The sequence below is a fragment of the Natronomonas salinimetallica genome (assembly GCF_013839515.1).
Taxonomy (GTDB): domain Archaea; phylum Halobacteriota; class Halobacteria; order Halobacteriales; family Haloarculaceae; genus Natronomonas.
Window position 1 is genome coordinate 1 of record NZ_JACDNQ010000007.1, and the last position, 80977, is coordinate 80977.

80 protein-coding genes, 1 tRNA gene and 2 pseudogenes are annotated in these 80977 nt (G+C 66.6%); 44 read left to right on the forward strand and 39 right to left on the reverse strand.

The genetic code is table 11. The features are described from left to right. Nucleotides 1-153: 153 nt before the first annotated feature. On the reverse strand, nucleotides 154-669 hold the full coding sequence (locus tag HZR14_RS07090; protein WP_181692173.1) for an SRPBCC family protein: 516 nt from the start codon (nucleotides 667-669) through the stop codon (nucleotides 154-156). Nucleotides 670-831: 162 nt separating this feature from the next. Here HZR14_RS07090 and HZR14_RS07095 point away from each other — a divergent pair, with 162 nt between their 5' ends. The 10 genes from HZR14_RS07095 to HZR14_RS07140 all read left to right on the forward strand — a co-directional run bounded on the left by HZR14_RS07095 (nucleotide 832) and on the right by HZR14_RS07140 (nucleotide 11430). Beyond that, nucleotides 832-2082, forward strand: coding sequence for a molybdopterin molybdotransferase MoeA (locus HZR14_RS07095; RefSeq protein WP_181692174.1), 1251 nt, complete (start codon nucleotides 832-834; stop codon nucleotides 2080-2082). Next, nucleotides 2075-3955, forward strand: coding sequence for a molybdopterin biosynthesis protein (locus tag HZR14_RS07100; RefSeq protein WP_181692175.1), 1881 nt, complete (start codon nucleotides 2075-2077; stop codon nucleotides 3953-3955). Before HZR14_RS07095 ends, HZR14_RS07100 begins: the two co-directional genes overlap by 8 nt. A gap of 126 nt (nucleotides 3956-4081) precedes the next feature. Then, complete coding sequence (locus HZR14_RS07105; RefSeq protein WP_181692176.1) at nucleotides 4082-4810, forward strand: profilin-fold protein; 729 nt, start codon at nucleotides 4082-4084, stop codon at nucleotides 4808-4810. Between the two features lie 205 nt (nucleotides 4811-5015). After that, the gene (locus tag HZR14_RS07110; protein ID WP_181692177.1) at nucleotides 5016-5363 is read left to right on the forward strand and encodes an Hsp20/alpha crystallin family protein; all 348 of its coding nucleotides are present in this window, start codon (nucleotides 5016-5018) and stop codon (nucleotides 5361-5363) included. Nucleotides 5364-5447: 84 nt separating this feature from the next. Further along, the gene (locus HZR14_RS07115; protein ID WP_181692329.1) at nucleotides 5448-7103 is read left to right on the forward strand and encodes an ABC1 kinase family protein; all 1656 of its coding nucleotides are present in this window, start codon (nucleotides 5448-5450) and stop codon (nucleotides 7101-7103) included. Nucleotides 7104-7200: 97 nt separating this feature from the next. Beyond that, nucleotides 7201-7749 (forward strand): transcription factor E, encoded by a 549-nt coding sequence (gene tfe / locus HZR14_RS07120; protein ID WP_181692178.1) that lies wholly within the window; start codon nucleotides 7201-7203, stop codon nucleotides 7747-7749. After that, on the forward strand, nucleotides 7749-8420 hold the full coding sequence (locus HZR14_RS07125) for a DUF2110 family protein (protein ID WP_181692179.1): 672 nt from the start codon (nucleotides 7749-7751) through the stop codon (nucleotides 8418-8420). The genes tfe and HZR14_RS07125 overlap by 1 nt, the downstream gene beginning before the upstream one ends. A 2-nt stretch (nucleotides 8421-8422) precedes the next feature. Continuing rightward, complete coding sequence (locus tag HZR14_RS07130) at nucleotides 8423-9247, forward strand: DUF5803 family protein (RefSeq protein WP_181692180.1); 825 nt, start codon at nucleotides 8423-8425, stop codon at nucleotides 9245-9247. A 78-nt stretch (nucleotides 9248-9325) separates the two neighbouring features. Beyond that, complete coding sequence (locus tag HZR14_RS07135; RefSeq protein ID WP_181692181.1) at nucleotides 9326-10018, forward strand: competence/damage-inducible protein A; 693 nt, start codon at nucleotides 9326-9328, stop codon at nucleotides 10016-10018. Between the two features lie 335 nt (nucleotides 10019-10353). Next, nucleotides 10354-11430: an ATP-NAD kinase family protein gene (locus tag HZR14_RS07140; RefSeq protein WP_181692182.1), complete on the forward strand. Its 1077-nt coding sequence runs from the start codon at nucleotides 10354-10356 to the stop codon at nucleotides 11428-11430. Here HZR14_RS07140 and HZR14_RS07145 read toward each other — a convergent pair. Together HZR14_RS07145 and HZR14_RS07150 are read right to left on the reverse strand one after the other, a co-directional pair. Beyond that, nucleotides 11427-11831, reverse strand: a complete 405-nt coding sequence (locus tag HZR14_RS07145) for a glutaredoxin family protein (RefSeq protein WP_181692183.1) — start codon at nucleotides 11829-11831, stop codon at nucleotides 11427-11429. The two genes, HZR14_RS07140 and HZR14_RS07145, sit on opposite strands and share 4 nt — an antisense overlap. Before the next feature lie 66 nt (nucleotides 11832-11897). Beyond that, nucleotides 11898-12734 carry a sulfurtransferase gene (locus tag HZR14_RS07150; protein WP_181692184.1) on the reverse strand — a complete coding sequence of 279 codons (837 nt, stop codon included), beginning with the start codon at nucleotides 12732-12734 and terminating at the stop codon, nucleotides 11898-11900. Between the two features lie 280 nt (nucleotides 12735-13014). Here HZR14_RS07150 and HZR14_RS07155 point away from each other — a divergent pair, with 280 nt between their 5' ends. The 6 genes from HZR14_RS07155 (at nucleotide 13015) to HZR14_RS07180 (ending at nucleotide 18769) form a co-directional block, all read left to right on the forward strand. Continuing rightward, on the forward strand, nucleotides 13015-13881 hold the full coding sequence (locus HZR14_RS07155) for a sulfurtransferase (RefSeq protein WP_181692185.1): 867 nt from the start codon (nucleotides 13015-13017) through the stop codon (nucleotides 13879-13881). A gap of 242 nt (nucleotides 13882-14123) precedes the next feature. Then, the gene (locus HZR14_RS07160) at nucleotides 14124-14750 is read left to right on the forward strand and encodes a rubrerythrin family protein (RefSeq protein WP_181692330.1); all 627 of its coding nucleotides are present in this window, start codon (nucleotides 14124-14126) and stop codon (nucleotides 14748-14750) included. A gap of 301 nt (nucleotides 14751-15051) precedes the next feature. Beyond that, nucleotides 15052-16017 carry an alcohol dehydrogenase catalytic domain-containing protein gene (locus tag HZR14_RS07165; RefSeq protein ID WP_181692186.1) on the forward strand — a complete coding sequence of 322 codons (966 nt, stop codon included), beginning with the start codon at nucleotides 15052-15054 and terminating at the stop codon, nucleotides 16015-16017. 55 nt (nucleotides 16018-16072) lie between these two features. Then, nucleotides 16073-16915 (forward strand): NOP5/NOP56 family protein, encoded by an 843-nt coding sequence (locus tag HZR14_RS07170; RefSeq protein WP_181692187.1) that lies wholly within the window; start codon nucleotides 16073-16075, stop codon nucleotides 16913-16915. After that, on the forward strand, nucleotides 16912-17541 hold the full coding sequence (locus HZR14_RS07175) for a fibrillarin-like rRNA/tRNA 2'-O-methyltransferase (RefSeq protein ID WP_181692188.1): 630 nt from the start codon (nucleotides 16912-16914) through the stop codon (nucleotides 17539-17541). Before HZR14_RS07170 ends, HZR14_RS07175 begins: the two co-directional genes overlap by 4 nt. Nucleotides 17542-17692: 151 nt before the next feature. Then, the gene (locus HZR14_RS07180) at nucleotides 17693-18769 is read left to right on the forward strand and encodes a glutamate--cysteine ligase (RefSeq protein ID WP_181692189.1); all 1077 of its coding nucleotides are present in this window, start codon (nucleotides 17693-17695) and stop codon (nucleotides 18767-18769) included. A 12-nt stretch (nucleotides 18770-18781) separates the two neighbouring features. On the opposite strand, the gene HZR14_RS07185 is transcribed toward HZR14_RS07180, so the two are convergent. After that, complete coding sequence (locus tag HZR14_RS07185; protein WP_181692190.1) at nucleotides 18782-19387, reverse strand: TetR/AcrR family transcriptional regulator; 606 nt, start codon at nucleotides 19385-19387, stop codon at nucleotides 18782-18784. A gap of 141 nt (nucleotides 19388-19528) precedes the next feature. Between HZR14_RS07185 and HZR14_RS07190 the strand changes: the two genes are divergently transcribed. The 5 genes from HZR14_RS07190 (at nucleotide 19529) to aglJ (ending at nucleotide 25990) form a co-directional block, all read left to right on the forward strand. Continuing rightward, nucleotides 19529-21226, forward strand: a complete 1698-nt coding sequence (locus HZR14_RS07190; protein WP_181692191.1) for a COG1361 S-layer family protein — start codon at nucleotides 19529-19531, stop codon at nucleotides 21224-21226. A 6-nt stretch (nucleotides 21227-21232) separates the two neighbouring features. Then, on the forward strand, nucleotides 21233-23695 hold the full coding sequence (locus HZR14_RS07195) for an efflux RND transporter permease subunit (protein ID WP_181692192.1): 2463 nt from the start codon (nucleotides 21233-21235) through the stop codon (nucleotides 23693-23695). A gap of 102 nt (nucleotides 23696-23797) precedes the next feature. After that, nucleotides 23798-24316, forward strand: coding sequence for a winged helix-turn-helix domain-containing protein (locus HZR14_RS07200; RefSeq protein WP_181692193.1), 519 nt, complete (start codon nucleotides 23798-23800; stop codon nucleotides 24314-24316). A gap of 104 nt (nucleotides 24317-24420) precedes the next feature. Further along, the gene (locus HZR14_RS07205; protein WP_181692194.1) at nucleotides 24421-24918 is read left to right on the forward strand and encodes a phosphopantetheine adenylyltransferase; all 498 of its coding nucleotides are present in this window, start codon (nucleotides 24421-24423) and stop codon (nucleotides 24916-24918) included. A gap of 136 nt (nucleotides 24919-25054) precedes the next feature. Further along, on the forward strand, nucleotides 25055-25990 hold the full coding sequence (gene aglJ / locus HZR14_RS07210) for an S-layer glycoprotein N-glycosyltransferase AglJ (RefSeq protein ID WP_181692195.1): 936 nt from the start codon (nucleotides 25055-25057) through the stop codon (nucleotides 25988-25990). Here aglJ and HZR14_RS07215 read toward each other — a convergent pair. Further along, complete coding sequence (locus tag HZR14_RS07215) at nucleotides 25987-26316, reverse strand: DUF5789 family protein (RefSeq protein WP_181692196.1); 330 nt, start codon at nucleotides 26314-26316, stop codon at nucleotides 25987-25989. The two genes, aglJ and HZR14_RS07215, sit on opposite strands and share 4 nt — an antisense overlap. 91 nt (nucleotides 26317-26407) lie before the next feature. On the opposite strand from HZR14_RS07215, the gene HZR14_RS07220 reads away from it, so the two are divergent. Next, nucleotides 26408-26617 carry a ribbon-helix-helix domain-containing protein gene (locus HZR14_RS07220; protein WP_181692197.1) on the forward strand — a complete coding sequence of 70 codons (210 nt, stop codon included), beginning with the start codon at nucleotides 26408-26410 and terminating at the stop codon, nucleotides 26615-26617. Nucleotides 26618-26624: 7 nt separating this feature from the next. On the opposite strand, the gene HZR14_RS07225 is transcribed toward HZR14_RS07220, so the two are convergent. The 4 genes from HZR14_RS07225 to HZR14_RS07240 form a co-directional block, all read right to left on the reverse strand. Beyond that, nucleotides 26625-27035, reverse strand: a complete 411-nt coding sequence (locus HZR14_RS07225) for a JAB/MPN domain protein-containing protein (RefSeq protein WP_181692198.1) — start codon at nucleotides 27033-27035, stop codon at nucleotides 26625-26627. Between the two features lie 101 nt (nucleotides 27036-27136). After that, entirely contained in the window at nucleotides 27137-28558 is a 1422-nt protein-coding gene (locus tag HZR14_RS07230; protein ID WP_181692199.1) for a class I SAM-dependent methyltransferase, read from the reverse strand. Continuing rightward, nucleotides 28555-29343: an NAD(P)-binding domain-containing protein gene (locus HZR14_RS07235; RefSeq protein ID WP_181692200.1), complete on the reverse strand. Its 789-nt coding sequence runs from the start codon at nucleotides 29341-29343 to the stop codon at nucleotides 28555-28557. The genes HZR14_RS07230 and HZR14_RS07235 overlap by 4 nt, the downstream gene beginning before the upstream one ends. A gap of 335 nt (nucleotides 29344-29678) precedes the next feature. Next, entirely contained in the window at nucleotides 29679-30860 is a 1182-nt protein-coding gene (locus HZR14_RS07240) for a M24 family metallopeptidase (RefSeq protein WP_181692201.1), read from the reverse strand. A 173-nt stretch (nucleotides 30861-31033) separates the two neighbouring features. Between HZR14_RS07240 and aroA the strand changes: the two genes are divergently transcribed. Further along, complete coding sequence (gene aroA, locus HZR14_RS07245; RefSeq protein WP_181692202.1) at nucleotides 31034-32347, forward strand: 3-phosphoshikimate 1-carboxyvinyltransferase; 1314 nt, start codon at nucleotides 31034-31036, stop codon at nucleotides 32345-32347. 215 nt (nucleotides 32348-32562) lie between these two features. Here aroA and aroC read toward each other — a convergent pair whose 3' ends face one another. Further along, entirely contained in the window at nucleotides 32563-33750 is a 1188-nt protein-coding gene (gene aroC, locus HZR14_RS07250) for a chorismate synthase (protein ID WP_181692203.1), read from the reverse strand. A 171-nt stretch (nucleotides 33751-33921) separates the two neighbouring features. Here aroC and HZR14_RS07255 point away from each other — a divergent pair, with 171 nt between their 5' ends. Next, nucleotides 33922-34956, forward strand: coding sequence for a guanosine monophosphate reductase (locus HZR14_RS07255; protein WP_181692204.1), 1035 nt, complete (start codon nucleotides 33922-33924; stop codon nucleotides 34954-34956). 101 nt (nucleotides 34957-35057) lie between these two features. Here the strand turns inward: HZR14_RS07255 and HZR14_RS07260 are convergent, their stop codons facing one another. Together HZR14_RS07260 and HZR14_RS07265 are read right to left on the reverse strand one after the other, a co-directional pair. Beyond that, nucleotides 35058-35645 (reverse strand): DUF7411 family protein, encoded by a 588-nt coding sequence (locus tag HZR14_RS07260; protein ID WP_181692205.1) that lies wholly within the window; start codon nucleotides 35643-35645, stop codon nucleotides 35058-35060. Next, entirely contained in the window at nucleotides 35645-35992 is a 348-nt protein-coding gene (locus HZR14_RS07265; protein ID WP_181692206.1) for a DNA-binding protein, read from the reverse strand. The genes HZR14_RS07260 and HZR14_RS07265 overlap by 1 nt, the downstream gene beginning before the upstream one ends. A 74-nt stretch (nucleotides 35993-36066) precedes the next feature. On the opposite strand from HZR14_RS07265, the gene HZR14_RS07270 reads away from it, so the two are divergent. After that, nucleotides 36067-36996: an MOSC domain-containing protein gene (locus tag HZR14_RS07270; protein ID WP_181692207.1), complete on the forward strand. Its 930-nt coding sequence runs from the start codon at nucleotides 36067-36069 to the stop codon at nucleotides 36994-36996. A 129-nt stretch (nucleotides 36997-37125) separates the two neighbouring features. On the opposite strand, the gene HZR14_RS07275 is transcribed toward HZR14_RS07270, so the two are convergent. Beyond that, on the reverse strand, nucleotides 37126-37476 hold the full coding sequence (locus HZR14_RS07275; RefSeq protein ID WP_181692208.1) for a fluoride efflux transporter FluC: 351 nt from the start codon (nucleotides 37474-37476) through the stop codon (nucleotides 37126-37128). Beyond that, a complete protein-coding gene (locus tag HZR14_RS07280) occupies nucleotides 37464-37823 on the reverse strand; it encodes a fluoride efflux transporter FluC (RefSeq protein ID WP_181692209.1) in 360 nt (119 codons plus the stop codon). The genes HZR14_RS07275 and HZR14_RS07280 overlap by 13 nt, the downstream gene beginning before the upstream one ends. Before the next feature lie 302 nt (nucleotides 37824-38125). On the opposite strand from HZR14_RS07280, the pseudogene HZR14_RS07285 reads away from it, so the two are divergent. Then, nucleotides 38126-39421, forward strand: a pseudogene (locus HZR14_RS07285) (RNA-guided endonuclease InsQ/TnpB family protein). Nucleotides 39422-39552: 131 nt separating this feature from the next. On the opposite strand, the gene HZR14_RS07290 reads toward HZR14_RS07285, so the two are convergent. From HZR14_RS07290 to HZR14_RS07325, 8 genes are all read right to left on the reverse strand, one after another. After that, nucleotides 39553-40023 (reverse strand): FKBP-type peptidyl-prolyl cis-trans isomerase, encoded by a 471-nt coding sequence (locus HZR14_RS07290; RefSeq protein ID WP_181692210.1) that lies wholly within the window; start codon nucleotides 40021-40023, stop codon nucleotides 39553-39555. 107 nt (nucleotides 40024-40130) lie between these two features. After that, nucleotides 40131-40715: a dTMP kinase gene (tmk, locus tag HZR14_RS07295; protein WP_181692211.1), complete on the reverse strand. Its 585-nt coding sequence runs from the start codon at nucleotides 40713-40715 to the stop codon at nucleotides 40131-40133. Nucleotides 40716-40814: 99 nt separating this feature from the next. Further along, nucleotides 40815-41441 carry a 30S ribosomal protein S3ae gene (locus HZR14_RS07300; RefSeq protein ID WP_181692212.1) on the reverse strand — a complete coding sequence of 209 codons (627 nt, stop codon included), beginning with the start codon at nucleotides 41439-41441 and terminating at the stop codon, nucleotides 40815-40817. Continuing rightward, nucleotides 41438-41707, reverse strand: a complete 270-nt coding sequence (locus HZR14_RS07305; RefSeq protein WP_181692213.1) for a KEOPS complex subunit Pcc1 — start codon at nucleotides 41705-41707, stop codon at nucleotides 41438-41440. The genes HZR14_RS07300 and HZR14_RS07305 overlap by 4 nt, the downstream gene beginning before the upstream one ends. Beyond that, on the reverse strand, nucleotides 41704-42777 hold the full coding sequence (locus HZR14_RS07310) for a hypothetical protein (RefSeq protein ID WP_181692214.1): 1074 nt from the start codon (nucleotides 42775-42777) through the stop codon (nucleotides 41704-41706). Before HZR14_RS07310 ends, HZR14_RS07305 begins: the two co-directional genes overlap by 4 nt. Before the next feature lie 4 nt (nucleotides 42778-42781). After that, a complete protein-coding gene (locus tag HZR14_RS07315) occupies nucleotides 42782-43246 on the reverse strand; it encodes a 30S ribosomal protein S15 (RefSeq protein WP_181692215.1) in 465 nt (154 codons plus the stop codon). 179 nt (nucleotides 43247-43425) lie between these two features. Further along, nucleotides 43426-44292, reverse strand: a complete 867-nt coding sequence (locus HZR14_RS07320) for an RNA ligase family protein (protein ID WP_181692216.1) — start codon at nucleotides 44290-44292, stop codon at nucleotides 43426-43428. A 31-nt stretch (nucleotides 44293-44323) separates the two neighbouring features. Beyond that, a complete protein-coding gene (locus HZR14_RS07325; protein WP_181692217.1) occupies nucleotides 44324-44818 on the reverse strand; it encodes a DUF5812 family protein in 495 nt (164 codons plus the stop codon). Between the two features lie 101 nt (nucleotides 44819-44919). On the opposite strand from HZR14_RS07325, the gene HZR14_RS07330 reads away from it, so the two are divergent. Then, entirely contained in the window at nucleotides 44920-46206 is a 1287-nt protein-coding gene (locus HZR14_RS07330; RefSeq protein ID WP_181692218.1) for a glucose-6-phosphate isomerase, read from the forward strand. Nucleotides 46207-46263: 57 nt separating this feature from the next. Here HZR14_RS07330 and HZR14_RS07335 read toward each other — a convergent pair whose 3' ends face one another. After that, nucleotides 46264-47010, reverse strand: a complete 747-nt coding sequence (locus HZR14_RS07335; RefSeq protein WP_181692219.1) for a CPBP family intramembrane glutamic endopeptidase — start codon at nucleotides 47008-47010, stop codon at nucleotides 46264-46266. Nucleotides 47011-47138: 128 nt separating this feature from the next. Between HZR14_RS07335 and HZR14_RS07340 the strand changes: the two genes are divergently transcribed. Then, a complete protein-coding gene (locus tag HZR14_RS07340) occupies nucleotides 47139-47291 on the forward strand; it encodes a CopG family transcriptional regulator (RefSeq protein WP_181692220.1) in 153 nt (50 codons plus the stop codon). Between the two features lie 299 nt (nucleotides 47292-47590). On the opposite strand, the gene proS is transcribed toward HZR14_RS07340, so the two are convergent. Continuing rightward, nucleotides 47591-49039: a proline--tRNA ligase gene (proS, locus tag HZR14_RS07345; RefSeq protein WP_181692221.1), complete on the reverse strand. Its 1449-nt coding sequence runs from the start codon at nucleotides 49037-49039 to the stop codon at nucleotides 47591-47593. 303 nt (nucleotides 49040-49342) lie between these two features. Between proS and HZR14_RS07350 the strand changes: the two genes are divergently transcribed. Continuing rightward, on the forward strand, nucleotides 49343-50311 hold the full coding sequence (locus HZR14_RS07350; RefSeq protein ID WP_181692222.1) for a phosphoadenosine phosphosulfate reductase family protein: 969 nt from the start codon (nucleotides 49343-49345) through the stop codon (nucleotides 50309-50311). 55 nt (nucleotides 50312-50366) lie between these two features. Here the strand turns inward: HZR14_RS07350 and HZR14_RS07355 are convergent, their stop codons facing one another. Together HZR14_RS07355 and HZR14_RS07360 are read right to left on the reverse strand one after the other, a co-directional pair. Continuing rightward, nucleotides 50367-50780: a hypothetical protein gene (locus tag HZR14_RS07355; RefSeq protein ID WP_181692223.1), complete on the reverse strand. Its 414-nt coding sequence runs from the start codon at nucleotides 50778-50780 to the stop codon at nucleotides 50367-50369. A gap of 168 nt (nucleotides 50781-50948) precedes the next feature. Next, entirely contained in the window at nucleotides 50949-51455 is a 507-nt protein-coding gene (locus HZR14_RS07360) for a DUF5817 domain-containing protein (RefSeq protein ID WP_181692224.1), read from the reverse strand. A gap of 261 nt (nucleotides 51456-51716) precedes the next feature. Between HZR14_RS07360 and gltB the strand changes: the two genes are divergently transcribed. Both gltB and HZR14_RS07370 read left to right on the forward strand, forming a co-directional pair. Next, complete coding sequence (gene gltB / locus HZR14_RS07365) at nucleotides 51717-56240, forward strand: glutamate synthase large subunit (RefSeq protein WP_181692225.1); 4524 nt, start codon at nucleotides 51717-51719, stop codon at nucleotides 56238-56240. A 160-nt stretch (nucleotides 56241-56400) separates the two neighbouring features. Continuing rightward, the gene (locus HZR14_RS07370) at nucleotides 56401-57057 is read left to right on the forward strand and encodes a DUF6517 family protein (protein ID WP_181692226.1); all 657 of its coding nucleotides are present in this window, start codon (nucleotides 56401-56403) and stop codon (nucleotides 57055-57057) included. A gap of 6 nt (nucleotides 57058-57063) precedes the next feature. Here HZR14_RS07370 and HZR14_RS07375 read toward each other — a convergent pair whose 3' ends face one another. From HZR14_RS07375 to HZR14_RS07395, 5 genes are all read right to left on the reverse strand, one after another. Then, nucleotides 57064-57546, reverse strand: a complete 483-nt coding sequence (locus HZR14_RS07375) for a DUF2062 domain-containing protein (RefSeq protein ID WP_181692227.1) — start codon at nucleotides 57544-57546, stop codon at nucleotides 57064-57066. A gap of 25 nt (nucleotides 57547-57571) precedes the next feature. Continuing rightward, nucleotides 57572-58210, reverse strand: coding sequence for a DUF2238 domain-containing protein (locus tag HZR14_RS07380; RefSeq protein WP_181692331.1), 639 nt, complete (start codon nucleotides 58208-58210; stop codon nucleotides 57572-57574). Beyond that, a complete protein-coding gene (locus tag HZR14_RS07385) occupies nucleotides 58210-59016 on the reverse strand; it encodes a hypothetical protein (protein WP_370464965.1) in 807 nt (268 codons plus the stop codon). Before HZR14_RS07385 ends, HZR14_RS07380 begins: the two co-directional genes overlap by 1 nt. Nucleotides 59017-59151: 135 nt before the next feature. Further along, nucleotides 59152-59571 carry an acyl-CoA thioesterase gene (locus HZR14_RS07390; RefSeq protein ID WP_181692228.1) on the reverse strand — a complete coding sequence of 140 codons (420 nt, stop codon included), beginning with the start codon at nucleotides 59569-59571 and terminating at the stop codon, nucleotides 59152-59154. Between the two features lie 184 nt (nucleotides 59572-59755). Continuing rightward, nucleotides 59756-60427 (reverse strand): phosphoribosyltransferase, encoded by a 672-nt coding sequence (locus tag HZR14_RS07395; RefSeq protein WP_181692229.1) that lies wholly within the window; start codon nucleotides 60425-60427, stop codon nucleotides 59756-59758. Between the two features lie 101 nt (nucleotides 60428-60528). Between HZR14_RS07395 and HZR14_RS07400 the strand changes: the two genes are divergently transcribed. Continuing rightward, a complete protein-coding gene (locus HZR14_RS07400) occupies nucleotides 60529-61191 on the forward strand; it encodes a dienelactone hydrolase family protein (protein ID WP_181692230.1) in 663 nt (220 codons plus the stop codon). Nucleotides 61192-61238: 47 nt separating this feature from the next. Here the strand turns inward: HZR14_RS07400 and HZR14_RS07405 are convergent. Then, nucleotides 61239-61311, reverse strand: a tRNA-Pro gene (locus tag HZR14_RS07405). An 84-nt stretch (nucleotides 61312-61395) separates the two neighbouring features. Here HZR14_RS07405 and HZR14_RS07410 point away from each other — a divergent pair. The 3 genes from HZR14_RS07410 (at nucleotide 61396) to HZR14_RS07420 (ending at nucleotide 63787) form a co-directional block, all read left to right on the forward strand. After that, on the forward strand, nucleotides 61396-61683 hold the full coding sequence (locus HZR14_RS07410; RefSeq protein WP_181692231.1) for a pro-sigmaK processing inhibitor BofA family protein: 288 nt from the start codon (nucleotides 61396-61398) through the stop codon (nucleotides 61681-61683). Between the two features lie 176 nt (nucleotides 61684-61859). After that, the gene (locus tag HZR14_RS07415) at nucleotides 61860-62585 is read left to right on the forward strand and encodes a potassium channel family protein (protein ID WP_181692232.1); all 726 of its coding nucleotides are present in this window, start codon (nucleotides 61860-61862) and stop codon (nucleotides 62583-62585) included. A gap of 47 nt (nucleotides 62586-62632) precedes the next feature. Continuing rightward, nucleotides 62633-63787 (forward strand): signal peptidase I, encoded by a 1155-nt coding sequence (locus tag HZR14_RS07420; RefSeq protein WP_181692233.1) that lies wholly within the window; start codon nucleotides 62633-62635, stop codon nucleotides 63785-63787. A 312-nt stretch (nucleotides 63788-64099) separates the two neighbouring features. Here HZR14_RS07420 and HZR14_RS07425 read toward each other — a convergent pair whose 3' ends face one another. Continuing rightward, a complete protein-coding gene (locus tag HZR14_RS07425; RefSeq protein WP_181692234.1) occupies nucleotides 64100-65536 on the reverse strand; it encodes a DUF5305 domain-containing protein in 1437 nt (478 codons plus the stop codon). A 613-nt stretch (nucleotides 65537-66149) separates the two neighbouring features. On the opposite strand from HZR14_RS07425, the gene HZR14_RS07430 reads away from it, so the two are divergent. From HZR14_RS07430 to HZR14_RS07455, 6 genes are all read left to right on the forward strand, one after another. Further along, nucleotides 66150-66677 (forward strand): helix-turn-helix domain-containing protein, encoded by a 528-nt coding sequence (locus HZR14_RS07430; protein ID WP_220132484.1) that lies wholly within the window; start codon nucleotides 66150-66152, stop codon nucleotides 66675-66677. A gap of 50 nt (nucleotides 66678-66727) precedes the next feature. After that, on the forward strand, nucleotides 66728-67258 hold the full coding sequence (locus HZR14_RS07435; RefSeq protein ID WP_220132485.1) for a hypothetical protein: 531 nt from the start codon (nucleotides 66728-66730) through the stop codon (nucleotides 67256-67258). 420 nt (nucleotides 67259-67678) lie between these two features. Further along, nucleotides 67679-68431, forward strand: coding sequence for a hypothetical protein (locus HZR14_RS07440; RefSeq protein ID WP_181692236.1), 753 nt, complete (start codon nucleotides 67679-67681; stop codon nucleotides 68429-68431). A 524-nt stretch (nucleotides 68432-68955) separates the two neighbouring features. After that, nucleotides 68956-69543 carry a hypothetical protein gene (locus HZR14_RS07445; protein ID WP_181692237.1) on the forward strand — a complete coding sequence of 196 codons (588 nt, stop codon included), beginning with the start codon at nucleotides 68956-68958 and terminating at the stop codon, nucleotides 69541-69543. Further along, nucleotides 69540-71780, forward strand: a complete 2241-nt coding sequence (locus tag HZR14_RS07450) for a PGF-CTERM sorting domain-containing protein (RefSeq protein WP_181692238.1) — start codon at nucleotides 69540-69542, stop codon at nucleotides 71778-71780. The genes HZR14_RS07445 and HZR14_RS07450 overlap by 4 nt, the downstream gene beginning before the upstream one ends. A 189-nt stretch (nucleotides 71781-71969) precedes the next feature. Continuing rightward, the gene (locus HZR14_RS07455; RefSeq protein ID WP_181692239.1) at nucleotides 71970-73736 is read left to right on the forward strand and encodes a sensor histidine kinase; all 1767 of its coding nucleotides are present in this window, start codon (nucleotides 71970-71972) and stop codon (nucleotides 73734-73736) included. 57 nt (nucleotides 73737-73793) lie between these two features. On the opposite strand, the gene HZR14_RS07460 is transcribed toward HZR14_RS07455, so the two are convergent. The 5 genes from HZR14_RS07460 to HZR14_RS07480 all read right to left on the reverse strand — a co-directional run bounded on the left by HZR14_RS07460 (nucleotide 73794) and on the right by HZR14_RS07480 (nucleotide 78333). Beyond that, a complete protein-coding gene (locus HZR14_RS07460) occupies nucleotides 73794-75272 on the reverse strand; it encodes an ATP-binding response regulator (RefSeq protein ID WP_181692240.1) in 1479 nt (492 codons plus the stop codon). A 256-nt stretch (nucleotides 75273-75528) separates the two neighbouring features. Further along, on the reverse strand, nucleotides 75529-76869 hold the full coding sequence (locus HZR14_RS07465) for a metallophosphoesterase (RefSeq protein ID WP_181692241.1): 1341 nt from the start codon (nucleotides 76867-76869) through the stop codon (nucleotides 75529-75531). Nucleotides 76870-77021: 152 nt separating this feature from the next. After that, entirely contained in the window at nucleotides 77022-77498 is a 477-nt protein-coding gene (locus HZR14_RS07470) for a hypothetical protein (protein ID WP_181692242.1), read from the reverse strand. Nucleotides 77499-77582: 84 nt separating this feature from the next. Further along, complete coding sequence (locus tag HZR14_RS07475; RefSeq protein ID WP_181692243.1) at nucleotides 77583-77825, reverse strand: transcriptional regulator; 243 nt, start codon at nucleotides 77823-77825, stop codon at nucleotides 77583-77585. Nucleotides 77826-77919: 94 nt separating this feature from the next. Further along, nucleotides 77920-78333 carry a DoxX family protein gene (locus HZR14_RS07480; RefSeq protein ID WP_181692244.1) on the reverse strand — a complete coding sequence of 138 codons (414 nt, stop codon included), beginning with the start codon at nucleotides 78331-78333 and terminating at the stop codon, nucleotides 77920-77922. A gap of 239 nt (nucleotides 78334-78572) precedes the next feature. Between HZR14_RS07480 and HZR14_RS07485 the strand changes: the two genes are divergently transcribed. After that, on the forward strand, nucleotides 78573-79610 hold the full coding sequence (locus tag HZR14_RS07485; protein WP_181692245.1) for a tyrosine--tRNA ligase: 1038 nt from the start codon (nucleotides 78573-78575) through the stop codon (nucleotides 79608-79610). A 93-nt stretch (nucleotides 79611-79703) separates the two neighbouring features. Here the strand turns inward: HZR14_RS07485 and HZR14_RS07490 are convergent, their stop codons facing one another. Continuing rightward, nucleotides 79704-80030, reverse strand: coding sequence for a winged helix-turn-helix transcriptional regulator (locus HZR14_RS07490; protein WP_181692246.1), 327 nt, complete (start codon nucleotides 80028-80030; stop codon nucleotides 79704-79706). Nucleotides 80031-80187: 157 nt separating this feature from the next. On the opposite strand from HZR14_RS07490, the gene HZR14_RS07495 reads away from it, so the two are divergent. Together HZR14_RS07495 and HZR14_RS14380 are read left to right on the forward strand one after the other, a co-directional pair. Next, complete coding sequence (locus HZR14_RS07495; protein ID WP_181692247.1) at nucleotides 80188-80646, forward strand: DUF7960 family protein; 459 nt, start codon at nucleotides 80188-80190, stop codon at nucleotides 80644-80646. A gap of 168 nt (nucleotides 80647-80814) precedes the next feature. Then, a pseudogene (locus tag HZR14_RS14380) lies at nucleotides 80815-80977 on the forward strand (D-beta-hydroxybutyrate dehydrogenase); the annotation flags it as partial.

An 80977-nucleotide genomic window follows, 5' to 3' on the forward strand; every position in this document is an offset into this window, starting at 1 on the left:
TCCAGATGCCGGACAATCTCGATCCGACGATCTCCACTCATTACCTTCCAGTCTCATTCCATGCCCATAACTTCCGTCACTCATTACGCTCTGCCAGTGGCTCTTCCCTCAACGAGCGAGGTCGCAAGACCGAGCGAAGTAGGGTGGGGTCGGTTACCCGGTCTCGATCCGGAGCGACACGTCGCGTTTTTCGCCCTCCAGATCGGCAACGACGCGTCGGACGATCCGTTCGGCCTCGGACCGGATCTTCGGTTTGATCCGCTCTAGGACCCACCCGAGCGAGACGAATCGCGGCAGATCGACGATCCCGTCGTCGGCCGACCCGGGGGCGTACTCCGCGACGAACGTGACTCTCGTTTCGGGGGGCGTCTCCCCATCGCCGTCGTCGAGTTGCTCGACCAGCCACCGGCCGGAGGCGTCGACGTCTTTTATCAGCCGCCACTCGATCCGTCGGGGCCTTTCGACCTCCGTGACCTCCGATCTGGCGGTGTAGTGGAGTTTCCACCACTCGAACCGGAGGACGTATTCGGTCCCCGCGTCCCCGTCGCCGAACTGCTCGACCGTCCGAAGATGCTCCGAGTAGTCCGCGTAGCCTCGAAACGCGAGGAGGAACTCGTAGACGTCCTCGGCCGGGAGGTAAGTGACAGTACTGACTTCGACTCGGTTCACACCCGTCTATGGGGGCGGGGCCGTCCTAAGCTTTCGGCCCAGCGGACGGACGGTCGGGGGTCGAATCGCCCGCCCGAGTCGAACCGTCCGCCGGGACCGCGTTTGACCCGCCGAACTCGCGCGGAACTGACCCTTTTTGCTCTCGGAGGCCACAGTACGCGTATGGCAGATCTCAGCGAGGCGGGATTCAAGGAGCGAACCCGCGTTTCGACCGCGCGCGAACGGCTCCTCGATGTCCCGCCCATCGACCGAACCGAGCGGATTCCGCTCTCGGCCGCCGACGGCCGAACCGTTGCGGAGCCGATCGACGCGGTAATGAACGTTCCCCACTACGCTCGCGCGGCGATGGACGGGTGGGCCGTCCGGGCCAAGGACACCTTCGGTGCGTCGGATCGCTCGCCGGCGATCGTCCGTCCGAGCGACGCGATGGGGCCGGACCGGGCCGTCCGCGTCCACACGGGCAGCGAACTCCCCGAGGGTGCCGACGCGGTCGTAATGATAGAGGAAACGGAGCGCGTCGGCGAGGAACTGGAGCTCTTCGACGCCGTCGCCGCGGGCGAGAACGTCGGCCCCGTCGGCGAGGACGTCGAGGCCGGCCAACGCCTCTACGAACCGGGACATACGCTGCGCCCCTCCGATCTCGGGCTCCTGAAGGGAACCGGCGTCGGCACCGTCGAGGCCGTCGAACACCCCGAGGTGGCCGTCGTCCCGACCGGCGAGGAGCTCGTCCAGTCGGATCCCGACCCCGGTGAGATCGTCGAGACGAACCGGTTTACGATCTCACGGCTCGCCGAGCGGTGGGGTGCCGACGTGACGCGACGGGGGATCGTCACCGACGACCACGACGCGCTCCGGGCGGCGGTCCAACGCGACCTCGTCCGCGACGTCGTCGTCACGACCGGCGGTTCCTCGGTCGGCGAACGAGATCTCATCCCCGAGGTCATATCGGATCTCGGCGAGGTATTCGTCCACGGCGTCGCCCTGAAACCCGGCCACCCGGTCGCGTTGGGTCGCGTCGAGGGAACGACCGTCGTCATGCTCCCCGGCTACCCCGTCGCGGCGATCGTCAACTCGGTCCAGTTCCTCCGACCGCTGATCGCCCATCTCGGGGGTCGACCGCTCGAACCGCTGCCGACCCGGGAGGCGACGCTCGCCCGAAAGATCCGGAGCGAACCCGGCGTCCGGACCTTCGTCCGCGTGACGCTCGAGGCGAACGACTCGGGACAGAAAGCGAACGGCTCGAAACAGAGAGCGGGCGACCCAGGGTTCGACGCGACGCCGACGCGGGCGAGCGGCTCCGGCGTCCTCTCGAGTGTCGCACTCGCCGATGGGTGGGTCGTCGTCGAGGAGAGCCGAGAGGGGATCCCCGAGGGTGAGACCGTCACGGTCCAAGAGTGGGAGTACAATGGATAGAAAACAGTTCCGCGACCTCGCGGATCCCGATGTCGCCCGCGAGAAGATCGCGTCGCTCGACCTGACGCCCGATCCGGAGACGGTTCCGCTCCGGCAGGCCCGGGGGCGCGTCCTCGCCGATCGGCTCGACGCCGACCTCGACGTCCCCGGGTTCGACCGGGCGAGCGTCGATGGCTACGCGCTCAAGGCCGCCGACACGTTCGGCGCGAACGAGGCCGACCCGGTAGAGCTGACCCGTATCGGCCAGATCCACGCCGGGGCGGAGCCGGCCGTCGAGGTCGAGAACGGGGAGTGTGTCGAGATATCGACGGGTGCCGTCCTCCCCCCTGGCGCGGACGCGGTCGTGATGGTCGAGCGGACCGACGCCGGCGACTCCGGGGACACCGTTCTCGTCCGGACCTCGCTCGCTCCGGGCGATCGCGTCATGTTCGCCGGTGCGGACATCGCCGCGGGCGAGCGCGCTCTCGGCCCCGGAACCGTCGTTACGGCCAGGGAGGTCGGGCTGCTGTCGGCGATCGGCGTCGACGAGGTCCCGGTCCGGGGCGTCCCCACCGTCGGTATCGTCTCGACGGGCGACGAACTCGTCCGTCCCGGCCAGCCACTCGACAGCGACGCCGGCCAGATCTACGACGTCAACAGTTACACGACGGCGACCGCCGTCGAGGAGGCGGGCGGCGAGGCGAAGCTGTACCCCCACGCGGGCGACGACTACGGGGCGATGGAGTCCGCACTCCGGACCGCCGCCGAGGAGTGCGATCTCGTCCTCTCGTCGGGATCGACCTCCGCCTCGGCCGTCGACGTCATCTACCGCGTCGTCGAGGAGACGGGCGAACTCCTGTTGCACGGCGTCGCGGTCAAACCCGGCAAGCCGATGCTCGTCGGCGAGTTGGCCGGCAGCGCCTACGTCGGCTTGCCGGGCTATCCCGTCTCCGCGCTGACGATCTTTCGGGCGTTCGTCGCCCCGGCGATCCGACGGGCCGCGGGGCGGCCGGAGCCCGAGACGGCGACGGTCGAGGGCCGAATGGCGATCCGGGAGCGCTACAGCGAGGGGCGACTCCGGTACATGCCCGCCGGGATGGTCACCGACGGCGACGGCGAGACGCTCGTCTATCCTGTCGACAAGGGCAGCGGCGCGACGACGAGCCTCGTCGAGGCCGACGGGATCGTCTCGGTACCGCCCGACGTCGAGTACCTGGACGAGGGCGAACCCGTCGAGGTCACGCTGTTTTCGGGCGACGTGCGTCCACCGACGCTCTTCGGTGCCGGCGAGGACGATCCGGCGCTCTCGCGGCTGCTCGACCGCGTCGAACGACCCCGCTACCTCGCGGTCGGGAGCCGACAGGGCCGGCGTAGACTCCGGAACGGCCTCACGGACGTCGCTGTCGTGACCGGCGACGAGGGTCCGAGCGGCGTCGAGTTGGGCGGCTGGTCACGCGAGTGGGGCCTCGTCGTCCCGGCCGGAAACCCCGGTGACGTCGACGGGCTGTCGGCGCTCGTCGACGACGACGTCCGGTTTGTAAACCGAACGGCCGACTCGGGGCTGCGGTCGACGCTTTCGGACGCCCTCGACGAGCTCGCCGCCGAGCGGGGCGTCGACCGCCGCGAGCTGACCGATGCCATCGACGGCTTCGAGCTCGCGGTTCGAGCCCACGAATCGCCCGCTCGAAAGGTACTCGGCAGCGACGCCGGTGCGGGACTCGGGCTCCGGGCCACCGCCGAGTCCCTCGGGATCGGCTTTGTCCCCTGTGGCACCGAACGCGTCAGTGTGGTCGGGGACGCCGATCGAGTCGACAAGCCCGGCGTCAGACGGCTCGAAGCCGCCATCGACGAAGGGGCGGACGTCTTCGATCGGCTCGCGGGCTATCGGGGCTGAGATTCCCCCACGGGTACCGCGGCGCTCCTCGGCGTCCGGGAGCGACGCCGTCGGGCGATACCCCGAACGGCTTCCGGTCGCGGCCGATCCGAGCCGTTATGTCGTCGGGGTGTCTGGGTCCGAAGAATGGTATCGCTGTCGGAACTGGACATCGAGGTGTCGGACGTAGACGCGGTGACCGACCGTCGCGAGGAGGTGCTCGCGGCGATCAGAGACCACGCGGGACGGATCGCGTACAACGTCGCGAGCGTCGAGGGGGGCGACTACGGCCGGCGGTCGTTTTCGACGGACCGCGGCGAGTGGACGGTCAAATACGAGGCCGGCGAGTTGGAGTTCCTGTTGTACGAACCGCGCGGCGGTGGCGAGACGTACGTCGTCTCGACGCAGTCGCCGGCGGACCCGGAAGCGCTCTCGCGTGCGCTCACCGACTACGAGGCGTTCGTCGCCGCCTACAACGATTACGTCGCCTCGGTCGATGGATTCCTCGACGGCGTCGACGATGGGTTCCCCACGGTCGGGTCGGCCGAGTCGGTGGTCGTCGAACGCGAGCGCATCGTCGGCCGGATCGAGGCGTGCTGTGGGCGGATGGCCGGCGAACTCCACCGCTATGAGGCCACCGAGTACGGGACGTTCACCGCTCGCGTCGATGGGACCCGCTGGGAGCTCAAACGCGAACTCGACGGCGTATCGTATCTGCGGGTCGGGGGCTCCGGCGGCGTGTATCTCCTCTCGCAGTACGGCCCGCCGGCCGCCAGCGACGTCCGGGAGTACGCACCCCGGTTCCCCGGGTTCGTCGAGGCGTACAACGACCACGTCGCGGAACTGGAACTCGATCTCGACCGTATCGAGCCCTGATGGCATCGGCCGTCCGCCCCCGGCACCGTCGGCCGTACGTTCTATCGGGTACCGTCGCTCCCGGAGGGCGGACGGCCCGAAGGAGCTATTTCGGGCCGCCGGTCGGGGCCTCGGGCGGACGGCAGATGCCGTGGGCTGGCCGCGACTGCGGCGTTGGCTGGCCGCCACCGGGGCTTTTAACGCGGACGCGCTCGTATGGGTTCGCATGCAACTGCGCGAAGCGCTCGGCGACCTTCCGGAGACGGTATTTGCCGATCTGCTGGAGGACGACGACGCGTATCTCCTCGTCGTCGATCTGCCGGGGGCGACCGCCGAGACGGTCGACGTGACGGTCGAGGGGGGGCGGCTGACGATCGAGGCCCGTCGAGAGAAGTCGGTCCCGCGGGAGTTTCGGTATCTCACCGAGGAGCGGGCGCTGTTTCTCGACGCCGAGTTGCCGCTGCCGCCCGACGCCACGGGGGCGCACGCCGAGGGGTCGATCGAACGGGGTGTATTGACGCTGACACTCCCGAAATCAACCGCCGAGGGTGGCCAGCGGATCCCCATCTCGTGACGGGAGCGAACCGGTACCGATGAGACGGGTCCGATCCGCCGGGGAGCGCCGCCGGAGCCCCGCCAGACGCCGTGGGGTGGCGAGCTGATGCTTCGGGCCTACCGGCGGTTCTTCGTCGTCGCCTACCAGTTTCTGCCGCTTTTGCTCGCCTACGCCCGGGACCGAAAGCGGTTCGTGTTCTTCGGCCGGGGGAGACAGGTTCCCACGGAGACCAAACGGAAGCGCGCTCGGTCGCTTTTGGACTCGCTTTTGCGGCTCGGCCCGACGTTCATCAAACTCGGACAGCTGCTCTCGACGCGGCCGGACGTGTTGCCGCCGGAGTACATAGAGGAGTTCGAACGACTGCAGGACGACGTACCGCCCGCCGAGTGGGCGGGCGCGAAGGCGGTCATCGAGGCCGACGTCGGGCCGATCGAGGAGACGTTCGACGAGTTCGACACCGAGGCGATAAGCGGTGCGAGCCTCGGACAGGTCTACGTCGCCGAGATCGACGGCGAGCAGGTCGCAGTGAAAGTCCGGCGGCCGGACATCGGGCCGCTCGTCGAGGCCGATCTGCGGGTCGTCAGGTGGTCGCTGCCGGTCCTCATGCGGTTCGTCGGACAGGCCCGGTCGTTCTCGCTCGAAACCATCGCCGACGAGTTCGAGAAGACGATCCGCGAGGAGATGGATTACGAACGCGAGCGGGCGATGTTGGTCGAGATCGGCGAGAACTTCGCCGCGAACGACCGGATCCGGATCCCCGACGCCCTCCCGGAGCTGTCGAGCGACCGGGTGTTGACGATGGAGTACGTCGAGGGGACGAAGATCTCCGACGTCGAGGACCTCGACGGGCTGGGCCTCGATCGGACGGAACTCGCCGTGACGCTTCAGGAGACGTATCTCCAGATGATCGTCCAGGATGGGGTCTTTCACGCCGATCCCCACCCGGGGAATCTCGCGGTTCGCGACGACGGCACGCTCGTCTTCTATGATTTCGGGATGTCGGGGCGCGTCGATCCGTTCATCCAGCGGAAGATAATCGAGTTCTACATGGCCGTCGCCGCCCAGGACACCGACGCGATCTTGGACGCGCTCGTCGAGATGGGGACGCTCAGTCCCGACGCCGACCGGGAGGTGATGTCGAGCGTGATGGAACTGGCCATTGCCGACGCCCGCGGCGAGGACATCGAACAGTATCGCGTCCAACAGATCATCCAGCAGGTCGAGGACACGATCTACGAGTTCCCGCTTCGGCTCCCGCCGAACCTCGCGTTGGTGTTGCGGGTCGCGACGGTCGTCGAGGGGGTCTGTGTCACGCTCGATCCGGAGTTCGATTTCATCTCCGTGGCGACCGGCTACCTCCGCGAGCAGGGGTTCATAGAGGAAAGCGCACGCGACTTCGTGGCCGAGCGGGCAGCGGAAGCCCGCGATTTCGGGGAGTCGCTCGTCCGCGTTCCGCCGAAGCTCGAATCGACGCTCGACGATCTCGACCGCGGAGACGTGACACTCACCGTCGAGTTCGCCCGCGAGGAGGAGACGTTCGACCGGCTCGCCAAACGGATCGCGCTCGCGGCACTCCTGACCGCGACGCTCATCTCGGCGTCGGTGCTGTACGCCTTCGCGACGACGCCCGCCGCCGCCGTCGCGCTCGTCGCCTCGGTCCCGCTCGGGATCTCGCTTTGGCGTTCGTTCCGGCGGAGCGGTGGGATCAGCTCCCAGCCGAAGTTCACGAGACAGCGGCTCCGACAGCAAGACGAGTGATGGGGACCACCTCTCGCGCCGACCGGGCGACGGCGGCCGGACTCCCGCGCCCCCGGTTCCGGAGCTTTTAAACGACCCGCTGGCATATATATACTCAATGGCTTTTGAGGAACTACTGAACGACCCGGTTATTCAGAAGTACCTCCACGAACTCGTCGGGCCGACGGGGATGCCCGTCGCCGCCGCGCCGCCGGACGGCGAAGTTACCGACGAGGAACTCGCGGAGGAGCTCGGACTCGAACTCAACGACGTCCGCCGGGCGCTTTTCATTCTGTACGAGAACGATCTGGCGTCCTATCGACGACTGCGGGACGAGGACTCGGGGTGGCTTACGTATCTGTGGACCTTCGAGTACGAATCCATACCGGAACAGCTCGAATCGGAGATGCGCCGGCTGCTCGAGGCGCTCGAACAGCGCAGACGCTATGAGAACGAAAACGAGTTCTACCTCTGTGGGCAGTGTCAGATCCGATTCGAGTTCGGCGAGGCGATGGAGTTCGGCTTCGAGTGTCCCCAGTGTGGCAGCCAACTCGAAACGATGGACAACGACCGGCTCATCGACGCGATGGAGATGCGAATCGAGGAGCTGGGCGACGAACTGAACGTTGACACCGAACCCGACATCGACGGGGCCATAGACGCCTGATGGTCGTCCTCGCAACCAAAGTGTACGTGATGGGGGAGGGCCGCCGCCGGGCGATGGACTCGCTCGAATCGCTCGTCGAAAACGAACTCGGCGACCTCGACGTCGAGTTCACCGTCGGCCTCCGGGACGACGAGTTCCCCTCCGTGACGGTGACCGGGGAGGACGCACCCGTCGCCCGAAACCTGCTCGAAGCCGAGTGGGGGGCGATCACGCCCCACCGCGAGGCGGGCGAAACCTACGTCGGCACGCTCGAATCCTGGGACGAGGACGGGGTCGTCCTCGACGCCGGCGAGCCAGTCCGGATCCCGGCGGACGAACTCGGACTCGGCCCCGGACGTCCGGAGCAGGTCCGGACGCGTTTCGGGCTCGTCCAGCACGTCCCGCTCCGGTTCGTCGAGGGCGGTGACGAGCCGAACCGCCTCGCCGACGCCGAACGGGACCGCCTCTACGAATGGACCCGCGGCACCGGCCGCGTCAACGCCAACAGCACGACGCGTGCCCAGCTTCGGGCGACGGTCAACCGCTCGGGCCACGCCGAGGACATCGTCACCGTCGAACGGATCGGGCTGCTCGAATCGAGCGTCATCTGTCGCGACGGCACCGACGCCCCCGGCCTGCTCGCGGACATCGGCCCCCACCTGGAGGCGGAACTGCTCGCCGTCGTCCCATAGTCATGAACCGTCGCCTCCTCGCCGTGCTCGCGTTGCTCGTTTTGGTCGGCCTCACCGGCTGTACGACGCTTCTCGGGGACGACGCAGCCGACCCAGAGGCGCTCTCGGCGGACGCCGAGTACGAGTACGACACCGACCGTGATGCGTTCATCACCGTCAACCGGGGGAACTACACCGCCGTCTACAACGTCTCCGCGAAGGTGACCGGCGGCAACGGAACGATGGAGCTCTACCGGACGAACGCGTTGACGATCGAGAACCCCCTCGAGGTGCGGGCGCTGCAGTTCCGCTACACGAACGGGACGCTCGTCCGGTACGCCGACGGGGAGGCGGTGGTGCGCCGCGAGGACGGTACCGAAACGCCCACCGACGCCCTCGCCGTCAACACGACGCGCCAGCGGACGATCGTCAAATTGCCCGCCGAGGAGGGCCAGTTGGCCTACACGACGCCGAAGTCGGGCAAGGAGATCGCCGTCTACACGCCGGTCCACGGGAGCTACGAGGTCGCGTTGCCGCCCGGCCGGGACGCTTCGGTGCCGCTCCTGTCGCGGACGCGACCGCCGAACGACGAACGCGTCGTCATCGACGACCGGGTCCATCTCCGGTGGAACAGCGTCGAAACGTCCGTGCTCACCGTCCGCTGGTATCTCGATCGGGATCTGTGGCTCTTCGGCGGGCTCGCCGCCATCGCCGGACTCGTCGGCGTCGTCGGGGCGGGCTACTACTACCGGAGCATCCAGCGCGCGGAAAGACGCCGCGATCAAGAGGGGCTCGACGTCGATACCGGGGACGATGACCGCGAAGGGCCGCCTCCGGGGATGCGGTGACGCCGGCGACCCGCGACCGCGTCGTGCCTGACGCCGACGGTCCTCACCGTTTATTCGATTCCAGCCCGAACCCAGTGTATGGACGTCGCTCTAGTATCCGTCGGTGACGAACTGCTGTCCGGCGATACGGTCAACACGAACGCCGCGTGGCTCGGCGAACGGCTCACCGAGTGTGGATCGTCGGTCGAGCGGGTGACGGTGCTCCCCGACCGCATCGCCGACATCGCCCGCGTCATAAACGAGTACGCAGCCGAGTACGACGCCGTGGTCGTGACCGGCGGCCTCGGCCCGACCCACGACGACCGGACGATGGAGGCCGTCGCCGCTGCCGTCGGACAGTCGCTCGAAACGTCCGAGGCCGCCCTCGAGTGGCTCGACGACGAGCGCGATTACGCACGGTCCGATCTCACCGCCGGGACGGCGGATCTGCCGGCCGAGGCCCGTCCGCTCAACAACAGCGTCGGGGTCGCACCGGGATGTGTCGTCGAGAACATCTACATCCTGCCGGGCGTTCCCGAGGAGATGCAGGCGATGTTTGAATCGGTCGCATCGGAGTTCGAGGGACAGCGCCGACACGTCGAGTCGGTCACCTTGGACGAGCCCGAAAGCGCGCTGGTCGATCGGCTCCGGGAACTCGAAGCGCGGTTCGACGTCAAGGTCGGCAGCTATCCCGGCGACAACGTCCGCGTAAAAGTCGAGAGCACCGACCCGACCGCGGTCGAGGAGGCCGTCGAGTGGATCCGCGAGAACGGGATCGAAGCGTCGACATAGCGCCGAGCGGGAGGATGGGTCCGCGAGAACGGGATCGAAGCGTCGACGCCGGCGTGTCGACGCCGGACCCGACCGTACGGACGGTGACGCGGCAGCTACGGGACTGCGGGGCCTCGGCGGTCTAGCGGTACAGATACCAGAGCCAGCCGACGGTGATCGCGAGGCTGGCGAGCAACACGGCCCAGCCGGACGCGTCGACGATGAGCGGGCTGTCCTCGAACGCCTGTAGGACGGGGGTCATACGTCAACGTCGCCGCCCCGGGGTATTAATTGATTCCGTTCGGCGCGGGGTCCGACACCGGTCTGTTTTTCCCTCACCACCACCGACGTCGTGTATGCGACGCGTTGGGCTGGTGGTGAACCCGATCGCCGGCATGGGTGGCCGGGTCGGCCTCAAGGGAACCGACAACAAAGTCGAGGAGGCCAGACACCGGGGGGCGACGCCGCGGTCGCCGGCCCGCGCCCGCGAGGCGCTCGAACACCTGAAAAGCCAGCCGAGCGGGGTCGAGTTGTTCACGTACGGCGGCGAGATGGGCGAGCGAGAAGCCGTGGCGGCCGGGTTTTCGCCCGTTCTGGTCGGCCGCCCCGACGCCGACGCAGAGGGCACTACCTCGGCGGACACCCGCGATGCGGTCCGGCGGTTCGTCGAGGCCGATGTCGATCTCGTCCTCTTCGTCGGTGGGGACGGAACCGCAGTCGACGTCGCGGAGACGCTCGGTGCGCTCGACGACGGGACACCGATCCTCGGCGTTCCGAGCGGGGTAAAGGTGTACTCCTCGGTGTTCGCCGTCACCCCGCGGGCCGCCGGACGGATCGCGACCACCTTCGATCGGACCGAAACGCGGGAGGTCAACGACATCGACGAGGACGCCTACCGCGGCGGCGACGTGAACACCGAACTGAAGGCGCTCGCGTCGGTTCCGGTCGGCGATGAGGTCCAGTCCTCGAAGCAGATCGGCGGCGGGACCGTCGAGTCCCTCGCCGCCGCCGTCGCCGCCGAGATCGGAGCGGAGGACGCGACGTACGTCTTGGGTCCGGGCTCGACCGTCGACGCGGTCAAAACGGAACTCGGGATCGACGGCTCGCCGCTCGGCGTCGACGTCTGGCGCGACGGCGACGTGCTCGTCCGCGATGCGGGGGAGACGGAGATCCTCCGGTCGCTCGGCGAGCGAAACGTCATCGTCGTCTCGCCGATCGGTGGACAGGGATTCGTCTTCGGCCGCGGAAACGACCAGATCTCGCCGGCGGTGATCCGTCGCTCGGAAATCGAGGTCGTCGCGTCGAAACAGAAGCTCTCCGATATCGGCGTGTTACGCGTCGACACCGGCGATCCGAAGCTGGACGAGAAACTCCGTGGCTGGCAGCGAGTCCGGGTCGGGAAGTTCGAACGACAGCTACTGAAAGTCGTCTAGAAGGGCGCTTCAAGGCCGTCGTCGTCCGCGTCGGGATCGACGTCGAGATCGACGTCGACGCCGAGTTCGTCCGCCAGTTCCCCACGCTGGTGGAGTTCCTCCAGGATGTCGCTACCGCCGATGAACTCGCCGTCGACGAACGTCTGCGGGATCGTCTCCCAGCCGCTGTGTTCTTCGAGGGCGGCCCGGTAGGCGTCGAGGGCGGGCAGGACGTCCTCGGTCACGATGTCGTCGGCGTCGTGGTACCGACCGAGGATATCGAGCGCCTTCTGGGAGTAGCCACACTGCGGCATCAGCTTGTTGCCCTTCATGAAGAGGACGAGCTCGTTCCCCTCGAGGAGGCTGTCGACGCGCGTTTCTACGTCGTCGGGTGCGACGCCGCCACTGGGATCAAATGTCATATCACCGCGTTCGGGCGCGATCGGCAAAACAGTTGTGTCGCCGGCTGATCGACCCGACGCGTGCGATCACTCGACGGTTTCGAGCGTTCCGCCCTCGCGCTCCCACTCGGTGAGGCTGCCCTCATAAAAGGCGACGTCCGGGTATCCGAGCGCCCGAAGCACCGTGTAGGTGTGGCTGATCCGGCGGGCGGTGTTACAGTAGAGCACGACGCGGGTTCCGGGGACGATGCCCCGATCGGAAAGCAACGGACGAAGCTCCGATTCGGGCCGGATCGTGCGCGCGTCGGTATCGACGAGCTCCCGCCAGTCCAGACGGACCGCCCCGGGGATGTGGCCCTCCGCGTACTCCCAGGCCTCGCGGGTATCGACGATGACGGCGTCGGGGTCGTCGCGCGCGGCCTCGATCGTCTCGCGTTCGACGAGGGGGCCGTCAGCGCGGAACCGGGCCGGATACGTCGCGTCGTATTCCGGGTCGGTGTCGGCCTCGAAAGCGGATCCAGCGCCGCGCTCGGGCGGTTCGGTCGTCGTCGGTTCGGCGCGGTTCCAGACGGAGTAATCGCCGTCCAGAAGGTGCAGTTTCGCGGGGTCGTGGCCGTACAGCTCCGCGGTTACGAGCAACCGGGCGGCGAAGACGCCGTGGGTGTCATCGTAGGCGACGATATCGTCCTCGGGGGTGACCCCCGCCGATCCGAGCAGGTCGGCGAAGGCGTTCGCCCCCGGTAACATCCCGGCCTCGGCCGCTCCGTGTTCGTCAGCCCGGAAGCTGTCGAAGGGGACGTTGGCCGCGCCGGGGACGTGTCCGATCCCGTCGTACTCCCAGGCGTCCCGGACGTCGATAACGGCAGTCTCGGGCGATTCGAGCCGATCCGCGACCCACTCGACGTCGACGATTCGCTCGTTCATACCGTCACTATCCAGGTCCGTCGGCTTAATCGCTCGTTCGTCGCCGGTATTGGATGGCGGTCACCGATACCGGCAAGTATCTCCTGTAGCTGTGTCCCGGTTGGCGTGGCCCGATTTCATCGGTGTCGGCGATCTGGGCGTCGTATCGACGGGTTCCGGCCGCTCGTATCGCATCCGGCGTGGACCGGTCGTCCGGGTCTGTTGCCGTCACCGGTGAGGGGTGGCGGAGTATGCCGTCACGGACGGTTGTTTATATACATACCGTGTATAGTGGGTCGTAATGAGCGATTCCGATTACGCGAACGACGTGTTGGTATCGGCCGATTGGGTCGAAGACAACCTCGAAGCGTTCGAAGACGACGATCCGGCGCATCGGCTCGTCGAGGTCGACGTCGACACCGAGGCCTACGACGAGTCCCACGCGCCGGGGGCTATCGGCTTCAACTGGGAGGAGGACCTCCAAGACCAGACGACCCGCGACATCCTCGACAAGGCGGACTTCGAGGCCCTCCTGGGCGAGCACGGTATCACCGAGGACTCGACGGTCGTGCTGTACGGCGACAACGCGAACTGGTTCGCCGCCTACACGTACTGGCAGTTCAAATACTACGGCCACGACGACGTGAAGCTGCTCGACGGTGGCCGCGAGTACTGGCTCGACAACGACTATCCGACGACCGAGGACGTCCCCACCTTCTCCGCGGTCGAGTACGAGGCCTCGGGTCCCCGCGAATCGATCCGAGCCTACCGCGAGGACGTCGAGAACGCGATCGATAGCGGCCTCCCGCTGGTCGACGTCCGATCGCCCGAGGAGTTCAGCGGCAAGGTGCTCGCCCCGCCGGGGCTCAACGAGACGGCCCAGCGCGGCGGCCACATCCCCGGCGCACAGAACATCTCGTGGGCGGCCGTGACGGGCGACGACGGGACGTTCAAGGACGCGGACGAACTCGAAGAGCTCTACGCCGACCGCGGTATCGACGGCGAGAGTACGACCGTCGCGTACTGCCGGATCGGCGAGCGCTCCTCGGTAGCGTGGTTCGCGCTCCACGAACTGCTCGGCTACGAGGATACGGTCAACTACGATGGCTCCTGGACGGAGTGGGGTAATTTGGTCGGTGCGCCGATAGAGACAGGCGAGGCCGAGTGAGCGAGGCCTCGAGAGACCGAACGGGGAGTATTGCGACCCGTGAGACAGGCGAGGCCGAGTGAGCGAGGCCTCGAGAGACCGAACGGGGAGTATTGCGACCCGTGAGACAGGCGAGGCCGAGTGAGCGAGGCCTCGAGAGACCGAACGGGGAGTATTGCGACCCGTGAGACAGGCGAGGCCGAGTGAGCGAGGCCTCGTCGAGGACCATCGCATACAAGCCGACGCCCGCAGTACAGACGATCATGAATTCAGACGAGTTCACCGATACCGTCCGCACCGAGAACGAGACCGCCCTCTCGCGGCTTGGGTCCTCGAAGTCACTGTACGCCGAAACCGGCGGCGAGATGACCCCCGACGACGTACTCACCGCCGCCGCCACGGCGGAGCACCACGCCGCCGAGACCTACGCGGCGTGGGCCGACGCCGAGGACGGGGACGTCGCCGACGCGTTCGCGGCGACCGAACGCGAGGAGCGATCCCACTACGCGACGGTCGCCGGCGAGCTAGACGATCACGAGCCGGGAACGGTCCCCGCGATCCAGGCGTACCTCCGGGGGCTGGAGGGGACGGCGGCCCGTCTCGGCGGGTTCGTCGGCCGGACGATCGCCGCGGAGAAATCGAAGACCCAGATCACGGGCTTTTTCGTTGGCGACGCGGATCCCCAGACCGCGAGGCTGTTCCGCGAAATGGGTGCGGACCTCGACGCGCAGATGGAGCGGGCCGAGGCGCTGCTCGCGGCCGAGTGCGGCGACGACGAGGAGCGGTGGGAGACGGCCCTGGAGGCGGCACACGGCGCGATCGAGGCGGCCTACGAGGCGTACACCGAGTCGCTCGAATCGATGGGCGTCAACCCCAAGCCGGTCTGTTGATACTGGTGGACGAAATCAAATGAAACCGACTCACGAGTGATCCGCCGTTCGCTCCGTCGAACGGTGTGATCCTCGTGCGTCGTGTGTACATTCTTTTGTCCGTCAGTATGAGCGGGGGCTCCGATTCGGCCCGCAGGGAGGTGGAACCACGCGGCGCATCCACGTTCCCGCCCCGCACGGCGTATCCACGTTCCCGCCCCGCACGGCACATCCACGTTCCCGCCCCGCACGGCGCATCCACGTTCCCGCCCCGCACGGCACATCCACGTTTATGTCCTCGCGCCGAGAGGACACTGACACAATGCGAGCAGTCAGCGTCACCGATCACGGCGGACCCGAGGTACTGCGCGTCGAGGAGATCGAGCGTCCCGAACCGGACGGCGGCGAACTCCTCGTCGAGATCGGAGCCGCCGGGGTCAACCCCGTCGACACGTACTTCCGGGACGGCACCTACGAACCGGTCGAGTTGCCGTTCACGCCGGGCGTCGACTTCGCCGGGACGGTCGAATCGACGGGCGAGGGCGTCGAGGGGTTCGAGACCGGCGACCGAGTGTACGGCACCGGGATCGGCAACGGAGAACACCAGGGCGCGTACGCCGAGTACGCGACCGTCCCGACCGATCGGGTCGTCGAACTGCCCGAGGACGCGGGGATGACACAGGCCGGCGCTGCGGGCGTCGTCTCCTGTACCGCCTGGCGGGCACTGGTCGATCACGCCGCCCTCGATCCGGCCGAATACTGTCTCGTCCACGGCGGGTCGGGCGGTGTCGGCCACGTCGCCGTCCAGATCGCGAGCGCCGTCCACGCGCGATGTCTCAGCACCGCCGCCCCGACGTATCACGACGACGTCGAGGCGCTCGGGGCCGAGGCGGTCCTCGATTACGGGCGCGATGACCTCGCCGAGGCAGTCCTCGACGCCTCCGACGGCGGCGTCGACGTGATTCTCGATCACCGCCTCGACGACTATCTCCAGTTCGATGCGGACGTCGCCGCGGCCGACGCCACCGTCGTCGGGATCGGCGAGAACGACCCCGCGCCCGCCTTCTCGAACGTGGCCGGCGGGCGGGCAAAGGACGTCACCTACCAGCTCATGAGTATGTTCAACGCGCCCGACCTGCGCGTACCGCTTCGGGGGGTCGCCCACCTGATGGACGCCGGCGTCCTCGGGATCGAGACGGCCCGAAGCTACGGGCTCGATGCGGCCGACGACGCACAGCGGGACGTGATGGACGACAGCTTCCTCGGCAAACTCGTCATCGAGCCCTAATCGGCCCGACCGATCATCGAGAACGCATATACCGGGGCGGCCAGTACGTCCACGCGTGACCGACGAACACCAGGACGCGGCGGGCTGGTTCGAGGGGCTCGATCCCGGGGACACGGCGGGTGCCGCGACGGCGATCCGGGAGGGGTCGGCCGACGCCCCCGACGACTGGCCGGCCATCGCCGTCGAATCGGGCTTTGCCGACGACGACGACGAGTACTACGAGGCCCTCCACGAGGCGACGCTCCGGGCGACGCGCGAGGCCGTCCACGAGGCCGAACGGGCCGACGACAAACAGCTCATTCACGCGATCCGGGCGATGGACGACTGCGAACGCGTCGCGAACGAACTCGCCGAGCGCGTCGCCGAGTGGGCCGGAAGCCGACGCGGGGACGCCGGGACGGGCGTCGCCTACGCGCGGACGCTGGCCGACGACGAAACGGTCGATGACCGCCGGCTTGCCTCGCTCGCGGGGCGAGTCCGCGACCTCGACGACGAGGCCGCCGCGCTGCGGAGTCACGTCGAACGGACCGCCCCCGAGGTCGCGCCGAACCTCACCGCTTTGGCGGGGGCCGTCCTCGCCGCCCGGCTCATCGCCCTCGTCGGCGGACTGAAACAGCTCGCCCGGAAGCCGGCCGGAACGGTGCAGGTCCTCGGTGCGGAGGAGGCGCTGTTCGCCCACCTCCGCGGGCGGGCACCGTCGCCGAAGCACGGGATCATCTTCACCCACGAGGCGGTACGCGGTACCCACCCCGAACATCGGGGGTCGGCGGCTCGGGCCCTCGCCGGGAAGCTCTCGATCGCCGCACGGATCGACCACTACGCCGGCGATCGCCGGCCGGAGTTGGAGGCTGAACTCCACGACCGTATCGAGCGCATCCAGGCGCGTGATGTCGAATGAGCCTCCCCGACGGCGTCGAGCGGCGCTCCTTCGGCGGCGACGACGAGTGGCTCGCGACGCGGGGCGAACCGGTGTACGGCGAACCGACCGACGGCGAGTGGCGGCGGTGGGACGCCCGCCGCTCGAAGCTCGGAGCGATGTTCGAACGCGGGATGGAACACGGCCTCGAGGGTGGCGAGACCGTGTTGTATCTCGGCGCGGCGGCGGGGACGACGGTCAGCCACGTCGCCGACATCGCCGGACCGACCTACGCCGTCGAGTTCGCGGCCCGTCCTGCCCGCGACCTCCTCGAGGCGGCCGAGCCCCGGCCGAACCTCTTTGCGCTGTTGAAGGACGCGAGGTCGCCGGAGACGTACGCCCACGTCGTCGAACCGGTCGATGCGATCGTCCAGGACGTTGCGACGCGGGGGCAGGCGAACGTCGCGTTGGCGAACCGGCGCTTCCTCCGCGAGGACGGCCGGCTTCTGTTGGCCGTCAAGCCGCGAAGCGAGGACGTCGTTCGGGAGCCGGAAGCCGTCCTCGACGAGGTGCTGGAGACGCTTTCCGAGGGCTATGCGATACTCGAAACGCGGTCGCTGGAGCCGTTTCACGAGGACCACTTCGGGGTCGTCGCGACCAGACGCTAGCGGCGGTGGCCATCGTCGACGGCCGCTGTCCGCCTTTCAGGACCGCGCTCCGGACGCCCTTTAACCCCACGCGTACCCCGCGTCGCCGACCTCCCGTCGGGTTCGGCCGCGGTCACATCGTATTTAACGGCGCACGCAGAAGGAGACCACGATGGATCTGGGTTCGCGCGACGCGTTCGACCGGGCCGGAACGCTCGGCATTGAAGAGGAGTTCTTCATCGTCGATGCCGACGGACGCCCCACCTCGGGGATCGACGAGCTCGTCTACGAAAACGAGCCGCCCGAACCCCTCGAGGGCCGACTCGACCACGAGCTGTTCAAGTTCGTGATCGAAACGCAGACGCCGACGGTCGGCTCGCTCGGGACGGCCCGCGAGGCGCTGGACGACGTCCGAGGCGCGCTCGTCGAACACGCAAACCGGTACGGGTTCGATATCGCCGCTGCCGGGCTACATCCGGCGGCGAAGTGGCGGGAGCTCGAACACGCGGAAAAACCCCGCTACCGGTCCCAGCTCGACCGGATACAGTATCCCCAACACCGAAACACGACCGCGGGGGTACACCTCCACGTCGGCGTCGACGACGCGGACAAGGCAGTCTGGATCGCCAACGAACTGCGGTGGTACTTGCCGATCATGCTCGCGCTGTCGGCGAACTCGCCGTACTGGAACGGCTTCGATACGGGGCTGCAGTCCGCCCGGGCGAAGGTCTTCGAGGCCCTCCCGAACACCGGCGTACCGACTGCCTTCGAGGACTTCGAGGCGTTTCAGGCCTTCGAGCGAACGATGGTCGAAACCGACTCGATAAACGACCGGGGCGAACTGTGGTTCGACGTTCGGCCCCACTCCGAACACGGCTCCGTCGAGGTTCGGGCACCCGACGCGCAGGCAGCCCCCGATCGGGTGATGGCGTTCCTCGAATACACCGAGGCGCTCGTCGAGGACCTCGGGGCGCGCTATGAAGACGGCGAGGCGGCCCACGACCACCGACGGGAGTTCCTCGACGAGAACAAATGGCGCGCGCTCCGGTACGGCCACGACGCCGAGTTACTCTCCGTGGAGTGTGAGGAAACGGTGCCGCTCGGCGAGTTGGTCGACCGGGAGCGAAGCCGGCTCGGCATCTCCGGAATCGGGGACCTATACGAGGCCGAAAGCGGAGCCGAACGACAGCGTCGACTTCGCGAGGAGGAGGGGCTTGACGCGCTCTGTGCGTCGCTCGTGTTGGAGTAGCTACCTGTCTCGTCACTCGGCGAAGAGCCCGTCCGCGAGCGACGCGACCAGCGCTTCGTGGGCGTCGTCGAGGCCCTCCTGGCCGACGTCCTCGAAGGTGTCCTTCGCGACGACGGTAAACGCGAGCAGCCGGAAGAGTCCGACGAGCTCCGCGGGATCGTCGATTCGGAAGGCGTCGGCGTCCGTCCACCGCTCGGCATGCGGTTTAAACATCCGGAGCTGTTCGTCGTAGTGCGCCTCGAGGCCTGCCTCGCTCGCTTCGAGGTGCAGCGGCCTGATGTCGTCTTCGACGATGAGCCGGTAGTACAGCGGGTTCGTCTCCAGCTCCTCGAAGAAATAATCGAAGGCCGCCAACACTTCCGCGTGCAGGTCCGGTGCGTCCTCCAGGATCCCCTCGAGTTCGTCGGCCATCCGGCTCTGCTCGTGGTTGAGGATCTCCAGATACAGCGACTCCTTCGAATCGAAGAACTGGTAGAACGTGCTCGTTGCGATACCGACCTCGTCGGTCAAGTCACTGATCCGAGTCCGGTCGTGGCCGAACGCGGAGAACTGCTCGCGGCCGGCCTCGATCAGCCCCTCGCGGATCCGGTCGCGTTCGCGGTCGCTAAACCCTTTCATTCATCCGGTTTACGCCCGGTTTGACGGCGACAACCGGATGAAATACTGGGCGTGCGGTCGCGACGTGATCGTCGCCTCTGGTGCATGTGTAAAAACGCAGGAACAGAAAGTTTATCAATTTTTGCTTTTATAGTGTAGACAATGGAAAACACCCCCACGGAGTCCCGAGAACGCACGACGTCGGATACGGCTATCAAACGGCGCCTGGGAGGTGGTGGGGGACCCAGACCGTTCGGTGTCGTAATCCTGGCGTTGCTTTTGATCACGTCGACGGGGGTGGGTGCCGTCGCCTTCGGTTCGGGGACGGCGAGCGCACAGACCGGGTTCTCTTCGGGCGACGTCGAGTTGGACGTGTTCGTCCCCGACAACACGTTCACCCCCGGCCGGACGGCCGAGATGAACCTACAGGTCGCCAACGACGGCGAGGTCAACGACGGCAGTTCGCCGGATACGACGGACCTGACGACCACGGCGCGAAACGTCCGCGTCGAGGTCGACGAACAGCGCGCGCCGATCTCGGTCGAGACGGGCGAAAAATCGATCGGCAGCGTCGGCACCGAGACGCCGAGGGAGGTCCCGATCGAGATCGACGTCCCCGAGGATGCCGAGGAGGGCGAATACGAGATCGAGGTCGAACTCGAGTACCGACACACCTCCCGTGTCTTCGATAGGGCCGGCACCCAGGGCGACCGCACACACACTGTCACCCGTGATATCGACATCGAGATCGACGATGCGCCCCGCTTCGATCTCACCGAACTCGAAACGACCGCTCAGGTAGACGACTCGGGGCCGACGACGGCCGAGATCGAGAACGTCGGCGGCGAACCCGCCGAAGACCTGACCGTCGAGCTCACCTCGACGAGCCAACGGGTCAGTTTCGGCGATAGCCCGAGTGAGACCGCCAGCGTCTCGTCGCTCGCCCCCGGCGAGACCGCCACGATCAGGTACGATGTCCGGTTCGGTCCGCGCGCGAGCGAACGGGCGTACCCGTTCGATGCGACGGTCACCTACGAGGATCTGGACGGCATCCCCGGTACGGACAGCCAGCCGACGCTGGACGTCACGCCGATGGCCGAACAGACCTTCGAGATCACGGACACCGAGTCGACGCTGCGGGTCGGCGAGGAAGGCGACCTTATGGGTACAGTGACCAACACCGGCCCCGTCGCGGTCGACAGCGTTTCGGTCCAGTACAGCGACGAGTACCCGAACATCGTCCCGATCGAGCGTGACGTCGCCGTCGGTACGCTCGATCCCGGCGAGTCCGCGGCGTTTCGCTTGCCGCTCGAGGTGACCCGCGAGGCCGATCCCGTCGCCAAGTCGGTCGCGATGTCGGTCTCCTACCGGAGCGACGAGAACGAACTCAACCGGTACGAGGACGTCAACGCCTTCGCCGAGGTCGCCGAACGTCGCGATCAGTTCCTCATCGACGTCGAGGAGAACGAGATCCCGGCCGGCTCAGAGCGGCTCATCAACGTGACCGTGACGAACAACCTCGACGAACCCGTCAGCGACGTCGAAGCCAAACTGTTCACCGACAGTCCGATCGGGGCGGGCGATGACGACGAGGCGTACGCCGAGTCCCTCGAGCCGGGCGAATCGACGACGACGTCCTTCCGGATCAGCGCCGACAGCGGCGCGGCACCCCGAACGTACTCGGTCGAGATGGACTTCCGGTACGACGACGAGGACGGCACGAGCAAGGTCTCGGAGACGTACCGGGCTGCCATCGACGTCACCGAATCCGAGGACGGCGGCCCGTCGTGGCTGCTCATTGGCGGCCTCCTCGTCGTCGTCGCGCTCGGAGCAGGTGCCCTCTGGCGGCGGCGAGGATAACGGCTGATGGGGTTCGGACAATCGTTCGAGACGGCCGTCGAGCGGATAAACGAGACCATCCTCGACCGGCCGCTCGCGGTTATCGCCGTGTTCGCGCTCGTGACCGCACTTCTCGCCGGCGGGATGCCGCTCATCACGACCGAATCGGAGGCGACGGACGCGTTCACGGAGGGGCTCCCGGAACAGGAGGCCCTGGACGCGGTCAACGACGAGTTCGGTGACCGCTTCGAGGACGACCGGGCGACGACACAGCTAATTCACGTCGGCGACAACGTCCTCTCGAAGACGGAGCTGCGTCGGAGCCTCACGGCCCTCGACCGGACCGACCAACGCGCCGCACTCAGATACGAGGGGGCGGCCGGTCCGGCGGTCCTCGTCGCGGGCGAGATCGATCCGACCGCGAACACGCCCGAGCAGCGACTGCGGACCATAGAGCGGGCCTCCGAACGCGAAATTCGGGCGGCGGTCCGCGAGCTGGCGGACGCTCCGCAGTTCCGAGCGCTTCTCTCCGACGATTTCAACGCCGCGTCGGCCTCGGCTTCGGCCTCGATCACCGTCGTCACACACGACGTACCGAGCAGCAGCGGCGGGGGCCCGGACGAGGGCGGCGGACAGATAGAGGAGATCCAGACGTCGATGCGACCCGTCATCGAGGACACCGGCGGCGATATCCGCGTGTTCGGCTCGGGCATCATAAGCGCCGAAAACGCGAACGTCATCGGCGATTCGTTGACGATCGTCATGCCGCTCGTGCTCGTGTTGATCCTGGGCTTTCTCGTGGTCGCCTACCGCGACCCGATCGACCTCGTGTTGGGGCTGATCGCGCTCATCACGACGCTCGTGTGGACGTTCGGAACCGTCGGCTACGCCGAAATCCCGTTCGACCAGAACATGATCGCCGTTCCGGTGTTGTTGTTGGCCGTCGGGATCGACTTCGGCATCCACATCATCAACCGGTACCGCGAGGAGCGCGTACAGGGTATCGGTCCCCGGGAGGCCATGAAGACGGCGAACCGGCAGCTCATCGTCGCGTTCTTCATCGTTACGGTCACCACGGTCTTCGGGTTCGGCGCGAACGTGATCAGCGATCTGGGACCGATAAGCAACTTCGGGCTGGTCGCGGCCATCGGGATCACCTACACCTTCTTCATCTTCGGTATCTTCCTGCCGGCGCTGAAGATAACGGCCGACCGACTGCGGAACGAACTCTCGCTCCCGGCGTTCGGATCGAGTCCGATCTCCTCGGAGGACTCATCGTTCGGCCGACTGCTGTCGGTCGGCGCGACGGTTTCGCGTATCGCCCCGGCCGCGTTCGTCGTCCTCACGCTCGTGATCGGCGGCGGCGCAGCGGCCTACGGTCAGGACGTCGATCGGTCCTTCGACACCGACGACTTCCTGCCGCCCGAGGAGATCCCGGTGTATATTGATATCCTCCCCGAACCGCTCGCGCCGAGTGAGTACACCGCAACGGGGAACCTCAATCTGATCGAGGACCGCTTCGAGGCGAGCCAGGAGGACCAAGCGACCGTATACCTCGTGGGCCCCTTCGAGGACAACAGCGCCCTGGAGTCGATCCATCGGACGAACCGGGATCCGCCGGACTCCTTCATCGAGGAGGACCGTCGGGCCGAATCCACGAGCATACTCACGGTCATCGACTCGCGCGCCGAGCGCGACCCGGAGTTCGCCGCCCTCGTCGAGCGCAACGACCGGAACGACAACGGCGTCCCCGACCGGAATCTCGATCGGATCTACGACGAACTCGAGGCCGACAGCGCCGGCCGTGCCAACGAGTTCCTCACCTCGGATCATCGGGCCGCGAAGATCGAGTACGACGTCGAAGCCGACGCCAGCCAGGCCGAAGTCTCGGCCGACGCACGGACGTTCGCCGAGGAGTTCCGCTACACCGCGACGGCGACCGGCGGCGTAGTCGTCTTCAATGCGGTCTCTGATCGGATCTTCTCCTCGGCGACCGACAGCCTCATGGCCGCGATCGCGCTCACGAGCATCTTCCTCGTCATCGTCTACGGTGCCCTGGAGCGTCGGCCGCTGCTCGGACTCGTCAACCTCTTTCCGATCCTCGTGACGATCGCGTTGTTGTTGGCGACGATGCGAGCGATCGGGCTCCCGCTCAACGCGCTGACGGCGACGTTGCTCTCGATTACGGTCGGGGTCGGGGTGGCGTACTCCGTCCACATCACCCACCGGTTCGTCGACGAGTACAACGAGAGCGGCGATACCTTCGGGTCACTCGTGACGACGCTCAGCGGGACCGGCGGGGCGCTGACCGGAAGCATGCTCACGACCTCGATCGGAACCGGCGCGCTCGCGTTGGCGATCACGCCCATCCTCGGGAACTTCGGGCTGTTGATGGCCGTGAGCGTGTTCTTCTCGTATCTCACCTCGATCCTGGTGTTGCCGCCGACGCTTTTGCTCTGGGGCCGACGCGCACCGGATCTGTCCGGGTGAGCGCCGTCCCCCGTTCCGATAGCGCCCGCGACCGACGGGGTTCCCCGGTGCCGCCGCAGAATTTATGTACAGCAGTACCTTGTGTCCGATCGAACACGACACATGTCCACGGATGATTCCCCCGAGGAGGTCGACGGAGAACACGAGGGCGTACGCGAGCGCCTAGAACAGGAAGCCGAACGGGCGGCGGAGGGATTCGACGAGGGAATCGTGGATCTGCTCTCGTGGGTGCTCGATACGGAGACCAGAGCCCGGATCTACGTCTACCTCCGGGAGAACCCCGCCAGTACGAGCGAGGAGGTCGCAAGCGGAACCGGGCTGTATCCGAGTACCGTTCGGGAGGCGCTCGCGGAACTGAACGAGGAGCACAAAGTCGAGCGGCGCAAGCGGGAGTCCGACGGGGCGGGCAACAATCCATACGAGTATACGGCGATGGCGCCGAGCGAACTCGTCGGGAACGTCGTCGGAGACGTCCAGGACGAACTGAACACCGTATTCAACCTCGATTGTCACCTCGGTGTCGGGAGCGAGGAGCGTTCCGAGCCGGTCACGATAACCGTCGAAGACGGCGAAAGCGACGTGGACGGCGACGCCGACGGCGGATCCGAGGACACGCCGTAGCGAAAAGAGAACACAGCGGAGTGATAAGACGAGCGAGAGCACGTCGGCCAACGGTCCGTTCCGTCACCGAAGCGCCTAAACCACGGCCGCGCATTTCGGCCGGTATGGATGTCGTACTGGGTGGGACCTTCGATCCGGTACACGACGGCCACCGGGCGCTCTTCGAGCGGGCGTTCGAGCTCGGTGACGTGACCGTCGGGCTGACGAACGACGACCTCGCGCCGAAGACGCGAAGCGTCGACCGGGACGTCCGCCCCTTCGACGAGCGGAAGGCCGATCTCGGCTCCGAACTCCGGGCGTTCGCCGAGGAGTACGGCCGCGAGTTCGAGATCCGAGAGCTGACCGAACCGACCGGCATCGCGACCGAACCGGGATTCGACGTGCTCGTCGTCTCCCCGGAGACCCGAGACGGCGCCGAGGCGGTAAACCGAGTGCGCGTCGAAAAGGGGCTCGCGCCGCTCGATATCGAGGTCGTCCCCCCCCGCTACGCCGAGGACGGTGACGTCATCTCCTCGACCCGGATCATCGCCGGCGAAATCGACGAACACGGTAACCTCACGCCCGACTCGAACGGTCGGTCGCCGGTTCAGAGATCCGAGTAGCGTCCGGTGGGTATCGCCGGCAGTGTGGAATCCGCCGGCAGTATGGAAGCCACCGCCGGCAGTATGGAAGCCACCGCCGGGTCCTCCTCGCGTTCTCCGCAAGCTAATTGAGCCAGCGCCGCCACCCGGACACGTAATGGCCGATCGAACCGACGTTTGTGTTCTCATTCCGACGCTCGAGGAGGCGGAGACGATCGCCGACGTCGTCGATGGGTTTCGAGCCGAGGGCTTCGAGGACGTGTTGGTCATCGACGGCGGGTCCGAGGACGGGACCCGGGAGATCGCCGCCGCCCACGGGGCCCGCGTGCGCACCCAATCGGGGAGCGGCAAGGGCCAGGCGGTCCGGGAGGCCGTCGACGCGATCGACCGCCCGTACGTGTTGATGGCCGACGGCGACGGGACCTACCGCCCCGAGGACGCCGACGCGATGCTCGCCCCGCTGTTTGCCGGCCGGGCCGACCACGTCATCGGCGATCGGTTTGCCGACATGGAGCCCGGCGCGATGACGCGGCTCAACCGGGTCGGCAACCGGATCATCAACCGGCTGTTCGCGACGATCCACGGCCGGGACCTCCAGGACATCCTCTCTGGATACCGGGCGTTCACGCGGGCCTCCTTCGAGCGGCTCCACCTCACCGCCGACGGCTTCGGCATCGAGACCGAACTGGCGGCCGAATGCGTCCGACACGGCGTCCCGACGGCGGTGGCCCCGGTCCGGTATCTCGCCCGGCCCGGCGGGTCGGAGACGAACCTCCGACCGCTGGCCGACGGCGGCCGGATCGTCCTGACGCTGTACACGCTGGCGAAGACGAACAACCCGATTTTCTATTTTGGGAGCGTCGCGGCGCTCGGGACGCTGTCGGGGCTCGCCGTCGCGGGATTCGTCGCCTACCGGTACGCGTTCGCGGGGGTGTCCCACGAGGTGCTCGCGTTGCTCGCGGCGTTTTTGATCCTGCTGTCGGTGCAGTTGCTGATGTTCGGGTTTTTGACCGACGTGCTCGTGGCCGTCAACCGCGAGCAGACCCGCCGGCTCGAGGAACTCGCCGACCGGCTCTCCGAAATCGAGGACTAGAACGGCAGAAGTGACCGAATCCGCCCCACCAGGCTGTCGTTGGCGTGCTCGCGTCGCTCCTCGAAGATCGGGTGGAGGGCGTTCATGAACTCCTGTCTGGTCTCGAATCGCGACTGTCGAAGATCCCCGAGGGCCTCCGAGAGCCGGATCTCGTTGCCCGTCGCATCGTAGGGGACGCTCGGATCACCGACGGTCTCGAGGACCTCCTCGGTCGTCGTCGGAAAGACGACGTCGGCCCGCTCGAGGTGTTCATCGAGGGCCGCGATCCCGAACGCGACGATCTCCGGGCCGTCGTTGTCGCTTTGTTGTGGTGGCCGGACTCCCATTGTGGTCCCATAGACGCTACGGGGCCCCTAAAGGCCCCTGAATCGGAAGGCGGTAGACAGACATATTCGGATCGGGACCGAGGGCACGGATATGACCGAATACACGACGGTCTCGATCCCGAAAGACCTCTCCGAGCGCGTCGAGGAGACGATCGAGGGGACGAGTTTCTCCTCGACCAGCGATCTGGTCCGGTTTCTGCTCCGGAGTATCGTCATCCAACACCAAAAACAGGGCTCGCTTTCGGAAGCCGAGTTCGACGAGATAACCGACCAGCTCCACGATCTCGGCTATCTGGACTGACCGACGGCTACTCCGGAACGTCGATCTCGCCGTCGGGCGGTTCGATGTCCAGGATCTCGATGGAACGCCCCGCCCCGGACCGATCGAACGCCGCGACGTCGTCCAGTTCGTAGGGCGGTACCGCGACGAAGACGACTTCGTGGAGGTCGTCGCGTTTCGTCAGCGCAAGTACCCCGTCCGGATGCGTGATGAACCGACCGGCCGCACCCGGCGTCGAGAGGTCCATCCCGAACACCGCCCGGACCGAGCCACCGGTATCGGGCAGGTACATGTCGGTGAACACGGGCCGGTCCGGGGGAAGCGACGCGTCGAGTTCGTCCGCGGGCGTCACCGCGAGCGAGACGGTGACGGAGGAGGGGTCGCGGTCCGTCGCGAGCTCGAGCAGGGCGGTCAAAAGCGCTCGCGTGATGTACGCCACACGCCCCGTTCGGTCGGGGCGAATAAAGGCTGTCCGGAAGCGGCGCACTCCGGTCGGTGGCGGGAGCGAAAAGGCGGCGACTCGAACGTGGACGGAGCCTGTTAGGCCAGCCGGTCGACGACCGTCTCGCCGTCGACGACGAGGTTGTAGGCCTCCTCGTCGTCGTTCCAGAGGACGAGGACGTTCTCGAAGCGGAGCAACGACCCGTAGGGCGCGCTCTCGAGGGCCTCGTTCAGGGCCGACCGGTCGGTCACCACGGCGTAGTGGTCGACGGCCTCCGAGCCGTCGCTGATCTTGAACAGCGGATGGCCGTCCTCGGCGAGGTTCGGCGACAGCTTCAGCGCCGCGATATCGATCCGTTCGGTTACGTGGCGTTCCGTCTGGGCCATCTTCGCCAGCCGGTCGGGATCGGGGTCGTACTCGATCGCCCGCCTGCCATCGGTGCGCAACAGCAGGTAGGCGAACTGGACGGCCGATTTGGTGTATCGGCCGTCACCGTCCGAGGCGGCTTCCGCCGGGTGCTCGGTGGCGTTCGCCTCGAGCCGTCGCTGGAACGGCGCCACCTCGACGTCGGGCTTTCGGGTGAACGTCCATCCGCGATCCTCCGGCGATCCGTCGGGCCACAGCCGGACCGTCGGCGCGTAGACGGTGAGGTCGTCGTTCCGATCGAGGAGTGTCCGTTCCGTAGAACGGAGGCGGGTCGCCGTCCGCTCCTCGGCGGGCGAGAGCGCGAGGACGGTTCCCTCGGCCGACAGCGAGTCGAGGTACCGTTCGACGACCGCCACCGGCGAGTCCAACTCCGAGAGGACGTTCCCGAAGACGACGAGATCGTACTCGCCCTCGGGGTCGAACGCCTCGGCGGTCTCGCGGTGGACGGTCGTTGCGAATCCGGGCCGGGTGGGACCGAGCATTGCCTCGAAGACGTCGGCCGCGGCGCTCGGCTCGACGGCGTCGTACTCGACGAGGCTGTCATCGGGGAGGTACTCGTGAACGCCGAGCGCCGGGCCACCCGCTCCCGCGCCGACGTCCAGCACGCGGAGCGTCCGAGAGAGAAGTCCCGCCCGCCCGAGTTCGTCGAGAACGTACTGGATCGCCGCGTAGTAGTCCGGCAGGTGATACAACGCGTACGCGAGTGCGGTCTCCTCGTCGTAGGTGACCGACTCGTCGGCGAAGTACGCGACCTTCAGATCGTCGATGCGTTCGCGGAGCCGATCGCCCGACTCGCCCTCGGGCCAGCCGGGACCGTATCGCTCGACGAGCAGGTCCTCGAAGCGTCGCGCGTACGCCTCCGGGAACCGCTCGACGCCGCGGAACGTCGGTTGGATCGGGCCTTCGCCGGCCGGAACGAAGCTCCCGTCGTCGCGCTCCGTGAGGCCGAGTTCGAAGGCGTGTTCGCGCAGGGTCTGCCGGACGACCGCCGGGTGTGGCTGGCCCTCGACGTATTCGTATATCTCCTCGGGATCGATCGGCCGAACCGACCGGAGGTACTTCGCGGCGTCGAGAATGCCCGTCGTATCGGTCATTCGTGCGCCCCTTCGTCGGCCGTCGGGTCGCGGCCGCGCTGTCGGCTGCGGCCGGTGTCGTCTACGCTCGCATAGAGCTCTACGAACGCGTCCCGATCGGCCTCGGCGATCCGCCTCGCGGCGTCGGCCACGGAGGACGCACCCTCGAATCGGTCCTGGATCTCGGCGTACACCTCGGGGGTGTTGCCGAGCGTCCCGTCGACCAGCTCCGAGAGCGGCTCCGAAAGCGAGGTATGAAACCGCGGATCGATCTCCTCGGCGGTGAGCGCGTACGCCAACACGGCGGTGTGTGCCTTCGCCTGGACGGTCTCCATCGCGCGGTCGTGTGTCGACGGCGACGTCTCGAAGACCTCGTTGCCGGCCGCATCCAGCGCCGCGCGGATCCGATCCACCGTCGCCCCTCCGCGATCGACGACGACGGGGACGTTGCCGGGGGCGTTGGCTGCCGAAAACAGCGGGTGAAAGCTGGCCCGTTCGCACCCTTCGGCGTGGGTTCGAAGCGCCGCCACGGAGTCGCGCATCTCCCCCGAGACGTCGACGACCGCCTCGGTTGCCCGTCCGGCGTGTTCGGCGATCGCGTCCGGAACCGCGGACATCGGCACTGCGAGACAGACGACGTCGAACGTCTCGTCGGTGTCGAGTTCGACGACGCGGGCGTCGTCGGCCGCCGTCGCCGCCTCGTGCGCAGTCGCCGGATCACGGTCGGCGAACGCGACCGTGTCGGCACCGCCTTGGCGGGCGAACCACCGGCCCATCTCCCCCGCCCCGACGACGAGCAGTTGCATGCACGCTGGTTACTCACGGTCGTTCAAAAGGGGTTCGTCTCGGTGCGTGTCCGAAAGGCGGCTCAGAAGTGGGCGTCGTCACACGGGGCTCGGAGCGGGGGTAGACGCGTCATCACAGCCGCCGATACCGGGAGTCCCCCTCGGCAGCCGCCGCCGATACCGGGAGCCCCCACTGGCAGCCGTCGGTACGGCCCCGAGAAAAATAAACGTGGGGTACGCGGGACGAACGGGAGACTGCCGGTTGTCCCCAGGGCACGCGAGTTGCACCACCGGAGTGCGACGTGCGGTCGCGACGGACAGCCGGCAGTATGAACGCGGTCGGGGCCGAGCGCCGATCAGCTGTCCGACCCGACGACCAGTTCCTTCGGGTACTCCGTGAGGTTCTCGTGGCCGTCCTCGGTGACGACGACGAGGTCTTCGATCCGGACGCCGCCGACCTCGGGGTCGTATAGTCCGGGCTCGACCGTCACGACGTTGCCGGCTTCGAGTTCGACGTCCGCCTCCGAGAGGCGCGGCTGCTCGTGGATGTCGAGGCCCACACCGTGGCCCGTGGTATGGATAAAGCCCGTTTCGGCCGTCTCGTCGGCCCGAAGCGTCGGGAGGCCCGATCCCTCGTAGACGTCACAGACCGCGTCGTGGACGGCACTGCCGGAGACGCCCGCCCGGATGGCGTCGAGGGCTGCCTGCTGGGCCTCGCGGGTGAGGTCGTACCACCGCCCGATCGTTTCGGGCGGTTCGCCGACGCAGAACGTCCGCGTCATGTCGGCGTAGTAGCCCGTTTCTTTCGACCGTGGGAAGATGTCGACGATGATCGCCTCGCCGGCCGAGAGCGGTCCCGACCCGCGATCGTGTGGATCGGCGGCGTCGGCACCGCAGGCGACGATCGTCTCGTCGAGCGCACAGTCGTGTCCCAGCAGCTCGATCTCGATCTCGCGTTTGACGCGTTCGGCGGTCAACGGTTCGCCGTCGACGTGGAGTGTGCCGTCGACGACAGTCGCCGATTCGAACAGCTCCTCCGCCCGCGCCATCGCCGATTCGTTGGCCCGCTGTGTCGCCCGGACGTGCTCGATCTCCTCGTCGAGCTTCGTCGCCCGGATAGAGCCGACGACACCGTCCCCGTCGGCTTCGACGCTCACGCCGCGGTCTCTGAGGCCGTCGGCGGTCCCGACCGGGAAGTCACTCGGGACCGCGACCGACTCGGCGTCGTGAGCGTCGAGAAACGCGGCGAGCGTCCGGTAGTCACCCTCCGGGGAGCCGTACTCCGAGACGTTCGCCCGGTGGTCGTACGTCGAGTGACGCTCGACGTGTTCGGCTCGGGCGGTGCGTGTCGCCCGCCCGTACTCCAACGCCGAGACGAGAAGCGTCGTCTCGCCCGTATACAGGGTGACGAACGGATCGGGAGCGCGAAACCCCGAGAGATACCGCTGGTCGGCAGTCTCACCGTCGGCCTCGATCAGATAGCCGTCGACGCCCGTCTCCGCGAGGTAATCGTCGAGCTCCGATAGATCCGGATCCATACCGATACCCGGGGCGGCGGGTACAAAGCGCTTGCTCGGGGTGGATACAGAGCGCTTGCTCGGGGTGGATACAGAGCGCTTGCTCGGGACGACGGGTATGAGACCTCCACCCCGGCCAACGAGGGGGACCACCGAGTCGGCAGGCCTTTGCCGACCGCCCGAGACGCCACGGTATGGACGTTCGGATCTCCCCCTCACGCGTTCGCGGCACCGCACGCGCGCCGCCCTCGAAGAGCTACACCCACCGCGCCGTCCTCGCGGCCGGATACGCCGACGGCGCGACTGTCCGGAATCCCCTGTTCAGCGCCGATACGGCCGCGACGGCCCGGGCGGTCGAGGCCTTCGGCGGCGAGACGGAGCGCGTCGACGGCGACTGGGCCGTCGTCGGCTTCGACGGCGACCCCCGGACGCCGGCGGACGTGATCGACTGTGCGAACAGCGGTACGACGATGCGGCTGACGACGGCGACCGGCGGGCTGGTCGAGGGGCTCGCGGTGTTGACCGGCGACGCCTCGCTCCGATCGCGGCCACAGGGGCCGCTGCTCGACGCACTCGGCCAACTCGGCGTCCGGGCCGACTCGACGCGGGCGAACGGCCGGGCACCGCTCGTCGTCGGCGGGGGGACGGCCGGCGGCACCGTCTCGATCCCCGGCGACGTCTCCTCGCAGTACGTCACCGGGCTGTTGATGGCCGGAGCGGTGACGGACGGGGGCGTCGAGATCGAACTGACGACCGAACTCAAGTCCGCGCCGTACGTCGACATCACGCTCGAAGTGCTGGAGGCGTTCGGGATCGAGGCGTCGGTCGTCGGCGGGGACGACTCCGAAATCGAGGCCGCCGGTGCGGAGGGATTCGCCGTCGCGGGCGGACAGACGTACGCCCCCGAGGGCGGCTCCTACGACGTCCCCGGTGACTTCTCGTCGATGTCGTATCTCCTCGCGGCGGGGGCCCTCGCCGCCGAGGACGAACTCGTCGTCGAGGGGGCCTACCCGAGCGCACAGGGCGACAGCGCGATCGTCGAGATCCTCGAATCGATGGGGGCGGCGATCGAGTGGGACCGGGCCGACGGCGAGATCACGGTGGGTCGGTCCGACATGGCGGGGATCGAGGTCGGCGTCGCCGACACGCCCGACCTGTTGCCGACGATCGCCGTCCTCGGCGCGGCGGCGTCGGGGACCACTCGGATCACCGACTGTGCGCACGTCCGTCTGAAGGAGACGGACCGGGTGGCCGCGATGGCGAGCGAACTCGGCCGGATGGGCATCGAAACCGAGGAAAAAGCGGACGAACTCGTCGTCTACGGCGGCGATCCGGAGGGGGCGACCGTCCGGGGGCACGACGACCACCGGATCATCATGTCCCTCGCCATCGCCGGCCTCGTGGCGGACGGGGAGACGACGATCGAGGGGGCCGAAGACGTCGACGTGTCGTTCCCCGGCTTCTTCGAGGCGCTCTCCGCGCTGGGCGTCGATCTCGTCGAGACCTGATACTGCCGGCTGTCTCCGGGCATGCGAGTCGCGGCCTCGGGGTACGACGTGCGTTTGTGACTCCCGGGTACGACGTGCGTTTGTGACTCCCGGGTACGACGTGCGTTTGTGACGGACAGCAAGCAGTATGCCACCGATCGGCGTAACGGACGACCGACGAGCGCCGGCCCGGATCGGGACTCGACGACGACCGTCCGTGTGATGCCGTCGGCGGGTCACTCCCGTCGCGGGTTCGAGGGATGATACGGGGTGTCGTACTCGCCGGGGCGGTCGTCGATGCGATCGGGATTGATCCGCCCGCCCAACAGCATGAAATCGAGTACCGTCAGGTACAGCATCGCCTCGACGACCGGCACGCCCCGCGGCGGCAAGACGGGATCGTGACGGCCAATGACCTGTGCGTCCTCGACGACCTCGTCGGCCTCCCAGTCGGCGGTCTGTTGTTCTTTCGGAATCGACGTCGGCGCGTGCCAGGTGGCCTCCCCCCAGATCGGCTGACCGGTCGTAATGCCGCCCTGGAGGCCGCCGTGGTCGTTGCCGACGGGGACCGGATCGCCGTCCTCGCTGACGGTATCGGGGTGATCGCCGTCGTCGAACGTCCAGTCCTCGTTGCGCTCCGACCCCGTGACCGTCCGGGCGTCGGCCCCGAGGCCGAACTCGACGTGGGTGGTCGCGGGGACCGAGAACAGCGCCTGTCCGAGCCGCGAGGGGAACGAGTCGAACCGCGGTGCGCCGAGCCCCCGCGGGACGCCGCGGACCTCGAAGGCGATCGAACCGCCGATCGAGTCGCCGGCCTGCTGGTACTCGTCGATCAGCTCCCGCATCCGTTCTGCCGTCTCGGGGTGGCCACACCGGACCTCGTTGTCCTCGGCGTGTTCGAGCATCTCCTCGAAGGGGACGTCGGGGGCCTCGATGTGGCCGATCTGGTTGACGTGGGCTTTGATTCGGACGTCGTGGTCGGACTGCTCGAGCACCTGTTTCGCGATCGCGCCGGCGGCGACCCAGTTGACCGTCTCGCGGGCCGACGAACGTCCGCCGCCGCCCCAGTTTCTGGTGCCGAACTTCGCCGAGTAGGTGAAGTCGCCGTGGCTCGGACGCGGCGCGGTAATAAAGGGCTCGTACTTCCCGGAGCGGGCGTCCTTGTTCCGGATGACCATCCCGATCGGCGTCCCGGTGGTGTACCCTTCGAGAGTCCCGGAGTTAAGCCGGACTTCGTCGGGTTCGCCGCGGCTCGTCGAGATCTTCGATTGGCCGGGCTTTCGTCGGTCGAGTTCGTGTTGGATCGCGTCCTCGTCGAGTTCGACGCCGGCCGGACAGCCCGAGACGGTGACACCCATCGCCTCACCGTGACTCTCGCCGTAGGTCGTCACCTGAAAGAGCCGACCGAATCGGTTTCCGTTCATTACCGATCCGTACGGACGGGGAGGGTTTATCTTTTCCACTTCGGGGGGCTTCCGACCGACGACCGACGCCTCCGTTTCATTTCCCGGCCACATCGTCGGTCCCTCCGGCGTCGGCGGTGTCCGACCGACGCGTTTATATTACGCCAAGAGTTACGACGGAAGGGTTTGAACATGCCCTACGAAACCGGACTCTCCTACGACGACGTGCTCGCGGTACCCCAGCGCTCGGCGGTCGACAGCCGTGACGACGTCGATCTGACGACCGAACTGGTCGACGGCCTCGAACTATCGGTGCCCGTGGTGACCGCGGCGATGGATACCGTCACCGAGGCCGAGATGGCCCGCGCCGTCGCCGAGGCCGGCGGCCTCGGGGTCGTCCACCGATTCCTCCCGATCGACGAGCAGGCGCGGATGGTCCGGGCCGTCGCCGAGGACGGGCGTCCGGCGGCTGGCGCTGTGGGGGTCGCGGAACCGTCGCTCGATCGGGCCGGGGCCCTCGTCGACGCCGGGGCGAGCGTACTCGTCCTCGACGTCGCTCACGGGCACATGGAGCGGGCGATCGAGGCGACGGCCGACCTGGCCGAGGCCTTTCCCGAGACGCCGGTCTGTGCCGGCAACGTCGCCACCGCGGCCGGCGTCGCGGATCTGGCGGCGGCGGGCGCTGACTGCGTGAAGATCGGCGTCGGCCCCGGCTCTCACTGTACGACGCGCGAGGTAACCGGCTTCGGCGTCCCGCAGTTCACGGCCGTCGAGCGCTGTTCGAGCGCCGCCCGCGAACGCGGCGTCACGACGGTCGCCGACGGCGGCATCAGCGGCTCCGGCGACGCGGTCAAGGCACTCCTCGCCGGCGCGGACGCCGTGATGATGGGCGGGTTCTTTGCGGGGTGTGCGGAATCCCCCGGCGAGATCATCGAGACGAACGGTGAACGCTACAAGCGCTCGCGGGGGATGGCGACCGCTGCGGCCGCCGAGGACCGCGAGGACAAAGCCGGCGGCGTCGACGCCGAGGAGGGCATCGAGGCCATCACGGAGTACGTCGGCCCCGTCGGGCCGCGGCTGGCGACGTTCGTCGCCGGGATCCGTTCGGGGCTCTCCTACGCCGGCGCTCACGACCTCGAAACCGCCCGCGAGAACGCCGAGTTCATGGAGGTTCGGCCGGCAACGAACCGCCGCAACGGCGCTCACGGTGTCGCAAACGGGCGATAGCCGGCCGGGACCAGCGGACTCTTTGCACTGCCGGCCGTCCGTCGTGACCGCACGTCGCACCCCGAGGCCGCGGCTCGCGTGCCCGGGGGCAGCCAGCAGTATCAGTCCCGACCGACGACGCGGGTTTGCTCGTGTTCGGGGAAGATCTCCTCGACCGTCCCGGCCCCCCATCGCGACTCGATCAGCGCCCGGAGTTCGGTCTCGTAATCGCCCTTGCGGATCCGTTCGCTCGGGCCCGACTCGACGGTCAGATGCGTCTCGACGAGGCGGTCGACCGCGCCGCGGCCGAACCCCGAAAGCGGGGCGACGTAATCGACGCCGTGTCGGTCCTCCAGACTCTGGGCGACCGCACGCGAGACGGTCGGCACCCGGTCGTCGCGACGTGTCCCGTCGGCGACGGCGTCGTACTCCCCGGCGGCGGCCTCCAGGGCGGCCTCGTGAACCGCCTGGATGCCGGCCCGCGGGAATCCGTCCTCGCGCATCCGGTCTGTCGCCTCCGTTGCGACGTCCTCGGACAGTTCGATCCGCTCGAAGGGAAACCCGAGCGCCTCCGCCGCGTCGCGAGCGTGCGTCCAGTCGTCCGTGATATCGAAGTGAGCGGTCACGAGCGTGACGTCGTAGAACGCCTCCAAGAGCAGCGCCGACAGCGAGGAGTCCTTGCCGGCGCTAAACAGCAAGCCACACTCCATTACCGACGCTGGATGTCGAAGCTCTTCGATTCGGGCTTCATCTCCTGGAGCAGTTCCTTCATCTTCTCCTCGTCGATCTTCCCGTTGAGCCGCCCGCTCTGTGCCAGGGCGACGATCTGTTGTTCGACCTGCTCGCCGAACTGCGGTTTCGACATCTGGATGGTGTTGAGCCGCTTTCGGGCCCCGTCGGTCAGTGCCTTTCGGAGCATCGCCTTCTTTTGAGCCTCGGCCTGTTGGCGTTGGGCATCCGCGGCTTCGGCGTCCTCGCCACCCTGTTGTTCTTTGAGCTGTTCCATCTTTTTTTCGCGGAGTTCCTGCAGTTCGTCGTCGGTGGGATCGCCGCTCATACATGTCCGTTATCGCCGCGAACACAAAAACCGTTATCACTCTCTTTTTTATCGGGCGGGCCGGTCGTTCGGGCATGGACGCCCCCGACTGGCACGGCGAACATCCCGTATCCGATCCCGCGGCGGCCGATCCGTCCCTCGCTGGAATCCAGCGGTTTCCGATCAAGTCACTCGACCCCGAGTCCCGCGAACACGCGAGGCTCGCGACCGACGGGGCGCTCCGGGGTGATCGTCGCTGGGCGATCGTCGACCGGCCCGCATCGGAGCCATACGACCCGACGGCGGCCGACGTGACCGGGACCGGCGACTACGTCAACGGCAAAAAGACCGACGCAGTCCATCGGATCCGCTCGCGGTTTCATCCGCCCGCCGACGGCGGGCCGGCCGTCTCCCTCCGCGAACAGTCGGCCCCGCCGTCGGCGACGCGCCGCTTCGACCTCTACGAGGGCGGGTCGGACCGGAACGAACGCGACGTCCATGCCGGCGCGAACGAGTGGCTCTCGGCGTCCCTCGGCCGCCCCGTGAGCCTCCGGTGGGATCGGCGGGGACAACACGACGACCGGGAGCGACACGGCCCGACGGTCGTCTCGACGGCGACGCTCCGGGAGATCGCGGCGTGGTTCGATATCACGCTCGCGTCGGCCCGACGGCGATTCCGGGCGAACCTCGAAATCGGCGGCGTCCCGCCCTTCTGGGAGGACCGCCTCTTCGCCGACGAGGGGACGGTCGTCGCCTTCCGGGTCGGCTCTGCGCTCGTCGAGGGGATCCACCCCTGTCAGCGGTGTGCTGTCCCCGGACGCGATCCGGACACCGGGGCTGAAACGCCCGATTTCCGGAAGACGTTCATCCGTCGTCGCCGGGAGACGCTCCCGCCGTGGACCGAATGTGACCGGTTCGATCACCCCTTCAGGCTGATGGTGAACACGCGACTCCCGCGGGAGTCCGACGGAATGTGGGTCGCGGTCGGGGACGAGGTCGGCGTCGTGGACCGCCGCCCCGAATGACGTTCCCCGCGTGAACGCCGGGGGGGTCACGGGCAGGCGGGTCGCTACCGCCGGCGATACCTTCGTGAGGAGACCACGATACCGACGCGTGAATGAGACGGCCCCCGCGACGCGACGGGGCCGTCCGTATCAGAGCATCCCGGCGACGGCCCCGCCGAGAACCGCCGCGGCCAACGCGGCGGCAAGCGTCCCGACGGCGTTGATCGCTGCCGCCCTGGGCGCGCCGTCCTCGACAAGTCGGACGGTCCCGACGGCGAACGACGAAAACGTCGTGAAGGCACCACAGAACCCGACGCCGAGCGCGAGCGCGGCCGGACCGCCGGGATCGAGCCCGACGATGACGCCGAGAAGGAAGCTGCCGACGACGTTGACGAACGCGATGTCCCCGCCCCGACGCTCGATCGTGCGTCCGACGGCGTACCGCGAGACGGCCCCGAGAGCGCCACCGAGGCCGACGGCGGCGACGCCTACGAGCGCCACTCGATCACCTCCCGGGCCGCGAGGACCGCCGCAAACCCGAGCGCGTAGTTGGCGAGGACGTTGCCCGCCGCGAGCCCCGGATTCAGCGCGACCGTCTCGACGGCGAAGGTGCTGTAGGTCGTAAACGAGGAGACGAATCCCGTCGAGGCGGCCAGCCGAACCCGGTCGGAGACGTGTCCCCGGTCTCTCACGCGGTAGACGAACAGTCCGAGCGCGAACGCGCCAACGACGTTGACGGCGAGTGTCCCCCACGGGAACGACTCCGGGAGGGCGAGCGCGATCCCGTAGCGACTCACCGCGCCGGCGAATCCACCGCCCGCGACGAGGAGGGTAGATCGAAGCTTCACACCGACGCTCCGACACGTGGCGGTTTATATTTGAAGATGCGAGCCCGCAGAGGCCCTCTCGTTCGCACTGACGGCGCTCGATCCGTTCGCACTGACGGCGCTCGCGGCCGGTCCCCCTTCGGGTCGATAGAGCCGTTCGTATCAGCGTAATGCAAGGTGGAGCCTCCGGCCTCAAGGAGCGACCGAAGCGTAGCGGAGGGAGCGAGTAGGCCGGAGAGGAAACCGACACGGTACGACACAACCGGCATACTCCCACCGACCGACTCCCGAACGTATAAGTATCGTCGGGTCTTCTCTGAAGTATGGACGTGCGTCGAACCGCCGTCGTGAAACTCAACCTTTTCGACGAGCAACGCGACGTACTCCACCGAACCGCCGAGCAATACCTGTACTGCGCGAACCGAACCGCTGACTACTGTTGGTCCGACACATCCTACACCGAGTGCAAGACCAACAAACGGCAGGTTCGTGACGCGCTCTACTCCGAACTCCGAGGGGAGACGGACCTACAGGCACAACTCGTCCAAGCCGCCATCAAACGCGCCGTCGAAGTTGTCAGGCAAAGCCTGACAGCCCGTCAGATGTAATCTGACGAAGCCGTCAAAGGCGTTGTCGAACGGTGGAAGAAGGGACAGCGCGTCTCTTGCCCGACGTTCACCGCCGAGACGATGGACTACGACGCGCGAAGCGCGACGTTCTACCGAAACAAGGTGTCGCTGGCAACTGTTGAGGAGCGGGTCGAACCGTCGTTCATTCTCCCGGCAGACAGTCCGACGCCCTACGAGCGATACGTTCTCTCCGAGGACTACGAGTTCCGCGAGAGTACGGTTCGATACGACGCGGTGGACGACGAGTTCTACATCCAACTCTCGACTCGGCGGACGGACGGCGACGACGCAGAGGTTCCGGCAGATACCGGGCACCCCGACCAAACGGTCCTCGGTATCGACCTCGGCGTCAACTCACTCGCCGTCTCCTCGACCGGCACGTTCTGGCAGGGAGACGAGTACGACCACTGGTGTCGTGAGTTCGAGAAGCGGCGTGGAGAGATGCAACAACGCGGCACGCAAGCCGCACACAACACCTTGCTTCGACTCGGGAAGCGCGAAGAAGCGTGGCGAAAGCAGTACATCCACACGCTCGCCAACGAGATTGTCACGGAAGCCGTCGAACACGACTGCGATGTTATCGTGTTCGAGGAGTTAACCGACATTCGTGAGCGGCTTCCGCACGCGAAGTGGCACCACGTCTGGGCGTTCCGACGCCTCTACGAGTACGTCTCCTACAAGGCACCTGAGCGGGGTGTCTCCGTGGAGCAAGTCGAACCGAACCACACGTCCCAACGCTGTTCTCGGACGGACTGTGGGTTCACGCACGAGGACAACCGCCACGGGGAACGCTTCAAGTGCCAGAAGTGCGGGTACGAGGTCAACGCGGACTACAACGGCGCGAAGAACATCGGGCTACGCTACGCTCGAAAGCGGACGCACAAACTCCGTTCCTCGCCCACGTCGGGGAGCGGAGACGCAGAAGTAGACCTGCGTATACATGGTGGGACGTTGAACGGCAAGAGTCACCGGCCTATTGCTGGTGCCTGATTGCCGGGAGTCCACATCAAAGCCACTGAAAGGCGACGCCTTTCAAGGCCTTGGCAGAGCGACGCTCTGCCAGTGGCCCCACCCTCAACGAACCGAGGCGCGTATGCGCCGAGGGAGTAGGGTGGGGTAGTTTACTTGACGTCGAGGACCTCGATCTCGAACGTCAGCGTCTCCCCCGCGAGTTGGGGGTTAAAATCGACCTCGACGACGTCCTCGCCGACGTGGACGACCTCGCCGTGTTGGCCGTTCTGCGCTTCGAGATACGCCCCCTCGTCGGGAGTCTGCCCTCCCAGCATCTCGCGGAGGTCGTCGGTTTCGAACGTCTGGATGCGTTCGTCGGATCGCTCGCCGTAGGCCTTCTCCGGGGGGATCGAAAGCGTCGTGTTCGCGCCCTCCTCGAGGCCCACGAGTCCCTCGTCCATCCCCTCGATGACCTGTTCAGCGCCGACTTCGACCGTCAGCGGGGTATACTCTCGGTCGGGTTGGGACTCGGCCAGCCCCGTCTCCTCGGCGACGGTTTCTCGCGACGTGTCGAAGACGGTTTCGTCGTCCAGTCGGCCGGTGTACTCGAGCGTAACGGAATCGCCAGTAGCTATCGTCATACCCGAGTGAGGGACGCCACACGGAAAACACGTTGGACTTATCAATCGGCGGGCACCGGCCGGTCCCGGATCGGTCGGCCCCGCGGCCGTCGGACGGACGAAAACGGCTAGTCGAGCAGGTCCGTAACGACCGAACGCGCCTCGGCGAGGACCTCCGGTTCGGGCCGCGTCGCGTCGATCCGGTGAAAGCGCTCCGGTTCGGACTCGATCAGTCGCTCGTAGTTCGCCCGCACTCGTTTTAAATACGACGCGGCCTCGAACTTGTTCGTCGCGCCGGCCCGCTCGGCTCCGAGTTCGGCCGGGAGATCGAAGTACAGCGTCGCGTCGGGTGGGCGAGTGAACGGCTCGTGGACGTCCTTTATGTACGCCATCGGCTCGTCGAGCGTTTCGGCGAGCGTCGCGCTCTGATACGCGTACCTGGAGTCCGAGTAGCGATCCGAAACGACGACGGCTCCGGCCTCGAGGGCGGGGCGAACGACCCGGGAGAGGTGGTCCGCGTGGTCGGCAGTGTACAAAAACAGCTCCGCCACCGGGTCCGCGTCCTCGTCTCCGATCGAGCGCTCGACGGCTTCGCCATACCACGATCCGGTCGGTTCACGGGTGAAGACGGCCCGCTCCGAAAGCTCGGTTTCGAGCCCCGCCGCGACCGTCGTCTTCCCACCCCCGTCGATCCCTTCGAGCGTGATGAGCATACGCCGACGGTGGCGTCGGGCGCATATCAGTTGCCGGGTATCGAGGGCGGCGCGGCCGCTCGAGCCCCGATAAAAAAACCTCCCGGCTCGAAGGACGCGTTAGGCTTCCTCGTCGACGGCGACGGTCGCCTCCTCCTCGGCGGCGACCTCTTCGGGTTTGGCCTCGACGCGGGTCTTTTGGACCTCGACGCGTCGGAGCGGGTAGATCGTCTTCGCCTCGCCGTAGATCGCCGAGGAGAGCCGTCCCTCGACGATGCTGTCGACGAGCCCCTCGAAGGTGCGCTCCTCGGCGGCGTCCTCGACGAGGTCGATCATCGTCCGCCGGATGGCGTGTTCTTGGCTGTGGTCGGCGCTTTTCGTCGTGTAGGCGACGGGCTGGACCTGCACGCGGTAGTCGTCCGTCGTCAACACGGTAATGAAGGCGTCGACCTTCGAGGTACCGCGGCGGGTGAGGCTTCGCAGGTAATCACGGGTGAGTTCGTGTTGGATGAACTCGGTGTAGGCGGTGTCGCTGCCGACGTCCGTGACCTGGAAGGTCAGCTTCGTGTTGTTCTCGCTCGGGTCGTTCTGTAGCTCCCCGAGGGTCGTCTGGATGGTGCGGTCGTAGACCTGTTCGGGCTCGTCCGCGGGTGTCTCGCCGAGTTCGGCCCGGTCGAACATCTCGGGGGCCATCACGGTGTACCATCGCTTCTCCTGTTTCTGCTTGGATACTGAACGTTCGCTCATGATCGTGTTGTCGTGTCGGTTATTCGCTTTGCAACTGTGAGATTCGAGACGTAGTCGTCGACCGTCGTCCGGAGGCCGCCCGTGTTGTCCCGTTCGATCGTCGTCACGACGGCCCCGGAAGGGTCGTCCCGTTCGGCTCCCGAACCGTCGTCGGTCTCGACGCGCGTCGAGACGTCGTCGGTGTTGTCCGGCGTTATCGCGTCGGCGATCAGCCGGGGACGCTCGTGGACGGTCCGGATCGTCGCCCGCCGGGACGCGTCGGTCATATGGCCCCCCGGAACGCCGCGGTAAAGCCCGCGACGGTCCCGTCGAAGGTCGCCGTCCCGTGGGTTCCCCGGACCGTCATCCGGCCGTCGAGGTCCCTCGCGGTTGCCCGCAACGGGGCCTCGACGGCGGTCTCGCCGGCCACCGCGGCCGCGCCGTCGGTCACCGCGAGCGCGATCGGTTCGGGCGAACGATACGAGAGGCCGAGTCGAGCAACGGTGCCCAAAAGCGCCGGCGACCCGCCGTCGAGACGGATCACGTAGACGCCCTCGTAGCGGCCGGTATCGGCCCCTCGAAGCGCTGTGTGTGCCCGTTGGCCGTGGGCGCGCCAGGCTTCGAGCGCGGCGGCCTCGACCCCGTGGCCGAGCGCCAGCGCGATTCCGGTACCGGGTTCGACCCGTGCGACCGCATCGAGGACGTCCGCGAAGCCACCGAGCGTCTCGAAGCGCTCGGTGACGTACGGGTGAAGCGCCCGTTCGACGGCCTCCGCGGCTCGTGGCGGCGCGTTCTCGATCGCCGACAGCGCGAGGACGGAGGCGAGCGTCCGGCCGTCCGGATCGTCGAACGCCCCGAGGGCGTCCTGGACCGCCCGTCCGTCCGCCGAAAAAGGGGCGTGGACGAGCGTCGATCCGGCGAGCCCTTCGATCAAGTCGTCAGTCGGGATCGCAACGCCCGGACGGCGCGTCAGATCGGCCGCCTCCAGAAGCCGTCCCGACGGCTCGACGCCGGCACAGACCGCGCCGGCGAGCGCGAGTTCGGGATCGAGCGCGCCGGGGGCGAACTCGGTGACGGCGTCGGCGGCCTCGACGGCGAGCGCGTCGGCGGCGAGCGTCACGTCGCCGCCCGAGTGGCCGAGGGCGACGGTGCAGTCGGCGTCGGTCGCCGGGGTGTCGGGGACGGCCGCGAGGCTGACCTGATAGGGCGTCCCGATGGCCTCCAGCGCGCTCGTGAGAAGCCCAGCGGCCGCTAGCGCGTCGCCGTCGGCGGTCCCGACGAGCCGAACGAAGTCGGCATCGGTGAGCGCTGTGGCGGCGCGGGGGCGTCCGTTCTCCGGGTGGCCGGCGGCCGACATCCGATTATTCGAGCAGCTCTTTGGCTTCGTCGTACTCGTAGGTGAACGACTCGTCGAGTTCGTCGCCGCGGTAGTAGTCGACGAGGCGTCGGATCTTCGATTCGGTGTTCTGGAGCGCCCGCTTGTTCTGGGCGTCGCCGGGGTTTCGCTCCATGTGGTCGCGCAGCCCGACCGCACGCTCCATCAGGCTCCGGAGGTCCTCCGGGAAGTCGCCGGTCGCGTCGTGTTCTTTGAGGATCTCTGTGACCTTCTTGCCCGTGGCGAGCTTTACGTCCGGGACGGGGACGCCCTGGACGCCCTCGTCTCGGAGCTTCAGGCCGATCTGGCTGGGCTCGTAGCCCTCCTCGGCCAGCTCGACGACCCGCTCTTCGATTGCGTCTTCGTCTACGTCACTCCACTCCGGTGGTTCGTCTGCCGTCGGGCGGTCCGAACCGGACGACCCGCGACGGCGTGAATGCATTCGTGCCATTGTTCGATTGGAACTGCACGGACCGCTCGAAACGGCGCTGGTCGCCGCCGACGGCGGGGCCGCCCGCGGCATCCGCGCCAGCACTACCGCAATCCCAAGCCGACCAATCGGCCGACGAGTCGGATTTGCGGTCGTGCGGTTCCCGCCAGTATCTCGTGTGTTCGTACACAAAACGGTTTCTACTCCCGGTTGGAGCGGTCACCGCTTCGGCTCGCGTCCAAGAACGTCCGCGTCCGTGCCGCGACCGCCGCCCGAAACGCGGACATGTCGACGGACGAGGTGCCGTGATACAGCCGTTCGTGCTCCTCACGGACGACGTCAGTCATCGCCCGGTCGTATAGCGCCTCGAACGTGACGGCCTCCCCCCGGGTTTCGAGCGTCCGTTCGAGCTTCTCGAAGCGCCGGTCCGTCACGTATTTTTTCGCCAGTTCCTCGGCGGAGGCGTCGACGGGGACCGTCTCATCGACCTCCCGGTACTCGGGGTGGAGCAGTTTCGCCCGCCCACCGCGTTTGTTCCGGATCACGACGCCCTCGGCGGGGCCGTCGTACCACGCCGACTGTGGGACCGAGTACGATTTCGGGTCGAAATCCCGAGTGTTGCGCTCCCGTTCGACCGCGTTGATAGGGTCGAGCCCCAACCGCTCGAAGATCCCCTGGACGGCCCCGGGCGGCCGGAACGATCCCGCTCTGTCGTCCCAGACGTCGAAGCCGAGAAACGACGGAAGCCGGTCCCAGTCGTATTCGATCGCGTGTCGGTGTGTCGCCTCGCCGAAGAAGACGATCGATTCGACGTCGTCGACCGCGTTCCGGAGCGCCTCGCGATCCAGCCGCTCGCGGACGTATCGGACGGCGTGTTCGTACGGTTCGGGAATCGCGTCGGGATCCTCGTAGACGCGGTCCCGGTCGCCGAACCGGAGTTCCCCCGACTCGCGGAGTTGAAACCGGACGTTCGCGCCGTCGACTTTCTCCAGCAGCCACAGGTGGCCCGACTCGAAGAGCGCCTCGGGGGCGTCTTCGACGCGGGGGATCGAGGGATACGGTTTCATATACGAGCCATCGGCGTAGTGCCACCGGCTGTCATGGCAGATACCGGACGCTCACGACCCCCGGTTCGCTGCGGATCTCGACGCGGTCGACGCCGAGGCGGGCCGCCCGAACCAGGGTCGCCTCGTCCTCCAGGACGTCGCCGATGGCCGATTCGGTGTCCCCCTCGGGGACCGTCAGGACGTGCAGTTCGCCGGTGCCGGCACGCTCGCGCGTCGTCACCTCGCCGACGTCTTGCTCCGCCGCGAGCCGTCGTTCCTGTTGGGTGGGCGGTTCGGGGCTGTCCTCGAGGGAGAGCCGCCGCCGCGTCTCGACCTCCGTGAGCCGGTAGGTGACCCCCATCGGCGGCTCCGGTTCGAGACACCCCTCGATCACCTCCTCCGGTTCGACGCCGGGGTTCTCCCCGAGGGTATGGACCTGCCCGCGGTCGACGTCTTTCAACACCGCCGATGCCTCGTCGGCATGGGTCACCACGAACCGCCCCTCCTGCCCAGCCGTGTTCGCTTCGCCGGTGGTTTCATTCGGCATGAACGATCGAACGCGCCCGTCCCTTTTCGGGGTTTCGGGCCGCACGGATCGCGTCAGGCCGCATCGCCAACGCCTTTAGCATCCGCCGCCGCGGTGGGAACATGAACGTAGATTTCGGTAACGCGCTGGATTCGGAGGCGGTCACGGGCGTCTCCGAGGCCTCCCTCGAACGGCTCGACGACCGGGTCGGACGGGTACACGACCGGATCGAAACAGGGATCGAAGACCGGGAATTCGGGTACGCGAGCCTCGCGTTGCCGGAGGACACGGAGCCCGAGGCGATCCGGACGGCACTCGAGGGGTTCGACCCCGACGCCGTCCTCACGGTCGGTATCGGCGGGTCGGCGCTCGGCGCGGAGACGATCACGGCCGCGCTCGGCGTCCCCGGACACTACAGCCTCGATAACGTCGACCCGGAGCGGACCCGAGGCCTCCTCGAAGAGCTTCCGCTCGACTCGACGCTCCTCAACGTCGTCTCCCGATCGGGAACGACCGCCGAGACGCTCGCGGACTTCCTCGTCGTCCGGGAGGCGATGGCCGACGCCGGCGTCGAGTGGACCGACCGGACGGTCGTCACGACCGGCGAGTCGGGGCCGCTCCGGGCGCTGGCCGACGAACACGGTCTGGCGACCTGTCCGGTCCCCGAGGGCGTCCCCGGCCGGTTTTCGGCCCTTTCCGCCGTCGGGCTGGTCCCGGCGGCGGCTCTCGGCTGTGATATCGAGGCGATCCTAGCGGGCGGGGCGGCGGGACGGGCCGCGCTTTCGCCGTCGCTCTTCTCGTGTCCCGCGTACGCCTACGGTGCGGTCGCGCACGCGCTCGAAGCCCGCGGGGCGACGACGAACGTCTTCGTCCCCTACGCCGAGGCGCTCGAACCCCTCGCGGAGTGGTTCGCCCAGCTGTGGGCCGAAAGCCTCGGGAAGGACGGCCTCGGCCAGACGCCCGTTCGGGCCCTCGGCGCGACCGACCAACACTCCCAACTACAGCTGTATCGGGCGGGCCGAAAGGACAAGCTCGTGACGCTGTTGCGGCCCCGAGAGCGCGATGACGAGCCGATCCCCGAAACCGACATCGAATCGCTGTCGTATCTCGGCGGCGGGACGCTCGGGGGGCTACTCGACGCGGAGTTCGAGGCGACGGAGGCCTCCCTGGCTGCGGCGGGACAGGCGAACGTCCGTCTCGAAGTCGAGCGCCTCGACGCCGAGAGCGTGGGTCGGCTGCTCTATGACCTGGAGGCGGCTTGCATTCTCGTCGGCGAGCTTTCGGGCGTCGAGACGTTCACCCAACCGGCCGTCGAGTGGGGCAAGCGGGCCGCACGCGGCCTGCTGGGCGGTGGGGAGTTCGAGGAGGCGAAGGCGGTCGAGCAAAAGACCGTCCGGCGGGTCGAATAGCGGTCGGTACCGAGCGCGGTCCACACGGGAGCGCGCCGGAGGCGACGACGGCCCGTATCAAACCGCCCCGACGGCGTCGACGTACGTCATCGCGAACGTGATCGCGTTGTAGATCCCGTGGGCGAGCGCCGGCACGAGGAGGTTGCCGCTGTACTCGTAGACCAGCCCCAAGATCGCCCCGAGCGGGAGCAACAACAAAAAGATCGTCACGAGCGTCCCGGGGACGTTCGCGGGGTCGAGATACGCGATAAAGTGGACGACCGCGAAGATGAGCGCGGCGATCCCGACCGCCGATAGCGTGTCGAAGACCGCCGTGAGCCGCGTCTGGATGATTCCCCGATACAGGAACTCCTCGGCGGGGCCGACGACGAACACCGAGAGAGGCAAAAACACGAGTGCGATGGTGGGATTCGCGTCGATACTGTCGGCGATGCCGTGGTCGACGAGCGGAAGGCCGAGCCGCTCGATGAGTGCCGGTAACACGACCGCGAGCGCGACGAGAGCCAGAACCGTCGCGACGGCGACGCCGAGGTCGCCGGGGGTCGGCCGTCGGATCCTGACGAAAGAAAGAGAGCGCCCGTGGCGGGACAGATAGAGCCCGCCGACGGCGGCGAGGCCAACGTACGTCCCGAGCGTGAACAGCAACTGCCCGGAGGGGTTCCCGACGGAAAGCGAAAGCGGCCCCCCGATGAGTCCGAACGTTATCATTCCGAACAGAAAGCCAACGAGCAGGCCGACAGCACCGAGGACCGTCATCGCCACGACGACACGTCCCGAGGATGCCGTCTCGGATGACTGCGTCATTGTCCCGTGTAGGGCGGGCGATCGATTAAGCCTGTCCGTCCCGGGGTACGCGTTTCGCCGACGGTCGGGGTCGACGTCCGTCGCTCGTCTGACGTACGTTTATGAGAGCTGCAAAAGGATGTCAACATATGCCACGGTACTGCCTCGAGTGTGACGATCGCCTCGCACGCCGACTCGAAGCGCTCGCGACGAAATACGGGCTGACCGAGGAGGAAGTCATCACGCAGCTCGTCGAAGTCGGCATCGAGGAGGTCGACGGGAAGGCCGCCCGCCGATACTGATACTGGTGGACGAAATCAAATGAAACCGACTCACGAGTGATCCGCCGTTCGCTCCGTCGAACGGCGTGATCCTCGTGCGTCGTGTGTACATTCTTTTGTTCGTCAGTATGAGTACGCTCGTCTCGGAGCGCCACGCGCCCTCAACGGGGGTGGCGCTCGGCGGGACACCGCGGGCGTACTCATACTGCCGGACGTACGTTCGTGTACGTCCGACTCGGTACATGTCCAAACCGCCGGTCGAACGTGCGTGTCGACCGCCCCGCGAATAAACGGGTCGGTGGCGTCCCGAACGCCCCCGGTCAGTACGACTTCGCGAAGTAGGCGGTCTCCTCGGCCGGTTCGTCGCAGATCCCACAGGTGTCGTAGACCGGTCCCTCCTCGGCGTCCAGCGGGAGCATGACGATCTCGGCGGCGATCTCGTCTTTGATGACGGCCTCGCAGTCCTCGTCGCCACACCAGCCCGTTTTGACGTAGCCCCCGTGGCGGCCGATCGTCCCCAGGATCTCGCCGCGGCCGTGGGCCTCGCGGACGTTCTCCGCCAGGTTCTCTTCGGCGGCGGCGTAGAGTTTGGCGTAGACGGTATCGAGCGCGTCGCCGACGGCGTCAGCGATCCCGTCACGATCGGCGAGTTCGCTTTCGCCGTCGGGTCGGTGGACGAGTGTCGCGGTGCGCTCTTCGACCTCGTTGGGGCCGATCTCGATGCGCAGCGGAACGCCGTTGAGTTCGTGTTCGTTGAATTTGAAGCCGGGATTGCGTCCGTCCCGGTCGTCGAACTCGACGCGGAACGCCCCGTCGAGTTCGGCCGCGAGGTCGGCGGCGTACTCTTTGACCTCGGTCTCGGTGTCGGCCTGCCAGATCGGGACGACGACGACCTGTGTGGGCGCGAGTTCGGGCGGAACGACGAGGCCCTGATCGTCCGAGTGGGTCATGATCAACGCGCCGAGCGCACGCCAAGAGAGCCCCCACGACGTCGTGTGGGCCGTCCGTTCGTCCTCGTCCTCGTCGGTGTAGGTGATGTCGAACGCCTCGGCAAAGGAGGTCCCGAGGTGGTGGCTCGTCCCCGCCTGGACCGACTTGCCGTCGGGCATCAACGCCTCGATGGTCGTCGTCGTCTCCGCGCCGGGGAACTTGTCGTGGTCGGGCTTTCGACCCAACAGTCCGGGGATCGCCATCACCTCCTCGTAGAGGCGCTCGTACTGCTCTAACCGCGTCATCGTCTCCGTCCAGGCGTCCTCGCCCGTCTCGTGGGCGGTATGGCCCTCCTGCCAGAGGAACTCCTTCGTCCGGAAGAACGGCTTCGTCTCCGTGGCCTCCCAGCGGACGACCGAACACCACTGATTGAGCCGCATCGGGAGATCACGGTGGCTCCGGATCCACTGTGCCATAAAGGGCGTGATGATCGACTCCGAGGTCGGCCGGACGGCGAGTCGTTCCTCGAGTTCGTCGTGGCCGCCATGGGTCACCCACGCCACTTCGGGGTCGAAGCCCTCGACGATGTCCTTTTCGCGTTCGAGATACGATTCGGGGATGAACATCGGGAAGTAGGTGTTCTCTACGCCGGTCTCCTTGAACCAGCCGTCGAGGTGGCTCTTGAGTCGCTCCCAGAGGGCGTACCCGCGCGGGCGGGTGACGATGAACCCACCCATCGGGGCGTAGTCCGCGAGTCCGGCCTTCTGTACGACCTCGGCGTACCACTCGCCGGGGCTGTGCGCTTTGCGTTCGGTGATTCCGAGTTCTTGTTCGCTCATGTGTGTGTGTGGCGTTCGCGTCCGGCCGCCGGGGCGGCGACCGCTGACGGGGCCGCGTTGATGTCCGTTCCGCCTCGCGCATGTATATATCGTCGGGATCCGATCGTGGGGTGGGAGGTCGCTCGTGGATCGACGAGACACGACGAACCGTCCGGCGGGAGCGTCGTCGGGGGCGTCCGTCGGATACGTCGCCGCGGCCCCGGACGTTACTGCCGGTTCCGCCGACGCCGCCTCGACGCTCGCTGCCGACTTCGCCGAACCCGAAACGCCCTTTACCTTCCTAATTATATCTAATTACACGCCATGTGCGAGTTTCCGGAGTACGTCGACGTATCGTACACCGACGGCGAGGGCGAATCCGCCGCGGACTACCCCGAGTTGGAGGACAAAATCGAACAGGCGATCGAGGTCGTCGTGGCTGGCCTCGAGGAGTACAAAAACCCTGCGATCATGTGGACCGGCGGGAAGGACTCGACGCTGACGCTGTATTTCGTCAAGGAGGTCGCCGAGGAGTACGGCTACGACCTCCCCCCGGCGGTCTTCATCGACCACTACCAGCACTTCGAGGAACTGCTGGGGTTCGTCGACCGGTGGGCCGAGGAGTGGGACCTCGATGTCGTCTTCGCGCGAAACACCGACGTCGGCGAGTACGTCGACGAACACGGCGTCGACCCCGGCGACGACATCGAGATCGCGGCGCTCTCCGAGCACAACCGCCACCACGTCCGCGACATCCTCGAATACGACGAGGAGACGTTCCCGTTCCTCCTCGACACCTACGTCGGTAACCATCTGCTGAAGACCGTCGCACTGAACAACACGCTCGAGGAACACGACATCGACGGCATCATCTCGGGCATTCGCTGGGACGAACAGGACGCCCGCGCCGAGGAGACGTTCTTCTCCCCGCGACACGATCCCGATATCTACCCCCCACACGACCGCGTCCAGCCCATCCTGCAGTTCGACGAGGCCGACGTCTGGGACGCCTTCTGGTATTACGTCGTCCCCGAGACGGTGCCGGCGTTCCCCGACGACGGTTACGTCCCCCAGGACTACGACGACCTGCCCAACGGCCTCTCGCACGAGGACGTCCCCGTCTCGCCGAAGTATTTCGCCGGCTTTCGCTCACTCGGTAGCGAGATCTCGACCGAAAAGAGCGACGAGGAGCCCGCCTGGCTCCAGGACCTCGACAACACGACCGAGCGCGCGGGCCGCGCTCAGGACAAAGAGGACCTGATGGAGCGGCTGCGCGACCTCGGCTACATGTAACGGCGGACGGCCACCGTTCGGTATCAATTACAGCGGCGTCGAGTCCGTCTTTTTTCTACGTCCCCGAGTGCCAGATCAACGCGGCCAGCGTCGCCGCGCCGAGCACCAACGCGCCGCCGCCGGCGACGAGTGCGACCGCACTCGAAAAGGCGGTCCCGAGGACGACCAACAGCCACCCGAGCGCGCCGACGGCGTGGACGATGCCGAGACGCACCCGTCCCTGCCCGACGTAGGCGATGCTGCCGGCGAACAGCCCGAGCGAAAAGACCACCGCTGCGAGTACCGCGAGATCGAGTTCGACCCCCGAGACGGCGATCGGGCCGACGAACGGCTTCGCGAGGAACAGCCCGACGCCGATGCCGAGACAGCCCACGATAACGAGCGGTGCGCGGTCGCTTTCGCCGTCCGCGGGGTCGCCCCCGTCCTCGAAGTCCTCGGGAGAGAACCGATACTCCTCGTCCTCACTCACGGCGTCTCACCCGGGAGCGGGGGCCGGGGTCGACGCCCACGGAGTTTCGCACGCCGCGACACGCCCTCCGTCGGTCCGTCGTAGCCGCCTGTATACACCGTCGGTCCGTCGTAGCCGTCCGTATCCCCCGTCGGTCCGTCGTAGCCGTCCGTATCCCCCGTCGGTCCGTCATAGCCGCCTGTATACACCGTCGGTCCGCGTTACCTCGCCCGCCCGGCGCAGTTTTTCCAGCGTCCGTTCGACGTACGACTCGGGGACGCCGGCGGCGCTCGCGTACCCGACGACGTCGGCCTCGGTCGGTTCGTCGAGTTCCACGAGGCCGTCGAGGACGACCTGCTTTCGACTCCGCGTCGATCGGTTCCCGTCCCCGGAGCGATCCCCGGCGGCCGACACCGCCTCGGGATCGATCCCGGATGCCGAGAGGTACTCGACGTCGTCGATCCCGACCCCGTCGACGTCGATCGACTCGGGATCGACGAACTCGCCGTCGTCGGCCCGCTCGGCGAGCATCGAACTCCGGACGCGCGCGGCGGCCCCGGAGCTGTCCGTCTCGGCGAACGCCCGGAGCTTCGAGAACTGGTGTGTGCGCCGACAGCGCGGGCACCGCGACGTTTCCGGCCGCCCCTCGACGATCCAGAGGGCGTGACACTCACGACACCCGACGACGGAGTACATACGGACATTCCCGTCGGCTGTCAGTTGAATCTGCCGCTCGACCCCGGACCTCCGCATCCGCCCTAGACCTCCACATCCGCCTTGGGCCTCCACATCCGCCCTAGACCTCCACATCCGTCCCGTTCGCGGACTGACGTCGAACGCGCCGATCCGCGTCCGACGGACGGTACGATCAATTACATTATATGTCCTTGTATGAAATAAACCCACCCTTATACTTTGAGGGGAAGCCTCTTGTTCCGGTCTGCTATACCCGAAGGTATGTCTGAGCCAACTGATCGCTCCGCGAGCACGGCTGGGCTTGCGGATCCGAACGACTATCGCGCGAACTGCGGGGTCGGCGTCGTCATGGATCTCGACGGCGACCGATCCCACGGCACGGTAGCGGACGGTATCGAACTGCTCGAGAACCTCGAACACCGCGGTACGACGGGGGCCGACGAGAACACCGGCGACGGGGCCGGAATCCTCCTCCAGACGCCACACGAGTTCTTCGACGACGAGATCGAGGCCCTCCCGGACGCGGGCGAGTACGCCGTCGGCTCCGTGTTCATGCCGCGGGACGAGGAAGCGATCGCCCGACTGCAAGACCTCACGGAGCACGTTTTCGCCGAGCACGGACTCGACGTGTTCGCCTGGCGGGACGTCCCGACCGACAACGCGTCGCTCGGCGAGACGGCCGTCGAATCGGAACCGGTCGTCGTCCAGTGTTTCGTCGAATCGGATCTCGGCGACGACGCCTTCGACCGTGCGCTGTATGTCGGCCGGCGCGACCTCGAGACGACGATCGAGGAGCGCGATCCCGACGGCGCGGCCCGGTTTTATGTCTGCTCGCTCGACCGCAAGACGGTCGTGTATAAAGGCCTCCTGACGGCCGAGCAACTGCCGGCGTATTACCCGGACCTACTCGACGACCGCGTCCGGTCGACCTTCGCGATGGTTCACGCCCGGTTCTCGACGAACACCCTCGGCGCGTGGCACCTCTCGCATCCGTACCGAAACATCGTCCACAACGGGGAGTTCAACACGATCCAGGGCAACATCAACTGGATGCGCGCCCGCGAGGACGACCTCGAACACCCGGACTTCGGCGGCGAGATCGAGACGCTCCGACCGATCATCAACGATCCCGAACAGTCCGACACCGCCTCCGTCGACAACGCGCTCGAACTCCTGATGGCGGGCGACCGGGAGATGCCCCACGCCCTCCGAATGTTGATTCCCGAGGCCTGGCGTGGCGAGGCCAACCGCGTCTCCGAGGACCGCCGCGAGTGGTACGACTACCACGCCTCGCTCGTCGAACCGTGGGACGGTCCCGCCCTCGTCGCGGCGACCGACGGCGATCGAATCGGCGCGGTCCTCGACCGAAACGGGCTCCGGCCCTGTCGGTACGACGTGACGAGCGACAACACCCTCGTCATGGCAAGCGAGGCCGGCGCTCTCGAGTACGACTTCGGCGAGATCGAGCGCCGCGACCGCCTCCAGCCCGGCCAGCTGTTCGTCGCCGACCCCGAGGAGGGCCGTATCGTCCCCGACGAGGAGATCTTCGAGGACCTCGTCGACGAACGGTACGGCGAGTGGGTCGACGAACGCCAACTCACCCTCGACGACGTCGCCGACGCCGACGAGGCCACACCGCGGGGCTCCGTCGACTCGATCCGCTCCCAGCAGGCGCTGTACGGCTACACCGAAGACGAGATGAGCCACCTCATCGAGCCGATGGCGACGGAGGGAAAAGACCCCGTCGGGTCGATGGGCGACGATACGTCGCTTAGCGTTCTCTCGCAGTTCAACCGCCCGCTGTTTAGCTATTTCAAACAGCTCTTCGCGCAGGTCACGAACCCACCGCTGGATTACATCCGCGAGGAGCTCGTCACCTCCATGGAGACGCGACTGGGCTACCAGCGGAATCTGCTCGGCGAGACGCCGGAACACGCAGCACAGCTCGTCGCCGACTCCCCGGTGCTCACCGACGCACAGACCGCGGCCATCAAAGCCCTCGACGGCGACCTCTCGACGGCGGTCCTCGACACCACCTTCGACCCCGGAACCGACCTCGAAACCGCCGTCAGGGACGTCCGTCGGAAGGCGACCATCGCGGCGCAGGAACACGACGTCATCGTGTTATCGGACCGGAACGCCGGCCCGAACGCGATCCCGATCCCGGCGTTGCTCGCGACCGGCGGCGTCCACCACCATCTCGTCCGAAACGGCCTCCGGAATCACGTGGGACTCGTCCTCGAATCGGGCGACCCGCGTGCGGTCCACCACGTCGCGACGTGTATCGGCTACGGGGCCGGCGCGGTGAACCCGTATCTCGCCTACCAGTCGATCGCCGACGTCGTTGCAGGCCCCGACGGCGCAGACGAGGGGAGGGCGATCGAAGCCTACATCGAGGCGGTCGAGGACGGACTCCTGAAGACGATGGCGAAGATGGGGATCTCGACGGTCGAATCCTACCAGGGCGCACAGATCTTCGAAGCCGTCGGCCTCGATTCCGAGTTCGTCGCCGAGTACTTCGAGGGGACGACCGCCCGGACCGGGGGTGCGGACATCGACGACGTCGAGGCCGACCTCAGGAAGCGATACGAACTCGCCTTCGCCGACGACCCCGAACTCGAACTGCAGGGGGAGTACGAACACCGCTCCTCGGGGATGTTCCACGAGTGGAACCCCCAATCGGTCGGGACGCTCCAGAAGGCGGTCCGAAGCGGCGACTACGGGGAGTACCTGGAGTTCGCAGCGCAGATGAACGATCAGACGGAGAACCTCCAGTCGCTTCGGGGACTCCTGGAGTTCGACTCGGATCGTGACCCCGTCGATATCGAGGACGTCGAACCCGTCGAGGAGATCGTCCAGCGGTTCTCGACGGCCGCGATGAGCCTCGGCAGCATCTCGCCGGAGGCCCACGAAAACAACTGTATCGCGATGAACCGGCTGGGCGGCAAATCCAACACCGGCGAGGGGGGCGAACCCCCCGAGCGGTTCGGCACGGAAAAGGAGTGTAGCGTCAAACAGGTCGCCTCCGGCCGCTTCGGCGTCACCTCGACGTATCTGGCGAACGCCGACGAGATCCAGATCAAGATGGCACAGGGCTCGAAGCCGGGCGAGGGCGGCCACCTCCCCGGCAAGAAGGTCAACGAGATGATCGCGCACGTCCGCTATTCGACCCCCGGCGTCGGGCTCATCTCGCCGCCGCCGCTGCACGATATTTACTCCATCGAGGACCTCAAACAGCTCATCCACGATCTGAAGGCGGCCAACCCCGAGGCGGACGTCAACGTCAAACTCGTCTCGGAGGCGGGTATCGGTACCATCGCCGCCGGCGTCGCGAAAGCCAACGCCGACGTCGTCCACGTTTCCGGACACTCCGGCGGCACGGGCGCATCGCCGAAGACCTCGATCAAAAACGCCGGCCTGCCGTGGGAGCTCGGCCTCGCCGAGGCCAATCAGATGCTCCGCTCGACGGACCTGCGCTCGCGCATTCGCGTCACCGTCGACGGCGGGATGAAGACGGGCTACGACGTGGCGGTCGGCGCGCTCTTGGGTGCCGAGGAGTACGTCTTCGGGACGGCCTCGCTCGTCACCTCCGGCTGTGTGATGGCCCGACAGTGTCACGAGAACACCTGCCCGGTCGGCGTCGCCACCCAGCGTGAGGACCTCCGAAAGCGGTTCCCCGGCGAACCCCAACACGTCATCAACTACATGACGTTCATCGCACAGGAACTCCGGGAGATCATGGCCGAACTCGGCTTCGAGCGCGTCGAGGAGATGGTCGGCCGGGTCGACGCGCTCAAGCAGCGCGACGACGTCGAACAGACGAAAGCGAGCAAGCTCGATCTCTCCGCCGTCCTCGCGGAGCCGCCCGGCGACGACCGGTATAAGACCGAACCGCAGACCCACGAGATCGACGGGGCGCTCGATTGGGCGCTCATAGAGGAGGCCGAAACGGCGATCGAGACCGGCGACCCGGTCTACATCGATCGGGACATCTCGACTGTCGACCGCGCCGTCGGCGCGACGCTCTCGAACGAGATATCGAAGCGCTACGGTACCGACGGCCTCGCCGAGGATACGATCCGGATCGACTTCGGCGGTACCGCCGGCCAGAGCTTCGGTGCGTTCCTCCAGAACGGCGTTACGATGGAACTCACAGGCACCGCAAATGACTACGTGGGCAAGGGGCTTTCCGGCGGGACACTCGTCATCAACACGCCGAACGATGCGCCCTACGAGCCCGAAAAGAACATCCTCATCGGTAACGTCTCCCTCTACGGGGCGACCCAGGGCGAAGCCTACATCAACGGAATGGCCGGCGAGCGGTTCGGCGTCCGCAACTCCGGGGTCAAAGCCGTCGTCGAGTCCGTCGGCGACCACGGCTGTGAGTACATGACTGGCGGCGTCGTTGCCTGTCTCGGCCGGACCGGCAAGAACTTCGCGGCCGGGATGTCCGGCGGCGTCGCCTACGTCCTCGACCGGGACGGCGACTTCGAGGAGAAGGTCAACTACGGCATGGTGTCGACGACCGACGAGTTGGATCGCGCGGACAGACGGATGCTCAAGCGCCTGATCGAGAACCACGTCGCCCACACCGACTCGGACCGCGGCGAGTACGTCCTCGAGAACTGGGAGGCCGAACTCGGGAAGTTCATCAAGGTGATGCCCGACGCCTACGCCGACATCATCGAAGAGCGCGAGGAGGCCGACGTCCGGAAGGACCTCCCCACGCCGGTGGCCCCCGGAGCCGACGGCGAGCGCCCCGGACACGTCGCCTCCGACGACTGATACCGCTTGCTGTCCCCGGTGCGAGTGATCCGGGGTGCGACAGGCGGTCGTGACGGACAGCCGGCAGTATGGGACGGATCGATACACCGACTCGCCGCCGAGAACCACGGCGAATATTGGCCAACAGATAAATATCCCCCGGAAGTCCACGGTAACACGAATGAGACGAAGGGCACTCATCGCCGGTGCGGGCGGGCTCACGCTTTCGGCGTTCGCGGGCTGTCTGGGGGCCGTCGGACTCGACGAGTACGAGGCGACCCCGGCCGGCGTCGAGGCGGCCGTCCGCGAGGAGACGGGCTACGAGCGGACGAACGTCGAAGCGCAGGTCATCAGACGGACGGTCGACGTCGGCGTCTCCGAGGAGATAACGGTCCGAAACTACCTCACCGAGTACGAAAAGGGGGTCGATCTCGGACCCGTGGGGAACGTTCGGGCGGCCGCGTTCACGGTGCTCACCTCCCCGCAGATCTCGATCGCCGGTCGGGAACTCAACCCGATCGAGGGGATGTCGACCGAGGAACTCGTCGGATCGATCGAAGCCGACTTCGAGGGGATCGAGAACGTAGAGCACGTCGAGGACGGCGAAGCCACCGTCCTCGAGCAAGAGACCGCAGAATCGATGTTCGAAGCCGACGCGGCACTCGGGGACGGGGTGACCGTCGACGTGAACGTCCACGTCACGGAAAGCGTTCGGACGGCGAGCGACCATCTGGTTACGATCGGCGTATACCCACAGCGGGTCCAGGACGCCGAGGAGGACAACGTCGCCGCGATGATGGAGGGCGTCGTCGAGGACGCCGACGTGGACGTAGCGTGAGCCGTGTCAATTTCCGTCGCGTTCCGGGAGTACCCCGACGTCGATGTCCCGCGCCCGGAACGTGGTAACGAGTCTGAGGACGACGACGTAGCCGATGACGGTGAACACGGCCGCCAGGATGAGGTTGCCCACGAGCAACCGAACGACGATTTCCGGTCCCGCCGACAGAGAGAGCGTCGACGGTGTCGCCCCGGGGGGCGGGCCGAGGAGTCCGGTCCCGAGCGAAAAGCTCGCCGCGTAGACCCCCCACTTCACCGCGGGGTTGAGGACGGCCACGGACGCGAACAGCGCGAGTTTGCTGATCCGGTCGACGAGCGCGACGAGCGCGACGAAGACGAGCAGTCCGGTCCCGAGCGTCGGGAGCGCCGTGATAAATACGCCGAGCGCGAAGCTTCCCGCGACGTCCTCGGGCGGGTGGTCCTCCTCGAAGGCCGCCACGAGTTCCGACCGAACGCGGCTGCGGTAGGCGGCGATCCGTCCTCGGGCCATACTGACGCATGGGTGCCGGGAGATATCAACGTTCCCTCCCGCGTCGCTCCCGGAGCGCTTTGAGCCCCCGCTCCGTGGCCCCCGACAGGTGGGCCTGCCCGAACACCGCAACGGTGAGCGCGCCGAGGGCGTTGAACACGAGATCACGGACCGTATCGTCGAGTCCGTGCTGGGCGAGCGGCATCGAGATTCCCGTCGCGTCGGCGGCGACGTCGAGTCCGAACTCGAATAGCTCCCACACCACGGCGAACGAGAGGACGACGACGAGGACGTATACGAAGAAGAACTGCCGGGGCAGATAGATCCGGTCGCTGTGGAGGTCGACGGCGCGGGCGAACGTGTAGCCGACACCCGCGACGAGCGAGGCGGACATCGCGTGTGTCAGATGATCCCACCAGCCGATCTCCGCGTAGAGCCCGGCCGACCCCATCGTGTGTAAAAACACCGCGAGCGTGATCCAAAGCCCCAGCCAGGGATCGATCGGGATGCGGTAGTTTCGCTCGAAAATCGCCGGTGTGGCGGTGATGAGAAGCGAGATAGCCGCGTTCGTGATCGCCTTCGGCTCGCCGGCGACGACCCCGTATCCGAGGAGTCCGACCAACACCAACTGGATGCCGCGGGTGAGCCGCCGTTGGTTCCGGACCGACGGACGGGGCAGACGTATCACCGTTGGATCACCCGCTGGATGCTGCGGCCGAGCCGACGGCCGCGCCGTTTGAAGTACGTATCGAAGAGCAGGCCGGCGGCGATCCCGGCGAGCGTCACCCAGACGAACTCGGTCATAAGCGCCGCGTTGGCATCCCCACCGGTCGGTCCCGGCGCCGAGAGGAACTCCGTCCCGAGCAGTCGGTCTGCGCTCCAGCGGACGATCGCCCACGCGGCGGCCGACGCGAGCGTGGTCATGACGACGAAGACGACGGCGAACCAGTGGGTCATCCGCATCCGGGTGAACATGTGGAGTTCGACGGTGACGACGAGCGCCAGCCCGGCGACCGAAAGGTAGTAGGCGAACGTTCCGATCTCGCCGCCGAAGAGCCCCCGGACCAGGACCGGGGAGAGGGCAAACACGAGGACCTCCCACGGGAGCATTGTCCGCCAGTCCCGGTAGGCGACGGGTGGGAGGAGCACGATCACCCCGATGGCGGCAACGAAGAGTATCCACAGCCGGTCGAACTCGAGGAGGCTCCCGCCAAGTACCACCCCGAGCGCGCCGACGAGCGACCACGCGACCACCGCGTTCACGCCCCCGCTTCGGAACAGTTCCGCGAGGAGGTCCTCTCGGTCGGAATCGGACCGGGATCGAGCCTCGGAATCGGACCGGGATCGGGACTCGGAATCGGACCGGGATCGGGACTCGGAATCGGACCGGGATCGGGACTCGGGATCTGGATCTCCCCCCGTCTCCGGATCCGGAGCGCCATCGCTTTCACCCCCTGTGGCGTCCCTCGGTCTCGGCGTATCGTTCCCCATACGGCAGCGTCGTTCCCGGACCGTATAACATTCATGCCGACGGATCGGTTCCCCCGTCAACCGGGGCCGTACGTCCCCGCCGATGCCCCCACCGGGACGTTCCCAGGGCTCGCCCCCGCGATCGGCTACCGACCGTCACCTCGACCCGCGTTCGAGCTCCGGCTCGAACGCCGCAAACTGCTCGCGCCACGACGTCGGGATCTCGCGTGGGCTCCCGTCCTCGACCGCGACGAGCGTCGCGTTGGACGTCGCGGCCGGGTCGTCCCCGTCGCCCGGGAACACCCGCGAGTGCATCCGAAAGCTCGACCCGCCGACCTCCGTGACGCCGCAGGCGATCCGGACCGTTCGGTCCTCGAGCGTCAGCGGCCGGGCGAAATCGATCCCGTAGTTCGCGAGCACTACTTCGCGCTCCTCCCAGGGGACGTCCAGGACGTGATCGAAATACCGCAGTCTGGCCTGTTCGAGATACGTCGCATAGACCGCGTTGTTGACGTGTTCGAGGGTATCGAGATCACGGAATCGGATCGAGAGTTCGGTCTCGAACGGAAGCTCCATACCGGGGCGGTGGCTTCGGGCGTCGAAGTGGGTTTCGCTTCTCTTTGCCGTCGCCGCTTCGCGGGCAACCCTTTCTCTTTGCCGTCGCCGCTTCGCGGGCAACCCTTTCTCTTTGTCACCGCTTCTCGGATCGCCTCGGACGCGCCGCTGTTCGTGATGTCCGCTTCGGGTGACCCCCGCGTTTTTATTTTCCCGTGTCGCCGCTCCCGCGGTCGTGATCCGGGCCGAGGTACTCCATCGCCTCCTCGTCGGACACCTGCCCGAAGCGCTGATAAAATCGCCCGACGGAGGTGAAGCTCTCGGGCGTCTCGAGACAGACGACGTCGTCGGCTCTGTCCCCCAACTCGTCGATGGTCTCCGGCGGGCCGACCGGTACCGCCAACACGATACGTCCGGCGTCGGCGTTGTGGATCCGTTCGAGACAGGCCCTCGCGGTCGATCCCGTGGCGACACCGTCGTCGACGACGACCACGGTCTCGTCGGTCAGGTCGGGGGCGGGTCGGTCGCCGCGGTAGCGCTCGGCTTTCTGCCGTGCGGCCTCGGCTTTCTCCTCACGCTTGCGCTCGAAGTACTCGTCGCCGCTGCCCCGGCGTCGGAGCGCCTCCTCGTTTCGCCAGACGCTGCCGTCGCTGGCGACGGCCCCGACAGCGTACTCCGGGTTGCTCGGCGCGCCGATCTTCTGTGCGACGACGATATCGAGCGGCGCATCGAGCGCGTCGGCGACGGCCCGGCCGAGGGGCAAGCCGCCCCGTGGGATGGCGAGCACGATGTCCGCGTCGACCTCTCGCTCGCGGAGCGCGTCTGCGAGTTGCTCTCCCGCGTCCGTCCGGTCGCTGAATCGGGCAGGGTTCGCCATGTCCGGAGCTATGCGTCGGCCGGCCGTATGTAGCGCCCGGACGTTATCAGCGGACGGGAACAATCAGAACGATACAGTCAAACCGTAGTCTGCGTACGGGTATGGCATCGAACGCCGAGACGCTCGTATCCATCCCGGCCGACGGCGTCGAGCTCGAGGGGACGCTGGCGATTCCGGACGGCGCGTCCGGGCTGGTCGTCTTCGCACACGGGAGCGGCTCCAGTCGCAAGAGCCCTCGAAACAACTTCGTCGCGGAGGTGCTCCGTGACCGCGGACTGGGAACGCTGCTCTTCGATCTTCTCACCGAGGCCGAAGACCGACACCGCGAGAACCGTTTCGATATCCCGCTGTTGACGGATCGGTTGGTCGCCGTCACGGAGTGGCTGCGGGGCCGCGAGGACACCCGGGACCGCAATATCGGCTATTTCGGGTCGAGTACGGGCGCGGCTTCGGCGCTGCGGGCGGCGGCCCACATGGAGGGGGCGGTCGACGCGGTCGTCTCGCGCGGCGGCCGTGTCGACATGGCCGCCGAGGTCCTCGACGAGATCGGAGCGCCGACCCTGTTCGTCGTCGGGGGAGCAGACGCCGACGTGCTCGAACTCAACCGCGACGCCTACGAGGCGCTCGACTGCAAGAAGGACCTCCACCTCGTCGAAGGGGCCGGGCACCTCTTCGAAGGCGAAGGCGAACTCGAAGAGGTCGCTGACGTGGCGGCCGAGTGGTTCGCCGAGACGCTCGACGGGGAATCTCACCGCGAGCACTGACGGCGTGGAATGAGCCGTTCCGTCCAGACGGTCGAGGACCGAAGAGATGGGACCGCCCGAATTTGAATCGGGGTTACAGCGTCCCAAACGCTGAAGGATACCAAGCTACCCCACGGTCCCGCATGCTACCGTAGCGTTCGCCACCGTGAAAACGTTTCGTTCTCGGCCCCAAGGGATTTGGTCCCCCTTCGCGAACATCGCTGTATGGTCACGACGATCGAGATCGGTCTGCTCGTCGCGGTGTTGGCGTTGCTCTTCGGCGCGTACACGGTGATAAAGACGGTCAAGCCGTTCATCGTGAACGCGGTCGTGGGGGTGATCGTGCTGGCGGTCGCGAGCGGTCTCGGGGTGGGCGTCGAGATCACCCCCGTCACGGTCCTCGTCTGTGCCGTCGGCGGGATTCCGGGGGCGTTGCTCGTCATCCTGTTGGCGTACACGGGCATCGCCTTCGCCGGGATGGCCCTCCCGGTCGGCGTGGCGGCGCTGTTTTGACACGGGTCGGTCACTCACCGCCCCGGCGAGCGTCCGACCCGGTGCTCGTCCGGGCGCGACGACGGTCCCGACGGGACCGCACTCGCCGGGAGAGCGCGACCGGATTCGCCCGTCTTCCGGAGGGGAAGTATTGCTCCAAACGAAGGATTATACGCGGCGTACCGACTCGTATTGGTGTGTCCGTCTCCGTTTTCGATCGGCCGCTGTTGAAACGAGCCGTCCTGCCGATCACGGCGTTTTTGACGGTCTGTGTCGTCGGCATCGCGGGGTTCGTGTATCTCGAAGGCGTCTCCGTCATCGAGGCGACGTTTTGGCTCCTCGACCCGACGAGCATGGAGTTACACGGCGTCGGCGACGACGCCCGGGCGTTCTCGTTGCTCGTGATCGTCAGCCTGATTCTCTCGACGCTCTGGATCGGGGAAAGCGTGCTCGGGGCGGTCTTTGGCGGGCAAGTCCAAGAGGAACTCAAACGAATGCAAACCAAACGACACATCGACGAGGTATCGGACCACGTGATCATCTGTGGCTACGGGAGTTTCGGCCGGACGATAGCCAACACCCTCTCGAACGCCGGCCGGGACGTCGTCGTCATCGAACGGGACCAACACCGGTTCGAGGCCCTCGAGAGCGACGACATCCTCGGGGTCCGAGGCGACGGCCGAATGGAAGGGGCCCTAGCGGAAGCCGGCGTCGAGCGGGCCGATACGCTCGTCGGCGCTATCGACGACTCGAACGCGAACATCGAGATCGCCATCCTCGCGAGCCAGCTCTCGCCGGACGTGCGGGTGATCGTCCGCGTCGGCAACCAGCGGTACTCGAAACTCGCCCGCAGGGCCGGTGCCGACGACGTGATCATCCCCGAGATCAGGAGCGGCCAGGACGTCTCCCAGTCGATCATCTGACGGGAAAGATTAACGTCGGTCCCTGATCCAGACAGACGTACGAGCTAATGCTGCGAGAGATCGCCGGACAGGTGGGGACCGTCGTGCTCGTCGCCGTGCTCGTCTCGCTCGTGATCGGGCAGGCGCTCGGCCAGCCGGTGTTACTCGCCTACGTCGAATCGGGGAGTATGGAGCCGACGATCGACGAGGGCGACGGGTTCGTCGCGATCCCCTCGGCCGTCGCCACGACGCCACGGGAGGGCGACGTCGTCACCTTCCGGGCCAAGGAGATCGAGGGGGGCGGGCTTACGACCCACCGGATCGTCGACGAGACGCCGGAGGGATACATCACCCGGGGGGACGCCAACCCCTTCACCGACCAGGACGGCGGCGAGCCCCCGGTCACGGAGGAGGAGATCGTCGCGAAGGCCCTGCAGGTCGGCGGCTACACCGTGACGATCCCCGCCCTCGGCACCGGGATCGAGGCGGTGCAGGGCCTATTGTTGGCGGCGGTGACCGCCATCGCCGGGGCGTTCGGCCTCGGTGCCAGCCTCACCGCCGAGACGGTCGGGTTCGGGCTGTTCGGGCTCGGTCTCGTGTTGTTCGTCGCCTCCCTCGTCGGCGAGCGTCGCGGATCCCCGGAGCGCGACCGGCGGCGCTCGCGGCGGCGCACCGGGCAACTCGACACCCGGGTGGTCGCGCTCGTGATGCTGTTCGTCGTGCTCGCGCCGGCCAACGCCGCGATGATCCTTCCCGCCGGGCCGACGGCGATCACCGTCGATGGCGACGACGTGGCCGAGGCCGAGGGCGTCAGTGCCGGTGACGCCGTCGACGCCGAGCTCACGATCCGAAACGACGCGTTCTTGACGATGGTGTTCACCTTCGAGTCGACGAACGAGGACGTGGCGATCGACCGCGAGGCGCTGTCGGTACCGCCCGGCGGGGAGACGACCGTGACCGCGTCGGTGCCGGCTCCGGAGCCGGGGACCGAGCGGACGATCACCATCACGGAGCGACGCTACTTCCTCTTGGGTCCCGAGTCGGCGATCACCTGGCTTCACGACGTACGGCCGCTGGCCGCCGTCGGCGCGTTGAACCTCTTTATCGGCGCGAGCGTCGTCGGGTTCGTCGGCGGGCTGTTCGGCTTCGGGTCCTCGCACTTTCGGGAGACCGACCGCGACGTCCCGTTGGCGGTGCAGATGAAACGACACCTCCGGCGGTGAGCCCGCCGGCGCGAACGGACGCCCGGAGGTGTCTCGGGTCGAGCGAAGCGACCCGGCGAGGTCCGTCCGTTCGCCGAGTGTGGGTGCAGTGAACGCTCCCGGCACAGTCGGCACGGCCGGCACCGTCGGTCGTATCGGAGCACACAGTCGAGTCGACCCGTCGGTCGTATCGGAGCACACAGTCGAGTCGGCCGGCCGGCGCGGCCAGCACGGCCGGTGTCGTCGGCCTCGCGGTCCGGTATCGCCCCAGCGTGGCCGGGAGACGGAACCGGGGAGGGGTCGGACGGGGGACGGCGCGTCGGCGCCAGCGATCTATCGGTCCCGAGGCTCGCCGTCACCGTCGTGGACCGACGGGCCATCGCCGGCCGGATCGAACGCGTCGGCGACGGAATCGGCCCCGGAATCGGCCCCGGAATCGGCCCCGGAGTGGCCTCCGTTCGCGTTTTCGTCGGTCTCGTTCCCGCCGTCGCCGTCGCTTCCGGCGTCGGGAGCGAGTTCAGAGTCGGGGGCGGGGGCAGGATCGGACCGCGTCCCCGATTCGGTACCGGGTGCGTCGGCGACCGCCACGTCGATCGCGCCCTCGGCGGCGGGTGAGACTGCCTCGGCGACGACCTCGGGGGGATCGAACCGGTACTCGACGTCGTCGACGATGGTGGCGTAGCGCGGCGTCGGCTCGACGCGTTCGACGACCCGGCGGTCGCTGTCGATCGCGGTGTCGACGACGTCCTCGAGGCCGTCCAACTCGATCACGCGGTCGGCGCTCTCGTCGGGCAGCGTGCCCCGAGAGATCCACTCGTCGTAGTCCTCGCGGGCGCGCTGGAAGGTGAGCCGGCGGCGCTCGGCCGGCGAGACCGCAAAGACGCCGCCGTAGGTGAGCATCCCGACCGCGAACGCGCCGAGCAGCCCGATGGCGATCAGCGCGGGGCCGCCGTAGCGCTCCGCCGCCGAGTGCTCGATGGGAACCTCGACGGTGGCGGTCGCCTCGTAGGGGTCGCTTGAATCGATCTCGCTGTCGACGCTGTAGGTGCCGCCGCCGGGCTCGACCCTGAGTCGGTCGGTGCGCTCCTCGAGGAAGCGCTCGCCCTCGACCTCGGTTTCGAGGGTCGTGTCGGCGACGACGACGACTTCACGCGTGCCGGGCGAGGCGCTGAGGTTCTCCTCGATCCTGTCGAGACGGTTCCCGAGTTCCGTCGCGTTGGCCTCGAAATCGACGGTGTGGGTCTCCCCGGGCGCGAGGCCGTCGATCCCCTCGGTGGCGATCGGGTCGGTCTGTCGCCAGTGGGTGACCGTCCGCGTTTCGCCGTCGTCGGTCTCGACCTCCTCGGTGGCCCGCAACACGAGTCGGAGGTCGACCGTCCCGACGGCGGCGTCGGTGTCGCCATCGTGGGTCACGGCGTACTCGCCGTCCATGACCGGCGAGAGTCGGGTGAAATACAACGGGCGGTCCTCGAGGCGCTCGCCGCGCTCGAAGACGATACTCTCGTTCGTGACGACGGCACCGTGGGTAAACGTCGTGTTCGCTTGCCACGTCCCGACAGTCTGGGTCTGGAGTTCCGTTTCCGGGGCCGTCCGGACGTCGTACGTGAGATAGCCACCGCCGGCGGCGACGAGCACGAAGACGAGGACGACGACGACGGCGTACCGGCCGGCGAGCGAGCGCGTCGACGGCGGGATCCAGCGGCGGAGTCGCCCGCCGATCCCGCCCCCATCGGTCTGGTTTCCCCCCGAATCGGCCTCGGAGTCGCTCATTTCGGTCTCGCCCCCGTCGACGGCCGCCGCGGCGACGCCTCGGAGCGAACGATACGACCTGTGGATCCGCGTTCACGTCGGCCCCCCATACCCTCTGGGCCGGACGGCACGTTGAAGGCTTTTTCCCTTCCGGGGGCATGCGCCGGGGGGCGTCCGTCCGGGAGCCCATACGTATACACTCGACGGGCTTGAGCCGGTGGTAATCGCCGCTTACCCGCCCCGATTCCGGCGGACGCCGGACGGACGGGCGTCGGACGCCACGGGACGGCTCTCTCGAACAGAACCACACACAGCGGGGCCGAAGCCGGACGGTCCCGCGCCGTCACAGCGGCGCTCACGCGGACCCATATATTTATAATCTCTCCCTATATCACTACTCAATGTAGCAATCGGGTGGGACTATATTGCATACGACACACGCATCCACGAGCGCGGACGTGTTCAGTTCGCTCAACAACCGGCGGCGTCGGGCAAACGCCCCGCTACGGCGGGTGCGACCCGACGATCCGGAACCCTCGGGTCGAACCGAGAGGGGGAATACGCGAGAGCGAAGACACACGAGAGAGCGAGAAAACAACAGAGAGCGGATACGTGAGAGGGGGGTGAACTGACCGTGTCGCACGCCCGCGTCGAGCAGGACGTCTTCACGCTGTTGAGCAACGAGCGCCGGCGCGGGGTCGTCCGGGCGTTTCAGGAACTCGACGCGCCGGTCGACGTCGGCGATCTGGCCGAGTGGATCGCCGCCCGCGAGAACGACAAGACGGTCGCGGAGCTGACGAGCGAGGAGCGCCGCCGGGTCTACAGCGCCCTCCAGCAACGCCACCTCGATCACCTCGAGGAGGCGGGGATCATCGAGCGCGAGCGCGACGCGATCCAGCCGACCGATCGGATTCAGGAACTGGAGATGCACCTCGAGGTCGTCGGGGGCGACGAGATCCCGTGGGCGCAGTACTATCTGGGGCTGTCGGGGGTCGCCGCCGCCGTCACCGCGGCGGTGTGGGCCGGCGTCTACCCCGGCAGCGTGCCGATGGTGGCCTGGACGGCCCTGATCGTGGCGGCCTTCGCGCTGTCGGCGGCGGTCCACGTCTACAAACGACAGAAGCGGGCGTTCGACTTCTCGGAACTGGTGGGTGATTTCTGATGGACAAGAATACACGAAAGCGGTACACGAGACGTGGCGCACTGGGACTGATGGGTGTCGGAGCCGTCGGGGTTGGATTAGAGACGGTTGGGTATACGGATTTAGCAGCTGGGCGTGGAGTAGGTCTCTCTCTTGCATCCGATGATACTGCTTCAGTTGCTATCGAAGTTAATGAGCAGTCATCTGGATATGACGCCACCCTTGGAGATACCACTGAGTATCCTTTTTCTGACCCAACGGATGTTCGGTTCACGAACAACTCAGACACTACAATTGAAATCAAAGTGACTGTTTCTAATCCGAGTTCCAATACAGATGGAGATATAAAAGTTAGTGATGGAGGCGGCAATGTGAGCTTTGACACAACATCTACGATCTCTAGCACAGGTAGCGATACGTTCACTGCTAGTGGAGTTGGAACCTCAAGTACAGCAATCCTAACATTTGATGCGTCTGTCGGGGATACGAGTGAGTCAGATGCTACTGTAGATATAACAACTAAAATAAATGAAGGAAGCTCAGTAGAGCTGTCAATTACGCGAAATTCCGTTGAATTCAGCTCAACATACACTAAAGCTTAACATTATTATTTTACTCAGACAAGTCGCGGGACAGTATACTGGAATATATCATATCCTCTAGTGGTATTCTGGAACGCATTTATATTGTGCACGGACGTGTGTAGTTAGATTGATCCTAATTTAGAGATATAGTGGGAGAACCAGAAGCCGCACAAGGTGTTACAACACATATAATCGTATTGTAGATATGCTTGTGGGTGACCGATCGTGGAGGCATGGACGGTCTGTAACCCGTTTAAAACCAAATTTGGAGTCCTAGGAGGTCTGAAGCCGGTATAAGAGAGATATCGGTTGAGTTCATGGATCCCATAACTCAGTACATGTATGCCGTGATGGGACTCACGCACACCATCTGGACCTGTTGGCTAGCACATGAATAAGTGGGTATGGGGTTATAGACGAGATAACCCCAAACGGGGTGTGGCTGAAACAATGAACATGAATCGACGCAACGTACTGCTCGGCCTTGGTACAGCAGCGGCAGGTAGCGGCGCGGTGTTCGGCTCGGGAGCGTTCACGCAGGTGAGTGCTACCAGAGATGTCGCAGTCTCTGTTGCAGAAGATAGTGGTTCTGTAGTTGAACTTACTCTCGGTGCTTCAGGATCCAGCGGAACTGATGTCGGGGGAGCTGATGATCTGGCACAGGCTACTACTTCTAACGGCGTTCTACAATTCAATCTGAATAATGAAGCGATTAATGCTGGATCTACGCTCCAGTTGGGTGACCCGGATAACCCCGATTCAGACCCTGCGTTCTCCATTGGTGACGGTACTACTTTCACTACAAATGATAATAGTGCTGGCAGTCTGGCTGAAGCGCTCGCGGTATCAGTTGAGATAACAAACACCGGCGGTACTCCCAATGCATCGCTAGAGATCGAGTTCTCTGGATCGGACGGCACGCTCGACGAAACGACTGATGGAGGCGATGTTAATGAACTTGACTCCAGTTTCGGTTCGGTCAATACAACTGCTAGATTAGACAATAATTCTATTATTGGCAGTAGCGATCAAGATGCAAAATTCCTACTGAACAGTCCCGACGATGATGGCATAACTGCCGCGGAAGGGGCGCTTCGACTGACAGTTGAGGAAACCTCAAGCCCAAGTTCAGCAAGCGGTTTCGATGTAACCATCAGAGCTGCGAAAGCGAGCAATATCACAAGTACATAATAACACACGATGCACACCCACCACGACTCACCAACGCCACTCAACCCCGGCCGACAGCAGGCCGTCTCGCGTGCCCGCGAGGGTACACACCACACATGGCGAGTCGTGGTCGAGCCAGCGGTGGAAATACCTTTCAGCGACACCGTGGAGTGATACCCCACGATGAATTCACATCGCCAGCGTCCGACTCACACGCCGCATCCACGAGCGATGCGTCTTCGGCGTCGGGCGGCAGCCGCCCGGACGTACCCGCACAACGCAGCACCCCGCGAGGTCACACTCGGGGGCGCTCGCGGGACGCCGCACGGCCGCAGCCCCAGGTACAGACGAGGCGGGCGCGACAGGGTGTGGATGGACGGGCGGTGTCGACGCGGACGACCCGACAGGATACGGCGCGGGCGGCGGTCATCGTGGCCGACAGCGGGCGTGGTGGATGTACCCCGGCAACGAGACGAATCGAGTGTGGAACGACTCCGACAGCGACTAGATAACTCATGAATACACGACGAACGTTACTGCGCGCTGTGGCTGCGAGCGCGGGCGTCTTGGGGCTGTCCTTCGGCTCCGGGGCGTTCACACAGACCACGGCCACCCGAGATTTCTCGATTTCGGTGGCGAACGACGGCAGCGACAGCGCACAGCTCCCGATCGAACCACAGGGCGTCAACTCGGATGCCGTATACCAAAACGGGTCCGGCGTGCTGGTGATCGACGCCAGTGGGCTTCCGCCACAGGCGGTGACTACCTTCGGCCGGTTCAGTGATCTCAGCGATGCGAGCTCCCTGAACGAGGAGGTTTTCGCGATCACCAACGAGAACGACACCGGCGAATCGGTTTCCGTCACCGTGAACGTCGAGATTACCAGTGACGCCGACGACGCGACGCTCAATGTCGCTATTGCACCGACAGATGACAAGGGGAACGTCGCGGGCGGGGGCGTTACTGTAGCTACAGCGACAGCTAAAGGAGAAAAATCCAGCGGGTCTGCCACAGTCAGAAGTGTCTCAGTCGGCGACCAGGTCCTCGGGGGCATCCTCATCAATTCGGCAGGTGCGGAAACAGTTGAGGCCGATATCACGATCAAAGCCGATCAGCCGGTGGAGGAAGTATGAACACACGTACGCTGCTCGCCGGGTTCTTTGTTGTCGCCCTGGTCGGCAGCGCCGTCGTCGGTACCGGCGCGGGCGACATCTTCGGCGACCAAGACGGGGTCGAGGAGAGCGTTACGCTCAGTCCCGCAGACACGCCCGAGGGCACCGCGTACGCATCGACGAATGATGCCGGCGAGCTGTCCGTCACGATCGATGGCCTCCCGCGGAACGCCCAGACGGACGTCGACGACGTGTTCGAGGTCTCCTTCGACTCACCGACCAGTCCGACCGCGAACGTGCTGATCGAGGAGGGCGAGTCGAACGACAACGTCGATTTCGTCGTCACGGACGCCTCCAACGCGGCGGGCGTGCAGTCGAACGCTGACATCGATGACTCGCGGGTCGAACTCGAATCCGGCGAGTCGGTCCTCGTCGGCGTCGAACTCGACGGCACCTCCGAGGGCAGCGTCGAGATCAGCGAAATCACCGCCGACGTCGAACTCGACGCCGGGGACATCGACGAGGTCGACGTGACCTTCGACAACAACGTCATCGCCGAGGACGACGGCGAGACGCAGGCCACCGCCACGGCGGTCTTCCAGGACGGCCCGACGCAGGATCGGACCGACCAGGCGACCTTCGAGAGCAACGACACCGACGTCGCCGAGGTGACCGACGGCGGCGCGATCACCGCCGGCGAGGCCGGCACCGCCGAGATCACCGCGACGCTCCCCGAGGAGAACGGCGACGGAACCGTCACGGGCTCGGCCGTGATCAACGTCGGCCTGATAACGGCCCTCGACGTCGAACTCGCGGACGATCGCGTCCGGTTCGGCAGCGGGGTCAACCCGACCGAGACGACGTCCGTCGATAGCGTCACCGCCACGCTCGCGGACGGATCCACGACCGACGTCACGAACGACACCGATCTCACCGTGACGCCGTTCACCAGCAGCGACGCGGAACTCGTCGACGTGAACGACGACCTGACGATCACCCCGACCGAGGACGCCACCGGCACGGCGACGATCCAGGCGGAACTGCAGGGCGAGACCGCCACCGACGACGTGACGGTCTCGCGGGTCGTCTCGGGCGACATCGACGCCAACGACGATGCCGAGTTCGACGATGCAGACCGCATCGAAGGGATCTCCTTCGTACCCGACGAGGGCGAAGATCTCGAAGGAGAATCCGTCAGCGTCGAGGAATCCGACCGACCCGGAGAGGATGTCGAGCAGGAAATCGAACAAGAGATCGTCGATCCCGATCCCACGGCGGCCGACTTCGAGCCCGCCACGTCGGTCGACGTCACCGTCCCCGACGAGGCGACGGACAACACTGCGACGATCACGCTGACCTCCCCGATCGAGGAGGTCGTCGATCCCGATAACCCGATCGTCGTCCGCGTTCCGGACGGCGAGGATCCCGTCGCGCTGAGCGACGAGAACGTGACCGTAATCGAGGAGACCGACGAGACGATCACCGTCGAGGCCGAGACGCCCGGCTTCTCGACGTTCGTCCTCGGCGGCACGACGGCCCCCGAACCGTCCGGCGGCGGTGGCGGTGGCGGCGTCACGGGCGTCGGTGGCGGCGGCGTCACGAGCACCGCCGGCCAGGCGAAGACGATCTCCGACGTCCGGCCCGCCGATCCCGGCACGACGGTCGCCTTCGAACAGACCGCGCTGACCGCCATCACGTTCGAAGCCGAGAACGCCGAGGGCACGGTCGGCGTCGACCAACTCGACGGCGTGCCCGGCGGCGCGCCGCCGTTCAGCCCGAGTCGGCCGGTCGCGGCGGCCTTCGAGATCGACGTGCCCGACGAGCAGGCCGAACAGTCGGCCACGCTCGAGTTCGAGTTGGACGCCGACGCCTTCGACAGCGCGGGGCTCGACCCCGCCGAGGCGACGGTGCTTCGGGCGCTCGACGAGGAGTACGAGCAGCTCGACCCCGACATCGAGGTCGACGGCGACACGGTGACGATTACCGTCGAGACGCCCGGCTTCTCGACGTTCGTCGTCACCGACGATCAGACCGCGGACGCCGACGCTGGCACCGAGACGCCCGCCCCCGACGACGACGGGACGCCTGTCCCCGGCGACGGCACGCCCGCGACCGACGACGATGCGACCGAGACGCCCGAACCCGAGGCGACCGAGACGCCCGAACCCGAGGGGCAGCCCGGCTTCGGTGCCGGTCTCGCCCTCGTGGCGTTGCTCGCCGCCGCGCTGTTGGCGGCGCGCCGGCAGGCGGACGGCTGAGGCCTCCGGCCCTTTTTCGTGCGCTTCGATCGATCGGACGGCGGCACGCCGTCGCCGATTCGAATCGGGATGTCGGCCGCGGCCTCGGTGGAATATCCCGCCGACTGGACGGCCGTCGTTGCCCGTCGCCCGGAGGGGTAAATATATACGCGTCCCTGACACAGCTTTCGACAGCAGCATAGGATTGGTATGTCTGTCCCGACATCCGTGGTCTCGCTTCTCGTCCTTGCGACGCTCGCCGTCTCGGTCGGGTACGTCGCTTTCGGCGTTCGTACGCTCCGGACACGTTCGGGGCGTGGTGTCAAAACGCTCGGCGGGTTCGCGATACTGTGGGGCATCGGCAACGGTCTCACGAACGCGATGGATCTGTACCTGAGCGCGGCGTTCGGGGTCCTAACGCAGGCGCAGTTTTCGACCGCTCAGTTCCCCCAGTGGTTCGAACTGGTGCTCGCCTTCGGGACGTTTCTGAGCATCCTCTCGATCACGGTCGCGCCGTTCGTCTGGACCGCCTTCGTCCTCGATTACACGACCCAACTCCGCCCGCGACACCGCCGGCTGTACACCGGTGCCGTCGCGGTGGTGACGCTCTTCGTGGTCCTGTTCACCGCGCCGAGCATTTTGAGTGTCCTCGGGGTACAACTCGGCCTCGTCGACGGCTTCCTGTTTCTTACCGGCCTCGTCGTCGTCGGAAGCCAGGTCGGCGTCGCCGGGGCCGGGGTCGCACAGCTGTATAAATCCTCTCAGCGCCACGACGTGTTCGGGTCCGCGGAGGTACTCGCCGTCGCCGCTCCGTTGCTGTTGTTGTTCAACAACGCCGCGAACAACTTCGGATTCTACGGGGAGTTCCTCCGGCTGTACGCCGTGTACATCTCGTTGCACGTGCTCGGGATCGTCGGTCTCGTGATGGCCGTCGAACGGTACGATCTCTTCGATCAACTGCCGGCGGCGACCGAGATCGGTCGCGACACCGCCATGGAGTCAGTCGATCTGGGAATCGTGGTGCTCGACGAACGCGATCGGATCGCGGATATGAACGAGGTCGCAAAGACGATGTTCGACACACACGATCGAACGGTCATCGGGACCGACTACCGCGATATCCACCCGTCGCTCGCGGAGATCGGTCTCTCCGCCGAACAGCGGCGTACGATCCGGATCCCGGAGACCGGTCGCGTTCTCGAGGCCGATACCACCACAATGACCGACCGGGACGGCCGCCCGCTCGGTGCCGCGGTCGCGTTCTACGATATCACCGAACAAAAGCGCCGGCAGGAGCGAATACAGGTGTTGAACCGCGTACTGCGGCACAACCTCCGCAACGAACTCACCGGCGCGCGCGGCTACACGAGGTTGCTCGCCGACGATCCGGACGACGCCGCCGAGTTCGTAGAACAGATCACGGAACACCACGACCGACTGATATCGATGGGCGATAAGGCCCAGCGGATCGAACGGATGCTCGAACTCGATCGCGACGCCGCCGATCCGACGCCGCTTTCGGAGATCGTCCGCGATTCGGTCGCGGAGGTGGATTCCGATACCGACGTGGCGATCGGCTCCGGGCGATTCACCGTGTCGGTCCCGGAGGCGTATTCGCTCCGTATCAATCCGGCCATCCTCCAGATGGTTCTCGTAGAGCTGCTCGAAAACGCGGTCCAACACGGGGACGATCCCGAGATCGAAATCAGCTTCCGCGAGGTGGACGACACGCTCGTCGTCACCGATACCGGGCCGGGGATCCCCGACATCGAGATCGAAGTGCTCCGGACGGAGACCGAAACCCCGACGAAACACGGACAGGGACTCGGTCTGTGGCTCATCAAGTGGGGTGTCGACCGGCTCGGCGGTTCGATCGATATCGAAGCCGACCACTCGGGTACTCGCGTCGAAATCGAAATCCCGGCGGCCCACTTCGTTTCGCGGTCCGCAGAGCCGGTGCCGTCCGGCCCGCGATGAGGGAGCCGGACCGTCCGCGGCGACGCGCTTCGAGGAACTCCCCTCGCAGTGGCTGCGTCAGTGGGCGAACTCGACGCCCGTGACCTCGAAGCGTGCGCCGCCGTCGGCGCTCTCGGTCGCCTCGATCGTCCAGCCGTGGGCGTCGACGATCTCCTCGACGATCGCCAGCCCGAAGCCGGTCCCGTCGGACGACATCGAAAAGCCCGTCTTGAAGATGATCTCTGCGTCGGCATCCCCGTGGATGCCGGGGCCGTCGTCGGCGACGAAAAAGCCCTCGTCGTCGATCTTACCGACGGCGACCGTGACGGCCTCGCCGCCGTGATCGATCGCGTTCGCAAAGAGGTTCTCGATGGCCCGGCGGAGGCGCTCGCGGTCGGCCTCGATCGTGAGCCGATCGGCCTCGATTTCGAGGGTGGCCCCCTCCGTGTCGCCCCCGACACCGCCGGGCGTCGAGCCGTCACGCTCCATCGAGTCCCACCACCGCCGGGCCGTGGCGGCCAACTCGACCGGCTCGGTCTCGTCGACGACCCGCCCGTCGCGGGCGAGCGACAGCGTCGCGTCGATGATCTCTTCCATCCGATCGAGGGCGTCGCGGATCGCCGGGAGGTGCTCGGTGTTGCACTCGTCTATCGCGAGGTCGAGTCTGGCGTCGGCGACCGTGATCGGCGTCTGGAGGTCGTGGCTGACGATGCCGGCGAACTCGTTGAGCCGTTCGGTCTTGGCTTCGAGCTCGCGCTCGTGGGCCTTCCGGTCCGAGACGTCGCGGCTGTTTAATAAAAAGCCGTCGCCGTCGGTTCCGGTTCGGTTGCTGGCGACCGACTCGATCCAGACCCACGAGCCGTCGGCGTGGCGGTACCGACACTCGAAACACTCCGTGGTCTCATCGTCCGACTCCGAGAGGGCCCGAAACGCCGCTCGGACGGCCTGACGGTCGTCGGGGTGGGTGTGTTCGTACGCCCGATGCCCGACGAGTTCGTCCTGGTCGTATCCGAGGATCTGCTCGACCGTCGGGCTGGTGTATCGGATCGTCCCGTCGGCGTCGATGATCGTGATCACGTCCGGCGAGTGCTTGACGAACGACTGGAATCGCTCGTGTAGCTCCTCGAGTTCCCGCTTTTGCCGTCGCAACGAGCGTCGGGCCCGACGCTTCTCGACGGCGTCCGCGAGCCGGTTCGCGAGCAGCGAGTACTGCTCCGTCCCTCGCCGCTTCCGAACGTAGTCCGTCACGCCGGCGGAGATGGCTTCGCTCGCGACCGCCTCGTCGCCCTCGCCGGTCACGAGCACGAACGGGAGCTCGCCGTGTTCCTCGCGGATGCTCTCGAGGAACTCCAGACCATCGGTCCCGGGCATCCCGTAGTCGGAGAGGACGCAGTCGATCCGCTCCGTGGACAGAACGTCCAGCCCCGCCTCGGCGCTTTCGGCCGTCCAGACCTCAAAGCGGTCGTCCTCGCGCTCGAGCATGGTCGCGACCGTCTCCGCGAACGTCGGCTCGTCGTCGACGACGAGTGCCTCTATCGTCTCGTCCGTTGTGGTCATTCGATACCCCCACCGTGTCGGTAGTTTGAGACCCACATCCCCGACTTTCGGTACGGCTTTATGATATAAAAATCAGACGGGAGCCCTCATACTGGTGGACGAAATCAACTGAAACCGACTCACGAGTGATCCGCCGTTCGCTCCGTCGAACGGCGTGATCCTCGTGCGTCGTGTGTACGTTCTTTTGTCCGTCAGTATCAATCCGTGAAACCGCGGCGGTCCAGCGTGTGCTCCGGGTTCGCTATAGCGGCGGCGTCTACCGGTGGCTCCCCTCCCGCACCGTCGTCTTCTCGCCGTCCGGGCTCACGACACACCGATCGGGCAGTTGGGGTTCGGGTTCCCGGCCGACGGTGAAAAACCGTTCCGTGCGCGTGAGCTCCTCCGTCGAGGGGCTCGGCTTCGAGATCAGCTCGTACTCCACGGCGACGCCGTCGGATACCGGGGCGATACGAACGGCGGGCAGCTGATAGGAGGGATAAAAGACCGGCGGCAGAACGCCGATGATGCCGTCGCGACGGTGAAGCCGCTTGAGCCACGTCCCCGTGTTGAGGAGAACCCCGCCGTCGACCGACCGCATCGTCGCCCGGTGGGTGTGGCCATAACAGAAGACCGTCGTCTCCGGCTCCTCGGCGAAGATTTCGCGGGCGACCTCCCGGTAGGATACCTCGGGGTCGACGGTGAGATCGGTCTCGAACACCCCGAAGCGGTCGATCGTCTTCCGGACGTCCCGGCGGATGAAATACAGCGGGATCCCGACGAGTATCAAAAGCCCCGCGACGGCCACGTTGAACACGAGCAAGAACCACGCCGCCGTCCCGGCCCGGCCGAAGCGATCCAAGAACGTCACCGTCCGCTCGACCGGCAGCGACCAGAGTCCGAGGACGTCCAGCCCCGCCCCGATCGCCAGCAGGGCGCTGACGTTGAACAACAACAGAAACGGCACCAGCGAGTACCGCAACAGTGGATTCATCTCCCGATAGAAGTACTTCGAGAGGAGCCACACCGGCATCCGCTCCGTCGGCGTCACCGCCTGGACGTCCTTCAGCCAGTTGTATCGGCCCCTGGTGGACAGTTTGCCCGCCCGGCTCGTAACGAGCGTGTTGTAATAGTACCCGAGCGGCGTCGAGTGGGGGTTTCCCCAGTCCTCGATGCGGTTGTTCGGGTCCCGTTGGTGGCCGTGTTCGAAATGGATCACCTGCTCGCCGACCCGGCGTGAGATCGACTCGACGGGAACGAGGTCGATATTGTACGCCGCGAGGCGCTCGACGTACTCGTCGTAGGCGGCGAGCTCGTGGTCGTGATTGCCCGGCAACAGCGTGATCCGGACGTTCTCGCCGGTCGCCTCGAACGCCTCGAACAGCTCCGGATACGTCTCTTCGAGGATTTCGAACTTCTCGATGCCCGTGACGGTCGTGAACTCCCAGAGCCCGAAGGCGTCGCCGTTGATGATCAACTCGGCGTTCTCCTCCGTTCCCGCGAGCCGATCGAGGAAGCCGAGCAGTTCCGGCAGGAAATCGACCTCCTCGAGTTGCTCGTCGCCGCCGATGTGGAGGTCGCTAATCACGTAGTAGACCCGATCCTCCGAGTCGTCGGCCATCGCCCGAAACAGGTCATCCCTCGTGGAAAAAGTACCGGGTTCCGCCTCCCGAGCGGGTTCCGCCTCCCGAGCGGCTTCCGGCCGTCGGTCGGGCCTTCGATTTCGGTGGTCCGGCCGTGCTCCCCCTGCATCGACGCCGCCGACCGTATCGTTTATAGATCCTTGGCGATTCCCCGGAGGCCGTTCATCCGTTCGCGCTGGGTTCGAATCTCGTCCGTCGACATCACCTCGCCGAGTCGGGTGTCCTCGACGAGCGCCTCGGCGAGCCAGCGGGCGCGCTGTTCGATCTCGGCGTTTTTGAGGTACGTTGCGATGCGATCGATCTCCGCGTCGGTGGGGTGTTTTCCCCCATCGAGGGGGTGGAGTCGCTGAACGGTCTCGACGGGGTCGGTCTTTTCGTCGGGGACGTACGCACCACCGGCGAGAAGCAGGGTCCGGGCCGTTACCGACGCGACCTCCTCGCGCTCGTCGTAGCCGAGGTCGTCGACGACCAGCGCGGCCGCCCGCGTCGAGAGCACGAACGTCTCGCGGGACGGTTCGGCGAAGTTCGGCCCCCCGGAGGGGTCGAGCGTGACGGCCAGCGCCGGTTCGTCCGCATCGGTCGAACGAAGCCGTGGATGGTCGAGCATACGGGCGTTTCGTCGTCGGGATATTTCGGTTGTCCGATCCAGCGACGGGTGGGACGACGACGCGGCGGGACAGATAAAAACGCGTTATTCGGGGCGGGGGGTGACGCTGAAATCGCGTACGGAGTGGAGGTCCTCGCCGATCCCTGCTCCCTCACAGCCGTCGCTCGGGCAGGCGTAGTGCCACCCGTCGCGTGTCGACGCCCGTTCGGAGAACCGCTCCCCACAGCGCTCACAGACGAGGGTGTCCGACGAGCAAGTATCGCGATGCAGTTCGTATCGGAGTTCGCTGGTGAACGTCCGCTTGCAGTTTCGACACGTATGCGTCATACGTGAGGGTCGGCGGCCGATTCACTTATAAGCACCCGTTCGTTCATCACCGGGCGAGACGGGCGGACGCGGTCGGTGCCGCCGAACGGCGGCGCTAGAGCCCGACGTTGAGCGCGTATGGCCACGCCACCTCCGCGACGGCGAGGAACGCCAACGCGCCGCCGACACCGTAGACGTTCTTGAGGAACGAGGTCATCTCGTCCTGTGCGTCCTCGCCGTCCGCGTTCCAGAAGTCGTGCATGGTGACCGCCGAGACGAACAAGAACAGCGCGAGTGCGCCGGCCCCGACCGTGGGGACGACGCCGGTGACGAGAGCGAGCCCGGCAAAAATCAAGAGCCCGCCGCTGGCGAGAACCGAGAGTTTCGGGAACGGGAGTCCCTTGAACTCCGCGTACCCGGTCATCTCGGCCGTACTGGTGAAGTGATTGATCCCGGTGAACGCCAACACGCCGCCGAAAAGCACCCTGGCAAACAGGAACGCGACTCCGGCACCCGTACTCTCGAACATCACCGATCCTCCGTTGTGGCGGTCGATTTCGGCGCGGTTCGGTCCCGAGCTACGTGCAGTAACATTACACAAGCAGATACGGATTGGAACCATTATATCACTTTGGCAACATCACCGCAACTAGGTGACGTTCGGGTTACCGTGTCGGATCCCGTACTTTCGGCTCCCGCTCCGTGACACCACCGGACACGGCCCGGCCCACCCGAACGTTTTATCGGCCGTCTCACGGAACCACGCCCATGGACACGGCCGAGCGGACCGAACTGGTCGCGCGATTCACCGAGGAGGTAATCGAGGAAGCCGAGATCGAGGCGCTGTTCGAGGCGTCGGACGAGCCGACGGCGTACATCGGCTACGCCCCGACCGGTGAGATGCACATCGGACACTTCACCACGATGCGGAAGCTCGCAGACTTCGTCGAGGCGGGCCTCGACGTGACGGTCCTCATCGCGGACCTCCATGCCCACCTCGACGACGCCAAGAGTCCCTTCGAGCTGTTGGACGCCCGCTCGCAGTACTACCGAACCGCGATCGAGGCGATGATCGAGGCGTCGGGAGCGGACCCGGCGGGCGTTTCCTTCGTCCGGGGGACGGAGTTCCAACTCGAGGAGCCCTACACGATGGACCTCTATCGGCTGCTCGCGGAGACGACGCTCTCGCGCGCCCAGCGGGCCGGAAGCGAGGTCGTCAGACAGTCGGAAAACCCCAAACTCGGCGGGCTCGTTTACACGCTCATGCAGGCGCTCGACGTCGCCGCCCTCGATGCCGACGTCGCCTACGGCGGGATCGACCAGCGCGGGATCTACATGCTCGCACGCGAACAGCTCCCGAAGCAGGGATATCACAAGCCCACCTGCGTGTTCGCGCCGCTCCTGTCGGGGCTGTCCGGCGGGAAGATGTCCGCCTCCGAGGCCGGCTCGAAGATCAACCTCACCGACAGCGACGAGACCGTCGCCGAGAAGATAACCGGCGCGTACTGTCCCGCGGGCGAGGCCGAGGGCAACGGCGTTTTGGAGTATCTCCGCTTTCTCGTGTTCCCGGTCTTCGACGAGCGTGGCCGGCCGTTCGTCGTCGAACGGCCCGAGGAGTACGGCGGCGACCTCACCTACGAGGGCTACGATGCGCTCGAATCCGATTTCGTCTCGGGCGAGCTCCACCCCGCCGATCTCAAGCCGGCGGCGGCATCGGCGATCGCCGAGGTGATAGATCCGGTTCGCGAGCGGCTGTCCGAGGAGCCCGAGCTTCTGGCGTCCGCGTATCCGGAAACGCACGGGTGAACGGGCGGGCGTCCGTTCAGGCGATTCGTCCCCACCCCACTCGCTCCCGTTGGTCGCTCCTCGAGAGTGGGGGGGCCTCTCGCCCACTTTCAGCTAAATCCCTTCGAGCCAACGATCGGCCCAGCTCTCGATTTCGTCGAAGACCGGACACAGCGACCGTCCCTTTTCGGTAAGCGAGTAGTACGTCGCGACCGGAGCGTCCTCCTCGAGGCGGCGCTCGACGAACCCCGTCTCCCGGAGATCGTCGAGGACCCGAGAGAGCGTCCGGGAGTTCGCGTCCGTCGAGCGCTTGAGTTCGTTGAACCGCTTTTCGCCCCCCTGGAGGTCGTGGAGGACGAGCAACCGCCACTTCGATCCGATCTGCTCCATCGACTCGACGACCGGACAGGGTGAATCGACCTGCTCTTGGGTGTTTGACATACCGTTCCGTACGGCATCGTCGAATAAATATCCACCCCGTCCAGGCCGCCGTGAGCCCCCGTTCGGATCGCTGTGAGCCCCCGTCCAGGCCGCCGTGAGCCCCCGTTCGGATCGCCGGAGACAACACACCCAAGCATACGGCACACATAAAAGGGATATGTACACCGGACGGACGGAGAAACCCTGTTGTCTCTGTGGCGACCCGGAGACGGCCCACCGGATCGATATTCCACCGCGGACGATCCAGCAGTTGAAACACGCCGAACCGATCGCCTGGCGGGACATCGAGGGGGAGGTATCGCTGTATTTCTGTCAGGGCGACTGGGAGACCGTCCGGGATCTCGTCCTCGAGACGGGAATGAGTCCACTCCCGCGGTGTAACGCCGGCCGGGCGTCGTTCGTTCTCCGGGATGATTTCGAGGCGCTTTTGAACGCCAACAGGGCGGAACCGGACCAACATCCCCTCGAGCGGGAGCTTCGACAGAAGGCGAAGGACGCCCTCGAACGCTACGAGGCCGACGATCCCCACGTCGAGGAACGCGACCTCGTCGAGGCGAGGGTCGTCACGTGGGCCCTGGACGATCTCGGGCCCGCGCTGGCATCCGCGGACGACTGATACGGAACGGCCGATAGCCGACGGGCGGAGCAGGCCGGGTGCTCTGGGATCGAATGTGGGCCTACGGGATCGAATGTGGGCCTACGGGATCGAATGTGGGCCTACGGGATCGGACACCCCCCGAGCGAATACCAAACACTGTTACTCCTCGTTTCTGTATGGGTGAATATGAGTGCGCCCGCCGACGAGTTCGAGTTGACCGCGCCGGAGCTAACGAACGATGATCTGTTGATTCTCGACGATCCGCACTTCACCCCCGACACGGTCGCCGTCGTCACCGGTGCCGCCTCGGGGATCGGCCGCGCGACGGCCGTCGCGCTCGCGGCGAACG

What these genes read in the sequence shown, in the direction of transcription:
- HZR14_RS07095 (WP_181692174.1), top strand. Translation starts at nt 832, where the DNA reads ATGGCAGATCTCAGCGAGGCGGGATTCAAGGAGCGAACCCGCGTTTCG.
- HZR14_RS07100 (WP_181692175.1), top strand. Translation starts at nt 2,075, where the DNA reads ATGGATAGAAAACAGTTCCGCGACCTCGCGGATCCCGATGTCGCCCGC.
- HZR14_RS07105 (WP_181692176.1), top strand. Translation starts at nt 4,082, where the DNA reads ATGGTATCGCTGTCGGAACTGGACATCGAGGTGTCGGACGTAGACGCG.
- HZR14_RS07110 (WP_181692177.1), top strand. Translation starts at nt 5,016, where the DNA reads ATGCAACTGCGCGAAGCGCTCGGCGACCTTCCGGAGACGGTATTTGCC.
- tfe (WP_181692178.1), top strand. Translation starts at nt 7,201, where the DNA reads ATGGCTTTTGAGGAACTACTGAACGACCCGGTTATTCAGAAGTACCTC.
- HZR14_RS07125 (WP_181692179.1), top strand. Translation starts at nt 7,749, where the DNA reads ATGGTCGTCCTCGCAACCAAAGTGTACGTGATGGGGGAGGGCCGCCGC.
- HZR14_RS07130 (WP_181692180.1), top strand. Translation starts at nt 8,423, where the DNA reads ATGAACCGTCGCCTCCTCGCCGTGCTCGCGTTGCTCGTTTTGGTCGGC.
- HZR14_RS07135 (WP_181692181.1), top strand. Translation starts at nt 9,326, where the DNA reads ATGGACGTCGCTCTAGTATCCGTCGGTGACGAACTGCTGTCCGGCGAT.
- HZR14_RS07140 (WP_181692182.1), top strand. Translation starts at nt 10,354, where the DNA reads ATGCGACGCGTTGGGCTGGTGGTGAACCCGATCGCCGGCATGGGTGGC.
- HZR14_RS07145 (WP_181692183.1), bottom strand. Translation starts at nt 11,831, where the DNA reads ATGACATTTGATCCCAGTGGCGGCGTCGCACCCGACGACGTAGAAACG.
- HZR14_RS07150 (WP_181692184.1), bottom strand. Translation starts at nt 12,734, where the DNA reads ATGAACGAGCGAATCGTCGACGTCGAGTGGGTCGCGGATCGGCTCGAA.
- HZR14_RS07155 (WP_181692185.1), top strand. Translation starts at nt 13,015, where the DNA reads ATGAGCGATTCCGATTACGCGAACGACGTGTTGGTATCGGCCGATTGG.
- HZR14_RS07160 (WP_181692330.1), top strand. Translation starts at nt 14,124, where the DNA reads ATGAATTCAGACGAGTTCACCGATACCGTCCGCACCGAGAACGAGACC.
- HZR14_RS07165 (WP_181692186.1), top strand. Translation starts at nt 15,052, where the DNA reads ATGCGAGCAGTCAGCGTCACCGATCACGGCGGACCCGAGGTACTGCGC.
- HZR14_RS07175 (WP_181692188.1), top strand. Translation starts at nt 16,912, where the DNA reads ATGAGCCTCCCCGACGGCGTCGAGCGGCGCTCCTTCGGCGGCGACGAC.
- HZR14_RS07180 (WP_181692189.1), top strand. Translation starts at nt 17,693, where the DNA reads ATGGATCTGGGTTCGCGCGACGCGTTCGACCGGGCCGGAACGCTCGGC.
- HZR14_RS07185 (WP_181692190.1), bottom strand. Translation starts at nt 19,387, where the DNA reads ATGAAAGGGTTTAGCGACCGCGAACGCGACCGGATCCGCGAGGGGCTG.
- HZR14_RS07190 (WP_181692191.1), top strand. Translation starts at nt 19,529, where the DNA reads ATGGAAAACACCCCCACGGAGTCCCGAGAACGCACGACGTCGGATACG.
- HZR14_RS07195 (WP_181692192.1), top strand. Translation starts at nt 21,233, where the DNA reads ATGGGGTTCGGACAATCGTTCGAGACGGCCGTCGAGCGGATAAACGAG.
- HZR14_RS07200 (WP_181692193.1), top strand. Translation starts at nt 23,798, where the DNA reads ATGTCCACGGATGATTCCCCCGAGGAGGTCGACGGAGAACACGAGGGC.
- HZR14_RS07205 (WP_181692194.1), top strand. Translation starts at nt 24,421, where the DNA reads ATGGATGTCGTACTGGGTGGGACCTTCGATCCGGTACACGACGGCCAC.
- aglJ (WP_181692195.1), top strand. Translation starts at nt 25,055, where the DNA reads ATGGCCGATCGAACCGACGTTTGTGTTCTCATTCCGACGCTCGAGGAG.
- HZR14_RS07215 (WP_181692196.1), bottom strand. Translation starts at nt 26,316, where the DNA reads ATGGGAGTCCGGCCACCACAACAAAGCGACAACGACGGCCCGGAGATC.
- HZR14_RS07220 (WP_181692197.1), top strand. Translation starts at nt 26,408, where the DNA reads ATGACCGAATACACGACGGTCTCGATCCCGAAAGACCTCTCCGAGCGC.
- HZR14_RS07230 (WP_181692199.1), bottom strand. Translation starts at nt 28,558, where the DNA reads ATGACCGATACGACGGGCATTCTCGACGCCGCGAAGTACCTCCGGTCG.
- HZR14_RS07235 (WP_181692200.1), bottom strand. Translation starts at nt 29,343, where the DNA reads ATGCAACTGCTCGTCGTCGGGGCGGGGGAGATGGGCCGGTGGTTCGCC.
- HZR14_RS07240 (WP_181692201.1), bottom strand. Translation starts at nt 30,860, where the DNA reads ATGGATCCGGATCTATCGGAGCTCGACGATTACCTCGCGGAGACGGGC.
- aroA (WP_181692202.1), top strand. Translation starts at nt 31,034, where the DNA reads ATGGACGTTCGGATCTCCCCCTCACGCGTTCGCGGCACCGCACGCGCG.
- aroC (WP_181692203.1), bottom strand. Translation starts at nt 33,750, where the DNA reads ATGAACGGAAACCGATTCGGTCGGCTCTTTCAGGTGACGACCTACGGC.
- HZR14_RS07255 (WP_181692204.1), top strand. Translation starts at nt 33,922, where the DNA reads ATGCCCTACGAAACCGGACTCTCCTACGACGACGTGCTCGCGGTACCC.
- HZR14_RS07260 (WP_181692205.1), bottom strand. Translation starts at nt 35,645, where the DNA reads ATGGAGTGTGGCTTGCTGTTTAGCGCCGGCAAGGACTCCTCGCTGTCG.
- HZR14_RS07265 (WP_181692206.1), bottom strand. Translation starts at nt 35,992, where the DNA reads ATGAGCGGCGATCCCACCGACGACGAACTGCAGGAACTCCGCGAAAAA.
- HZR14_RS07270 (WP_181692207.1), top strand. Translation starts at nt 36,067, where the DNA reads ATGGACGCCCCCGACTGGCACGGCGAACATCCCGTATCCGATCCCGCG.
- HZR14_RS07290 (WP_181692210.1), bottom strand. Translation starts at nt 40,023, where the DNA reads ATGACGATAGCTACTGGCGATTCCGTTACGCTCGAGTACACCGGCCGA.
- tmk (WP_181692211.1), bottom strand. Translation starts at nt 40,715, where the DNA reads ATGCTCATCACGCTCGAAGGGATCGACGGGGGTGGGAAGACGACGGTC.
- HZR14_RS07300 (WP_181692212.1), bottom strand. Translation starts at nt 41,441, where the DNA reads ATGAGCGAACGTTCAGTATCCAAGCAGAAACAGGAGAAGCGATGGTAC.
- HZR14_RS07305 (WP_181692213.1), bottom strand. Translation starts at nt 41,707, where the DNA reads ATGACCGACGCGTCCCGGCGGGCGACGATCCGGACCGTCCACGAGCGT.
- HZR14_RS07310 (WP_181692214.1), bottom strand. Translation starts at nt 42,777, where the DNA reads ATGTCGGCCGCCGGCCACCCGGAGAACGGACGCCCCCGCGCCGCCACA.
- HZR14_RS07315 (WP_181692215.1), bottom strand. Translation starts at nt 43,246, where the DNA reads ATGGCACGAATGCATTCACGCCGTCGCGGGTCGTCCGGTTCGGACCGC.
- HZR14_RS07320 (WP_181692216.1), bottom strand. Translation starts at nt 44,292, where the DNA reads ATGAAACCGTATCCCTCGATCCCCCGCGTCGAAGACGCCCCCGAGGCG.
- HZR14_RS07325 (WP_181692217.1), bottom strand. Translation starts at nt 44,818, where the DNA reads ATGCCGAATGAAACCACCGGCGAAGCGAACACGGCTGGGCAGGAGGGG.
- HZR14_RS07330 (WP_181692218.1), top strand. Translation starts at nt 44,920, where the DNA reads ATGAACGTAGATTTCGGTAACGCGCTGGATTCGGAGGCGGTCACGGGC.
- HZR14_RS07335 (WP_181692219.1), bottom strand. Translation starts at nt 47,010, where the DNA reads ATGACGCAGTCATCCGAGACGGCATCCTCGGGACGTGTCGTCGTGGCG.
- HZR14_RS07340 (WP_181692220.1), top strand. Translation starts at nt 47,139, where the DNA reads ATGCCACGGTACTGCCTCGAGTGTGACGATCGCCTCGCACGCCGACTC.
- proS (WP_181692221.1), bottom strand. Translation starts at nt 49,039, where the DNA reads ATGAGCGAACAAGAACTCGGAATCACCGAACGCAAAGCGCACAGCCCC.
- HZR14_RS07350 (WP_181692222.1), top strand. Translation starts at nt 49,343, where the DNA reads ATGTGCGAGTTTCCGGAGTACGTCGACGTATCGTACACCGACGGCGAG.
- HZR14_RS07360 (WP_181692224.1), bottom strand. Translation starts at nt 51,455, where the DNA reads ATGTACTCCGTCGTCGGGTGTCGTGAGTGTCACGCCCTCTGGATCGTC.
- gltB (WP_181692225.1), top strand. Translation starts at nt 51,717, where the DNA reads ATGTCTGAGCCAACTGATCGCTCCGCGAGCACGGCTGGGCTTGCGGAT.
- HZR14_RS07370 (WP_181692226.1), top strand. Translation starts at nt 56,401, where the DNA reads ATGAGACGAAGGGCACTCATCGCCGGTGCGGGCGGGCTCACGCTTTCG.
- HZR14_RS07375 (WP_181692227.1), bottom strand. Translation starts at nt 57,546, where the DNA reads ATGGCCCGAGGACGGATCGCCGCCTACCGCAGCCGCGTTCGGTCGGAA.
- HZR14_RS07385 (WP_370464965.1), bottom strand. Translation starts at nt 59,016, where the DNA reads ATGGGGAACGATACGCCGAGACCGAGGGACGCCACAGGGGGTGAAAGC.
- HZR14_RS07390 (WP_181692228.1), bottom strand. Translation starts at nt 59,571, where the DNA reads ATGGAGCTTCCGTTCGAGACCGAACTCTCGATCCGATTCCGTGATCTC.
- HZR14_RS07395 (WP_181692229.1), bottom strand. Translation starts at nt 60,427, where the DNA reads ATGGCGAACCCTGCCCGATTCAGCGACCGGACGGACGCGGGAGAGCAA.
- HZR14_RS07400 (WP_181692230.1), top strand. Translation starts at nt 60,529, where the DNA reads ATGGCATCGAACGCCGAGACGCTCGTATCCATCCCGGCCGACGGCGTC.
- HZR14_RS07410 (WP_181692231.1), top strand. Translation starts at nt 61,396, where the DNA reads ATGGTCACGACGATCGAGATCGGTCTGCTCGTCGCGGTGTTGGCGTTG.
- HZR14_RS07420 (WP_181692233.1), top strand. Translation starts at nt 62,633, where the DNA reads ATGCTGCGAGAGATCGCCGGACAGGTGGGGACCGTCGTGCTCGTCGCC.
- HZR14_RS07425 (WP_181692234.1), bottom strand. Translation starts at nt 65,536, where the DNA reads ATGAGCGACTCCGAGGCCGATTCGGGGGGAAACCAGACCGATGGGGGC.
- HZR14_RS07435 (WP_220132485.1), top strand. Translation starts at nt 66,728, where the DNA reads ATGGGTGTCGGAGCCGTCGGGGTTGGATTAGAGACGGTTGGGTATACG.
- HZR14_RS07450 (WP_181692238.1), top strand. Translation starts at nt 69,540, where the DNA reads ATGAACACACGTACGCTGCTCGCCGGGTTCTTTGTTGTCGCCCTGGTC.
- HZR14_RS07455 (WP_181692239.1), top strand. Translation starts at nt 71,970, where the DNA reads ATGTCTGTCCCGACATCCGTGGTCTCGCTTCTCGTCCTTGCGACGCTC.
- HZR14_RS07460 (WP_181692240.1), bottom strand. Translation starts at nt 75,272, where the DNA reads ATGACCACAACGGACGAGACGATAGAGGCACTCGTCGTCGACGACGAG.
- HZR14_RS07465 (WP_181692241.1), bottom strand. Translation starts at nt 76,869, where the DNA reads ATGGCCGACGACTCGGAGGATCGGGTCTACTACGTGATTAGCGACCTC.
- HZR14_RS07470 (WP_181692242.1), bottom strand. Translation starts at nt 77,498, where the DNA reads ATGCTCGACCATCCACGGCTTCGTTCGACCGATGCGGACGAACCGGCG.
- HZR14_RS07475 (WP_181692243.1), bottom strand. Translation starts at nt 77,825, where the DNA reads ATGACGCATACGTGTCGAAACTGCAAGCGGACGTTCACCAGCGAACTC.
- HZR14_RS07480 (WP_181692244.1), bottom strand. Translation starts at nt 78,333, where the DNA reads ATGTTCGAGAGTACGGGTGCCGGAGTCGCGTTCCTGTTTGCCAGGGTG.
- HZR14_RS07485 (WP_181692245.1), top strand. Translation starts at nt 78,573, where the DNA reads ATGGACACGGCCGAGCGGACCGAACTGGTCGCGCGATTCACCGAGGAG.
- HZR14_RS07490 (WP_181692246.1), bottom strand. Translation starts at nt 80,030, where the DNA reads ATGTCAAACACCCAAGAGCAGGTCGATTCACCCTGTCCGGTCGTCGAG.
- HZR14_RS07495 (WP_181692247.1), top strand. Translation starts at nt 80,188, where the DNA reads ATGTACACCGGACGGACGGAGAAACCCTGTTGTCTCTGTGGCGACCCG.